The organism is Bacillus sp. FSL K6-0923, from assembly GCF_038630825.1.
GTDB classification, from domain to species: Bacteria; Bacillota; Bacilli; order Bacillales; family Bacillaceae; genus Bacillus; species Bacillus pumilus.
This window is the reverse complement of record NZ_CP152044.1, coordinates 916,315-1,031,657: the sequence shown is the minus strand read 5'-3', so window position 1 is coordinate 1,031,657 and position 115,343 is coordinate 916,315. Positions and strand designations below refer to the sequence as shown.

General features: G+C 41.4%; 112 protein-coding genes, 17 tRNA genes, 3 rRNA genes and 1 pseudogene (1 of these 133 running past the window's edge). 37 read left to right on the top strand and 96 right to left on the bottom strand.

Features of this window, described 5'->3' with window-relative positions; translation table 11 throughout:
* Nucleotides 1–448 precede the first annotated feature (448 nt).
* Nucleotides 449–955 carry a universal stress protein gene (locus MHI16_RS05130; protein WP_058014416.1) on the top strand — a complete coding sequence of 169 codons (507 nt, stop codon included), beginning with the start codon at nucleotides 449–451 and terminating at the stop codon, nucleotides 953–955.
* A 44-nt stretch (nucleotides 956–999) separates the two neighbouring features.
* Here the strand turns inward: MHI16_RS05130 and dat are convergent, their stop codons facing one another.
* Entirely contained in the window at nucleotides 1,000–1,857 is an 858-nt protein-coding gene (dat, locus tag MHI16_RS05125) for a D-amino-acid transaminase (RefSeq protein ID WP_144462479.1), read from the bottom strand.
* Between the two features lie 296 nt (nucleotides 1,858–2,153).
* Between dat and MHI16_RS05120 the strand changes: the two genes are divergently transcribed.
* On the top strand, nucleotides 2,154–3,008 hold the full coding sequence (locus tag MHI16_RS05120) for a polysaccharide deacetylase family protein (RefSeq protein WP_144462481.1): 855 nt from the start codon (nucleotides 2,154–2,156) through the stop codon (nucleotides 3,006–3,008).
* A gap of 40 nt (nucleotides 3,009–3,048) precedes the next feature.
* Here MHI16_RS05120 and MHI16_RS05115 read toward each other — a convergent pair whose 3' ends face one another.
* The 3 genes from MHI16_RS05115 to MHI16_RS05105 all read right to left on the bottom strand — a co-directional run bounded on the left by MHI16_RS05115 (nucleotide 3,049) and on the right by MHI16_RS05105 (nucleotide 5,164).
* Complete coding sequence (locus MHI16_RS05115; RefSeq protein WP_144462483.1) at nucleotides 3,049–3,795, bottom strand: NAD-dependent protein deacylase; 747 nt, start codon at nucleotides 3,793–3,795, stop codon at nucleotides 3,049–3,051.
* Nucleotides 3,796–3,809: 14 nt separating this feature from the next.
* Complete coding sequence (locus MHI16_RS05110) at nucleotides 3,810–4,898, bottom strand: mechanosensitive ion channel family protein (protein ID WP_268466925.1); 1,089 nt, start codon at nucleotides 4,896–4,898, stop codon at nucleotides 3,810–3,812.
* A 164-nt stretch (nucleotides 4,899–5,062) separates the two neighbouring features.
* Nucleotides 5,063–5,164: a YhdX family protein gene (locus MHI16_RS05105; protein WP_008359843.1), complete on the bottom strand. Its 102-nt coding sequence runs from the start codon at nucleotides 5,162–5,164 to the stop codon at nucleotides 5,063–5,065.
* Nucleotides 5,165–5,456: 292 nt separating this feature from the next.
* Between MHI16_RS05105 and MHI16_RS05100 the strand changes: the two genes are divergently transcribed.
* From MHI16_RS05100 to crcB (MHI16_RS05090), 3 genes are read left to right on the top strand one after another with little or no spacing between them, the layout of a single operon-like run.
* On the top strand, nucleotides 5,457–6,173 hold the full coding sequence (locus MHI16_RS05100; protein ID WP_144462486.1) for a glycerophosphodiester phosphodiesterase family protein: 717 nt from the start codon (nucleotides 5,457–5,459) through the stop codon (nucleotides 6,171–6,173).
* Between the two features lie 5 nt (nucleotides 6,174–6,178).
* Entirely contained in the window at nucleotides 6,179–6,574 is a 396-nt protein-coding gene (gene crcB, locus MHI16_RS05095) for a fluoride efflux transporter CrcB (protein WP_058014422.1), read from the top strand.
* Nucleotides 6,575–6,940: a fluoride efflux transporter CrcB gene (gene crcB, locus MHI16_RS05090; protein ID WP_144462487.1), complete on the top strand. Its 366-nt coding sequence runs from the start codon at nucleotides 6,575–6,577 to the stop codon at nucleotides 6,938–6,940.
* Here crcB (MHI16_RS05090) and MHI16_RS05085 read toward each other — a convergent pair.
* Both MHI16_RS05085 and MHI16_RS05080 read right to left on the bottom strand, forming a co-directional pair.
* Nucleotides 6,937–7,329 (bottom strand): hypothetical protein, encoded by a 393-nt coding sequence (locus MHI16_RS05085; RefSeq protein ID WP_058014424.1) that lies wholly within the window; start codon nucleotides 7,327–7,329, stop codon nucleotides 6,937–6,939. The genes crcB (MHI16_RS05090) and MHI16_RS05085 overlap by 4 nt on opposite strands.
* A gap of 90 nt (nucleotides 7,330–7,419) precedes the next feature.
* Entirely contained in the window at nucleotides 7,420–8,802 is a 1,383-nt protein-coding gene (locus MHI16_RS05080; protein WP_144462488.1) for a hemolysin family protein, read from the bottom strand.
* Between the two features lie 334 nt (nucleotides 8,803–9,136).
* On the opposite strand from MHI16_RS05080, the gene MHI16_RS05075 reads away from it, so the two are divergent.
* Nucleotides 9,137–9,577, top strand: coding sequence for a MerR family transcriptional regulator (locus MHI16_RS05075; protein ID WP_144462489.1), 441 nt, complete (start codon nucleotides 9,137–9,139; stop codon nucleotides 9,575–9,577).
* A 58-nt stretch (nucleotides 9,578–9,635) separates the two neighbouring features.
* Entirely contained in the window at nucleotides 9,636–10,967 is a 1,332-nt protein-coding gene (locus MHI16_RS05070) for a hemolysin family protein (protein WP_034620023.1), read from the top strand.
* 40 nt (nucleotides 10,968–11,007) lie between these two features.
* Here the strand turns inward: MHI16_RS05070 and MHI16_RS05065 are convergent, their stop codons facing one another.
* Nucleotides 11,008–11,610 (bottom strand): 1-acyl-sn-glycerol-3-phosphate acyltransferase, encoded by a 603-nt coding sequence (locus tag MHI16_RS05065; RefSeq protein ID WP_058014426.1) that lies wholly within the window; start codon nucleotides 11,608–11,610, stop codon nucleotides 11,008–11,010.
* 370 nt (nucleotides 11,611–11,980) lie between these two features.
* Here MHI16_RS05065 and MHI16_RS05060 point away from each other — a divergent pair, with 370 nt between their 5' ends.
* Genes MHI16_RS05060 through MHI16_RS05050 form a run of 3 tightly spaced genes read left to right on the top strand, consistent with a single transcriptional unit; the run spans nucleotide 11,981 to nucleotide 13,801 of the window.
* The gene (locus tag MHI16_RS05060) at nucleotides 11,981–12,472 is read left to right on the top strand and encodes a sigma-70 family RNA polymerase sigma factor (protein ID WP_003211938.1); all 492 of its coding nucleotides are present in this window, start codon (nucleotides 11,981–11,983) and stop codon (nucleotides 12,470–12,472) included.
* The gene (locus MHI16_RS05055; RefSeq protein WP_058014427.1) at nucleotides 12,465–13,523 is read left to right on the top strand and encodes an anti-sigma factor; all 1,059 of its coding nucleotides are present in this window, start codon (nucleotides 12,465–12,467) and stop codon (nucleotides 13,521–13,523) included. Before MHI16_RS05060 ends, MHI16_RS05055 begins: the two co-directional genes overlap by 8 nt.
* Entirely contained in the window at nucleotides 13,511–13,801 is a 291-nt protein-coding gene (locus tag MHI16_RS05050; protein WP_003212420.1) for a hypothetical protein, read from the top strand. The genes MHI16_RS05055 and MHI16_RS05050 overlap by 13 nt, the downstream gene beginning before the upstream one ends.
* 132 nt (nucleotides 13,802–13,933) lie before the next feature.
* Here MHI16_RS05050 and MHI16_RS05045 read toward each other — a convergent pair whose 3' ends face one another.
* Nucleotides 13,934–14,767: a C40 family peptidase gene (locus MHI16_RS05045; protein WP_058014428.1), complete on the bottom strand. Its 834-nt coding sequence runs from the start codon at nucleotides 14,765–14,767 to the stop codon at nucleotides 13,934–13,936.
* A 354-nt stretch (nucleotides 14,768–15,121) separates the two neighbouring features.
* On the opposite strand from MHI16_RS05045, the gene MHI16_RS05040 reads away from it, so the two are divergent.
* On the top strand, nucleotides 15,122–16,486 hold the full coding sequence (locus MHI16_RS05040) for an alkaline phosphatase (protein ID WP_058014429.1): 1,365 nt from the start codon (nucleotides 15,122–15,124) through the stop codon (nucleotides 16,484–16,486).
* Nucleotides 16,487–16,534: 48 nt separating this feature from the next.
* Here the strand turns inward: MHI16_RS05040 and MHI16_RS05035 are convergent, their stop codons facing one another.
* Complete coding sequence (locus tag MHI16_RS05035) at nucleotides 16,535–17,950, bottom strand: SpoVR family protein (protein WP_058014430.1); 1,416 nt, start codon at nucleotides 17,948–17,950, stop codon at nucleotides 16,535–16,537.
* Between the two features lie 76 nt (nucleotides 17,951–18,026).
* A complete protein-coding gene (locus tag MHI16_RS05030) occupies nucleotides 18,027–19,226 on the bottom strand; it encodes a globin domain-containing protein (protein ID WP_058014431.1) in 1,200 nt (399 codons plus the stop codon).
* Between the two features lie 183 nt (nucleotides 19,227–19,409).
* On the opposite strand from MHI16_RS05030, the gene MHI16_RS05025 reads away from it, so the two are divergent.
* Both MHI16_RS05025 and MHI16_RS05020 read left to right on the top strand, forming a co-directional pair.
* The gene (locus MHI16_RS05025; protein ID WP_058014432.1) at nucleotides 19,410–19,841 is read left to right on the top strand and encodes an Rrf2 family transcriptional regulator; all 432 of its coding nucleotides are present in this window, start codon (nucleotides 19,410–19,412) and stop codon (nucleotides 19,839–19,841) included.
* 160 nt (nucleotides 19,842–20,001) lie between these two features.
* A complete protein-coding gene (locus tag MHI16_RS05020) occupies nucleotides 20,002–21,477 on the top strand; it encodes a catalase (protein WP_058014433.1) in 1,476 nt (491 codons plus the stop codon).
* 196 nt (nucleotides 21,478–21,673) lie between these two features.
* On the opposite strand, the gene MHI16_RS05015 is transcribed toward MHI16_RS05020, so the two are convergent.
* Nucleotides 21,674–22,057 carry a YqzG/YhdC family protein gene (locus tag MHI16_RS05015; protein ID WP_058014434.1) on the bottom strand — a complete coding sequence of 128 codons (384 nt, stop codon included), beginning with the start codon at nucleotides 22,055–22,057 and terminating at the stop codon, nucleotides 21,674–21,676.
* Between the two features lie 128 nt (nucleotides 22,058–22,185).
* On the opposite strand from MHI16_RS05015, the gene MHI16_RS05010 reads away from it, so the two are divergent.
* Nucleotides 22,186–22,434, top strand: a complete 249-nt coding sequence (locus MHI16_RS05010; protein WP_024426598.1) for a YhdB family protein — start codon at nucleotides 22,186–22,188, stop codon at nucleotides 22,432–22,434.
* A gap of 35 nt (nucleotides 22,435–22,469) precedes the next feature.
* Here the strand turns inward: MHI16_RS05010 and MHI16_RS05005 are convergent, their stop codons facing one another.
* The 15 genes from MHI16_RS05005 to MHI16_RS04935 form a co-directional block, all read right to left on the bottom strand.
* Complete coding sequence (locus MHI16_RS05005) at nucleotides 22,470–23,354, bottom strand: GNAT family N-acetyltransferase (RefSeq protein ID WP_058014435.1); 885 nt, start codon at nucleotides 23,352–23,354, stop codon at nucleotides 22,470–22,472.
* 251 nt (nucleotides 23,355–23,605) lie between these two features.
* Nucleotides 23,606–24,256 carry a response regulator transcription factor gene (locus tag MHI16_RS05000; protein WP_058014436.1) on the bottom strand — a complete coding sequence of 217 codons (651 nt, stop codon included), beginning with the start codon at nucleotides 24,254–24,256 and terminating at the stop codon, nucleotides 23,606–23,608.
* Complete coding sequence (locus tag MHI16_RS04995; protein WP_058014437.1) at nucleotides 24,253–25,398, bottom strand: GAF domain-containing sensor histidine kinase; 1,146 nt, start codon at nucleotides 25,396–25,398, stop codon at nucleotides 24,253–24,255. The genes MHI16_RS05000 and MHI16_RS04995 overlap by 4 nt, the downstream gene beginning before the upstream one ends.
* A gap of 151 nt (nucleotides 25,399–25,549) precedes the next feature.
* Nucleotides 25,550–27,295, bottom strand: a complete 1,746-nt coding sequence (locus MHI16_RS04990) for a phospho-sugar mutase (protein WP_144462490.1) — start codon at nucleotides 27,293–27,295, stop codon at nucleotides 25,550–25,552.
* Between the two features lie 196 nt (nucleotides 27,296–27,491).
* Nucleotides 27,492–29,153 (bottom strand): glycerol-3-phosphate dehydrogenase, encoded by a 1,662-nt coding sequence (gene glpD / locus MHI16_RS04985; RefSeq protein ID WP_342498128.1) that lies wholly within the window; start codon nucleotides 29,151–29,153, stop codon nucleotides 27,492–27,494.
* A 139-nt stretch (nucleotides 29,154–29,292) separates the two neighbouring features.
* The gene (glpK, locus tag MHI16_RS04980; RefSeq protein WP_058014440.1) at nucleotides 29,293–30,789 is read right to left on the bottom strand and encodes a glycerol kinase GlpK; all 1,497 of its coding nucleotides are present in this window, start codon (nucleotides 30,787–30,789) and stop codon (nucleotides 29,293–29,295) included.
* A 15-nt stretch (nucleotides 30,790–30,804) separates the two neighbouring features.
* Nucleotides 30,805–31,620: an MIP/aquaporin family protein gene (locus MHI16_RS04975; RefSeq protein WP_058014441.1), complete on the bottom strand. Its 816-nt coding sequence runs from the start codon at nucleotides 31,618–31,620 to the stop codon at nucleotides 30,805–30,807.
* 213 nt (nucleotides 31,621–31,833) lie between these two features.
* Nucleotides 31,834–32,391, bottom strand: coding sequence for a glycerol-3-phosphate responsive antiterminator (locus tag MHI16_RS04970; RefSeq protein ID WP_034663739.1), 558 nt, complete (start codon nucleotides 32,389–32,391; stop codon nucleotides 31,834–31,836).
* Between the two features lie 183 nt (nucleotides 32,392–32,574).
* A complete protein-coding gene (locus MHI16_RS04965) occupies nucleotides 32,575–33,915 on the bottom strand; it encodes an aspartate aminotransferase family protein (protein WP_058014442.1) in 1,341 nt (446 codons plus the stop codon).
* Nucleotides 33,916–34,159: 244 nt separating this feature from the next.
* Nucleotides 34,160–35,752 (bottom strand): PucR family transcriptional regulator ligand-binding domain-containing protein, encoded by a 1,593-nt coding sequence (locus tag MHI16_RS04960; RefSeq protein WP_342498127.1) that lies wholly within the window; start codon nucleotides 35,750–35,752, stop codon nucleotides 34,160–34,162.
* 32 nt (nucleotides 35,753–35,784) lie between these two features.
* Nucleotides 35,785–36,702 carry an AEC family transporter gene (locus tag MHI16_RS04955; RefSeq protein WP_342498126.1) on the bottom strand — a complete coding sequence of 306 codons (918 nt, stop codon included), beginning with the start codon at nucleotides 36,700–36,702 and terminating at the stop codon, nucleotides 35,785–35,787.
* 87 nt (nucleotides 36,703–36,789) lie between these two features.
* Nucleotides 36,790–37,206 (bottom strand): VOC family protein, encoded by a 417-nt coding sequence (locus tag MHI16_RS04950; RefSeq protein ID WP_058014445.1) that lies wholly within the window; start codon nucleotides 37,204–37,206, stop codon nucleotides 36,790–36,792.
* A 127-nt stretch (nucleotides 37,207–37,333) separates the two neighbouring features.
* Nucleotides 37,334–38,872 (bottom strand): bifunctional GNAT family N-acetyltransferase/carbon-nitrogen hydrolase family protein, encoded by a 1,539-nt coding sequence (locus tag MHI16_RS04945; protein WP_012009394.1) that lies wholly within the window; start codon nucleotides 38,870–38,872, stop codon nucleotides 37,334–37,336.
* A gap of 15 nt (nucleotides 38,873–38,887) precedes the next feature.
* Entirely contained in the window at nucleotides 38,888–39,553 is a 666-nt protein-coding gene (locus tag MHI16_RS04940) for an HAD family hydrolase (protein WP_012009393.1), read from the bottom strand.
* A gap of 309 nt (nucleotides 39,554–39,862) precedes the next feature.
* A complete protein-coding gene (locus MHI16_RS04935) occupies nucleotides 39,863–40,213 on the bottom strand; it encodes a DUF5365 family protein (RefSeq protein ID WP_034663751.1) in 351 nt (116 codons plus the stop codon).
* Between the two features lie 109 nt (nucleotides 40,214–40,322).
* Between MHI16_RS04935 and MHI16_RS04930 the strand changes: the two genes are divergently transcribed.
* On the top strand, nucleotides 40,323–41,231 hold the full coding sequence (locus tag MHI16_RS04930) for an RluA family pseudouridine synthase (RefSeq protein ID WP_342498125.1): 909 nt from the start codon (nucleotides 40,323–40,325) through the stop codon (nucleotides 41,229–41,231).
* 36 nt (nucleotides 41,232–41,267) lie between these two features.
* On the opposite strand, the gene MHI16_RS04925 is transcribed toward MHI16_RS04930, so the two are convergent.
* The 3 genes from MHI16_RS04925 to MHI16_RS04915 all read right to left on the bottom strand — a co-directional run bounded on the left by MHI16_RS04925 (nucleotide 41,268) and on the right by MHI16_RS04915 (nucleotide 48,251).
* Nucleotides 41,268–41,834: a class D sortase gene (locus tag MHI16_RS04925; protein ID WP_342498124.1), complete on the bottom strand. Its 567-nt coding sequence runs from the start codon at nucleotides 41,832–41,834 to the stop codon at nucleotides 41,268–41,270.
* Between the two features lie 46 nt (nucleotides 41,835–41,880).
* Nucleotides 41,881–44,784: a 5'-nucleotidase C-terminal domain-containing protein gene (locus tag MHI16_RS04920; protein ID WP_342498123.1), complete on the bottom strand. Its 2,904-nt coding sequence runs from the start codon at nucleotides 44,782–44,784 to the stop codon at nucleotides 41,881–41,883.
* A gap of 86 nt (nucleotides 44,785–44,870) precedes the next feature.
* Nucleotides 44,871–48,251: a CheR family methyltransferase gene (locus MHI16_RS04915; protein WP_144462493.1), complete on the bottom strand. Its 3,381-nt coding sequence runs from the start codon at nucleotides 48,249–48,251 to the stop codon at nucleotides 44,871–44,873.
* A gap of 143 nt (nucleotides 48,252–48,394) precedes the next feature.
* On the opposite strand from MHI16_RS04915, the gene MHI16_RS04910 reads away from it, so the two are divergent.
* Nucleotides 48,395–49,039: a spore coat protein gene (locus MHI16_RS04910; RefSeq protein ID WP_058014453.1), complete on the top strand. Its 645-nt coding sequence runs from the start codon at nucleotides 48,395–48,397 to the stop codon at nucleotides 49,037–49,039.
* Nucleotides 49,040–49,068: 29 nt separating this feature from the next.
* Here the strand turns inward: MHI16_RS04910 and MHI16_RS04905 are convergent, their stop codons facing one another.
* Both MHI16_RS04905 and MHI16_RS04900 read right to left on the bottom strand, forming a co-directional pair.
* Complete coding sequence (locus tag MHI16_RS04905) at nucleotides 49,069–49,944, bottom strand: hypothetical protein (protein WP_339165779.1); 876 nt, start codon at nucleotides 49,942–49,944, stop codon at nucleotides 49,069–49,071.
* Nucleotides 49,945–50,100: 156 nt separating this feature from the next.
* Complete coding sequence (locus tag MHI16_RS04900; protein ID WP_058014454.1) at nucleotides 50,101–50,607, bottom strand: YhcN/YlaJ family sporulation lipoprotein; 507 nt, start codon at nucleotides 50,605–50,607, stop codon at nucleotides 50,101–50,103.
* A 154-nt stretch (nucleotides 50,608–50,761) separates the two neighbouring features.
* Between MHI16_RS04900 and MHI16_RS04895 the strand changes: the two genes are divergently transcribed.
* Complete coding sequence (locus tag MHI16_RS04895) at nucleotides 50,762–51,160, top strand: hypothetical protein (RefSeq protein WP_058014455.1); 399 nt, start codon at nucleotides 50,762–50,764, stop codon at nucleotides 51,158–51,160.
* 34 nt (nucleotides 51,161–51,194) lie between these two features.
* Here MHI16_RS04895 and MHI16_RS04890 read toward each other — a convergent pair whose 3' ends face one another.
* Nucleotides 51,195–51,575 carry a hypothetical protein gene (locus MHI16_RS04890; protein WP_342498122.1) on the bottom strand — a complete coding sequence of 127 codons (381 nt, stop codon included), beginning with the start codon at nucleotides 51,573–51,575 and terminating at the stop codon, nucleotides 51,195–51,197.
* 98 nt (nucleotides 51,576–51,673) lie between these two features.
* Here MHI16_RS04890 and MHI16_RS04885 point away from each other — a divergent pair, with 98 nt between their 5' ends.
* Entirely contained in the window at nucleotides 51,674–52,759 is a 1,086-nt protein-coding gene (locus MHI16_RS04885; protein WP_058014457.1) for a diguanylate cyclase, read from the top strand.
* Between the two features lie 217 nt (nucleotides 52,760–52,976).
* Nucleotides 52,977–53,177 carry a cold shock-like protein CspB gene (gene cspB / locus MHI16_RS04880; protein WP_003212277.1) on the top strand — a complete coding sequence of 67 codons (201 nt, stop codon included), beginning with the start codon at nucleotides 52,977–52,979 and terminating at the stop codon, nucleotides 53,175–53,177.
* 114 nt (nucleotides 53,178–53,291) lie between these two features.
* Here cspB and MHI16_RS04875 read toward each other — a convergent pair whose 3' ends face one another.
* The 10 genes from MHI16_RS04875 to queG all read right to left on the bottom strand — a co-directional run bounded on the left by MHI16_RS04875 (nucleotide 53,292) and on the right by queG (nucleotide 63,944).
* Nucleotides 53,292–53,651: a hypothetical protein gene (locus MHI16_RS04875; protein WP_061407197.1), complete on the bottom strand. Its 360-nt coding sequence runs from the start codon at nucleotides 53,649–53,651 to the stop codon at nucleotides 53,292–53,294.
* A gap of 13 nt (nucleotides 53,652–53,664) precedes the next feature.
* Nucleotides 53,665–54,189 carry a flavodoxin family protein gene (locus MHI16_RS04870; RefSeq protein ID WP_012009378.1) on the bottom strand — a complete coding sequence of 175 codons (525 nt, stop codon included), beginning with the start codon at nucleotides 54,187–54,189 and terminating at the stop codon, nucleotides 53,665–53,667.
* Between the two features lie 17 nt (nucleotides 54,190–54,206).
* On the bottom strand, nucleotides 54,207–55,826 hold the full coding sequence (locus MHI16_RS04865) for a DHA2 family efflux MFS transporter permease subunit (RefSeq protein WP_058014459.1): 1,620 nt from the start codon (nucleotides 55,824–55,826) through the stop codon (nucleotides 54,207–54,209).
* Between the two features lie 39 nt (nucleotides 55,827–55,865).
* A complete protein-coding gene (locus MHI16_RS04860; RefSeq protein ID WP_058014460.1) occupies nucleotides 55,866–56,498 on the bottom strand; it encodes an HlyD family efflux transporter periplasmic adaptor subunit in 633 nt (210 codons plus the stop codon).
* A gap of 363 nt (nucleotides 56,499–56,861) precedes the next feature.
* Nucleotides 56,862–58,025, bottom strand: coding sequence for a sporulation protein YhbH (yhbH, locus tag MHI16_RS04855; protein ID WP_342498121.1), 1,164 nt, complete (start codon nucleotides 58,023–58,025; stop codon nucleotides 56,862–56,864).
* Between the two features lie 139 nt (nucleotides 58,026–58,164).
* Nucleotides 58,165–60,060 (bottom strand): PrkA family serine protein kinase, encoded by a 1,896-nt coding sequence (locus tag MHI16_RS04850; RefSeq protein ID WP_058014461.1) that lies wholly within the window; start codon nucleotides 60,058–60,060, stop codon nucleotides 58,165–58,167.
* 377 nt (nucleotides 60,061–60,437) lie between these two features.
* Nucleotides 60,438–61,145, bottom strand: coding sequence for a YrpD family protein (locus MHI16_RS04845; RefSeq protein WP_058014462.1), 708 nt, complete (start codon nucleotides 61,143–61,145; stop codon nucleotides 60,438–60,440).
* Between the two features lie 169 nt (nucleotides 61,146–61,314).
* Nucleotides 61,315–61,788 (bottom strand): tRNA (uridine(34)/cytosine(34)/5-carboxymethylaminomethyluridine(34)-2'-O)-methyltransferase TrmL, encoded by a 474-nt coding sequence (gene trmL, locus MHI16_RS04840; RefSeq protein ID WP_003211950.1) that lies wholly within the window; start codon nucleotides 61,786–61,788, stop codon nucleotides 61,315–61,317.
* A 43-nt stretch (nucleotides 61,789–61,831) separates the two neighbouring features.
* The gene (locus MHI16_RS04835) at nucleotides 61,832–62,734 is read right to left on the bottom strand and encodes an amidase domain-containing protein (protein ID WP_058014463.1); all 903 of its coding nucleotides are present in this window, start codon (nucleotides 62,732–62,734) and stop codon (nucleotides 61,832–61,834) included.
* 61 nt (nucleotides 62,735–62,795) lie between these two features.
* The gene (gene queG, locus MHI16_RS04830; RefSeq protein ID WP_058014500.1) at nucleotides 62,796–63,944 is read right to left on the bottom strand and encodes a tRNA epoxyqueuosine(34) reductase QueG; all 1,149 of its coding nucleotides are present in this window, start codon (nucleotides 63,942–63,944) and stop codon (nucleotides 62,796–62,798) included.
* An 83-nt stretch (nucleotides 63,945–64,027) separates the two neighbouring features.
* Between queG and MHI16_RS04825 the strand changes: the two genes are divergently transcribed.
* Nucleotides 64,028–64,624 carry a hypothetical protein gene (locus tag MHI16_RS04825; RefSeq protein ID WP_244270784.1) on the top strand — a complete coding sequence of 199 codons (597 nt, stop codon included), beginning with the start codon at nucleotides 64,028–64,030 and terminating at the stop codon, nucleotides 64,622–64,624.
* 98 nt (nucleotides 64,625–64,722) lie between these two features.
* Here the strand turns inward: MHI16_RS04825 and MHI16_RS04820 are convergent.
* The 7 genes from MHI16_RS04820 to MHI16_RS04790 all read right to left on the bottom strand — a co-directional run bounded on the left by MHI16_RS04820 (nucleotide 64,723) and on the right by MHI16_RS04790 (nucleotide 69,343).
* Nucleotides 64,723–64,796 (bottom strand) — tRNA-Gly (locus MHI16_RS04820).
* Nucleotides 64,797–64,923: 127 nt separating this feature from the next.
* Nucleotides 64,924–65,577, bottom strand: coding sequence for a hypothetical protein (locus MHI16_RS04815; protein WP_342498120.1), 654 nt, complete (start codon nucleotides 65,575–65,577; stop codon nucleotides 64,924–64,926).
* An 80-nt stretch (nucleotides 65,578–65,657) separates the two neighbouring features.
* Complete coding sequence (locus MHI16_RS04810; RefSeq protein ID WP_058014465.1) at nucleotides 65,658–65,939, bottom strand: hypothetical protein; 282 nt, start codon at nucleotides 65,937–65,939, stop codon at nucleotides 65,658–65,660.
* Nucleotides 65,936–66,841: a PqqD family protein gene (locus MHI16_RS04805; RefSeq protein ID WP_268498206.1), complete on the bottom strand. Its 906-nt coding sequence runs from the start codon at nucleotides 66,839–66,841 to the stop codon at nucleotides 65,936–65,938. Before MHI16_RS04805 ends, MHI16_RS04810 begins: the two co-directional genes overlap by 4 nt.
* A complete protein-coding gene (locus MHI16_RS04800; RefSeq protein WP_342498119.1) occupies nucleotides 66,825–68,291 on the bottom strand; it encodes a hypothetical protein in 1,467 nt (488 codons plus the stop codon). The genes MHI16_RS04805 and MHI16_RS04800 overlap by 17 nt, the downstream gene beginning before the upstream one ends.
* Nucleotides 68,269–69,015 carry an ABC transporter ATP-binding protein gene (locus MHI16_RS04795; RefSeq protein WP_058014468.1) on the bottom strand — a complete coding sequence of 249 codons (747 nt, stop codon included), beginning with the start codon at nucleotides 69,013–69,015 and terminating at the stop codon, nucleotides 68,269–68,271. Before MHI16_RS04795 ends, MHI16_RS04800 begins: the two co-directional genes overlap by 23 nt.
* A 115-nt stretch (nucleotides 69,016–69,130) precedes the next feature.
* Nucleotides 69,131–69,343, bottom strand: coding sequence for a hypothetical protein (locus MHI16_RS04790; RefSeq protein ID WP_003211695.1), 213 nt, complete (start codon nucleotides 69,341–69,343; stop codon nucleotides 69,131–69,133).
* Between the two features lie 770 nt (nucleotides 69,344–70,113).
* Here MHI16_RS04790 and MHI16_RS04785 point away from each other — a divergent pair.
* A complete protein-coding gene (locus MHI16_RS04785; protein ID WP_169056163.1) occupies nucleotides 70,114–71,409 on the top strand; it encodes a homocysteine synthase in 1,296 nt (431 codons plus the stop codon).
* 41 nt (nucleotides 71,410–71,450) lie between these two features.
* Here the strand turns inward: MHI16_RS04785 and lepB are convergent, their stop codons facing one another.
* Together lepB and MHI16_RS04775 are read right to left on the bottom strand one after the other, a co-directional pair.
* Complete coding sequence (gene lepB, locus MHI16_RS04780) at nucleotides 71,451–72,017, bottom strand: signal peptidase I (RefSeq protein ID WP_144462499.1); 567 nt, start codon at nucleotides 72,015–72,017, stop codon at nucleotides 71,451–71,453.
* Nucleotides 72,018–72,172: 155 nt separating this feature from the next.
* A complete protein-coding gene (locus MHI16_RS04775; protein ID WP_058014472.1) occupies nucleotides 72,173–74,113 on the bottom strand; it encodes an LTA synthase family protein in 1,941 nt (646 codons plus the stop codon).
* A 504-nt stretch (nucleotides 74,114–74,617) separates the two neighbouring features.
* On the opposite strand from MHI16_RS04775, the gene MHI16_RS04770 reads away from it, so the two are divergent.
* The 5 genes from MHI16_RS04770 (at nucleotide 74,618) to MHI16_RS04750 (ending at nucleotide 77,391) form a co-directional block, all read left to right on the top strand.
* The gene (locus MHI16_RS04770; RefSeq protein WP_342498118.1) at nucleotides 74,618–75,421 is read left to right on the top strand and encodes a DUF2262 domain-containing protein; all 804 of its coding nucleotides are present in this window, start codon (nucleotides 74,618–74,620) and stop codon (nucleotides 75,419–75,421) included.
* Between the two features lie 18 nt (nucleotides 75,422–75,439).
* The gene (locus tag MHI16_RS04765; RefSeq protein ID WP_342498117.1) at nucleotides 75,440–76,129 is read left to right on the top strand and encodes a DUF1963 domain-containing protein; all 690 of its coding nucleotides are present in this window, start codon (nucleotides 75,440–75,442) and stop codon (nucleotides 76,127–76,129) included.
* Between the two features lie 65 nt (nucleotides 76,130–76,194).
* Nucleotides 76,195–76,464, top strand: coding sequence for a hypothetical protein (locus tag MHI16_RS04760; protein WP_058014475.1), 270 nt, complete (start codon nucleotides 76,195–76,197; stop codon nucleotides 76,462–76,464).
* Between the two features lie 133 nt (nucleotides 76,465–76,597).
* Complete coding sequence (locus tag MHI16_RS04755) at nucleotides 76,598–76,789, top strand: hypothetical protein (protein ID WP_058014476.1); 192 nt, start codon at nucleotides 76,598–76,600, stop codon at nucleotides 76,787–76,789.
* 56 nt (nucleotides 76,790–76,845) lie between these two features.
* Entirely contained in the window at nucleotides 76,846–77,391 is a 546-nt protein-coding gene (locus MHI16_RS04750; RefSeq protein ID WP_058014477.1) for a histidine phosphatase family protein, read from the top strand.
* 30 nt (nucleotides 77,392–77,421) lie between these two features.
* Here the strand turns inward: MHI16_RS04750 and MHI16_RS04745 are convergent, their stop codons facing one another.
* From MHI16_RS04745 to MHI16_RS04630, 24 genes are all read right to left on the bottom strand, one after another.
* Nucleotides 77,422–78,126, bottom strand: a complete 705-nt coding sequence (locus MHI16_RS04745; protein ID WP_342498116.1) for a hypothetical protein — start codon at nucleotides 78,124–78,126, stop codon at nucleotides 77,422–77,424.
* A 67-nt stretch (nucleotides 78,127–78,193) separates the two neighbouring features.
* Nucleotides 78,194–78,625, bottom strand: coding sequence for a hypothetical protein (locus tag MHI16_RS04740; RefSeq protein WP_342498172.1), 432 nt, complete (start codon nucleotides 78,623–78,625; stop codon nucleotides 78,194–78,196).
* Between the two features lie 135 nt (nucleotides 78,626–78,760).
* Nucleotides 78,761–79,555, bottom strand: a complete 795-nt coding sequence (locus MHI16_RS04735; protein ID WP_058014479.1) for a phosphotransferase — start codon at nucleotides 79,553–79,555, stop codon at nucleotides 78,761–78,763.
* 424 nt (nucleotides 79,556–79,979) lie between these two features.
* Complete coding sequence (locus MHI16_RS04730; protein WP_058014480.1) at nucleotides 79,980–80,405, bottom strand: hypothetical protein; 426 nt, start codon at nucleotides 80,403–80,405, stop codon at nucleotides 79,980–79,982.
* Between the two features lie 382 nt (nucleotides 80,406–80,787).
* A tRNA-Leu gene (locus MHI16_RS04725) sits at nucleotides 80,788–80,869 on the bottom strand.
* Nucleotides 80,870–80,906: 37 nt separating this feature from the next.
* A tRNA-Leu gene (locus MHI16_RS04720) sits at nucleotides 80,907–80,995 on the bottom strand.
* 13 nt (nucleotides 80,996–81,008) lie between these two features.
* Nucleotides 81,009–81,079, bottom strand: a tRNA-Cys gene (locus MHI16_RS04715).
* Between the two features lie 5 nt (nucleotides 81,080–81,084).
* A tRNA-Gly gene (locus MHI16_RS04710) sits at nucleotides 81,085–81,159 on the bottom strand.
* A gap of 7 nt (nucleotides 81,160–81,166) precedes the next feature.
* Nucleotides 81,167–81,238: transfer RNA gene (locus tag MHI16_RS04705), tRNA-Gln, on the bottom strand.
* A 9-nt stretch (nucleotides 81,239–81,247) separates the two neighbouring features.
* Nucleotides 81,248–81,323, bottom strand: a tRNA-His gene (locus MHI16_RS04700).
* A gap of 30 nt (nucleotides 81,324–81,353) precedes the next feature.
* Nucleotides 81,354–81,427, bottom strand: a tRNA-Trp gene (locus MHI16_RS04695).
* Between the two features lie 13 nt (nucleotides 81,428–81,440).
* Nucleotides 81,441–81,525 (bottom strand) — tRNA-Tyr (locus MHI16_RS04690).
* A 15-nt stretch (nucleotides 81,526–81,540) separates the two neighbouring features.
* Nucleotides 81,541–81,613 (bottom strand) — tRNA-Thr (locus MHI16_RS04685).
* Nucleotides 81,614–81,619: 6 nt separating this feature from the next.
* Nucleotides 81,620–81,695 (bottom strand) — tRNA-Phe (locus tag MHI16_RS04680).
* Between the two features lie 18 nt (nucleotides 81,696–81,713).
* Nucleotides 81,714–81,790, bottom strand: a tRNA-Asp gene (locus MHI16_RS04675).
* 48 nt (nucleotides 81,791–81,838) lie between these two features.
* Nucleotides 81,839–81,915: transfer RNA gene (locus MHI16_RS04670), tRNA-Met, on the bottom strand.
* A 15-nt stretch (nucleotides 81,916–81,930) separates the two neighbouring features.
* Nucleotides 81,931–82,006: transfer RNA gene (locus MHI16_RS04665), tRNA-Val, on the bottom strand.
* Between the two features lie 32 nt (nucleotides 82,007–82,038).
* A tRNA-Glu gene (locus tag MHI16_RS04660) sits at nucleotides 82,039–82,113 on the bottom strand.
* An 18-nt stretch (nucleotides 82,114–82,131) separates the two neighbouring features.
* Nucleotides 82,132–82,222 (bottom strand) — tRNA-Ser (locus MHI16_RS04655).
* 4 nt (nucleotides 82,223–82,226) lie between these two features.
* Nucleotides 82,227–82,301: transfer RNA gene (locus MHI16_RS04650), tRNA-Asn, on the bottom strand.
* Between the two features lie 9 nt (nucleotides 82,302–82,310).
* Nucleotides 82,311–82,426: ribosomal RNA gene (rrf, locus tag MHI16_RS04645) — 5S ribosomal RNA — on the bottom strand.
* A 109-nt stretch (nucleotides 82,427–82,535) separates the two neighbouring features.
* Nucleotides 82,536–85,466 (bottom strand): 23S ribosomal RNA (locus tag MHI16_RS04640).
* 182 nt (nucleotides 85,467–85,648) lie between these two features.
* Nucleotides 85,649–87,197 (bottom strand): 16S ribosomal RNA (locus tag MHI16_RS04635).
* Together the 16S, 23S and 5S rRNA genes with 16 tRNA genes alongside form the textbook arrangement of a ribosomal RNA operon.
* Nucleotides 87,198–87,515: 318 nt before the next feature.
* Nucleotides 87,516–88,394 carry a nucleotidyltransferase-like protein gene (locus MHI16_RS04630; RefSeq protein ID WP_003217861.1) on the bottom strand — a complete coding sequence of 293 codons (879 nt, stop codon included), beginning with the start codon at nucleotides 88,392–88,394 and terminating at the stop codon, nucleotides 87,516–87,518.
* Between the two features lie 189 nt (nucleotides 88,395–88,583).
* On the opposite strand from MHI16_RS04630, the gene MHI16_RS04625 reads away from it, so the two are divergent.
* Nucleotides 88,584–88,931 (top strand): YgzB family protein, encoded by a 348-nt coding sequence (locus tag MHI16_RS04625; protein ID WP_003217804.1) that lies wholly within the window; start codon nucleotides 88,584–88,586, stop codon nucleotides 88,929–88,931.
* 34 nt (nucleotides 88,932–88,965) lie between these two features.
* On the opposite strand, the gene perR is transcribed toward MHI16_RS04625, so the two are convergent.
* Together perR and bcp are read right to left on the bottom strand one after the other, a co-directional pair.
* The gene (gene perR, locus MHI16_RS04620) at nucleotides 88,966–89,403 is read right to left on the bottom strand and encodes a peroxide-responsive transcriptional repressor PerR (protein WP_012009347.1); all 438 of its coding nucleotides are present in this window, start codon (nucleotides 89,401–89,403) and stop codon (nucleotides 88,966–88,968) included.
* A gap of 157 nt (nucleotides 89,404–89,560) precedes the next feature.
* Entirely contained in the window at nucleotides 89,561–90,028 is a 468-nt protein-coding gene (bcp, locus tag MHI16_RS04615) for a thioredoxin-dependent thiol peroxidase (RefSeq protein ID WP_012009346.1), read from the bottom strand.
* Nucleotides 90,029–90,157: 129 nt separating this feature from the next.
* On the opposite strand from bcp, the gene MHI16_RS04610 reads away from it, so the two are divergent.
* Nucleotides 90,158–91,453 carry a glutamate-1-semialdehyde 2,1-aminomutase gene (locus MHI16_RS04610; protein WP_058015789.1) on the top strand — a complete coding sequence of 432 codons (1,296 nt, stop codon included), beginning with the start codon at nucleotides 90,158–90,160 and terminating at the stop codon, nucleotides 91,451–91,453.
* A 246-nt stretch (nucleotides 91,454–91,699) separates the two neighbouring features.
* A complete protein-coding gene (locus tag MHI16_RS04605) occupies nucleotides 91,700–92,773 on the top strand; it encodes an aromatic acid exporter family protein (RefSeq protein WP_058015788.1) in 1,074 nt (357 codons plus the stop codon).
* 29 nt (nucleotides 92,774–92,802) lie between these two features.
* Here the strand turns inward: MHI16_RS04605 and MHI16_RS04600 are convergent, their stop codons facing one another.
* From MHI16_RS04600 to fabL, 10 genes and pseudogenes are all read right to left on the bottom strand, one after another.
* On the bottom strand, nucleotides 92,803–93,699 hold the full coding sequence (locus MHI16_RS04600; protein WP_050944722.1) for an ABC transporter permease: 897 nt from the start codon (nucleotides 93,697–93,699) through the stop codon (nucleotides 92,803–92,805).
* A 17-nt stretch (nucleotides 93,700–93,716) separates the two neighbouring features.
* Nucleotides 93,717–94,718, bottom strand: a complete 1,002-nt coding sequence (locus tag MHI16_RS04595; RefSeq protein ID WP_058015787.1) for an ABC transporter permease — start codon at nucleotides 94,716–94,718, stop codon at nucleotides 93,717–93,719.
* A gap of 60 nt (nucleotides 94,719–94,778) precedes the next feature.
* On the bottom strand, nucleotides 94,779–96,365 hold the full coding sequence (locus MHI16_RS04590; protein WP_058015786.1) for an ABC transporter substrate-binding protein: 1,587 nt from the start codon (nucleotides 96,363–96,365) through the stop codon (nucleotides 94,779–94,781).
* Nucleotides 96,340–97,317 (bottom strand): ABC transporter ATP-binding protein, encoded by a 978-nt coding sequence (locus MHI16_RS04585; RefSeq protein WP_081042364.1) that lies wholly within the window; start codon nucleotides 97,315–97,317, stop codon nucleotides 96,340–96,342. The genes MHI16_RS04590 and MHI16_RS04585 overlap by 26 nt, the downstream gene beginning before the upstream one ends.
* Nucleotides 97,286–98,308 (bottom strand): ABC transporter ATP-binding protein, encoded by a 1,023-nt coding sequence (locus MHI16_RS04580; protein WP_058015784.1) that lies wholly within the window; start codon nucleotides 98,306–98,308, stop codon nucleotides 97,286–97,288. The genes MHI16_RS04585 and MHI16_RS04580 overlap by 32 nt, the downstream gene beginning before the upstream one ends.
* 112 nt (nucleotides 98,309–98,420) lie before the next feature.
* Nucleotides 98,421–100,163, bottom strand: a complete 1,743-nt coding sequence (locus MHI16_RS04575) for an ABC transporter ATP-binding protein (protein ID WP_061407155.1) — start codon at nucleotides 100,161–100,163, stop codon at nucleotides 98,421–98,423.
* A 94-nt stretch (nucleotides 100,164–100,257) separates the two neighbouring features.
* Nucleotides 100,258–100,788 (bottom strand): DUF402 domain-containing protein, encoded by a 531-nt coding sequence (locus MHI16_RS04570; RefSeq protein WP_012009337.1) that lies wholly within the window; start codon nucleotides 100,786–100,788, stop codon nucleotides 100,258–100,260.
* Between the two features lie 147 nt (nucleotides 100,789–100,935).
* Nucleotides 100,936–101,196 (bottom strand): YgaB family protein, encoded by a 261-nt coding sequence (locus MHI16_RS04565; RefSeq protein WP_137055487.1) that lies wholly within the window; start codon nucleotides 101,194–101,196, stop codon nucleotides 100,936–100,938.
* 173 nt (nucleotides 101,197–101,369) lie between these two features.
* A pseudogene (locus tag MHI16_RS04560) lies at nucleotides 101,370–101,519 on the bottom strand (gamma-type small acid-soluble spore protein); the annotation flags it as partial.
* A 75-nt stretch (nucleotides 101,520–101,594) separates the two neighbouring features.
* Nucleotides 101,595–102,347, bottom strand: a complete 753-nt coding sequence (gene fabL, locus MHI16_RS04555) for an enoyl-[acyl-carrier-protein] reductase FabL (RefSeq protein WP_003217873.1) — start codon at nucleotides 102,345–102,347, stop codon at nucleotides 101,595–101,597.
* An 81-nt stretch (nucleotides 102,348–102,428) separates the two neighbouring features.
* On the opposite strand from fabL, the gene MHI16_RS04550 reads away from it, so the two are divergent.
* Entirely contained in the window at nucleotides 102,429–102,653 is a 225-nt protein-coding gene (locus MHI16_RS04550; RefSeq protein ID WP_044139672.1) for a hypothetical protein, read from the top strand.
* On the opposite strand, the gene mutY is transcribed toward MHI16_RS04550, so the two are convergent.
* A complete protein-coding gene (mutY, locus tag MHI16_RS04545; RefSeq protein ID WP_058015781.1) occupies nucleotides 102,640–103,740 on the bottom strand; it encodes an A/G-specific adenine glycosylase in 1,101 nt (366 codons plus the stop codon). The two genes, MHI16_RS04550 and mutY, sit on opposite strands and share 14 nt — an antisense overlap.
* Nucleotides 103,741–103,931: 191 nt before the next feature.
* On the opposite strand from mutY, the gene MHI16_RS04540 reads away from it, so the two are divergent.
* On the top strand, nucleotides 103,932–104,912 hold the full coding sequence (locus tag MHI16_RS04540) for a metal-dependent hydrolase (protein WP_061407152.1): 981 nt from the start codon (nucleotides 103,932–103,934) through the stop codon (nucleotides 104,910–104,912).
* Between the two features lie 18 nt (nucleotides 104,913–104,930).
* Here MHI16_RS04540 and rsoA read toward each other — a convergent pair whose 3' ends face one another.
* Together rsoA and MHI16_RS04530 are read right to left on the bottom strand one after the other, a co-directional pair.
* Nucleotides 104,931–105,131: a sigma-O factor regulator RsoA gene (gene rsoA / locus MHI16_RS04535; protein ID WP_061407149.1), complete on the bottom strand. Its 201-nt coding sequence runs from the start codon at nucleotides 105,129–105,131 to the stop codon at nucleotides 104,931–104,933.
* Entirely contained in the window at nucleotides 105,100–105,702 is a 603-nt protein-coding gene (locus tag MHI16_RS04530) for a sigma-70 family RNA polymerase sigma factor (RefSeq protein WP_061407147.1), read from the bottom strand. Before MHI16_RS04530 ends, rsoA begins: the two co-directional genes overlap by 32 nt.
* 166 nt (nucleotides 105,703–105,868) lie before the next feature.
* Here MHI16_RS04530 and MHI16_RS04525 point away from each other — a divergent pair, with 166 nt between their 5' ends.
* The 3 genes from MHI16_RS04525 to MHI16_RS04515 all read left to right on the top strand — a co-directional run bounded on the left by MHI16_RS04525 (nucleotide 105,869) and on the right by MHI16_RS04515 (nucleotide 107,781).
* A complete protein-coding gene (locus MHI16_RS04525) occupies nucleotides 105,869–106,033 on the top strand; it encodes a YvrJ family protein (protein ID WP_081106434.1) in 165 nt (54 codons plus the stop codon).
* A 94-nt stretch (nucleotides 106,034–106,127) separates the two neighbouring features.
* Nucleotides 106,128–107,291, top strand: coding sequence for an oxalate decarboxylase family bicupin (locus MHI16_RS04520; RefSeq protein ID WP_061407145.1), 1,164 nt, complete (start codon nucleotides 106,128–106,130; stop codon nucleotides 107,289–107,291).
* 67 nt (nucleotides 107,292–107,358) lie between these two features.
* A complete protein-coding gene (locus MHI16_RS04515) occupies nucleotides 107,359–107,781 on the top strand; it encodes a regulatory YrvL family protein (RefSeq protein ID WP_061407143.1) in 423 nt (140 codons plus the stop codon).
* Nucleotides 107,782–107,785: 4 nt separating this feature from the next.
* Here MHI16_RS04515 and MHI16_RS04510 read toward each other — a convergent pair whose 3' ends face one another.
* Nucleotides 107,786–108,253 carry a DinB family protein gene (locus MHI16_RS04510; protein ID WP_144462945.1) on the bottom strand — a complete coding sequence of 156 codons (468 nt, stop codon included), beginning with the start codon at nucleotides 108,251–108,253 and terminating at the stop codon, nucleotides 107,786–107,788.
* Nucleotides 108,254–108,459: 206 nt separating this feature from the next.
* Here MHI16_RS04510 and MHI16_RS04505 point away from each other — a divergent pair, with 206 nt between their 5' ends.
* Nucleotides 108,460–109,593, top strand: a complete 1,134-nt coding sequence (locus MHI16_RS04505; RefSeq protein ID WP_061407141.1) for an NAD(P)/FAD-dependent oxidoreductase — start codon at nucleotides 108,460–108,462, stop codon at nucleotides 109,591–109,593.
* 23 nt (nucleotides 109,594–109,616) lie between these two features.
* On the opposite strand, the gene MHI16_RS04500 is transcribed toward MHI16_RS04505, so the two are convergent.
* The 3 genes from MHI16_RS04500 to MHI16_RS04490 form a co-directional block, all read right to left on the bottom strand.
* Complete coding sequence (locus MHI16_RS04500; protein WP_081106433.1) at nucleotides 109,617–112,208, bottom strand: YfhO family protein; 2,592 nt, start codon at nucleotides 112,206–112,208, stop codon at nucleotides 109,617–109,619.
* Nucleotides 112,209–112,295: 87 nt separating this feature from the next.
* Entirely contained in the window at nucleotides 112,296–113,279 is a 984-nt protein-coding gene (locus MHI16_RS04495; RefSeq protein WP_061407137.1) for a glycosyltransferase family 2 protein, read from the bottom strand.
* A gap of 289 nt (nucleotides 113,280–113,568) precedes the next feature.
* A complete protein-coding gene (locus MHI16_RS04490; protein WP_003217809.1) occupies nucleotides 113,569–113,841 on the bottom strand; it encodes a YfhJ family protein in 273 nt (90 codons plus the stop codon).
* Nucleotides 113,842–113,957: 116 nt separating this feature from the next.
* On the opposite strand from MHI16_RS04490, the gene MHI16_RS04485 reads away from it, so the two are divergent.
* The gene (locus tag MHI16_RS04485) at nucleotides 113,958–114,107 is read left to right on the top strand and encodes a small, acid-soluble spore protein K (RefSeq protein WP_003217849.1); all 150 of its coding nucleotides are present in this window, start codon (nucleotides 113,958–113,960) and stop codon (nucleotides 114,105–114,107) included.
* Between the two features lie 25 nt (nucleotides 114,108–114,132).
* The gene (locus MHI16_RS04480) at nucleotides 114,133–114,306 is read left to right on the top strand and encodes a YpzG family protein (RefSeq protein ID WP_003217811.1); all 174 of its coding nucleotides are present in this window, start codon (nucleotides 114,133–114,135) and stop codon (nucleotides 114,304–114,306) included.
* A gap of 22 nt (nucleotides 114,307–114,328) precedes the next feature.
* On the opposite strand, the gene MHI16_RS04475 is transcribed toward MHI16_RS04480, so the two are convergent.
* A complete protein-coding gene (locus tag MHI16_RS04475; RefSeq protein ID WP_061407135.1) occupies nucleotides 114,329–114,643 on the bottom strand; it encodes a YfhH family protein in 315 nt (104 codons plus the stop codon).
* Between the two features lie 3 nt (nucleotides 114,644–114,646).
* Nucleotides 114,647–115,343, bottom strand: partial view of a recombination regulator RecX gene (gene recX / locus MHI16_RS04470; protein ID WP_061407133.1) — the 3' portion only. The gene runs 95 nt beyond the window's last position; only the last 697 of its 792 coding nucleotides appear in the window; the start codon falls outside the window, past its right edge; it ends in the stop codon at nucleotides 114,647–114,649.

The window sequence follows — 115,343 nt, the reverse complement described above, 5'->3', positions numbered from 1 at the left end:
ACTCCTCTTCATTTACTTGTTGATCTCCATCCCTTTATTTCGAAATACGAAATGAATACAACAAAAAAAGAGGCAACCAGCTATCTGGTACGCCTCTTTTCGTCATGTAAAAAGGCGCATGTTGACAAATACGCAACATACGCCTTGATTCATCCGATCAATTGGAACATACGAGTCCCTTTTCAATGACCAATGAAGGTGTAATTGTCACGTGAATCAACCCATTCATGCAGTTTGATTTCATTCTTCCAATGATGTTGCACATGACATTCCCTCCTTTTGGCTCTTGAATCTTTTTTTATCTTATAGTGGCTGTCACCATTTTGTCAATAAATATTTTTCAATAAATGAAATTTTCTAACAAAAAGTTCACACCCTTTATGTGTATCTTTTTCAGCTAACGGGTATACCATGAGTGTAAAGACTCCTTTTGAAAGGAATGAGGACATTGTTTCAAGCTGATCGGATGGTCGTTGCGTTTGATGGACATGAAGACAGTAAGAAAGCATTAAAAAAGGCAATCGCTTTAGCGAAAACCTTGCATGCCAAGCTGACCGTTGCCTATGCACATGATGGCAAATCAAGCAGACAGGTGTTTGATGCACCTCGCCCAATGACTGGCGGTGCTTATATCGGCGGCGGCATGGCAGACCTTCAAACGCCCCCTGTGTATGTACCTCACGATGAACAGCAAAGTCCCTTGATTTTTGAAGACCATACAGAAGAGGTCGTTGCAGAAGCAAGAATGCTTTTAAATGAGGAGCAGTTTGAGGCTGCCATTGAAATTGTTGAGGGAGAACCAGCAGAAGCGATTATCGAATATGCTGAAGACATTTCAGCAGACCTCATTGTCATGGGAGCCCGTGACCAAAGCAGATTGAAAAAGATGCTCTTTGGCAGTGTAAGTGAAAAATTATCATCAAAATCAGATATACCTGTGCTTATTGTCAAATAAAGAATTACAAAAGGCTGTAAACATTCGTTTACAGCCTCTTTTTATTATGAAGAAATCGATGCTTCACTTTCCTGTTTAATTTTTTGCTGAAAGCCTTCCTGTACACGCTTTGTCAACTCTCCTGGAACGCCTTCCCCTACTGGCTGGCCATCAATTTCAACAATCGGAATGACTTCAGCCGTCGTCGAGCTGATGAAAATTTCCTGCGCGCGCAGCAGCTCTTCCTTACTTATACGTGTTTCTTCAACACTGCATTCCTCTTCTTCACATACTTCAAGAAGCTTTCTACGGGTAATACCGTTTAGAATAAAATTGTTTGCGGGATGTGTGCGAATCACGCCATCAATGACGGCATATACATTCGAGGAGGTACCCTCTGTCACAAAACCATCCCTAATGAGAATGGCTTCAAACGCACCAGCTTCAGATGCTTTCTGTTTTTCCATGACGTTATATAAGAGATTTAAGCTTTTAATATCACATCTTAACCAGCGAAGGTCCTCAGATATTATGGCCTTTGCACCAGCTGTCTGCTCTTGAACAGGCCTTTTCACTTGGAACGTATATGCTGTGATTTGAGGAGTGAGAGAATCGCCATATTGATGTTTACGAGGTGCGATGCCCCGCGTGACTTGAATATACACACCACCATCTGTTAATTGGTTATGGGCGACGAGCTGTTTTAACTTTTCTTCCATATCTGATACTGCACCTTGAAGATGAATGCCGATTTCTTTTGCACTCTTGAACAGACGCTCTGTATGCTCTTTCAATGTAAACAAAGTCCCATTGTATACACGGATAACCTCATAGACACCGTCTCCAAATTGATAACCTCTGTCTTCAATATCCACATGAGCATCCTTTTTTTCAATGAAATCGTCATTATACAATACTTTCATACGGAATCTCCCCTTCGCTTCGCATTAATGGTTGAATCTGATGCTATCTTAGCGGATAAATGGGTATGTTTCAATGATTATTCAGAATTATTTCACATCATGATAAATGGTCAACTTTCTATTGTAACAAAGATAGACTCATAACCAAAAAGATTCCAATTTTTTAGCATCTTCTATATTCATAGGCTCTTTTTTCCTGTATACTTACTCCATATAAACACGACAAAAAACAGTGAAAAAAGACAAAATCTACTACATGATTCGACACAAATTTTTGATTTATTGGAGCGATTGTAATGCAACGGGTTACGAAAAAACAGACACCTTCAAACACGATGCTGCTCTCAAAGGCGATTGGTTTAGTGATTCTGTCACTGATCCTCTTTTTTATTTGGGATATATCTAAAACCAATATGCAGGCAGCAGACCAGCCGACTAAAATGTCTGCGAGCAGTCAATTCCGAGACACAAGCACAAGTCTGAAAGCAAAAGATGATTCTACGAAAACATTAGATGCACATTTTAAGATCAACCCAAACAAACACGTAACGGATCAAACGATCTTTTTAACCTTTGATGATGGTCCGTCAGCGACATCAAACCAGCTTTTAGATGTGCTCAAGGCGCATCAAGTAAAGGCTACATTCTTCATGCTTGGGCCGCAGATTAAGGAACATCCGGCCGCTGTGAAAAGACTTCATCAAGAAGGTCATCAGTTAGGGCTTCATGGGATCACACACGATGTGAAACGCTTTTATCAAAAAAGTGATTCTCCCGTCAATGAGATGAAAGAAGATCAGCGCATTTTGGCTTCTGTCACAGGAGAGTATACACACCTTGTGAGAACACCTTATGGCAGCGCCCCAAATTTAACCGATCAACAAAAAGCACGTTTAAAACAAAAAGGCTTTATCTACTGGGATTGGACAATTGACAGTCTTGACTGGAAATATAAAAGCTCAAAATATGTACCAGAAGTATTGAATCAGCTGCAAGTGCTAGAGACAAAACATCCAAAGGAACCAAAGATCATCTTAATGCACGACCAGCCAGCGACAGCAAAATACTTAAACAGTTTGCTCACACAGCTAAAAGCGAAGGGCTATACTTTTGAAGTACTTGATGAAACAATGACGCCGCTGCAGCAATAAAGAAAAACCCGCACCTATTGGATGCGGGTTTTTTGATGATTTATAAAGCTTTCACGAGATCACCAATTCGCTCATGAAAGACAAGATCAAACAGTGGATCGTATTCTGTTTCACTCAAATTCATCATCACCTTGAAGATGGAAGGATTTTGAGCGGCATCTTCTGGAATATATCTTGCTGGCGCTACTTCTAGGGAGGTTCCCATGACGAGCAGAAGGTCCGCTTGCTGAAGTGATTTCTCTACTTGATCAAAATGTTTAACCCTGTCTCCAAAAAGGACAACATCTGTTTTCAGCACTTGCCCACATGTCCGTCCGTCTGAGGAAACCTTTAGACATACAGGCACTTCTTCTTGTAATAAATAAGGCAGTTCATATGTCGCTTGGCATGATGGGCAAGTAGCTGTTTGAATAGAGCCGTGAAGTTCATATACATGCTGGCTTCCTGCTTTTTTATGCAGACCATCAATATTTTGGGTAAAAATCTCTACATGTTTTCCTTGTTTCTCAAGGCTGGCTAAAAAGGTATGCCCGCTATTCGGCTCGTACTTCCCGCTCATTTTCATCTGAAACAATTCCTTGAATTTCGGCCAGAATTGATGAGGGGTTGATAAAAAGTAGGACCGGCTCATCGCTTCCATGCGAGCGGTGTCTTCAGTCCATAAGCCGCCCGTTGATCTAAAATCGGGAATACCTGATTCCGTGCTCATGCCCGCACCTGAAAGTACCATTATATGTGAAGCCTGCGTTAATTTCTCTCTTAGCACTGCCACCTTTGTTTGATCCACTCATCCTTCCTCCTTTATTCACTCAGCTGTTTTTCACCTTTTTGTTTCATGTAAATGGTCTGTCCAGGGAAGGCAAATTCTACACCTTCTTCATGGAAGATATCCATGATCCGGTAGTTAATGTCCTGTTTGATATCTAGGTTTTCAGCCCAGGCCGTCGTGTTTGTGTAAAAGTTGAAAAATAAATTCAAATAACTGTCTGCCAGTACATCGAGATTCACCATGATTGTCTCCTTGTGCACCCCATCATGCTCATAAAGCATTTGTTTGAGTCGTTTGATACAATGGTCCAGATTTACCTTTGGTGTATTGTAGGATACACGTACGGAAAACGTTATTTGGCGTTTATTCATTCTCGTCCAGTTCGTGATTGGTTCCTTTGAAAGCGTAGAATTCGGAACTGTCACGACTGCTTCAGCAGGTGTTCTAAATTTTGTACTTCGAAATGTAATGTCCTCGACAGTCCCAAGAACACTTGGCGTCTCCACAAAGTCGCCCATTGTAAAAGGCTTCTCTGTAATGATGACGATTCCTCCAAAAAAGTTCGCCACCGTATCCTGTGCAGCAAGCGCAAAGGCTAGCCCCCCTAGACCAAGACCAGCCACAAGTCCATTTACATCATAATTAAATTCCTGTGCAATCACACTAATACTTAGTGCAATGATAATGAAACGAAATACCTTCGATAAAAACGGTGCTAAAATATCATCCATTTCTAATTCAAATTTCGAATTTACTTTTTGAAATAAGAAAGAAGAAGCTGCGGTTAAATTACAAAGCCCCCATGTCAGCATCAATATAATAGAGGATCTATATAATTTGACGATGACATCCATATGATGCTCAAAGTATGGTGCCTGTCTTAACGCAAAATATAACCCAAGTGCGACAAAAAACAGTCTGGCTGGCTTTTCGAATGCCACAACAATCTGGTTAATGACCTCCGTTTCAGACCGATTGGTCAGCCTAAAGAGAAGATGAAATAAGTACTTCGTAAATACTTTCCGAAGCAATAAAAAAAGCAATAAAATACAAAGGCTAATGCCGATTTGGATCGCAACATCTACTGTAAAATATGTATCCATCCATTTTTGTGTAAACATGTTTGTCTCTCTCCTTTAAAACAATCCTCTCTAGTTTATAATATAACCTTCGTTTATGTCCTCTCATAAATGTCTGACCTCTATCTAAAAAGCCTCGGGACCAGTCCCGAGGCATGATGTTCAATTATGAAATTTTGGCTAGAGACATATCGACGGGCAGCAAACTACTTTTTCTTCTGAGCCTGATCAAGGAGAGTCGCTTTAAACATTTCAGCATCCGTTTCGACCTTAATACGTTCTTCCACTCTAATTCTCCCTTTACCCAATCATCTCGCCTCCTTTTCATCATTATAAAACATCAGAATTTTCAGTCAACATGACGAAAGCACTAATATTTTGGCGAACGCTGACGATTTGGAAAAAATTGATGTACTTCAGATTTACTCAATCATGGCTTGGTATATTCCTGTAACTTTTCATATTTGAAACCTCATACTTTCTCGGCACATGCCGTTCATCCTTACATACTGCTCTTCTTCCCTCCATATAGTAAAGAAGGAAAAACGGGAAAGCATTTGATATGATAAGACCAGAACTTACGTCAGGGAGCTGGAGCATATGTATATTATCGCGCATAGAGGGTCATCAAGCGCTGCCCCAGAAAATACAATCGCTGCGTTTGATTTAGCTGTTCAGCAGGGTGCAGATTATATTGAATTAGATGTACAGCTCACAATGGACCAGCACGTCGTCGTGATCCATGATGATACAGTTGACCGAACGACGAACGGAAACGGCTTCGTCAAAAGCTATACACTTGATCAGCTGAAAAAACTGGACGCAGGAAGCTGGTTTGACCAACAGTACACGAATGAACGAATTCCAACATTACAAGAAATTCTTGAAAGATACAGCCAGCGGATTGGGATATTGATCGAGATCAAACATCCAAAACGACAGATAGGAATTGAAAAGGCAGTTGCCGACATCATCAATCGTTTTGCCTATTCTCGTCACATCATGATTCAATCTTTTGATGATCATGCACTGCAAAGAATCAAAGCATTCGCCCCTTCTCTTCGAACAGCTTTGATTATAAAGCCTAATGCATTTAAACTGACGAAAAGAAAGTTAACGGCATACAGCACGTTTGCAAATTGTCTTAATTTGAAGAAAACGATGATCAATAGATGGTGGATAGACCGCATCCACGCATTCGGGATGGATGTGTTTATATGGACTGTGAAAGATCAAAAAACAGCTGATCGGATCAAAAAATATCCCGTTGATGGTGTCGTGACGGATCACCCGCCATTTTTTCTAAAGGAGAAATGATGTAAATGAAAGCATATCTTGCCGTATTTATTGGCGGACTGATTGGGACACTTTGCAGATATGAACTAAGCCAATCTGTTGTCAGCCAAACATTCCCCTATGCAACGCTAATTGAAAACGTGACAGGCAGTCTGCTTCTTGGTTTTTCAACAGGATATTTTATGTTCCATAAGAGAAAAAAATATCTTGCCGCTTTGATCGGAACAGGATTTTGCGGAGGTTTTACGACAATGTCCACTTTTTCAAAAGAAACGATTCTTTTATTACAGACTGGGCAGTTCACTTCAAGTGTGATCTACACCCTGCTCTCAGTCATTGTCGGAGTAGCCGCTGCCTTATGTGGACTAATGTTAGCTCAGCGGCTCTTTCATCAAAATAAGCAGCAGAGAGGAGGCAGTTAAATGATCGTTTTATATACAGCTATTGCCGGCGGGATTGGCAGCGCCCTTCGTTTTTTCATTAGCCAAACGATACAGAAATCTAAGTCTCATGCTCGTTTCCCGTACAGTATTATTCTCATCAACTTATTAGGTGCTGCCGGTTTAGGTATACTGACAGGTGCCATGACTGCCAATCATCCGCTGCTTGTGATCATTGGAACAGGTTTTTTCGGTGGCTTTACAACATTCTCTACATTTAGTGTAGAGTCTGCAACCATGCTAGAGCAGCGGCAAATCGGAAAACTTGCTGTCTACTTATTGATGACAATCATCGGGTCTTTCTGTCTCTTTTCTGCGTTCTATCAAATAGGACAACACCTTTTTTAAATATTGGTAATAGCGGCTAAGCTGATGAGCAGTTGATCCATAAGCTGGCGCTTCATTAAAAAGAGGGTTTTTTCACTGTAGCCGATTTCCATCGCACACTTGGCCATACGCCAATCACGAAAGTATTTGTAATCGATGAGCTGCTTCTCTATCTCATCCAACTCTTTTAGTGCTGTTTCAATACACGCAACGATAAGTTCATACTGATTTTTTTGCTCTTCTAACTTCTTCCGTGTCGTGTGATCCAAATGATGCGTACTTCTTTTTTCAAGCTGTCTTTCGATATTTAAAATCGCCGCCTGGTAATTTTTGAAGTTCTTCAAATGAAACTCAATTCGTTTCATTGAGTTTTTTTTCTCCGTGATACTTGCTGTTTCATACCAAAGCATGTTCATCCCCCTTATATCGAACGTTTGTTCTCATTATAACCCGAACAAGCATTCGTAAAAAGAGACTAAATACCCAAAAAAACCTTGAGCTTATTTTTCGCTCAAGGTCATTTCGTTTACTAACAGCGGCTCTTTTATATCACGCCCTATGCGTGCATTTCCTTTTTCTGATGAGGTGACGCCTTTCTTCAGGTCGATCTTTTTCACATAGCGTCCATCCATCTCCAAGACCTTCATCCGAATATCATCAAGATAAATGGATTGTCCTTCTCGGATATCAATATTCTCATTTAAGATTAACCCGCCTATTGTATCAATTTCTTCATCATGATATGACATTCCGATCAAATCTTGAATTTCATCTAATCTGACTTTGCCATCTAAAACATAATGATGATCGGCTCTTTTTTGAATAACCGGCTGCTCATCTTCATCGAACTCATCTCGAATATCGCCAACAATCTCTTCTAATATATCTTCTGTTGTGACAAGTCCAGACGTTCCGCCATATTCGTCGGTTAAAATCGCCATATGCATTCGATCGCGCTGCATTTTGACGAGAAGCTCCTGAATAGGAATCGTGTCAATGACCTCAATCACTGGATATATATAATCTTGAATCTTCAATTGATCCTTTTCTACTTGATACACAAGATCTGCAAAGAGCTGCTTTTTGTTCAGCATGCCGATGACATGGTCTTTATCGCCTGAAAACACAGGAAAGCGTGTATACTTCTCCTGCGTCATGATGGAGAGGATCTCATCTAGCGGTATATCTTCTGGAATGGCACAAATTTCTCTCCGCGGGACCATGATCTCTCTGGCAATTCGATTATCAAAGTCGAAAATTTTGTTCATATAATTATATTCTGATGGGTTGATTTCCCCATTTTTTAAGCTCTCAGATAATAAAATCTTTAATTCTTCCTCAGAATGGGAATGTTCTTTTTCAGACCCCATATCGATGCCCATCATTTTGGTTAGAACCCGAGCTGACCCGTTTAACACATAAATGAAAGGGAACATTAGGATATAAAATGCATGCAGCGGGCCTGACAGCCAGAGCGTCATTTTTTCCGCCTTTTGAATCGCCAGTGTTTTTGGTGCAAGCTCACCGACGACTACATGCAAAAAGGTAATAATAGAGAACGCAAGTGTTGCTGAGATCAGGCTGATTGCTGAATCAGGAATGTTTGTCAAACCGAAACCTCGAACCAAAAGTTCTTTTACAGCTGGCTTACCAATCCACCCTAAACCAAGGGATGTCACTGTAATACCGAGCTGACAGGCTGACAAATATTCATCCAGCCTTGATGTCACCTTTTTCGCCACGATGGCCTTTTTGGACCCTTCGGCAACAAGCTGATCAATTCTTGAGCTTCTCACCTTTACTATGGCAAATTCAGATGCAACAAAGAAAGCTGTTAAAGCAATCAAAACACCGACTATACTCAGATTAACAATATCGTCCATTTAACCTTGCTCTTTCTCAGAAGAACAAGGAGTCACCTCCTGATTGATGATGTTATGTTTTGCAAAACGGTTAACTGATTAAATAAGACTATATTGAGGGCCCCACTTAACCACCTCCGGTTCACGTATAAATCCGCTTCTCTACATATATATGAAACGGTCTTCATTTTATCTTACCATAAATAATCTGAAAATTCCTGTATCACTATGTGAAATTTGACAGGACCATTTAGACTGAGAAATCCCTCTCTCCTCTTCATATCGGCAAGAAATATGAACAATTAACTTGTATTTAAGACTAGAATTATATTAAACTATTTTCATAAACTATAACGTGACGGTTAGGAGGAGATGTTCAGATGGGGCTGAGAAAAAGTATCGTATTGGTGAACTAGCACAGATTGCACAGGTGACGAAACGTACTGTAGATTATTATACAAATCTAGGGTTGCTTGCGCCTGTTAGATCTTGCTCAAATTATCGTTATTACGATGAACATGCTTTAAAACGATTACAATTAATCGTTCTTTGCAAACAGCAGAGATTGGCTCTTTCTGACATCAAATCCAGATTAGATGAACAATTCCCTTCTCAAAAGGAAGATCCTGATGAACTTGTCCATTTAACCTCTGATATCGATCGGATGAACGAATATATGAACCGCATTTTAGTACGTTGTAAGCAGCTTCAACCAGAACAACGTGAAAAATTAAAAGAACAGCTTACACCTGAAAAGATGACGGCTGTCCAATCATTTTTACTGCTGTTAAGTTAAAATTTTTACTAAACAGGAGGTGTTACCTTCGTTCTCAAAGTCAGAACGAAGGCCTTAATTGGACATAGTTAATTTACTTATAGTTGCTTTGCTTATAGCTTTAACCGCATTTTTCGTTGCATCAGAGTTTGCGATCATTCGCTTAAGAAGCTCAAGAATTGATCAGTTAATCGCAGAAGGTAATAAAACAGCAGTTGCTGTCAAGCATGTCACGACTCACCTTGATGAGTATCTGTCAGCCTGTCAGCTCGGTATTACCATTACCGCCCTTGGTATTGGTTGGTTAGGGGAAGAAACAATTGCGCACATGCTTGCTCCACTATTTGTAGAGCTGTCCATTCCTCAATCAGCTAGTTCTATTGTCACTTTTATTATTGCGTTTAGTATTATGACGTTTTTACACGTTGTGGTTGGAGAACTTGCACCAAAAACACTCGCCATTCAAAAGGCAGAGCAAGTATCTCTTCTTTTTGCTAGACCGCTCATGATTTTTTACAAAGTGATGTTCCCGTTTATCTGGGTATTAAATGGATCTGCTCGTTTGTTAACAAAAGCGTTCGGTCTTCAGCAAGTTTCTGAGCATGACATGGCGCACTCTGAAGAAGAATTGCGGATTATTTTATCAGAGAGCTATAAAAGCGGCGAAATTAACCAGTCTGAATTCAAATATGTAAATAAAATTTTTGAATTTGATGACCGTCTGGCGAAAGAAATTATGATTCCTCGTACCGAAGTTGTCAGCTTCCCTCATGATATTACCATTGAAGAAATGCTGAAGGTGACTAAGGTAGAGAAATATACACGTTATCCAATTGAAGATGGCGATAAAGATAATATGATTGGTGTTCTGAACATTAAAGAGGTTCTCACTGCCTGCATTAGCGGTGAGTGTTCTACAAGTGATACAATCGAAAAGTTTGTCAATCCAATTATTCATGTAATTGAAACCGTTCCTGTACATGATCTATTGCTCAAAATGCAGCGCGAACGTGTACACATGGCGATTTTATCAGATGAATACGGCGGTACAGCTGGTCTTGTGACTGTAGAAGACATCCTTGAAGAAATCGTCGGTGAAATTCGTGATGAATTCGATATGGATGAAATCAACGAAGTGCGTAAACTTGGAGAAGACCATTACATCTTTGATGGAAAGGTCCTAGTTGATCAAGTCAACCTGCTCTTAGGTACGCAGCTTGATAACGAAGAAGTCGATACGATCGGCGGCTGGTTCCTTACTCAGAAATATGAAGTTGAGAAAAATGACACCATTCGTGAACAAGGCTATGAATTTATCATTAATGAAGTCGATGGACACCATGTGGTATATATCGAAGTCAAAAAGTTAAATGAACAATTAGCAGAAGCCGCTGAAGAAGGCGCTTCTTAAGAAAAAAAACGACCCTTGCCAAAGCAAGCGGTCGTTTTTCTTATCCTTTTTCCATTAATTGAGCTTCAAGTTCTTTAATTCTCGTGTTTAATACTTCAGTCATGGCACCTAATCGTTCTTTTGGCGGCAGATGCTCAAATTCTGACTGCTCAATCGGTTCACCAATAATTAAGCGCATTTTCCCCTTTTTGAAAAGACTTTTCGCATTGGACGGCCCTTTGTACGCTGCTGGAACGATTGGCGCTTTACCGAGCTGCGCAATGGTAACCGCACCTCTTTTTAAAGGTACATCCTCTGTTGTACGTGTTCCGCTTGGAAAAATCCCAACGATCTTTCCCTCTTTTAATAATTTAATGGGCGTTTTAATACTGCTTGGCCCAGGATTCTCTCGATCAACTGGAAAGGCATGAATCTTCTTTAAAAATCCACCGATCCATTTGTTTGCAAACAATTCTTTTTTCGCCATGTAGTGGATCTCAAACGGAAGAATCCCTGCGCCTAATGCAAGAACATCCACAAAACCCTCATGTGTACATGCAATGACAAATCCCCGATCCGTTGGCAGATTCTCTTTTTGATATACTTTGATTCCGCCTCGGAGAGTAAATAATACTTTAATGGTATAGCCTGAAAATTTATACATAGTGCACTTCCTTTGTTTGAAAAATGAAGGATTTGTTTCTATTATAACAAATTTTTTATTACCTGGTACTAATTTTTTTGAAACAATCAAACCATCACATCATTTTTCGTTCAGAATCATCGTTCTTTCTGTATTCAGGTCTATGGTTTTAGGAGAGAATAGAAGAAGAATTGTGTCCAATTTTGTCGTTTTTTAAGGTTTTTTCCTGATTTGTTCTATTGAAAATGCTTTATAAATGGCGCAAATTTCGCTATGATAAGGAGAAATGATTTTGATTCGGCGAAAGAGATGAGTATTGTACGGTATTGAGAAGTTTCGTGCAACTTTATGCCTTTCTTATGCGTTTATAACATAGAGGGGAGAAAAATCAGTGACGATCGATGAAATTTATCAAATGTATATGAACGATGTTTACAGGTTTCTGCTCTCCATGACAAAAGACAAACATTTGGCAGAAGACTTATTGCAGGAAACCTTTATGCGTGCTTATATACATATTCATTCCTACGACCATAGCAAAGTGAAACCTTGGTTATTTCAGGTGGCACGAAATGCTTTTATTGATTATGTCAGGAAACATAAAAAAGAAGTGACCATATCGGATGATCTTATTGGCGGCCTTTTACAAACGTCTGTACAAAGCCCTGCTGAACAGGTTGAAATAAAAGAAGTCCTCAACATGTATTTGGAACAGCTTCCAGATAACTACAAGGAAGCGTTGACATTGTATTATTTAAAAGAACTGAATTACAAGGAAGCATCCAAGGTCATGAATATTACTGAAGCAAATTTTAAAAGTGTTTTATTTCGTGCAAGGCAGCGCCTAAAAGCACTATATAACAGAGGTGTTAATGATGAATGAAGAGTTTAACAAGCGATGGGAACAATATAATAATGGTGAGATGAACGAGGAAGAAATGATGGCGTTTGAAGAAGAGCTTGAAGAAAACGAAAAACGCTTAAGTCAGGAACTGAACGACTCGGATTGGACCGATTTTTCCATCAGTCCTGAAAAGCAAAAAGCCATCTTGCAATACGGAAAAAGAAAGTCTTATTTACGTATTTCTGTACTTGCTGTCATCTCTACACTTATTATTTTACCGCTTTGTACATTAGGAAGTTATCTATATTACGGCGTTGGCGGAGCAGAGAGCAAAGGGAATCATTTCATGGAAACAGCCGCTGTAACAGTCGCTTTGACGAAACCAAACGTGGCAATTGAAATGAAAGATTTAAAAGGCCAAGTCAAGCTTTTTGGAATGAACACAGAACTGAAGCTGCAAAAACAAATTGGCAATAAAACAGAAGCCATTGGCAGTGAGCAAATCGAGATGTTCTTCGATAAATTAAAGCAGCCTACGATCTCATATTATGGTGACAGCGCACGCGAGACAGAGGATTTCTTTACCCATCCTTCTACTCAGGCAGATGCATCAAAAAAACAAACACTCACTACTTTAGACAAGCTTCCTGAAGGAACAGTCAGTGAAGTGTATGTCTCCTATGACAAAGCGTATATACCAAAGGACGTTTATTCCTTTGCTAAAAAATATGATATGAAAGTGCTCTGGAATGCGATTAAAACAGAGGATTCATTAAGCGGGAATCAGCGGCCAATTGGCTTTCCTGGGAGAGACTCTGAATTCTTAAAAGAGCTTCAGCACACATCAAAAACAGAGGTAGATCAATTTAAAGATGCCCTTGCTTATGTCAATCAGCACCCAACCTGGGCAAAAACGATCTCTGGCAGACCTGAATTGGATCTGTCAAACCGAATACGCTATATCAACCAAAATGGTGTCACGATTTATGGCTCTGTAATCACAGGTCCTTCGAAAGAAATCGAGAAATTTGTGAAGACAAAACGCATTAAAACGGCAAAAGTGAGCGAGGTGGAATTATGGAATTGGTAAGAATTTTTAAAGAGCATAATGTATTTGGCTGGATTTCTGTCGGTACAGCGATATTATCCCTGCTCATGCTGAACCTCGCCATTATCAGTAATGTGACATTTTATTCTTTTCAGATGCTCCCTTTTGCAATGGCCGCAGTTCCATTTGGCATAATTGAACTGTTCATTAAAAAAGGCCGTACGGGCCCTGGGTTCCTCGGTGTCGTACTGAATATCTTTGTCATTTTATGTGTCTATGCCATCGTATCGATCGATGTCGATCTTCAATTAGGCTTTTAAGCCGCTCTCAAAATGAAAAGCCCGTGTTACTTGACTAATGCCAAGTAACACGGGCTTTTTCTATCGATTTATTTTCTTCATTCTACAGCGCAAATAAAAAAGACTGCTTCATAAGCAGTCTTTTAAAATAAATTAGTTCACAAATGTTTTCGCTCCAAGGTAAATCGGCTTCCAGTAGCTTGAATTCATATCACTGATCGTCACACCATCGGAAGCAGCATGAATAAACTTGTTGTTCCCAATGTAGACACCCATGTGAGATGGACCCGATTTATATGTTGTAAAGAACACAAAATCGCCAACCTTTGGAGAAGATACGCTTTTCATTGATCCCCAGAAACCTTCAGTTGTTTGTCTTGAAATCTTTTTTTGCTTGTTAATGATATACCACATAAATCCACTGCAATCAAAGCCCTTTGGTGTCGTTCCACCCCATCTATATGGTGTGCCATTGTACGCTTTAGCATCCGCAACAAGCTTAGACGCGTTTAAAGAAGAAACAGAAACTGTTTTTTCTTTAACAGGTGTTGTCTTTACTTTTTTAGACGTCTTTTTGACCTTTAGCTTTTGACCAATTTTGATCAGGTTTGTTTTGAGTTTATTTAACGATTTCAGCTCTTTTACAGTCATGCCGTACTTTTTGCCGATTTTCGATAATGTATCACCTTTCACAACTTTATGAGTGGCTGTCGCTGACGCCGCTTTTACTTTTGTTGTTGTTTTTGATGTTTTCGTTGTTTTTTTTGCGGCAGTACCATTTACTTTTAACGTTTGTCCAACATATATCGTGTTAGATTTCAGCTTATTGTCTGATTTAATCTTGCTCACGCTTGTCTTATATTTTTTCGCTAGAACAGAAAGAGAGTCACCTTTTTGAACTTTTACTGATTGTGCTGAGGCAGCTCCGGCAAATAATGTCGTCCCAAGTAGAACTGCACTTGCAGCTGTGATCAATTGTTTTTTCATTTGTTCCTCCTGTATGTATCTATCGTGATCCGAATTTTTATCTACTTACTATTATAAGGATCAAATACCAGAAGAAATAGTCTTGACTTCCTACGACATTATGCTTATTAATTCGGCAAAATTTATTTTTTTTTAGGGTTCTTTATATTTCATTTTCATTACACAATCATGACAAAATAAATGCATCTTGTCATGGATAAATGATACATTCATTTCTCTTTTTGGCTCATTCTATGTAAAGTGGACCTTTACAATTTTAAAGGGATTTTTACGATCCTGTAAATGGGAATCCACAATTCTGCTCTACCATTGTAAACGTAAGAGCGATACATAAACAATGAGGAGGCAAAATGAATGAGTGTGTTGAAAAGCTCGAAAACGAAAATCGCTGCAGTGGCGGCAGCATCTGTGCTATCGATTGGCATTTTTTCAGGAATTGAATTTGGACAAGCGGACAAAGCAGAGGCTAAAAAGAAGCCCAAAAATGACGTGCAAAATGTGATCGTGCTGATCGGGGATGGCATGGGAACACCGTATCTTTCAACGTACCGTTCATTTAAGCACAACGGAGACCTTTCAAAACAAACAGCGTTTGACCCTTACCTCACTGGCATGCACAAAACATACCCTAATGATTCGAAAAGCAATATCACTGATTCTGCCGCAGCTGGTACAGCTATGGCAACTGGTAAAAAGACTTACAACAATGCAATAAGTGTAAATAAAAAGGGCAAAAAATTAAAAACAGTTCTAGAAGAAGCAAAACGGAAGGGAAAATCTACGGGACTTGTCGTGACCTCTGAATTAACAAATGCCACTCCTGCTGCGTATGCGGCTCACGATGTATCGAGAAAAAACACAGCATCCATCGCTGATGATTTCTTCGATGAAAAAATCGGTAAACAGCATACAGTCGATGTCATGCTTGGCGGAGGTCTCGTCGATTTTGTCCGAAAGGATCGTGATTTAACGAAGGAATTTAAGCAAGCTGGCTATGATTATGTCACCAATAAAGAGGCCTTACAAAAAAACAAAAATCAAAAGGTGTTAGGCATTTTTGCAGATGGCGGTCTTGATAAAGCGATTGATCGTGATAAAAAGACCCCTTCCCTGCAAGACATGACGTCCTCAGCCATTAAACAGCTGTCTAAAAACAAAAATGGTTTTTTCCTTATGGTTGAAGGCAGCCAAATTGACTGGGCAGGCCATGATCATGATATTGTGAGTGCCATGAGTGAAATGAAGGATTTTGAAAAAGCATTTGAAGAAGCGATTCGTTTTGCAAAAAAGGATAAAAATACGTTAGTCATCACCACTGCCGATCATTCAACTGGCGGACTCTCCTTTGGGGCAGACGGCTCGGGCAGCTGGGATTATAAACCGGTAAAAGCAGCGAAAAAGACCCCTGATTTTATCGCAAACAAAATCGTCAGTGGCATGACTGTTGAATCAGCGCTTAAACAATATATCGATCTTGATTTCACAAAAGAAGAAATGGCCTCCATTCAAAAGGCTGCTGAAACAAAGGATGCTGTTAAAATTGATGATGCGATTGAAGAAGTGATCAACGTGAGATCTCATACAGGCTGGACCACATCAGGTCATACGGGTGATGAAGTGCCATTCTTTGCGTATGGCCCAACAAGCCAAAAGCTAAAAGGTCTGATGGAAAACACCGATCAAGCAAAACACATTTTCAAACTGCTGAAAAACCAATAAAATCGGCAAAAAAAGATGTCTGCTCAGAGACATCTTTTTTTGATTTTTTTATGCGAGATATTTTCTATGAACTCCTTTTCCATCATACGAAAACATGACTTCTTTTCCTTCAAGAATGGATTCGATATGCACACTTCTTCCCCATAGCTGATGCAAATAAGGGAGTACTTTTTCTAAGTATTTCAAATCTAGTTCAATGCCCTCATACCAATGTTTAATATAGAGTTCATTGTTTTTTAAATAGTCGCCATCCATCACGGTCAAATAAGGAAAACCGCCATTGACCCTCATGCTGACTAGCTGATCACGAACAGCCTTCCATTCTTTATCGATGACTTTATAATCTCTCCCTTGTTTTTGAAACAAGTACAAATCTTCTCTCATCACAAGGTCTTTTGTTAAGTAATTTCGAATGAAGGAAATATCTGATTCAATCTCCCTGACTTCAAACATTTTGCTGCGGCCTGATCCTTCTGTCACCCCTGCCTTTTTTAATTCTTCACATGGGTTGTCATAGCGCTCTTCGATATCTTCAAAAATCTTCAAACCTAAATAGTAAGGATTGATGCCCGTTTTTGACGGCTGCACCACGCCAGCATTTAATTTGGCAAACTCAATCGATTCACTTGAATCCAAATCAAGCTCTCGCATAATCCGCTGATGCCAATACGATGCCCAGCCTTCATTCATAATCTTTGTTTCTAGCTGCGGCCAAAAATAGAGCATTTCCTCCCTCAGCATCGTGAGGACGTCACGCTGCCACGGCTCTAGCTCCCGGGAGTGCGCCTCAATAAAGAGTAAAATATCTTTTTCCGGCTTTGGCGGAAATGGCTTGGCGATTTTCTTTTTCTCACGTATTTTCGGCTCATCCATTCCCCACAAATCATCATACGGCGTCTGACGCTTTGGTTTGTCATCTTCATATTCTTCTTCATCGCCGATATTCCAGCTTAGTTTTGAACGTACAAGAGACGGATCAATATGCTCCTGAAGGGCCAATACGGCGTCTAAAAAGGATTCAACTTCTTTTGTTCCATGAAGGTGCTCATATTCCTTGATCCGCTCTGCCGCTGCTGACATACTTTCTACCATGTCTCGTTTTGTGTTTTGAAAACGACAATTATTTTTGAAGAAGTCACAGTGAGCCAGTACATGAGCCACAATTAATTTATTTTGAACAAGCGTGTTGTTATCAAGTAGAAAGGCGTAGCAAGGATTTGAATTGATGACCAGCTCATAAATTTTGCTTAATCCTAAATCATAATGAAGCTTCATTTTATGAAATTGTTTCCCGAAGCTCCAGTGACTGAATCGTGTTGGCATTCCGTATGCACCGAACGTATAAATAATTTCCGCGGGACAGATTTCATACCTCATCGGATAAAAATCTAGACCAAATCCTTCTGCAATTTCTGTAATTTCATCAATGGCTCTTTGTAAAAGACGTTTTTCTGATACGCTCAAGGAAACCATCCCTCCTCATCGGACTTATCCCTACTATATGAGCGCATCTAAAAAAACATGATGTTCCGCCATTCGTTTAGACGACTTCCATTTCTTTTGTGGACTGCCCCCCGAATGACTCGAAATGTATATTCTGTTCTGGAATTCCCAGCTCTTTTAGTATATAAATCATCTCTTGTGTAAACACCGGGGAACCACAAAGATAAAATTGCCCCTTCCCTTCTCCAACCACTGATTGAAGGAATGGACGGTCAATGCGGGAAGCTGCCTTTTCAACAAGCTCACCTTTACCAGACTGCGCAAATTGTTCATTACATAAGAGGATGCGACCATGCGGAGCTGAAGCTAGAACACTTTCAAATTCATGTTCAAAAGCGGTGACATCCTCTAATCGATCTGCATGAATCATTGTAAATGGCTGGCTGTTTTGCGCTGCTGTTTTCAATAAACCGATCATTGGTGTGATGCCAGAACCCGCACTAATGAAATAAACAGGCTCTTTTGTGTCTTCTTGCAAGCAGAACATTCCCTGCGGCATACTCACTTGAAGAACGTCTCCTTCTTCCATTTCATCATGCAAAAATGTAGACACATGACCATCGCGCTTCACTGTGATGCGGTAATAAGATGGATGATGCTGATCTGATAAGCTGTATTGTCTGCTGCACATATAAGCCTCACCCGGCATATCTGCCTGAACCGTAATGTATTGGCCGGCTTCAAACATTGGCAGCTCTGACTCATCTTCTGGTACTAAATAAAAAGAGATCAGTGCTGGAGATTCCTGCACTTTTTTCTTAATCACAAACGGTTTCACATCTGACCATCCGCCTGTTTTTTTTACATTCTTCTCCATCATTTCTGCTTCAATCGTAATAAAGATATTCGCAATGATGTCATATGCTGCCTTCCAAGCTAAAAGTGTGTCATCTTTTTCAGTTAAACCAAACACTTCTTTCATCGCTTCAATTAGGTGATATCCGACGATTGGATATTGCTCTTCTTTGACCATCACACTGACATGCTTATGGGCAATCTGTTTGACCGCAGGAAGTAATTCTTCTAATCGATCGATATGCAGTGCAGCTTGGTATAGTGTTGCAGCAAGCGCCTCTGGCTGACTTCCGTTCATAAGGTTTGTTTTATTAAATTGATTGAGTAGCTCTGGATGCTGACGAATCATATTTTGATAAAAAACAGTCACAAGTTTGGTTCCCTCGGCTTTTAATAAAGGGGCTGATTGTTTAATGGCATTCATTTGATCTTTAGATAACATCGTTATTCCTTCTTTCAAAAGATGTATTTTAAATACATCTTTATCGTAATGGATGACAGCTTATAAAAGCAATATTTATAATACATGTTTTAAATGTTGTCACATTTAACACTTTCTCGAACAGTTTTTGTCTAAAGTGTGTTACGATGATACAAAACTCTATCAGGTTTAGAGGTCGTCAAAATGAAACTAACGAATTATACAGATTTCTCATTAAGAGTACTCATTTATTTAGCATCAAGAGAGAACAATGAACTGTCAAATATTCAGCAGATCGCCGATGTTTATGGCATCTCTAAAAATCATCTGACAAAGGTGATTTACCATCTTGGAAAACGCGGGTATGTAGAAACAATACGTGGGCGAAATGGCGGGATTAGGCTTGGGAAAAGCCCAGAAAGCATTAACATTGGAGAGGTTGTCCGTTATACAGAGGATGATTTAGTCATGGTTGAATGCTTTGATCCAAGCAAAAACAACTGTATCATCTCCCCGATTTGTTCATTAAAGCATGTACTTCATGAAGCACTTACTGCTTACTTGCGCGTACTTGACCAATACACATTAAAAGATTTAACTCAAAACAAAGATGCTCTTAGAGAGCTCCTCCTTTAGGCGAAAGAATTCTATTCTTTCGTCTTTTTCTTTACCTCCTTGTAATAATAATTAATTTAAAATTATTATAAATAGATATTGACTATCATGTTTGATTCAATATAATTAGGGTATATAGATTGCTAGAAACCATTTTTTTGTTTACAGGAGGAGAAAAAGAATGACAAATTCAAATCATAAAAATTTGACAACGAACCAAGGCGTACCTGTTGGCGATAACCAAAACTCAAGAACAGCTGGTCACCGCGGACCTACATTTCTTGATGATTACCATTTGATTGAAAAACTTGCACACTTCGATCGTGAACGTATTCCAGAGCGTGTCGTTCATGCAAGAGGCGCCGGCGCTTATGGTGTGTTTGAAGTTGAAAATAGCATGGAGAAACATACAAAAGCTGCTTTCTTAAGTGAAGAAGGAAAACAGACAGATGTTTTTGTTCGCTTCTCAACCGTTATTCATCCTAAAGGTTCACCTGAAACATTGCGTGATCCGCGCGGCTTTGCTGTCAAATTTTACACAGAAGAAGGCAACTATGATCTAGTTGGTAACAACTTGCCGATCTTCTTTATACGTGATGCATTGAAATTCCCTGATATGGTTCACTCTCTCAAGCCAGATCCTGTAACCAATATTCAAGATCCTGACCGTTATTGGGATTTTATGACCTTAACACCTGAATCCACTCATATGCTCACATGGCTCTTCTCTGATGAAGGAATTCCTGCGAGCTATGCTGAAATGCGCGGTTCTGGTGTGCATACATTTAGATGGGTCAACAAATATGGAGAAACAAAATATGTGAAATATCACTGGAGACCTTCAGAAGGTATTCGCAATTTATCAATGGAAGAAGCAGCAGAAATCCAAGCAAATGATTTCCAGCATGCGACAAGAGACTTATATGACCGCATTGAAAATGGCAACTACCCGGCATGGGACTTATATGTGCAGTTGATGCCGCTGAGCGATTATGATGATCTTGATTATGATCCTTGTGATCCTACAAAGACATGGAGCGAAGAAGATTACCCGCTTCAAAAAGTAGGACGCATGACACTGAACCGCAATCCTGAGAACTTCTTTGCTGAAACAGAGCAATCTGCTTTCACACCAAGTGCACTTGTTCCAGGAATTGAAGCATCTGAAGATAAACTGCTTCAAGGCCGTCTGTTCTCATATCCAGATACGCAGCGTCATCGTCTTGGTGCCAACTATATGCGTATTCCGGTGAACTGTCCTTATGCACCTGTACACAATAATCAGCAGGATGGCTTTATGACAACGACTCGTCCAAGCGGTCATATTAACTATGAACCAAACCGTTACGATGATCAGCCAAAAGAAAACCCTCACTACAAAGAAAGCGAACAAGTTCTTCACGGTGATCGAATGGTGAGACAAAAAATTGAAAAACCAAACGACTTCAAACAAGCTGGGGAAAAATATCGAAGCTACTCAGAAGAAGAGAAACAAGCATTGATCAAAAACCTAACAGCTGACCTGAAAGACGTAAATGACAAAACAAAATTACTTGCGATCTGCAACTTCTATCGTGCAGATGAAGATTATGGACAACGATTAGCCGATTCACTTGGCGTAGATATCCGCTCATACCTGCAAGGAAGCATGAAATAATGGCTTAAGAATGTTGACAAAGGGCTAAAATGATCTTGATTTTAGCCCCTTTGTCTTCTTTTCAGCGGAATAGAAAACCTTTGCAGCCCTAGGAAGGACGAGTATTGGCACGCATTTATGATGTGAGCACCAGCACACAGGACAATGCAATGGTTTGTCTCCACGCTGGAGCACCTCTTTAATAGAGGTGCTTTTTTTATAGCCGGAATACGTTAATACTAATCAAATGACCGTTGACCGGGTGAAAATAGATTTCTGCATGCGCAGCAAAAAGCGTTGAGCCTTCCTTCACGGTGACGCGAAAGACATCTTTTGTCTGATCTTCATTTACTTGTGTACGCCCGATATATTGATAATCGTTTAAAGCGGCGCCTTCATATTCCTCTTGCAGCGCTGTATACGCAAGTCTTTCCCAATTTTCAACAGGCTGCATCGCTGCATTTGTTGCAGGATGGATCATGAAACTGCCAAACAAAACCATTCCCGCTACAAACGGCACCCACCATTTCGGCTGCATGATATCATTGATCTCACTTTCATGTATATTTTGTTTATGTTTTGCTGATCGATCCATTTTCATACATGAAGCATTTATTCAGCCTATAATTCCCGGTACACGATTGATGCGGACACCAACTTTTCCCCTGAAAATGTCGATATGTTCCGAGCAAACTAATGAGGACTTCTCAAGGGAAAGGAGAAGGTTTAATGAATGTGGCGGATTATGATAAAGCACTTTATTATACGCATCGCTCGCAGTGGGATAATTTACTTATTCTTATGGTACGTACGCAAGATGACTTGCTCTCGAAACGTATTGAGCATTTCTTACACGCGTATCAATTTAACCGAAACGATGCCGATGTTGAAAAATGTTTATATGGGCTCCTGCAGTACATTGACCATGCTTCAGAGGCTGCTGCTTCTGAAGTTTATTCACAACCGATGTACACATAAAGAAAAAGGCTGATGATCAGCCTTTTTACATACATTTAGCAGTGCGCAGTAATTGGAAGCATAAAATGGTCTTTGACCCAATCTTGTTTTGTATAAACAAACAGCGCATCCTCATCATTTGGCGCCTTCACCGTATGTAAGCCGTCAATTGACGTATCAGGTGTAAAATAGAACATCACTTTTTTCGTCGTTTCATTCATAATATGTGCAACAACTTCCTCTATATTTTGTGGCTCAAGAGAAATGATATCAAAGACATGTATGGTTTCATTTTCTTCATTCATCAGGACAATCGTATCCAATGCTTCAATATAGAAAATGGCATCCGGCCAAACCAATGTAAAGTAGAACATTAATAAGCTGCCATGATCCTCAGCATCTAATTTCATTGAACCCGTTTGACGTTTTTCTGCGAACTGTTCAAGTAATGGCAGGTCATGTTCCAATGTTAGCTGCTTGAAGCGCATGTCCTTATTTATTTGAATGACGCTTTTGCCGATATCGAGACTAAATTCACTTTCGTGGTAACGGGTAAAGCCGAATTTCGGATAAAAGTCCAGTACAGTTTCATTGGCAAAAAGAAAAATCAAATCACAGTCATGTTCGTACGTATCCATAATATGCTGCATTAACTTTGTCGCTAATCCCTTGTTGCGGTAGGCTTGATCCGTCATCACCGTGCCAATTTGAACAGCTCGATACGTTTCGCCATCAATGATTAGTGACATGAGATAAACGGAAGCGTTTGAGATCACTTTCCCGTGATGAACAAAGGAATAAGGAATATATTTTTCATCCCAATATCCTCTTTTGTACCAGTCACTAAAATCCAAATCAAAAGCTTTGATCGCTAATTGATTAAAGCTTTCTTTCAATTCGTTATCATGGCGATAATCACTCACTAATTCATATGTGTCCATGCTCATTTCCTCCTTTTATCATTTCACCTCTAGTCAGCCGGTTTATCACCACCTTCAAAATAAAAAAAGACTTGATGAGCATATACTCATCAAGTCTTTTAACGTTTATCACATAGAAATTAGACTGAACATGCTTCTCTTATCACGCAAAAGGGCACGTCAAATAAACCAACAACTGTGCTCTTTTTATTCAATTCATTGAACTGAATGTGCGCTTAAAAGTTTTAGCATAACGACTAAATTCCCTTCTGTTATAGCAGCTCTTTGGGCTGACTTTTTTGATAATCCACTGCATACAGAGCCGCTTGGGTACGATCTCCCAGCTCTAGTTTTGATAATACATGAGATACGTGCGTTTTGACAGTCTTTTCAGAAATGAACAAGGATGAGGCAATTTCTTTATTGCTTTTCCCCTTTGCAATTTCGAATAAGACATCTCGCTCTCTATTGGTCAGCTCCTTCATTAACTCCCATCTTTGCTCTTTTGGCTCAGTTAAATGCTGCACAAGAAAATTGGTGATATGACTATCTAATTGATAGGTGCCCTTTTGTACGTCAATCATTGTCGTAAGAAGTTTTTCTGGCGCTACATCCTTGAGCTGATAGGCTTTTGCCCCTGCTTGAATGGCGGGAATAACATAATCTTTATCCGCATAGCTTGTCAGGATCACAATGCGGGTATCAGGCATTTCCAGCGTCATTTGTTTCGTTGCCTCAATGCCATTCATTACAGGCATCGATAAATCCATGAGAACGATGTCAGGGCGCGTTTGTCTGACAATTTCTAATGCTTCTTCTCCATTAGAAGCCTCACCAACGATTTCAACGTCAGGCTGTGTCTGCAGGAAAAACACAAGTCCTTTTCTCACAATATGATGATCATCTGCAATGACGACTCTCATGACGACCCCTTCCTTTCTTGAGAAAATGGCACCTTTACTTGAATAGTGGTTCCTTTACCGAGCTCAGACTCTATACAAAATGTCCCTCCAGCTCTTTTGATGCGGTCAGACATCCCTTTCAGACCGAGTGAAGGAAGGCTCATTTGCTCGTCATACTGAAACCCTTTTCCGTGGTCGATGATTTTCATCTCAAACGTGTCTTTTGATTGTTCAAGCTGGACCTTAACTTCCTCTACTTCCGCATGTTTTTGACAATTATTCAGCGCTTCCTGGCACACTCGAAACAACGTTTCATGCTGGGTATGATCCATCTCCATACAGCCTGATAACGATAATGTACAGCGTAGTCCTAAAAGCTTTGCATATTCTTGAATCCCTGTTGTGAATCCTTTTTCAAGTCCTCTTGGCCTTAGCTGCCAAATGAGTGACCGCATTTCAACCAGTGCATCTTGTGACAAATGCTGAATAAAATCAATCATTTCCCCTAAATTCTGATCGTTTGTCATTTGACGGGCGGCTTTCGCCGTCAGACTAACTGAAAATAGCATTTGGTTAACGGAATCATGCAAGTCCTGTGCAAGCCGGTTTCTTTCTTCCAAAAGAGCATGCTGATGTTCGTTTTGCACAAGCTTCATCCGTTGAATAGCCGTACCAATTTGAAGCGCAATGCTTTCAAGCAAGTTCAATTCTTCTTGCGTAAATGTGACTTTTCCTTTTGCCGCCACATTCAATAATCCGAACGTACGCTTACATGCTTTGAGGGGAACCGTCGCATGATGCGTAATTCCTTCAGTATCCCCGAGCTGCTTTTTCATCGCCGTTTCGATGCGTTTACAATTCATAATGTTTGTGGCTGATTGGAGTGAGCCTTTTGTGTATCGATTGATGCAATAGCAATCGTTTTGGCACATGAGCTCTTTTTGATGCTTTGCCAGCGCTTCGGGTAAGGAGACCTCTGCCATCAGTTCATACGAGCCGTCTTTTTCTATAAAATAAATCCATGCTGAGTGAAAGCCTGTGATATCCATCAGCATATGGAGCACTTCATGAAGCGTATCTTTCATTTCCGTGCCTTCATTTAGCTTTTCAGCAATTTCTTTTAACGTTTTTAATGTCTCAACCTTCTCTTGGTATTCTCCCATACTGTTTACCCCCGGCATTTGCTGCCTTCTCTTTTCATTACGCTCATTATATCATGAGCATTCTGCCGGTTCTTTCTCTAAAAGGATGATTTTTTCTCATCCTTTTGATGGAGAAAAAGCCATCATGCATTCACACGATGGCCTTGTTTGTTTATTTAGCTGTTTCTTCCACGATTTCATAAACGACTTTCATCACTTCTTCTGACAAATGCTTCAGCTTTTCTTCGCTATCTGTTAACGATGTACCTTTGACAGCCATATAAAATTTCACTTTAGGCTCTGTGCCGGAAGGTCTTAAACAGAACCACGAGCCATCCTCAAGAAAATACTTCAGCACGTTTGATGCTGGCAGATGAATGGTTTCTTCTTTCTTTTCGGAAACGAGGTGTCTTTGACTTGATTGGTAATCCTCGATGACAGTGATGCGCTGACCCGCAATAGCAGCTGGCGGATTTGTTCTAAAGGTATGAAGGATCGCTGAAATTTGCTCTGCTCCTTCTTTTCCTTTTAAGGTTAACGACTTTAACCCTTCGCGGTAAAATCCAAACTCCTTGAAAATATCAACAAGCGCATCGTACAAGGACTTGCCTTGTTTTTTATAGAAAGCAGCAACTTCGACAGCTAACAGCGCTGCTTGCACCGCATCTTTATCTCGGGCAAAGTCGCCGATTAAATAGCCATAGCTTTCTTCGTATCCGAATTGAAATGTGTATTCTCCGCTCTCTTCGAATTGCCTGATTTTTTCTCCGATAAACTTAAAGCCGGTCAGTGTGTCTATCGTATGGGCACCAAATGCGGAAGCAACAGCACGCCCGAGCTCACTTGTGACAATCGTTTTCATCACAACAGGACGAGGCGGCAGCTGACGAAGCTTTTGTTTTTCAGACAATAAATAATGGAGCAATAGGGCTCCTGTTTGGTTGCCTGTTAAGACGGTAAACTCTCCATCATGATCTCTGACCGCAATACCTAACCTATCCGCATCTGGGTCTGTTGCAATGAGGATATCGGCATTCTGCTTTTCGCCAAGCTTGATGGCATACTCAAATGCTGCATGCTCCTCTGGGTTTGGTGATGTCACTGTTGAAAATTGCGGATCTGGTCTTTCCTGTTCAGGCACAACGGTTACATGCTGATAGCCTAAAGCTTGAAGTCCTTTTCGGACAGGCTGGTTGGCAGTACCATGAAGCGGTGTGAAAACGACTTTAACATCGACCTCACCTGCCAGCTCAGGGTGGACACTGATCGTTTTTAATTTTCCAATATAAGCATGATCGATTTCTGCTCCGATCATCTTGATCAGACCTTGTTGTTTTAACGTTTCTTCTGAATCAACTGAAATCGACAGTTCATTTTCTATTGCATCTACTTCTTGAATGACTTGATCTGCCTGAAATGGTGGCAGCTGTCCGCCGTCTTCTCCATATACTTTATAGCCATTATATTCTGGTGGATTGTGACTTGCTGTTACGACAATCCCAGCAGATGCATTCAGCTCTCGAACAGCAAAGGAGAGCTCTGGTGTTGGACGCAGTTCGTCAAATACGTATGTTTGGATGCCCTGTGAAGCAAGAGTTTTGGCTGCTTCCATCGCAAATTCAGGCGATTTATGGCGTGAATCATATGCAATGGCGACGCCTCTTCTTTTTGCATCCTCTCCATGTTTCGCAATATACGCAGCAAGGCCTGCAGATGCTTTACGAACCGTGTACACATTCATTCGGTTCGTGCCAGCACCAATCTCCCCGCGCATTCCTCCAGTGCCGAACTCAAGGTTTTTGTAGAAACAGTCTTCAAGTGCTTGTTGATCATCTTGATATGCCTCCAGCCATTCCCTTAGCTCAGTATCCAGGTGCTTCTCATTGATCCATCGCTCATAATTCGTCTTCCAACTCATGGTCGTCCTCCCAGCTCTTATCATCAATAAAATAACCTCTCCTGTTATTTTATATGGAATCAACCTTTATGTCATGCTATATCGTTGGGAGATGAAGAAAATGATGAACAAATAAAAAAAGCCGATACATGATCGGCTTCAGATTGTTGACAAAGGGCTAAAATATACTTGATTTTAGCCCTTAGCGGCTTTTCTTTTATTCAGCATCAAGCGGTACAACTGCTTCATGGAATAGTTGATCTAATTCTGTTTGATGCTTCTGTTTGACTGCTTCATCCCAGCCAAAACGCTCTGCCATATAATCAACGACAGGCTGTGCATATTTTTTTGCCCAGTTGATATTAAATAATAGACTTCCTGTTCTTCTTAAGAAGAAATCGACAGGGGTAACAGCTAATTCTTCTTCGATTGCATAGACAAGCTCTGCGAGTACATACGCTGGAATGTTTCGTTTGTCTGCTTCACCTTGAAGCTGCTCTACACGTTTGAAAAGACTGCTGACATTTGAGCCATATTTTTCGGCAAGTTTTTGAGCAACTGGTTCTGTTAAACCAACAGATGCTCCTTCTGCTGTTTTCGCTTGGACAAAGGCAGCCATATTTTTTGATCCGCCTACATGACCGCCTGAAATTGGCATATGCTTTGTTTTACATGGTCCAAAGTCTTTGCCTGTTTCTTCTTTTAGTCCATCACGTACAAGATTCACAATGTGCTCAGCCATTTTGCGGTAGCCTGTTAATTTACCGCCAGCAATGGTGATTAAGCCTGAAGATGATGTCCACACTTCATCCTTACGAGAAATTTCTGAAGGGTCTTTGCCCTCTTCATGAATAAGTGGACGAAGACCAGCCCAGTTAGATTCTACATCTTTTTCTGTAATATTGAGATCAGGGAACATGTATTGAATCGCTTTGATGACATAATCACGATCTGCTTTTGTCATACGCGGATGTTCCAGCTGCTTTTTGTACACTGTATCTGTTGTACCAACGTACGTTTTGCCTTCTCTTGGAATCGCAAAGACCATCCGTTTATCAGGTGTGTCAAAGTAGATCGCTTGTTTTAATGGGAAGACTGATTGGTCGAATACTAAGTGAATCCCTTTTGTATGCTGTAAGTGCTTCCCTTCTTTTGAGTGATCCTTGTCTCTTAGCTGATCGACCCACGGACCTGTCGCATTGACGATTTTCTTCGCATATACATCGTAGGTTTTCTGCGTCATGACATCTTCAATGACAACACCGACCACTTTGCCTTTATCATAAATAAATTCTTTTACTTTCGCATAGTTGACCGCTTCTGCTCCGAATTTCACAGCCTCTTTCATGACTTCGATTGTAAGGCGTGCATCGTCTGTACGGTATTCAACATAGTAGCCTCCGCCTTTTAAACCGTCCTTTTTCACAAGCGGTTCTTTTGCAAGTGTTTCCTTCGCACTTAGCATGCTTCTACGTTCACTATGCTTGACGCCAGCTAAAAAGTCATACACTCTAAGCCCAATGGATGTTGAAAACTTACCGAATGTGCCGCCTTTATGCATCGGAAGAAGCATCCATTCTGGTGTTGTCACATGAGGACCATTTTCATATACAATGGCACGCTCTTTACCGACCTCTGCGACCATTTTCACTTCAAATTGCTTTAAATAACGAAGTCCACCGTGCACTAGTTTCGTTGAGCGGCTAGACGTACCTGCTGCGAAATCCTGCATTTCTGCAAGACCGACACACATTCCTCGTGAAGCCGCGTCAAGTGCTGTACCCGCGCCTGTTATACCCCCACCAATGATAAACACATCATATGGTTTTATTGTCATTTCCTGCAGCATTTGTTCTCTTTCTAAGCTAGAAAAAGTCATCTCTTGTTCCTCCCATATTGTACGGTAAAGAAAAAGAGACCGCAAACACCCAAAGCGTATTTCTACACTTCGGTGCCTGCGGTCTCTCCAGTTCTCCAACCGTTCTATTAACTTACTTGAAGTATACCATACTTTTGGTTTATTTGAAAGCTTGAGCTGCTTTTACAGCCTTTTTCCACCCGCTGTATAACGAGTCACGGCTGTCTTCTTCCATCTTAGGATCAAAGCGCTTGTCAAGGTTCCATTGTTTTGCAATGTCTGAACGGTCGTTCCAGAAGCCAACTGCTATTCCCGCAAGATAGGCCGCACCGAGTGCCGTCGTTTCATTAATTTCTGGACGCTCTACAGGCACATCCAGTAAATCACTTTGGAAGCCCATTAAGAAATCATTCTTTACAGCTCCGCCATCAACACGCAATGTTTTTAATGAAATGTTTGAATCCTTTTCCATCGCATCTAACACATCTTTCGTTTGATAAGCAAGTGATTCTAACGTTGCACGGACAAAGTGCTCTTTAGAAGTACCGCGTGTTAACCCAAACACAGCGCCTCTGACATCACTATCCCAGTATGGTGTGCCTAGACCAACGAATGCCGGAACGACGTATACGCCATCTGTTGACTCAACGCGCTCTGCATAAGCTTCGCTGTCTTTCGAGTCTTTAAACATTCTGAGTCCATCACGCAGCCATTGAATCGCTGAGCCAGCAACGAAAATACTTCCTTCTAAAGCATATTCAACTTTGCCGTCAATGCCCCATGCAATCGTCGTTAATAAACCATGATCCGACTTAATGGCTTTTTCCCCTGTATTCATCAACATGAAACATCCTGTACCATATGTGTTCTTCGCCATTCCTTCTTCAAAGCAAGCCTGACCGAATAAAGCAGCCTGCTGATCTCCCGCCGCTCCTGCAATCGGAATATTTCTGCCAAAGAAGTGATAGTCTGTTGTTTCACCATAAATGTGTGAAGATGGTTTCACCTCTGGAAGCATAGAAGCCGGTACGCCAAGGATATCAAGTAATTCTTCATCCCATTTCAAATCGTAAATGTTGAACATTAATGTTCTGGACGCATTGGAGTAATCTGTGACGTGTGATTTACCGCCTGTCATCTTCCAAATCAGCCAAGTATCAATTGTGCCAAACAGTAAGTCACCATTTTCTGCTTTCTCACGGGCACCTTCTACATTGTCTAAGATCCATTTTACCTTTGTACCTGAGAAATAAGCATCAATGAGAAGACCTGTTTTATTTCTAAACGTTTCATTGTGTCCTTGTTCTTTTAACTCTTCACAAATGCCAGACGTTTGTCTTGACTGCCAAACAATGGCATTGTAAATAGGTGCGCCTGTATGTTTATCCCAAACAACCGCTGTCTCACGCTGGTTCGTAATTCCGATACCAGCGATTTGGTCTGCTTCAATTCCTGATTCAATTAAAGCAGTTGAAATGACCGATAGAACAGAGCTCCAAATTTCATTTGCATTGTGTTCTACCCAGCCTGGGTTCGGAAAGTATTGATTAAATTCCTTCTGAGCTGTATGTGCAATTTTGCCTTCTTGATCAAATAAGATCGCTCTTGTGCTTGTTGTCCCTTGATCTAATGCAAGAATATATTTTTCTTTTGTCATGATGTTTTCCTCCCCTTACATACTTTCATTTACAGCATTTGTTTGGTTTTTCGTAGTGACATAGAGTCCTAACAATACCACAACTAAAATAACGCTTACAATCCAAAAGGCTGGAGTGACGTTCGCTTTAAAGGCTGCATTGTAGAAGACACCGCCAAATGCCCCGCCTAAAATTGGACCAACGACTGGCACCCAAGCATACTTCCAATTCGATGGACCTTTTCCTGGAATCGGCAAGATCGCATGTGCGATTCTCGGACCTAAATCACGTGCAGGGTTAATTGCATAACCAGTTGTTCCACCTAAAGAAAGACCAATTGCAACAATTAAGAAACCAACAATCAGCGGATTGACTCCGTCTGCAAATTTATTTGCACCAATCGCTAAGATTCCTAGAACCAATACAAATGTACCGATGACTTCACTAAGTACGTTTGCAAAAGTATGCGGAATCGCAGGACCAGTTGAAAATACACCTAGCTTTGCACCTGGATCATCTGTTGCTTTCCAGTGCGGTAAGTAATGTAAAAAGACAATAGTAGCCCCTATTAATGCGCCAAGCATTTGACCAACAATATACATTGGAACATCAGCCCAAGGAAAACTTCCTTCTAGCGCAAGCCCAATTGTGAGTGCGGGGTTTAAATGCGCTCCGCTGATTCCACCAGTTGCATATGCTGCAATGGCTACTGCAAATCCCCATCCGAAAGCGATTACAATCCAGCCGGATTGATATGCGAGTGATTTCTTTAAATTAACTGCCGCACACACACCGCCTCCAAAAATAATGAGCAGCATTGTACCTATGACTTCTCCCCAAAATGGTGTCATGAAAAATTCCTCCTCTGGTTCAGTTGCCATCCCCTATGAATGTGTAGAAAAGATAAAGAAAAAGATCCACAACAAACATACTTTACATTAGGGTCATTTGTCACCTAGTAAAGCGTTGTTGTGGATCTCCATTTCTCCATCACATGATATTAACTTAGTGCTATAGTATCAGAGGATGAAAACGTTGTCAATAAATATTCACATTTTATCTTTTTACTTTTGGAACGCTTTCCAAAGGGTGGTATTTGAGGTCGTCACAGCTGTAGCCCCTGCTTCAAGCGCTCTTTCTACATCTTCTTTTGTACGGATAAATCCGCCTGCAAATATCGGGATCCCAGCTCGCTCGCGCACTTCTGTAATTAAATCTGGCACGACGCCCGGCAATACTTCAATAAAATCTGGACGATGTTTCCCAACGAACTCCATGCTTTTTTCCATAGCACTTGTATCCAGTAAAAACATTCGCTGAATGGCATATACCTTTTTTTGCTTGGCTTTTACTATGACAGAAGACCTAGTAGAAATAATTCCTGCTGGCTTCATTTCCTGACAAATAAATTCTGTTCCATACTCATCATGTTTAATCCCGTGAATGAGATCAACATGGACAAACATTTTTTTGTGATGAGCATTTGCCTCATTCATGATGCCCTTAAGCCGGCCTAAATGAACATCAAGTAAAACACCATATGTAAATGGACTTTTTAAAAATTCCTCAAATTGCTTCATATTGCGCACAGCAGGTAAAATGGGTTGATCATGAAAACTCATAAGCCGTCTCCTTCAAAAGTGTATTGGATCAGTCTTCTCCTAACAGTAATAGAAACTCTTCTATTTTTCAATACACGTAGTGTGCCCAATACCGCTTTCATCTCACATCACCTTCCTAGAACTAGCTCAAAATGATGAAAAGCAAACTTTTATTCCATAAAAAAAAGCAGAGAAGTCTCTCTGCTATAGCTGTGCCATGCTTTCTTTTAAGGTATTGATGATAAATGAGGCGTCATCATCTGTTATATTAAGCGGCGGTGCAAGCTGGGCAACGTTATTATAGCCGGCCACTGTATCCCCATTTTTCCCGATGATCAGCCCGCGTTTTTTACATTCAGCAATCAATTGGCCGACGACATGTGGTTCAGCTGGTTTTTTGGATTGTTGATCCTGAACAAGCTCAATGCCAAACAGCAACCCTTTTCCTCTGACATCTCCGACAAATGGGTGTTCTTTTAACTCTTGCAAACGTTCAAGCATATCCCGGCCGAGCACATCGGACCGTTCCACTAATTGCTCGTTTTCCATAATCTCTAGGTTCGCAAGTGCCACCGCACAGGAAGCAGGGTGACCGCCAAATGTATTCACATGGCGCAGCCTGTCATACGTATCTTCTCCTGCATAGGCTTCATAGATTTCTCGTTTCACGCACGTTGCAGAAAGTGGTAAATAACCGCTTGTGATCCCTTTTGCCATGGTGATAATATCCGGCTCTACTTCCTCATGCATAAAACCAAACCGCTTCCCTGTCCGGCCAAATCCGCAGATGACTTCATCTACAATGAGAAGCGCTCCATGGGCTTCACAGATATCTTTGACCTTCTTCAAATACCCTTTTGGCGGCATTAGGATACCTCCGCCCGTAATGATCGGCTCCATAATGACCCCAGCTATCGTCTCACTTAGTTCCCACGTCATGGCCTGATCTATTGCCGCAGCACTTGCCAGACTCTCTTGATCCTCAGGATGACGATACATATCAGGCGGTGCGACATGAATAAAGCCTTGACCTAATGGTTCATATTTATATTTACGCTGCGCTTGACCGGTTGCGGCAAGAGCTGCTGCTGTATTGCCGTGATACGACCGATACCGGGAGATAAACTTTGTCCTAGTACTCTCTCCTTTTTGCGCATGGTATTGTTTAGCCATTTTAAATGCAGCTTCGTTGGCTTCAGAACCGCTGTTAGAAAAGAAGATGACATAATCTCCGCCAAGCCACTCATTTAGCTTTTCAGCCAGCTGAATCGCCGGCACGTGGCTTTGTGTAAGCGGATAGTAAGGCATTGTCTTTAATTGCTTATACGCCGCTTCTGCAAGCTCTTTCCGGCCATATCCGGCATTTACACACCAAAGGCCTGACATTCCGTCTAAATAGCGATTCCCATGAATATCTGTCACCCAAGCACCTTCTGCCTCGTGAATGACCATACTTTCATTTTCCTTGTTTGTCCCTTTCATATGATGCCAAATCAACTGATCATCTTTCGCCTGAAGATTTTGAGCCTGCTCATGTATTTTCATCTTCCCGCCCCCATGTATCCGTTTTCATCATTAAAGAAGCTTAGACCAGTTCAGCAGCACATTGCCGCTCCATTCATTATATGGATGAAACGTGAGGCTTATGAAACTGGCACTAGAACGCCTGTAAAAGAGAACCAATCGTTACTTTCATTATAAGAAAGGGGTCAGGCCGATTACATTAGACAGATCGTCAACTGATTGAACACCATCATAAGACACTTTTCTTAATGCCTTGGCAAAATCGCTAACGTTTATTTCCTTGCATGAATTCATGAGCAAGAATCGCAAATTCAAGCGCCTGTCGTTTCGGCGCCTTCATCATATCCTCACCGAGCAAGGCATGCAGTTTATCCAGTCTATGATAAAGAGTTTGCCTGACAATATAAAGCTGGCTTGCGGTTTCTTTTTTAGAACCGTTTGTTTGTAAAAAGATATTCAGCGTTTGATAGAGTCTCCCGCTATTTTGATTATCGTATACAATCACGGGCTCTAAATACTCTTTCACCATACATTCAAGCAGACCGCTTTCCTTCATCATAGGCATGAGACGGAGCATATGTAGATCTTGGTAAAATGGGCTTTCCACCCGCTGAGGCATCACTTTTTTTAAATGCAGCAATTCTTTGGCTGCTTGAAAGCTTTTTCTCATGTGCTGAAATTTTTCACAATATTGACCGATACCAAAATTGATCTCGGCCCCTCGGGGCTGCTCCCGATTATACAATTGTTTGATGTCGTTTGCAGCCTTTTCCGCACGCTCTTTCCAGTCCTCTTTCTTTCTCGTGTTTAGTAAAATAAACAAGGTTTGTTCTTGATGCTCATATGCAATCAGATGGAAACCAGCACGCTGAAAAATAGAGCGGCAAGAGACAAGAAAGTAAAGATTCCCTGCGATTTCTTCAATTTGATGATGCTTTTGAAAGAGCAAGACGACGCAGCCAGTTGGCTTTTTCACCCCTTCTGTTTCTTCAAGGTGCTCTATAATCTCTTGTTCTGTATGCTCTTCTTGAAACCATTTTTGCAGCCATTCATTTTCTTTTGTCTTTTTCAGTTCTTCTGTATAAAGCTCTCTTAATGTTTGCTGGGCTAGAGCATTCGCTCCTTTATCCATCACAAGCAGTTCAAATTCAGAGAGCGTGTCTGCTTGATGAATGAGCACAAGATCTGCAAATGTTTGTTTGAGTGCAAGCACTTGTTTTTGTGTCACTTCGTATCCTTTTGGCACGGAAGCAAACTGCAAATAATTCATGACCAGTTCTTCCGTTTGTTTGGAAGAATCGCATAAAATAATCGGCTCGCCCTGAACAGGGAGGAGTAAAAGAATCCCCCTTACATGCTGATACACTTGATCCAAAATATCCATCTGCGGATGCGGAGTCAGCAAAAGCTCATTTAGCTTTGATGACAGTGCTTCTAAATCAGCCATCATTTGATACTGACGCTCGATCATCATCGTATGAAGATGCTGCGTGATGTTGACGAACTTCACTTCTTTTGTAAACAGAATAAGCGGAAAATCTCTCTCTTCTGCATAAGTCAGTAATTCTTCCGGCACTTCGAATCTTAGCGGGACAAATTCAATACACAAGCCGGCCGCCCCTGAATCAATCAACTGTCGTAAAAACGCTTGAAACACATCCGGTTGATCATGGAAGCCTGCGGCTGTTGTTAATATAAGCTCGCCGCCATTTAATAAATCCTCTACATCAGGAACTTCTAACACATGTATCCATTTGACCTGCCGAAACAATCCTTTTTCCCCTGCTAACACTTTTGCATGCGCAAAATGCTTCGTTTTCAACACGTCACTCACTTGGAAATGAACATCTACATTCATTCATATGTCCCCCTTTGTTTGCCGCCTATCCCCTATCCCAGAGGGTGCATGGATAAAATCCATAATAAAACTGGTAATGTCACGATACTTAAGATTGTACTGAGAAATGTCGTGCTTGAGACAAACTCAGGCTTCGTTCGAAATTGTACAGCCATCAGCGTGGTATTTGCTGCTGTCGGCATCGCTGCCACTAAAATCATAATTTGTTTCACCATATCATCTACCGGTAAAATAAGCGTAAAGCCAAATGCGATGAGTGGAGAGATAAACAGCTTCAGCAATACAGCATAAGAAATATTGCGATAATCCACTTGCTTAAAAGAGATCACGGCAAGCTGCATGCCTAAAATAAGCATAATCGTCGGTATGGCCGCATTCCCCACAAGCTGAATACCCGTCATCAGCTCTTTAGGTAATGAAAGGTCAATCAGCTGAAATAATAGACCGATGAGCGCCCCGTAAGCAACTGGCATACGCAGCACTTTTTTCAAGACGACCTTTCCATCTCCTGCATCTTCTCCGCCCTTTGCTGCATAATACATGCCGATTGTACTCATGACAAGCTGCTGCAGCACCATCAACACGATCGCAATATCCAAGCCTGCGGCTCCGAAGACAAGCAGCACAACAGGCGTGCCATAGTTTCCATTGTTCATAAAGGCTGACGACAGAATCATGGCGCAATACGTTTCATTCGAATACCCATAAATACGAGATAAAATAAAAACAAATAAAATAAGTACAAGACAAAGCCCGACAACAAAAATGGATAAATACACATAGTCCATCGACACTTTGTTTTGATAAAAGGTTTCAAACGCAAGAAATGGTGACATTAAATATAAAGACATTGATGAGAGCGTATGTATGTCAAAACCAATCGCCTTCTGCCCGATATACCCGATCAGGAATATGCCGAACACTGGCAGTAAGACAAGTAAAAACTCCATGCTGCACCTACTTTTCTCTAGTTGAATTCCAGATTCCTTCTGCTCCTCATTATCATACCACTGATAAACAATAAAAAAGAAGCACCCTTATGAAAGGCCGCTTCTTTCCTCATCCATATAAAACACTTCCCACAAATGACCATCTAGATCCTGAAAGCTCCATCCATACATGAACTCATGATCCTGCTTCTCCTTAAACGGTGAACCGCCTGCCGCCATTGCCTGCTCGACAAGCTCATCGACCTCTTCCCGTGAATGAACGCGCATAGAGATAATCACCTCTGATGCTTTTTTTGCATCCACTAATTGTTTCTCTGAAATAGATTGAAAATGCCTAAGAGATAACAGCATGACGGTGATCGTGTCATCAATGACCAAACAGGCCGCCTGATCATTCGTGAACTGCTGCTCAAATTCAAAACCCAGCCGCTCAAAGAAAGCGATAGATTCCTTCACGTGATTTACCGGCAAATTGATATACAAATGTTTAGATTGTCGCCCCATGTTCCTCTCCTTCTTGAACACATAATCTCCTTTAAGTATATTCAGCTTTTTCTCCAGCATCCCTTTGTCACTTGAAAAAATCTGATGTCATCAAAAAGAAGCGCCTCAACGATAGGCGCTTCCTTCATTATTTCTTATATTCAATATGGTACACATCTCTTCTTCGGTCTTTCAGTTGACGTACAGTCCCATCTTGTCTTTGTCTTCTTAGAATTTCTAAATCGACATCACCTACGACGACCATCTCAATGTTTGGATTACACTCTCCTACAATCCCATCTCTTGCAAATTCAAAGTCTGATGGGGCAAATATAGCCGATTGTGCATATTGAACATCCATATTTTCGGTTTGCGGAAGGTTGCCAACTGTTCCAGAGATAACGGTATAAATCTGGTTTTCAACTGCTCTCGCCTGTGCACAGTAACGTACTCTTAAATAGCCTTGGCGGTCTTCTGTACAGAACGGAGTGAAAATAATTTTCGCTCCTTTGTCCGCTGCGATCCGTGCAAGCTCAGGAAATTCTATATCGTAGCAAATTTGGATCGCAATTTTGCCGCAATCCGTATCAAATACCCGGACTTGGTCACCTGCTGAAATCCCCCACCATTTTCTTTCATTTGGCGTGATGTGAAGCTTATATTGTTTTTCAATCGTTCCATCACGTCTAAATAAATAGGCAATATTGTAGATTTTCCCTTCCTCTTCTACAAAGTGGGAACCACCGATGATATTAATGTTATATTTCACAGAAAGGTCTGTGAACAAATTGATGTAGTCCTCTGTATATTCCGTGATCCGCTGCACGGCAAGACTTGGTGACCGCTCTTCTAAATAAGACATGAGCTGCGTCGTGAAAATTTCTGGGAATACGGCAAAGTCAGCTGATGCATCTGATGCGACATCCACATAATACTCGACCTGGTTCATAAATTCTTCAAAGGAATGAATTTGTTTCATTGCATATTGAATTACACAAATTCGAACAGGGAACGCCGATTTATAATATCTTTTCGATTGCGGGCGATAATCGACATTGTTCCATTCCATTAACGTCGCATATGTGCTGGATGCTTTATCATCTGGTAAGTAATTCGGATTGATCCGCATGAGACTAAATTCATTTAACAGCTGAAAAGATAAAACAGGATCATAAATTTGGTGAAGCATGACCTGCTCGACATACTGGCGAGGCGTCATTTCCTCTTGGTATTTATGATAGTTCGGAATGCGCCCGCCAATGATGATGCTTTTTAAATTTAATCTTCTTGCTAAGTCTTTTCTTGCTTCATACAAACGATGTCCAATTTTCATTCGTCGGTATTCAGGACTCACCATGACTTCGATTCCGTACATATTCATTCCATCAGGATTATGGTTTGTGATGTACCCATCATCTGTAATGTCCTGCCACGTGTGGCGATCATCGTATTCATCAAAGTTAATTAATAAACTTGAACAAGAGCCAATAATTTCCCCCTCGAATTCAGCACAAAACTGCCCTTCTGGGAAATGCTCAAGATGGCTTTCAAGATGCTCTCGTTTCCAAGGATCCATGCCAGGAAAGCATACCTCTTGCAAGGCAATGATTCGATCAATATCCTCTTCCCGGATATTACGGATCACCATTCTTTTTTCAAATCGCGTTAAGTCTAGTTTTTCTGCCATGATGTATTTGCCCCCTTACTGATCCTCTTTTTCAAGCTGATGGAATAGCTGGAGCAATTCGATTTCAGCCATGGATTCTAATCTGACATCATATTCTTCAAATTGCAGCGTGCTCGTCACTTTGTTTGGGACGATGACACATTTCATGCCTGCGCGTTTGGCAGCTACTGATCCATTTACAGAATCCTCAAATGCCACGCAATCTTTTGGCTCTACCCCTAAGCAGCGTGCGGTTTGCAAATAGAGCTCTGGATTTGGTTTCACTTCTTCCACATCATCTGATGTACGGATACATTCAAAGTAGTCGAAAAGACCAATCTGCTTCAGGTGATCAGACACCCATTTATAGTCTGAGCTGGAAGCAAGTCCAATCTTAATCCCCAGCTCCTTTGCTGCTTCTAAATAAGCTTCTACGCCAGGTCTTGCTGATTCGTCCTTCATTCTTTGTTGAAAACGAGAACGCCGATCTGCTGTGAGTGTCTCATGATCCAGCGTTTTCCCTAGCTGCTTTTCCAAATATTCAAATGGTTTAAAGCCTGCCTGCGTGCCAATGACCTTGCCCCATACAGAAAGAGGCAGATCTGACTCGTGCTCCGCAAACATTTCTTGTAAAACCTCATATTCATGAGTTTCTGTATCTAAAATTAATCCGTCAAAATCAAATATAATCGCCTTTACCAACGAGGCCACTCCTTTTTTTACAAAAGTCTTAAACATATACTCCATGCTATCATATCGTGAATAAAATTGACTTTCAAAGATGAATGTCTGCTAAAATGATTATGTATAAAAGGAGCCTGCACCATTTTGTCAGGCTCCTACCCGTGTTCGGTTTATTCTGCAAGAGATCCAAGCGCTCCGATTCGTGGAGAAATAGGCAATGTTGAAAAAGAGCGGGTTTGGTATTACAGATCTTAAAGGTTTCTCCGTTCCCTTAAAAATAGTATGTGCGAGGGCCTTGTAAGTTAACAAGGAAGTTCACACCATCTTTTACGCATTTTGAAGGTGACGACTGGCAAAATCGTCTAGATCAAACGGAAAAGAAAAGCCGCAGGCATTGACCTGCTCACGGTTTCGCTCGAATAACTCACGATCACGTTTGGTGATATGACGTTTCGGTTTTACAATAATGGTATGTAATAGCTGAAGTCCCGATAAAATACGAAAAGCATCATCCATCGTCCCGTTATATACGCCATCAATAAAGGTAAGGGAGCGATCTTTTTGACGCATATCCCGCTGCTGTCCATTGACAGCATGAGAAAGAAGATCTTCAACATCCTTTGATATTTCTTCAATTGCCTGCTCTTGCAGGTCTGTAGCAGCTTTCATTAATCTCACGTGACATCTACCTCTCTGTCGTTATTTCTCCATTCAGAATAGCACAGAAAAAAAGGCGTTCGCCAAGGTAAGTGTTTCCTATATATACCCATAGAGAGGAACGGATATCATGATCATAAAAGGACACACGCTCTCACTCAAAGTAGACGAGCAGTATCATCACACATCACTCAGTCATTTTTTAAAGACGGCCGTATCTGCATCAAAACCAATTGTTCATTTTTGGATGGAGCATCAAAAAGTCCGTTTAAATCAAAAGCCTGCCCATCACGCGGTTAAAGTCAGTCAAGGCGACCAGATCATCATTGATTTATTTGAAACAGAAGAAAGTGATGTGACACCGGAATACGGTGAATTAGAGGTACTCTTCGAAGACGAGCATTTATTAATTGTGCAAAAACCTGCCGGACGACCCACTCATCCGAATGAACAAGGACAAACAGGCACACTGGCAAATCTTGTGGCGTTCCATTTTCAAGCAAATGGAGAAGAAAAGCGGGTAAGACATATCCACAGACTTGATCAAGATACGAGCGGCACCGTCATATTTGCAAAGCATAGATTAGCCCATGCGGCTCTTGATCAAATGCTTTCTAAAAAAACAATCAAACGTACATACATCGCCATCGCAGAGGGACTTTTCAAAAAGAAGAAAGGCACCATCGATGCAGCGATCGGCCGTGACAAACACCATGCAGTCAAACGAAGAATCTCCCCTACAGGGCAAAAAGCTGTGACTCATTTTCAGGTCATGGACATAAATAAACGTTTGCAACTAACAGCGGTTAAACTTCAACTAGAGACGGGTAGAACGCATCAAATTCGTGTTCACCTGAGCAGTATCGGGCATCCACTATCTGGGGATACATTATATGACGGAGTTCGTGAATACATCACCAGGTGTGCTCTTCACGCCAAGCAAGTAGACATGAAACATCCTTTTACAGGTGAGCATCTGATCATAGAAGCACCTCTACCACCTGATATGGACCAGCTCATGAGTCAAATCATCCATTAACAAAAGAGCCTGCTTTCATACGCAGGCTCTTTTTCTTTATTCAGACACTCTTTTTGCATAAATAATATACCGCTCTGGCGCATTGCCAACGAAATGAAAAGGATAGCATGTGGTTAATATCAGCTCTTCCTTTTCATTCTGCAATGTAATGATGGATGTATCATGCTGATCGACAATTTTTGTATGTGTGATTTCATATATAAATTCACCATACGGCACAGTGATTTTCAGTTGATCTCTAATATCCAACTCGCCTGTCCGGCGAAACACCGTGTCACGATGGCCAGAAAGGACGATTTGTCCATTTTGATCCGGATAATAACTGTCTTTGTAGTGTCCTACTCCCTTTGCAAGGTCATCCGCATCCGTCCCTTCGACAATGGGAAGGTCTGCTTTTAATTTTGGAATCGTCAGGATGCCAGAGGCTTTCCCCATTTCAGGAGCAAACTGCTTCTTGGACATCCCCTGATCGTCCGCCACGACCTTCTTCGCTTCGTCTAATGATTGGGCTGTTTGAAGATGAGTCGATGCGATTTGCCAAATTCCCCAGCCGAGAAGTACAATCCCAGCTGTCATCACAGTCAGTGCAAGCCACTTTTTCATGCTTAAACTCCTTTGCTTGTTCCATTTCTCTTAGATGATACGCTCTTTAGCTTGCTGCTTTTTCTTCTTGTTTTGCTTTTTGAATTCGTCCCTCTTTTTGATACACAATGGAAGCTCCCTCAAAGCTTTTCACAAAATCGACAGTCGCTTCTAAGTCTTCTGGGCCTGTTTCAGGGTTTTGCCCCAGCCTGCCTATCGGTGCATATTTACTGCCAGTTGCAGTTGCCATGAAGTTATTCACAGTGAGTGTATACGTTTGATCAAGAGCTACAGCTGAACCGTCTGGCAGCTTCAAGTCGACTACTTTATATGTTACCGGATCATAGGAATATGAAAAGCCTGAAATGCTATAATCTGGTCCAAATTGTGGAGAAATTTGTGCTTCTATGATCTCTACTAAGTCTTTTCCCTTGATCTCTAGTTTGACTAAAACGTTGCCAAATGGCTGAATATTAAAGAGATCTCCCCACGTTATCGGCCCTTTTTCAAGGTTTTGCCTAATGCCGCCTCCATTCATCATGGCAAAGTCACTTTTCATTGAATATCTCATACCATCCGCAATCAAATTACCAAGCGGCGTGTCTCCATCATTTGAATAGCCGCCTTCCATTTTGACCCCGGCTTCTCCAACAACCTCACTAATTATCGGCTCCACTTCTTTCCCGTAATGTGCCAAGATGTCTGCTGCTTCCTTGTCCTTTTCTATACCTGCTTGATCTATATACTGGATTTTCGCACTCTTTTTGACGATATCCTTCGTTTTACGGTCAAGTGTCACATTGACTTCGCCAATCGCCTTTCCATATTCAAAGGCTTGCACAATTAATTTTCCATTGACCTCTCCATTGACCACTTCGTGATTATGCCCTGCAAAGATGACGTCAATTTCATCATCACCTTCTTTGGCAAGCTTTGCACTCTCTCCAGTGATTGTATCTCCATTTTGAGAGGCTGTCATATGAGCTAAAACCGCTATGGCTTTAATTCCTTTTTGTTTTAATTCCTTCGTGGCTTCATTCACGGCTTTGACTTCATCTGTAAACTGAATGTCTTTAATCCCTTCTGGCATGACCATTCCTGCGGCTGACTTGGTCACAACGCCGATAAATGCGACTGGGATTCCATCGACATCGATGATTTCATAAGCTGGTAAAAGCGGTTTGCCAGTATCCTTGTATTCACAGTTCGCACAAACGAGCGGAAAGTTCTGTCCGTCATACCCCTTTGTGCCTTTAGGATGATCTCCGCCATTTAAGATACGCAATAGCTCGTCTACCCCTTCATCGAATTCATGGTTGCCGACCGTGCCCACATCAAATCCAATGTTCTCCATGAGTTCAACGGTTGGTTCATCTTGTAGAAGAGAAGATATTGGAGAGCTCCCGCCAATCATATCTCCGGCATGGACCGTAATCGTATTTTTGTGCGCTGCTTGTTTTTGCTTCATATAGGCCGCGACATAATCCATTCGTCCATACATGCCTTTATTGCCATCACCTTTTAGATCCAGCTCGTATTCTTGATCAATTTTACCGTGTAAATCATTCATACTTAAAATCGTTAATGGTACGTCGTCCGCATCCTTTACAGGCTGATAACCAGCCTGTTCTGCTTCTTCTTTGGAAGCAAAAAAGATCCGTTTGTCCACATCGATTTCTTTCCATTTGTCAGGAGACACGTAGGTTTTGACAGATGAGTCACCAACATAGCGTGTCAGTCCTTTTTTCTGTTCACGTGCTCTAAATTCAAACGGCTGTTCCAGCAGAGGGTCCGCTTCGTTCCATATGCCCAGTCCTTTTTCCTTTGCTTCCTTTACTGCTTTTTGATACGTATGATAGTCCTTTTCATCTCCTACTGGCCAGATGAAATAAGTAGGAGCATATCCTTTTTTCACAAGCTCTAGATTTGTATTTAACCCTTTTTTGGTTTTCACTTGAGCTAAAAGACGTCCATAGTTATCCTTTGCTTCAGGACCAATCTTTAATGTGACCTGGTCACCGCTCAAAAGCAGTGTTTTTAAATAGTCAGTTGCTTGCTGTCCAAAACGCAATTGGTTTTTGTCTAATTCGCTTTTTGGCTGATGATACGTTTCAGGCGTGTCCATATTCACAAAGCGCACCTTTGTTGTACCTAAAACGGCCTTCTTTAGATGAATCGTATCTCCATCCACCACACGGTCAACCGTTGCTTTGTATTCTTTCTTCATCTTTGGCGGCTTTGGCTGGCGTTTCAGCAGGTTGATATCATCCTTATGTCTTGGAAGCACCTGCAGCGTATCATACCTGCTTAACACCCCTGTAAACTCGTACCATTTCCCTGTCTTTACTTTATCAATCGCATTCGTATCGACCATCACTCTCAGAGTGGTGCTGTGATATTTTTTATCAATGATCACCACATTGTATCCACCGCCAGCCGGCTGCGCTGGTTTTGCCTCTACATAGCCTTTGAGCTTTACAAGTCTTCCTTCATGTTTACCGGCTTGTTCCGTTTCTAGCTGCTTCACAGATACTCGCTTCGCCTTTGGCAAGGTTTGGTTCACAGCATCTATCTTCAGACTGCCTTGATCTGGCACAATTTCAATCAGTCCTTTATAAGACGTGATTTTACCAGTCACTGTCACCTTCATCCCTGCTTTTAGTTCCGAGAAGTGATTGGGCTGCGCTGAATAAACATTGATTCCAGCTGATTTGTCTTGAATGTATGTGGACAGTTTCCCATTGCCAACAGCTGATTGATCTGCTGTCACAATTCCGCTCACCGTCACAGTCTCTCCTATGAGCTGACGGGCTTTTTTGATCTGCACAATCTTTTTTTGTTTCCACACCATTTCTTTCTTTTCAGATGCATTGACCTCGCTCCCTGCGGACATGCCAGGCAATAAGGATTGCAAACTAAAGATCACCAAAACCAAACAACAAATCATTCGAATAGATAGCATTCGTCTCATTAGACCTCTCCCCTTTGCGCTTCATCTCTCATAGTGTACAAAGTAAATATTGATGTTGAATGGATTTCATGTAAAACTTGTCTTTTTTAACTCATCGGAAAGGTAATAATCACTCGTGTCCCCTCAAAGCTTTTGCTTTCAAAACGAATGGTGCCGCCATGGCTTTCGATGATTTTAATGGTCATCATTAAACCAAGGCCTGTCCCCTTTTCTTTTGTTGTATAAAATGGTTCACCGAGTTTCCCTATTTCGTCCTCTGGTATTCCCTTTCCTTGGTCTTCAAAGATCAGCATCATTTGCTGATCTTTCATGAGAGAGGCCACCTTGATGACGCCTGTCACACCATCCATCGCTTCTATTCCATTTTTAAGGATGTTTAGGAAGACTTGTTTTAGTTCATTCGGAATGCCTTGAATGTTAGGGAGCGACGGAGACAGCTTTTTCTGAATGGACACGCCTTTTAAGACCGCCTGAGATTCAACGACCATGATCACTTCTTCGAGCAGAAGATTGACATGTACTGGTTCAAATTTCACCGATTTGCTTCTAGAAAGAACGAGGAATTCATTAATAATCGACTCGAGCCGATTAAACTCTGACATCATCACATCTGCATAATCTTTCTGATACTTCTTACTTTGAATCATCAGCTGTAAAAATCCTTTTAATGAGGTCAGCGGGTTCCGTATCTCATGAGCGATGCCTGCTGCAAGCTGCCCTACTGCTGACAGCATCTCTGATTTCATCAGCATCTTCTCTGACTGCTTTTGATTGGTGATATCCTCTGAAATCCGCATGACGGTTGACTGCATTTTGTCAGGGTCATCAATTCGATGTAAAGAGACTCTCTCCCATCGTTCACGTCCAGATAAATCTTGAAAGTACAGCTCACCTGTCCAACTGCCCTCTCTTAAACAAACCTTCCATTGCTTCTCTAAATCATCACATTGACATAGTGAATGATAGACAGAAAAAATATCTTTGCCGATCAGGTCATATTCATGTTGCTGGACAAACTGACAGAAACGCTGGTTCACGCATTGGATGACTCCTTCCTCAGTTGCCACAACAATATGAATATGGCTGTTATCAAGTGCCGTTACCGCTAGATGAAGCGACTGCTTGATTTTCGTTACTTCAGTCATTTTAATCCAAGTCATCACCGCGCCTTCATGTTCTTCATCGTAGATGGGTGTGATGTGAACAGTGAATTGCTCGCCTTCGTTCGTTTCAATTTCACGTTCGATCGCGCGCCTATTCGATATGACGGATTGGATATCATGATAGAGCGTTTCCTGCGTAAGCTTTTTAGCCATCGACTGAAAGGATTGCTGATGTCTGATTTTCGCAGAAGTAAATAAAGAGGCAGCTGTAGGAGTGTAATAGTGTATATTCATGTCCCTGTCCACAAACAGCGTTGCCAGCTCCGGCTTGACAGAGGGTCTGTACAGTTCTTCTCTCGTCACCCTTAAATTGTTTATGATATTTATATAATGCTCGTGTTTTTTCTCAAACTCCTCTAATTGCGTGTGTTTTGCTTTTAATTGAGCCCTTGCCTCCTGCTCCTTTTGTTTGACTTCATTGAGTTCATTTTCCAAATCGACAATACGCTGTTGATAGACTGAATTCTGATCTGACATCCCTATGTCCCTGCCGTTCTTTTGATTTTTCCCTCTCTCATTCATTCGAATGAGAATGACGTAAACTCCCTTAAAACGGCGGTCAAAACTTTTCACGGTAAAATCTGCATACTGCTTTCTGCCTTTTTCCGAAATGAGAACATGTTGAAACACAACCTCTGTCTCGTCTGTCCACACCTTTTGAAAGGTTTGACTGAGCATCTCTTTCATATAATCAGGTGTCACATATTCACATGATTGATCTGACACTTCTGTATGATCTAAAAAAGAATACGCACCCTTTGATACTGCCAGGATTTTGTCACTATCGTTGATGACCATACATGCATCATAATCCTTGCTTACTTCTTGCATATATTGTTCGGCTCGCGCTTTCAACTCGATATCACGAGCGTCTGGTGTCCAAGGGACATGTGGTTTTGAAACGTTTGAATGAGTGTAAATGTTCCATTTTTCATTGAACAAATGAAACAAACGAGGGATATTGGGTACAGTTTCATTTGGCCCTAATATCAACATCCCTTGGTCTTTTAAAGCATATTGGAATCGGGACAATACTCGTTTTTGCACTTCAGGCTGGAAGTACATCAGAACATTTCGGCAACTGATAAAATCGAGGTGGATAAAAGGTGAATCGATCAATAAATTGTGAGGTGCAAAGACAATATGTTTTCTAAGCGACTGCTTCACAATAAAAGCGTCACCTTTCCTTTCGAAATATCGCGCCCGCCATTTTTCCGGCATCCTTGCCATAGACTCTACTGAGTAAAGACCTTTACTAGCTGTTTGAATGGCTTTCCGGTTGATATCTGTTGCAAATACTTGAAGTTCAATGGTCACTTGTCTTCGCTTCATTTCTTCTAAAAATAAGATCGTAAAAGAATAGGCTTCCTCTCCTGTCGAACATCCAGCAATCCAAATACGGCATCGAGATTTCCCGTTTTTCACCGCATTTTCAATGATCGACGGAATGATCTGATGTTCACATACATGAAAAGCCTCCATATCTCTAAAAAAAGATGTCATACCGCTTAGAAGCTGTACGTGCAGAAGGTCAAGCTCATCTGGTTCTCTTTCTAATAAGTTGTCGTATTCTGATAATAATGAAATCCGTTTTTTTGCAACCTTCATTCGTTTTTGAATGACAGATAGCAGCCTTTTCCTTTCATAGGTTGAAAAGGCAATGCCTTTATACATTTCAAGTCGTTCAATAATTCTCAGTAAAACAGGATCTGCCTCATCGATGTGCGGAACATTCATGATATTGGAGATATATGCCGCAAGGGTGGTAGGATCCTTGAATGTTTGTTGATACAAGGTGTCAAAACCACTTTCTTCCTCACTGCACGATAAAGCTGTACCGCCCTGCTCAACCAACTGAAGCAAGCCACTTCCCACGCAATGACCTTTTTGAAAGAAAATCGCATAAGCCTCCTCCTTTTGAACGCTGGCAAGAGACTGAAAAAGCAAGTCCACAGAGCAAGCCATGCACGCCGGCAGCTGGTCTGATAGGTGCAGCCTCTGATCTTCTGTTAACGTCACCACCGCATGCTGTGGACAAAAATAAATCGTCTTCTTCATGACTTTCTCACCATGTTTAATCGTTTTTGCCCGGTAGCCAATCGGTAAAACAAGTGCTTCCAAATCAGTTATACAATCGCCTGTCACATGATTTTGCACAACAATAAAAGAGGCATTTAATTCATGTGGAAATGATTGAAAAAAAGCCTCAAGATGATGCTGTTCAAACGGCGAAACACCGATGCCAATCACTGGTGTCTGCACATGTTCGTCTTCTATCAAACGATTAATGATTTTGTCCTGCATCTGGTACCCCCATGTTCATTCGTCTGATACTTTTTTTCGACAAAAAGGAAGAAAACCCTCTAATTGTAAATAATGTTTTTGCATGAAAGAAGGAAAACATCCTCACATTAAAACAGAATGTATAAACAATAGGAGGAATCTCTATGCAAAACGATCAGCAGACAAACGTTCAAGGAAATGTCCAGCAGCCCCAATTCAATCATGGCGGGCATGAGTTATTTGATTTACATGAAGTATTAGCAGGGACCATTAATATTTTGGATCAATACATGATCTTTCGCCAATTCATCCAAGATCCCGCATTATCCGACATTTTAGATCGACAATATCAATTTGTATTGTCACAGTATAATGTCACAGTAGATTGTTTTTCTACTGGTCAAAAGCCTAGTGAAGAAACATCTACGTATATGATGAAAGAACAAACACAGGTGACATACGGAATAAAGCCATCTCAGCCTAAGAAGCCAAATCAATCGTTACAGGATGTAAAAGACACGGGAATTACAGGGCATATGCTAGGTCTCGTGAAATCACATGCTGGATTACTTTCAATGACTGCACTAGAGGTAACAAACCCTGTGGTGCGACGTGTGCTTGCAGCGCAAATTCCGAACTTTATTGAAATGGCGTATGAAATTTTCTTATATCAAAATAAACATAGCTATTATCAAGTTCCGCAGCTTACAGCTCAAGATATGCAGGCGATGACGTCTACATTTGCCCCAATGAAGGGCCAAGTTCAAATGCCGCCAAACAAAGCCAATCAGCAAAAACCGCTCCATTAAATAAAAAACGGCCGACCTATATCCTCAGGTCAGCCGTTTTTTATTTGATATATCTTGTTAAACTGATCTTCAAAATCTGCGAGCCGCTGTCCTGTCGCTTGTTCAAAACCTCTATCAAAACGGCCAGTTTTCGCCGTTTCCTCCATAATCTCATGTATGACGTCTCGTCCATAAAGCTGCACGAGCTCATAAATCATATAGTAGCTTTGCACATAAACATCTGTCTCATACGTCATCCGGGAGTCCTGCCAATCTTGATCGGAATGAAGAGATTGAAAGGGAATGACGTCGAACCGTTCAGACGTAGCATTTAACACATCATAGGCCGTCCATTCTGCAGTTCCCTCATGGAACCAAAGGGGAAAGATCACCGGAGACACTTCGTAAGAATGAACTTTTTCATAGAAAACAAAGTGAGCATATTCATGAATCAATAACGTGTTGAAAAAGTATAAAGGGAGTGTCTCTTTCTTCAATAATGCTTCCCGTTTGTCTGGATATAACCCTATCATTTGATCATGATCAGAGTAAAAACCTGTAATATGCTTGATCCCGGCAAATTGCTCGATTGTCTCTTTATCATCAAAATAAATAATGTCTAAAGGTTTGTCAGTTTCAAATTGAAACACTGACGCTGTCCTCTTCTTTGCCTGATCCATGGCCTCGATTGTCAAATCAACAAAAGCGTCCTCTTCCTCTGCATAGTATATTCTAATATGTTCATAGACTTGCTTATTGAGTCCCTCCGTTAGAATTGTTTTAGGAGAAGACTGCTGCTCTAAATATTGTCCTGTCAGCTGAAACGCAACATAAATCAAGTACGCGGTGAAAGCATAAAAAATGAGACCTGCTGCTATCATTCCGCCTACTAGCTTTTTATGAATCAAAGACGACTTGGCTTTCATTTGCTCCCCACCTGAATTCATCCTGCAGCCTCTTTCTCTTTCTATGAAGAAACAAAGATCAACAAGAGGTGATATATTTTTTACTTTATGCAGTCAGGTGCGCAAGGTGCGGTTCCAAACAAAAAAGCCGCATATGACATACGGCTTTTGTCGTAGCTATTTTGATTCAGGGAAGACACGTCTGACCGTATCAGTAAATTCATCGAAAAATCCTGAGATAGGCTCTCCGCTTCTAATACGTTTTCCGTACCCTTCCATGCGGTCGACAAAGTCTGGATTGGCAGATACATACACATTGTCGATTTGTTGATCCGTTGATTTGACTTTATCAGAAATTTTCTTTTTCAAATCTTCTGCCACATTACCGCTTTTATCGCCTTCAAGCATAACGGCAACAAATGCATTCTTTCCTGTAACAAGTACGTTCGCTGTTTTTACTTCAGACATGTTGGCTACAAGCTCTGACGCTTTATCTGCCACTTTGACCTTCTGAGGTGTTTGGACATTTTGCTGATCCTGCCTCATGTTGTCATTCTTATATGTGACATTTTCATACTGTCGTTTCATTGTTCCTCTTCGCTCGTCTCCTTGGTTGTTCATACCACATCCAGTGGTGATCAATGCTGGAACGAGTAGTAAAGATAGCATCCATTTCTTATTCATCAATTATTCCCTCCTTTTGCTCTTAGGTTTTTCATTCAGCCGGCTTTTTATGCATCCATCCTCTCTTTCAGCGAAATGAATTCATAATTCAGCTTTGTTTGGTCATCCTAAACATGATGAAGAAGTATCATCACGATCAAATGGAGGGATTCGTTTGTTTAAAAAAAGAAAAGGCATGAGCACTGGCGCAATGATCGCAGCATCAACAGCCATCATTGCATTATTTTCCCCGGTTTTAAGAAGAAGACTGAAAAGCATGACGCAAATGAATATGTCTTCAATGATGAAGGGAAAAGATCAACAGCACCATGACTCGACTCGACACGAGTCACACACACAGAAAGAATCAAAGGGCACTGCGGAAATCGGACAAATGATGAAGCAAGCATTCACTGCTGTACAGCCAAACCATTCGAATCAGCACAAATCAACATCAAGAAACCATCAGCCAAGAGAGTCTTATGCACAGTCTCTCCATATTGATGAAAGTGTCATGAATGTGATGGATGATGAATCAATCCAGCAAGTGATCAATGACATCGAGCACAAATAAGAAAACAGGAGCCTTCATGTATAGAGGCTCCTGTTTATTCTCCTGAAAAATGTTCTTTCACCACCACAGAGAAGAAAGGTAAAAAGGTGATTTCAACTGTTGCCATAAAATCGTGATAAGCCTCCATTATGATTAAAAGCTCTTTTTCGTTCGGCCGGTCCTTTTTGATCTCTACATGCTGCACAGTTTTAAAATCATAGATGCCTAAAACAGATCTATCTTTTTTTCGAACAGCTTTTAACGTAAATTCTTGACTTCCAAGGTACATCGTGACAACGAAGCGCTCGTCTTGATTCTCAAATCGAAATGTCAGGCTTTGATATTCAATAGGCATCCCTTTCTCGAACCTTTCATCAGGCTCCGTTTCAAAAAAAGAAAGCCAGTCCGTTTCATCTGGGAAACGATTTCCTCGCATGTGTTTCGTTCCCCTCATAAGTGAAATTTTTATTAATTATCCTTTTTCCCCTTTTCTTTTGCAACAAATTTTAGTAATTTTAAAAAGGTGATTTAATTTTGCTAAGAGACCTCTTTATTAATTTAACAATTCTTGTCACTTTCCATTATTTATTTATGCTTGTGTTTAAAGAGAATTTCCTTAAGAAAGAAGATACCCTGCTCAGACAACTATGCAAAGGCATTCTTTCTGGGTTACTCGGTGTCCTTTTAATGTTCTTCTCTATCAAAGCAGGACCAGCCATCATCGATTTAAGACATATCCCCCTTATTTTAACGGCCTTTTACGGAGGCATCGCCCAAACCATCATTGCAGCCTTTGTTGTGATCATTGGTCGATTATTAATCGAAGCCAACGTCGCTTCTTTCATCAATATTTTTTCCATGATGATCATCGCAACTGCTTCTTTTTTAATTGCTGAACGGCATATGAATCATGTTGTGAAAATGCTGTTGTCCATTACGTTAGGTAATGTGATTGCCACAAGCCTATTTATCTTAATCGTGCATGAGACATCATTTGAACTGCATTTTGCTTATTGGATGTTCTCATTTATTGCAGGATTGTTTAACTTTTACGTCATTGAGCATCAAACAAAAGCATATCAGCTGCTGAATTTGTATAAATTCCAAGCTCATTATGATTTTTTAACAGGTGTTTTAAATAAACGGAAGTTTGATGAGGTCTTAAATGATGCTTTTTCGATGAAATTTAAGCAGCCTATCCATCAAATGTCCCTTATTTACTTAGACATTGATTACTTCAAATCCATCAATGACCAATATGGACATCATGAGGGAGATATGGTTTTAAAAGAAATCGGAAAAAGGCTGATCAAAAACACAAGAAGCTCTGATTATATTGGCCGGATCGGCGGCGAGGAATTTGCAGTCTTTCTACCAAATTGTACAGTTGAAAAAACATGGCAGATTGCAGAACGCTTACGGAGAAAAATAGCAGATCAGCCGGTTTATTTACAAAATGGCATGTCCATTCATATTACAGTATCACTTGGGTGTGCGTATTACCCCGGGACAAGTCCAGATATCAAACAATTACCGATTATAGCTGACCAGGAGCTCTATAAAGCGAAGCAGTCTGGCCGAAATCAAGTGAGCTTCTCAGGGAGAAAAAGAGGCCAATGAATATAGGCTTTTTCCTCAATTTGTTAGCGCTAATTATTTTTAAAAAAGTTTTCGTATAACAGTTGTTTTTTCCCGCAAACACTGGTAAAGTAAAGGTAATTATTTTTGTTCGTATCATCTTTAAGAAGAAAGTTTTGAAAGAGTTTTCGTCTTTGAAGTTTGTGTAAGAGCAAGAATAGTGAATTTAAGCGTTATGATCGCTTTAGGAGGAAATTTCATGTTAGAAGGTAAAGTAAAATGGTTCAACTCTGAAAAAGGTTTCGGATTCATCGAAGTAGAAGGTCAAGACGATGTATTCGTTCACTTCTCTGCTATCCAAGGCGAAGGCTTCAAAACTTTAGAAGAAGGTCAAGCAGTTTCTTTCGAAATCGTTGAAGGTAACCGTGGACCACAAGCTGCTAACGTTAACAAAGCGTAATTTAAGAGCATCTGCTCTTTAGCACTTTATAGAGTGAAGGAAAACCGCCCGGCTTCTGCCGGCGGTTTTTTTGTGCCATAATAAAAAAGAGAACCTGACGAGAGGTTCTCTTTTTTATTTGTCCTTCTGCTTTAGCTTCTGCAAAGCAGAACGATACATATCATCATTCATTTTTGTCTCTGGTTCTTCTTCTTTGACAGGTGGTTCTGGCTGCTTAAACTTTTGAAGCGCCTGTCTATAGAAATCATCTCCAGACACTCGTTCATCCGTTTGAGGAGGCGTTGACGCTTCCTCTTCTACTTCAGGCTCTACAGGTCTCGCCGCAACTTCTGACTCGCTACGGGCCACGTCAGGCTGATTGGGCACATCTTCATTGATCTCTTTCTTCTCGACCGAAGCGTGTCTAACATTGAATGCTACTAATCCGATAATGACTAGAACAGCAGCTACTAACGCTACAATAATCGTCGCCAAAAGAACCCTCTCCTTATCGCTTAAATGACGCAGTGACTGATGCTACACGTCTTCCTAATGCTTTCCCGAGTTCAATGCCTTCTGTCGAAATCACTTCATCAGAATCAATCGGACATGTCACACCTGCTCCATAGTAAGAGCCGTATAAAGCATTTTCTGGCACATTTCCAGGAAGACCAACGACAAGCATCCCTTGGTGGAACATTGGTGTAATCAAATTATGCATTGTCATTTCTAAACCGCCGTGCGTTGTAGCAGTTGTACAGAAAACGGCACCGACTTTATCGATTAGTTTTCCCTCTGCCCATAGATAGCCAAGACGGTCAATCCATGTCTTTAATCCAGCACTAATGGTCCCAAAGTGACCAGGGCAGCCCCAAATGATTGCATCCATTTGATCAAGCTTGCGAATATCAGCATCTTTTACGTGATCAACGAATACTTCTGCCTGCTCTGTTTCACCTGCACCCGCTGCAATTGCTTCTGCCAGTGCTTTCGTATGGTCACCTTCACTATCGTATACGACATAAATTTTCACGTACGGTCCCTCCACACTTATCTTGCATCTTGATTTGCTTCCTTAGGTGCTGGAAGCAGTGTCATTTCTTGTTTTTTATGCTGCTGATCTTTTCGCTTTTTATCCTTACGTACATCACGCAGGAACAAGCTGAGAATGACACCAGCGGCACAGAATAACGTTACCCACATGTAAGCATCATTGATACCCATTACGTTTGAATCAACCTGTGCTTTCGTAAAGAGCTGGGTAGATACATATTTTTGAGCAGCTTCAGCTGTCATGCCCATATGGTGCATCACATTCGACACAGCCGCCTGAAATGAATTCATAAAGAACGGGTCCGCTGTATTTGTTTGATCCGCCATATTGGAATAATGGAATGTTGTCCGATTCGTATAAATCGTTGTGATCAAACTCGTACCGATCGAACCGCTTATTTGTCTTAATGTATTAGACATCGCTGTCCCATGGCTGTTTAAGTGCTGTGGTAGTTGGTTCATCCCAGCTGTCATCACCGGCATCATAAGGAGTGACATACCGAATGCACGAATTGCATACATGAGCACAATGTGACTATATGATGTATCAATAGTCAGCCTTGTAAACTCGAATGTGGTGACAACGGTAATGAGCATCCCCACAATCGCAAGCGGACGAGGTCCAAATTTATCAAACAAAATACCTGAAATCGGGGACATAATCAGCATCGCAAGTGCTCCTGGAAGCATTAATAGCCCGGATTGCAATGCGGTAAACCCAACGAGGTTCTGCAGATAAATCGGAAGTAAGAACATCCCAGTGTATAAGGCAACTGTAATAATAATATTAATGACACTTGATAATGAGAAAATGCTGTATTTAAACACTCGGAAATCAAGCATCGGATTATCAGCTTTCAGCTGTTGGAAAATAAAGAGAATGATCGCAATCGCACCTACAATAATCGTCGATAAGACAATCGGATCTGTCCAGCCATCACTTCCAGCTTCACTCACTCCGTATAGGAGCGAAGCAAAACCAACGATGGAAAGAATCGCACCAAGGCTGTCCAGCTTGATCTTTTTAGGCTCTACAATATTTCTAAACATAAAGAAAGCCGCGATAATGACAATTGCTCCGATTGGAACAAGTCCATAAAACATAATACGCCAAGAATAATGTTCAATAATGTAACCAGATAAAGTTGGTCCTACCGCAGGAGCAAACATCATCGCAAGACCGAAAATCCCCATTCCTTTCCCTCTGTTTTCTGGAGGGAAAATAAAAAGGATTGTTGTCATTACGAGTGGCTGCAAAATACCGCCGCCGACTGCCTGAATCAAACGGCCGATGAGCATGGTCGAAAAGTTCGGTGCAATCCCGCAAATAAAGGTCCCTAGTGTAAACGAGATCATGGCAACTAGGAATAAGCTGCGCTGTCCAAAGCGTGTGATTAAAAACGCAGATAACGGAATCAGCACACCGTTGACAAGCATATAACCTGTTGTAAGCCACTGAATCGTCGTTGCACTCACATTAAATTCAGTCATTAAATGGGGCATGGCTACGTTCAGAAGTGTTTGGTTCAAAATCGCGACGAACAAGCCGGCCATTAAAATGATCAGTAAAGACAAGGAGCCTGCTCCCTGTTTTGTTGCTGCAGGTTGATTTGCCATCTCAGACAACCTCCTTTCATTTTTTGATATCAATCATCATTAAGATGAAATTTTGACAGAAGCATTCATACCAGGAAGTACTTTGTCTGATGGATTTTTAATTGAAATTTTCACTGCTACTTTTTGTGTCACTTTTGTATAGTTACCACTTGAGTTTGTTGCTGGCAGCATGTTGAATGTTGAATTTGTCGCATAACCAATTTGTTCAACTGTTCCTTCAAATGTTGTATCAGGATCACCATCTACCACGATGTCGACTTTGTCGCCTTTTTCAATGTTTTTAATATCTGTTTCTTTGATATTTGCTGTGATGTAAAGCTTGCTTAAATCAATCGTTTCACCAAGAACTGTACCAGGCTGCACTTGTTGATTATTTTGTACTTCTTTTTTGACTAATGTGCCATCAGCCACTGATTTAACGTTTGTTTTTGTTTCTCCTTCAACTTTTGCAACAGTGCTGTCTTTTTGCACTTCGTCACCTTCATTGATATCCCAGCCTTTGATTTGTCCAGCTGCTGGTGCTGTGATTTGATACATGTCACCTGTTACTTTCGCCTCGTCAGTTTTGACAAAATTTGTGCTTTCGTAGTAGTAATAAGCACCTCCGGCAATAATGGCAAGAATCACAATAAGGCCAATAATGTTCGTTAGCAATAAACGCCCTCTGTTCATGTTTTGTTTCTCCTTTCATGTATAAAAATATAGTGTCATCTGCTTTAGCAAACTTAGAATGCCCATCATCTGACAGAATATGAAGTAAACTCATAAAACTGTTATTTCCCCTTCATCTTCCCCGCATGAATAATGGTGTGCAGCCCATTTATACTTATTGTTCACTCATGAGCAAAGAGTAGAAAAAGAAGAAAAGAAGATCGGCATCTTTTTTGAAAAACTTATATTTAACAAGATTAAATATTAATAAATGAAAATTGAAATGTCAAAGAGAAAGTTTTACTTTTTTTCTGGTGATCCCTTCCTTCTCCATACAAAAAACCCTTCAGCCCTTATACTGAAAGGTTTTTTTAAATGTGCTATTTACGAAAGAACTTCTTCCTGCTGAAAAAATTTTTTTAGGGCGAGAAAAACATCTGATTTTTGCTTCAAAATATAATGCTTAAATTTCTCATCCTGTATATGCTTATATGCTGACATTAATGTGGAATGCCGGTTGTATTGATTCACTTCTCCATAACAGAATAAGTTGGCTTTTTTCATAATTTCAGAAACAAGTTTCACGCACCGTGCATTGTCTGAGGTCAAATTGTCTCCATCAGAAAAATGAAAAGGATAAATATTATATCGTGACGGCGGGTAACGTTCGTCTATGAGCTCTAGCGCCTTTCGATAGACAGAGGAGCAAATCGTCCCCCCGCTCTCACCGCGCGAGAAGAAATGCTCTTCTTCTACAACCTTCGCCTCTGTATGATGGGCAATAAATTCAATATCGACCGTCTCATACTTTGTCCGTAAGAAACGTGTCATCCAAAAGAAAAAACTTCTCGCCATATATTTTTCCCAAAGTCCCATACTTCCGCTCGTATCCATCATTGCCAAAACGACGGCTTTCGACTCTGGTTTGGTCACTTCATTCCACGTCTTATATTTGATATCCTCTGGGTAGATTGGATAAAAGGAAGGACTGCCTGTCATTGCATTTCGTTTAAATGCTGACAGCATCGTTCGTTTTTTATGAATATTCCCTGTTAACCCGGTTTTGCGAATATCGTTAAACTCAATTTGCTCGACAATGATGTCGTCAAGCTCCTTTTGTTTAAGGTTTGGCAGCTCTAATTCCCGAAACAGCGCTTCCTCAAGATCCATTAATGAGACCTCAGCTTCGTAATAATCCTCTCCAGCCTGATCTCCTGCGCTCTGCCCCTTTCCTTGCCCTTGCTTACTGTCTGATCCATCACGTGCGACAATATCGCCTACCTCGCTGTCTCCATCGCCTTGACCCACATGCTTATTTTTATCGTAGTTGTACCGAATTTTATATTCATCTAACGAACGAATTGGAATTTTAACAACATCTTTTCCATTAGACATGATAATGCTTTCTTCTGTGACAAGATCCGGCAAATTGTTTTTAATCGCTTCTTTGACCTTTTTCTGATGACGCTGCTGGTCGTCATAGCCTTTTCGATGGAGGGACCAGTCTTCCTGAGATACAATAAACTGACTTTTTTCTTGCCGGGACATCCATCCCCCTCCTCACCTGTTTGCACTATTCTTCTAACCACCGATTCCTTTATCTTATGCTGCTCGTCACCCAAGTTGACGGTCATTTCTAAAAAAGACATTACCGGTGCAGGTGCGCCAATAATGCCTCCTTCATTTATTAACGATTGAGAAGACTGCCTACATATTTTAAAAGTTCATTTGCACTTGTTGAATTATAGCCATGTTCATCAATTAATCTAGCCACTACTTCATTCACTTTCTTCAGCTGCTGTTCATCCGGTGTCTTCGTTGACGTCGTGATTTTTACCACATCTTTTAAATCAGCAAACAGCTTCTTCTGAATCGCCTCACGCAATCTCTCATGAGAATTATAATCAAAGCGTTTGCCCTTTCTCGCATAAGCCGAAATACGAATCAGAATTTCTTCTCTGAAAGCCTTTTTGGCGTTTTCAGAAATCCCGATCTGCTCTTCAATTGAACGCATAAGCTTCTCATCAGGATTCATTTCTTCACCGGTTAATGGATCACGCAGCTTGTTTTTGTTGCAATAGGCCTCGACATTATCTAAGTAATTATCCATGAGCGTTTTCGCAGACTCCTCATAGGAATACACAAATGCCTTTTGTACTTCCTTCTTCGCAATATCGTCGTACTCTTTTCGCGCAACAGAAATAAAATTCAAATAGCGCTCCCGGTCCTCGCTTGAGATAGATGGATGCTGATCGAGTCCTTCTTTTAACGAACGAAGGACATCCAGCGCATTGATGGATTCCATATTCTTCCTTATAATGGTGGAGGAAATGCGGTTAATGACATACCGCGGATCAATTCCGCTCATCCCTTCATCATGAAATTCCTTTTTCATCTCATCAATATCAGCAGATTGGAAGCCCTCGACACTTTCTCCGTCATACAGACGCATTTTTTTCACCAAATCAATATCAGAACGCTTCGGCTCTTTGAGTCTTGTCAAAATGGAGAACATCGCTGCCACCTTCAGTGTATGCGGGGCAATATGCACACCTGCGACATCACTTTCTGAAATCATTTTATGATAAATGCGTTCCTCCTCTGTTACCTTCAAGTTATAAGGAATCGGCATCACAATAATTCTTGAATGCAAGGCCTCGTTCTTTTTATTTGAAATAAATGACCTGTACTCGGTTTCATTCGTATGAGCAACGATCAATTCATCTGCACTAATCAAGGCAAAACGGCCTGCTTTAAAATTTCCTTCCTGCGTTAATGACAGAAGATGCCATAAAAATTTCTCATCACACTTTAACATCTCCTGAAACTCCATCATCCCGCGGTTTGCTTTATTGAGTTCTCCATCAAAGCGGTAGGCCCTTGGATCTGACTCTGATCCAAATTCAGCAATGGTTGAAAAATCGATGCTCCCTGTTAAATCAGCAATGTCCTGAGATTTCGGATCAGACGGACTAAAGGTACCAATACCGGTCCGTTTATCCTCTGAGAAAAAGATCCGTTCAACCCTTACATCCTCAATTCGTCCGCCATATTCCTCTTCCAGCCTCATCGTATTGAGAGGAGACAAATTCCCCTGCACACGAATGCCATACTCTCTATAGAAATCCTCCCGCAGATTTTGCGGAATAAGATGAAGCGGATCTTCATGCATTGGGCAGCCTTTGATCGCATAGACTGCGCCATTATCTGTCAGTGAATATTCTTCTAGTCCTCTTTTCAGCCTAGTAACAAGCGTAGATTTCCCCCCGCTCACTGGCCCCATCAATAACAAAATACGCTTCCTCACATCGAGCCGCTTGGCAGCAGGGTGAAAATATTCCTCCACTAATCTTTCGAGTGATTCCTCTAATCCAAAAAGCTCCTGATCAAAAAATTTGTACGTTCTGACCCCATTCTCCTCTTCAATCCCGCTGTCTTTAATCATATGATAAACGCGAGAATGAGCAGATTGAGCGACAAGTGGATTTTCCTTTATTATGTCTAAATACTCGCCAAATGTGCCTTCCCATTTAAGACGCTGCTCTTCTTCTCTGTGCTGTTCGATTTTCTTTAAAATATCCATATGAACCTCCTCTTTCAAGATTGAAGCAAGTAATCAGATACTGTTTTACAATCTATGCGGAGGCGTCCTATTACATGCTTTCGTTCTTCAAAATGACGAATTGGCAAACTGAATTGACAACCATCCGCAAGACCCTTCATAATAAAGGAAAAACAGGAGAAAAATGATCTTCTTCTCCTGCTTTTCAGAGGCGAACTTCACATCATATGAAACAGGCAGCGATCGAAACAAAGGGATAAGGGGGAGCTTATATGAGAACGGTCATTATGATGGGCGTCATCATTACGTTTTTAGTATCCATTTTCACAGCTGGCTACGAAGGCAAGCCTGGTAAATGAAAAAAAGGATGTTCCATTAGCGGAACATCCTTTTTTCATTTAGTTCGTTGTTTTTAGCACCTGCATATTCACTGTATTTCCTGATACCTGAATGGACGTAAAGTCTTGCGTATCAATCACAGGTGTGACGGCACGACTGTCTAATGTAATGTCAGTAAAACGAGTAGAGAAGTTCGCACGAATATCTTTCCGGTAGATATCGTCAGTCACTGCTACTGTGGACAGTAATTTCCACTTCGTCACAGAGCCAATGTTTGAGTTTTGGATTTCCGTGATGATACGCCCGGTATAACCAACATTATTTGTCCCCCAGAACGTTGCTCTTGTATGTCCATTCAAGTTTTTGTAAATGGTCATTTGCACAGTACTTCCAGGCTTAAATCCTTTTGTATACGTAAAGTCATTTTTCCCTTCGATATATGTCTCTTGATTATTTGCTCCTACTTTCATCGTAGGTTTCCACACATTATAAGTTGAACTGTATTGAAGACCAATATCCGCTTCCTTTGATCCTGTGAACCCAGAATAAATATAAGCTGTCCCATTTGACACACTTATTGCGGAAGGGAGTTGAATCTTTGTGACCAATATAGATCCATTGCTATTGATATAAGTACGCCCGCCGATACCTTTCGATAGTTGCGCTGCTTCTATTTCCTGCGTTAGAGAGAGACCTGGGATACTGACTGGAATCGTCCCCATTAAAATAGCTGAACTAATGGCACTAGTGATCAGTAGCTTTTTCATCTCATTTTTCCTCCTAATGGATTCATTTTTTGAAAACGTTATCACTATCTATCATACTACCTATTTTTTTACATGTCAAAAAAAGTATAAAAGTGTCGTATTTTCCTTCTTTTTGTTTCTTATTTCATATAAAAAAGCCGAGATCAGTATCCCGGCTTTCATGATGACCTTAAATCAGATCACGGTATTGCTGCTGGCGAAGTGCCTCATACACAAGAATTGCTGCCGTATTCGATAGATTCAGAGAACGAACATGTTCTGTCATCGGTAAACGAAGACAGCGGTCCATATTCCGCTCGATCAAATCCTTCGGCAATCCACTTGTCTCTCTGCCAAAAACGAAGAAATAGTCTTCATCTAGCTGAGAGTAATCAAATGTCGTATGCGGCTTTTGACCAAATTTTGTAATATAGAAGAATTGTCCCTTCGGATGAGCCTCAAACAATTCATCAAGCGAGTCATGATAGACCACATTGGCATATTTCCAATAATCGAGTCCTGCACGCTTCAGCATTTTATCATCTGTCGAAAAACCAAGCGGACGAATCAGATGAAGGGTTGTATTTGTTGCTGCACATGTACGCGCAATATTTCCAGTATTAGCTGGAATCTCTGGTTGATATAAAACGACATGAAGTCCCAAAAAAGTTCACCTCTAATTTTCTTTTCCGCTCAACATTATACCATTAACTATCCTTTGCGGCATCGTCCAAAATGTGAAAAAACATATAACGAATAGCTGGTGTATAGGCGGTCGAATCCTCATACGACCAATAACGCATACGGCTGTCATATGTCTGAGCATTCACAAGAGGCATCCCGCCTTTATCGTGATCGACGACAATGGTTGTATGATTATACCTGCCATCTCCCTCAAAATCGTAGCAAATGACATCACCAATTTGAAGCTCCTGCGCTTCTTTCAGTTTCTTTGCTCTTAAACCCGCTTTCGAATTCGCTAAATAATTTTTCATCGAATGAGCTACTGTCCAGCTATAGCTCCACGTATGCGGCCTCACCCACCAGCCAGATCCGCGGTTCGGATATCCTCTCGTTGGCGCATTCCCTGCCTTCAAGCATTGTGAAATAAAATTTGTGCAGTTATCTTCAAAATTTTTATAGGAAGGATTTCGTTTATTCCAGTACGTCTCCGCATATTGCACGGCTGCCCGCCGGTCATAGTGAAAGGCTCTCCCAAACTGTTCTTCGGTCTGAAAGCGCTTATCCACTTGCTCTTCCATTTGACGTTCTTCTATCATCAATCGATCTTTTACAAGCATGTCGTTGTAAAGGAACGCTTCTCTTTTTTCTACCTGTTCCTCTAAATAAAAAGAATCGTCTACATCCTTGCATACATAAGTGAGATGAGCGAGATACTGCACATGCTGAGCACCGTCATCCTGAATCGATGAATCTAGGAGTGTTGCTTTGGCTTTCGCTTTGACAATCTCCACCTGTCTTCTAGCAAAAAGCTCTTTTTTCCGTTCGACTGCTTCCACATCAGACATCAGCTGCGGCTGTTTGATTGCACTCCCATTTAATAAATAACCAAGCCTGTCTTCTAATGTTTGCTCTAATAATTGTTTCACACAGACACCACCAAACTTTTTTTAAAATCTCTGTTTGGTTCATTCTATGTTCATAGGGATGTTATTTAGTATTTAAAGGTGTCTGTAAAAGATCCATCCCTTTAACAATTTCTTGTTTCGCTTCTTCATCACTTTCCCGCTCAATGGCTTTTTCCAGCTCTGGGAGCAGCTCCACATCACCAATTTTCCCTATTGCCCAAGCAGCCGTGCCCCGAATAACAGGCCGCGGATCCTTGTGCATCAAATCAATCAACACGGGTAAGGCAGATGTATCTTTAAAGTGTGCAAGTGCCAAAATCGCATTTCGCTGAATCGGCTTTTTCCCCCGCCATGAACCTGAAACATGACCGTATTTTTCCTTAAACTCTCGATTACTGATCGTAAGAAGCGGCTTTAAGAGCGGCTTCGCAATTTCAGGATCCGGCTCCATTTCAGGATGCAGGTGAAAGTCCTTCCCTTTATTGATCGGGCAGACTATTTGGCACGTATCACACCCATATAAACGATTTCCTATTTTCGAACGAAATTCGTCAGGCAAAAATCCTTTTGTTTGCGTTAAAAAGGAAATACACCGTTGAGAATTCAGTTGTCCTGGATTCACAAGTGCACCAGTTGGACATGAATCTACACATTTATTACACGTTCCGCACTGGTCTTCAATTTTTTCATCCGGTTCAAATGGGACATTTGTGATCATTTCAGCCAAATACACGTAAGACCCAAACTCTGGCGTGATAATCATACAGTTCTTCGCACTAAAACCTATGCCAGCACGTTCTGCTACTGCACGATCGGACAGTTCCCCTGTGTCCACCATTGACTTTGTTCGTATATCGGCATGTTTGCTTCGCAAGAATTCTTCGAGCATATCGAGCTTTTTTTTCAACACAACATGATAGTCTGTTCCCCAAGAAGCACGGCAAAAGATCCCTCTTCTTGCATCCTTTGTACTTCGAGGAGCATCTTTCATTTTGGAAGGATACGCGAGCGCTATCGCAACAATTGATTTGGCCTTCGGAAGCAGCAAAGAAGGGTTTGTTCGTTTTTCGATATCAGGCTCTTCAAAGCCTGACAAATACCCTAACGATTCATGTAAGATGAGGCGGTCTTTTAATGAATCAAATGTATCAGCACTTGCAAATCGGATTTTATCAACACCAATTTCTTTCGCATATTGAATCAATTCTTCTTTTAATTCTCCAACATGAATCACCTTGCAAACCTCCTTTCTTTGTTTATTCTATTGTTTTCAGTATAATACGAGTGTATCATGACCGATTGGAGTGAGTCACTGTGAAGATACATATGGAAATTTCTCATCCTGAAAACCCGTCTATCCATGTTGGACAGATTGAATATTCGCATATTGAAGTTGGCACTTCCCCGCAAATGTTAAAAGGCAGGCTCCGCCTGTTTCAAGAATCTTTATTTTTTGAATACGAAGATAAAGTCTTAGAAGAAGTACCAGCAATCAAAGAATGGATGGATCTTTTAAAAGACATCCCTTTCTTGCCAATTCTTGCTGATATCCAAAAAGAACAATTTATTGACTCGACCAATTCCGTACAGGATTTGTCGATCTTTTTCTCTTTAAAATATTTCTTGCCTATCCTGACATTCGATGCTGATCGAATAGAAGAGCCGCTTTCACTAGCAAAACATGAGAGAGGTCACATTGAATGGCAGGACAACGTAGGACTTAAGGGATTATTTTCTCAACCAAGTAAAGCTCACATTTCTCAAGACACAAAAAACATTTTGCAAATCATCCTGTTTCCGACATCTATTTCCCGGGAAAAGAGTGAAGCTCTCATTCAATCCTTGACGAAGATGTTTGTACAAATACATGGTGGAGAAAGTAAATATGAACTTATTGAAAAAGCACTGTAGCTTGACAGTGCTTTTTCACATTATACTGACATAATAAAAAACGCAACACTTCGTTTATCTAAGAAACGAAATACTGCGTTATAAACAAAATTATGTATTGGAGCGGGTGATGAGAATCGAACTCACGACATCAGCTTGGAAGGCTGAGGTTTTACCACTAAACTACACCCGCATCAATTTTTAAAAAGCAACATCATTGCGTTGACTTTTATTATGTTACAACTTTCTTAACAATTCGTCAAGAGAATATGAAGATTTTTCGTCAAAAAACTTCATATTCTCCGTATATATTACGATAGTTATTTATCGAGCTGAATATAAAATAAGTAGGCATGTGACTTATTCTTCAGCGCTTGCTTAGGATTTCTCTCAATCTTTTCAAGCATCGGTGAATTTCCGTCTTTCCCCATTGCCGCTGTGTACGCAATCAGTGCCTTTCCTCCAGAAGAGACTTTGACAGTTTCAGATTGAGCAGAGAAAACATAGTCACTTACTTTGAACGGAAAGCTTGCTGTCGCTTTCGTCATTCCCTCGTTCTTGTTGTCTGACCACATACTAAATTGTGATTCATATGTATCTTTCTCATGTCTTAATTGTAAGAGCACATTCATCGTTTGGTCGGTTCCATCCTGATGTAAAGTAAAGGTGGCAGATAATGCTTCCTTATTAGCTAATCGGCCATTTTTATAATGACTCCCGATAAACGTAATACTCTTATCCTTCTTCGTTAATTCTTTTATTGTTAAAGCCACCATTTCATTAGTGGTTGATGCTTCTAGTAAGCTCTTTTCTTTTTTTGTCAGTTTCATTTGTTCAATGGTTACTTTCTTTTTAGTAGACTCCTTGTTTATTGTAGATACCGTCTTCTCGGTTTGCGTGGTTTCTTCGGCCTTCTCGCCGCATCCTGCTAATAGAAAAACAGTGAATATAAGAAAACTCCATTTTTTTAACATTGAGATCCCCTTTGATGTTTTTTATTTTCTATTATACTAAAATTTGGTTTTACATACAAAAAAAGATTAGGAGAATTCTCCTAACCTTTCGCTTTTTTCTGCTTCATGGCTGATAAGAAAGCCACAATGAGAAAACTCGCGGCAAAAATCACAATCATATAAATAAAAAAGTTTGGCTTGATTTGAAAAGTAAATGCGGATGAACCTTCCATCTCAAAAGCGAGACTGTTAAATAATAAAGCATCATTCGTTTTTGATTGAAATAAATGATAAAACAATACACCGATTGTCAGCATCGGAAAGCCTAAAAACCCCAAGAAACCACCAACAATAGCACCTTGTTTCATCGCCTGTACGTTCATGATCGTTGTCCTCCCATTCCCCCAAGCAATAGTTGCTTCATAATGGATTTACCATCCCCCATAAACGGAAGAAGATAGAGTAATTGAATAAAATACGTGATTGAAAAAATAAAGAAGCCTGTTGAAATTGGATTTTCTTTTAGACATAATACGGTCACAATGATCCCTGCTGCCCCGATCACACCTGGGACAAGCGGCCCAAGCAAGGTAATCCATACCTGCTTTTTCTGAAACGGATCTAATACGGGTCTCACAAATTTCACAGACATCATATCACTCGCAAAAAACCCTTGTGGACCATCCCGTCCCGCAAATTTCCGATGCGCATAGCCGTGTGCTGCCTCATGTAAGGCGGTCCCGGTAATTAATCCAAAATAAATAATTGTAAAATAAATCGCAATGGCTGCAATCGACCGGTCAGGAATGAATAAAAAAGCGAGCCCTGCCATGACCATAAAAAGCATCCAGAAAAAAATGATTTTACGTGTCACCATGAGCAATGCTGTCCCAAAAATGTGAAGGAACGAGTGACCAGTGCAATCAAATCGTTCCTTCATTTTCACTTGATACTGTTTAAAAAATTGACAGCAGGCTGTTACAATCCGATATGGTGATTGATAATGAATAGACATTAAGTGGTGCTGATTCAACCCCATCATCAGTTGATAAAAGTCACGAGAAATCACAGACTCATCGACCTGAAACAAATCAGCGAGCTCTGCGGTAATACTCGCTTCTGTCCTTTTGCCATCTACTTTCGTTAGCATATGATAGGCACTTTCATTAATCGGGAGTGTGCTTCCATACTGCGTATCCGTGAGATGCCTCTTTTGTAAGGTCACATACGGCGCAAGTGCCGGTACCCGCTCAATCTTTAGCTTATTGTTAAGAAGTTGAATCATGTGAATACCTCCATGAAAAACCTTTGTATATGGCAAAGATGAGCAGACCTTCAAATGCAGCTACAAGCAGCCACTGAAGTGTTTGACTCGACTCCCCTATGACATAGTTTCCAATAAAAACAATCGGAATCATGAGTAAAATAAGTGCTCCAAATGAAAAAATGCCTGTGTAAGGATTGTTCCGATCAAGCGGAAGTAAAATACCTACCACATAAAAGAGCGCAGTGGCATTGCATAAGACAGCGGCCCCAATCAATACGTTCCAAACCTGATCAGGAAGCGTCAGCGTTGTCAGCATAAATATTGCAATTTGCAGTACACCAACAAGCAAAAGCCCGATAAACTTATACAGAGCCACTTCCCAAGACCTTAGGCCAAACGTTTTGTACATCCCCAGCATTCGTTTATCATTGCCAAATGAATTAAAGGCGGTTAATCCAGCGAGAGCGCAGAGAATAAAAAATGCCTCTTCTTCAAAGCGGAATCCAAATTGATAACGGACGAATAAGATCACAATGAGGAGAATGAGAAAGTTTAAAATGTTTTCTTCATTTCGCACCTGTGATTTCATTTCCTTTACAATAAGTGACCATTTTTTTGAAGAAGAAAATGGCAGCTTGTTTAAAAAGGTTAACGCTTTTTTTTCTGCCATAATCGGCATCATCGCAAGAGAAAGAAAGGCGCCGCCCGCCGATAAAAGGATAAACAGAATCAAAATTACATAGTTTACCCCTTCAGGAGACATTCCTTGAGCCGCTAAGAAAAACGGTGCTGTAAAATACATCAAATGATAATCAAACTGTATATATGATTGCTGAATTTGGCTGATATCAAAGTGCGTCATTCCATACGCCACAACTAGTGCTAATAAAACAAAGATCGCTGCAAATTTTTGCAACGGTAATTTTAATTTCAGTACGACCAAATAGGTCATATTATAAATGAGCTGTAAAAGCATTAAGACAAAAAGCGATTGCAAAATCACCATCAAAAAGAACGTAAAGATAAAGAAAATACCTATTCCCTGGGCAATAAAATTAGGTAGCAGCAGAATACCGATAAAAAATAAAACAAGCCCTGCCACCACTGTCACCATCGGGATAAAGTATCCAAGGCTTTTCTGAAAGGTAGAAAGCGGAAACCAGCTGAGCTGCATAGAAAAACGGTCTTGCTCAGGCGTTCTGACCTTGATCAAAATGAATAATAGGCTTGTAAAGATGGATGCATTGATCGCCATTGATACAACAAGTAATCCAAGTGAACGTTCATTTCCATTTAAGAAAGCCTTCATAAAGACCCCCGTAAAACTATATCCGATGATGGCGCCCATTGTGACGGCAAATAAAAAGAATAAGATCACAATAATTCGCTTCGTCTGAGTATCAAAGAGCTTATACATCTCCTGCTGCCACATTTTAAGCATCATTCTAGAAATGATTAATGATTTCATCAAAATGTGCACCCCTATCACTTAACATTGAAGCTTTCAGAAACACCTGTTCCAATGTGCTTGATTGATATTTCTCCTTTAAGGCTGAGACCGTTCCTTCATCCATTTTATTTCCTTTAGAAATAATGGCGATTTTGTGGCACAGCTCTTCCGCTGAAAGCATATCATGCGTTGAAAGCAAGATCGCACCATGGTGCTCGGCATAACGCTTCATCAGTTTCTTTGTGTTTATAACCGCTTCAATATCAAGTCCTCTAAAGGGCTCATCCATGATCACCAATTGACTATCAAGCATAAAGGCGGCAATCAGCTGTGTCTTTTTTTTCATACCATGTGAATAGGTTTCAATCGGTCTTGATAAAGCCGAGTCCATATCAAACAGTTCAATTAGTTGATTTCTTCTATGAATTGTTTTACATTCATACATAGAAGAAACAAAATCTAAATATTCAGCACCAGTCAATGCTTCAGGAAGCAGCAGGTCATCTGGAACATAGGCTACTTGTTTTTTAAAGGATGGTTCGTCATTTGTCTCGTCCTGCAACAGAATCGTTCCTTCTGTATGCTTAATGATGCCGAGTATACAGTTAATCATCGTTGTTTTACCGGAACCATTCGGTCCAGCAACAGCAACGATTTGATGAGGGGCGATCTTTAAATGAAAATCATTGACAGCAGTCACGTTATTTTTATACGTCTTGGTTAATTTCTCGATCGTAAACATATAACCTCCAAGTGTCTGCATATTCTTTAAAAACAGATCAGGCTAAACCGCCCGCCACAGACGGTTTAGCCCTGGTGTCATTTCATAGAAGTAAAAAGATGAATCCTAAGTATAGCTACTTACATTCAATTTGGACTTTTAAGCCACTTTCCCACTGAACGGCTCCTGTAAAGCTACCCTTGCCGTTTGCTAAACACCAAACTGCTGCTCCTAGAACAACTGTTGCTCCCAATCCAAGAAGGACAGCAACAAATACTAAGAACCAAGCTTGGTCCATAATAGCAGGTTCCATAGTGGAATAGTCAACTTGCGGCGCTGCATAAGTCATACTTTTCACCTCCCAGCTTATGATGATCGTATCATAGGCTTCACTCTCCAAACATCAACAGAAGATCCCATTTTTGACCAAACGTACTTTCGAGTAAAATGTGACTTTTTATTCAATTCTTCACTTTTAAGTGTAGAAACCCTATCTTATTATCTAGATTTTCCCACCCCTTAAGAACCACAAAACCCATATAATGGCAATGAAACCATCTTTTTTCTCCCTTTTTTGAAATAGTCCTTATTTATCAATCCCTTTATATATGCTTTCTTTTTTGTGAAATAGAAAGAATTCCCCCGATATATCAGATAAAAAAGTCCTGATTATATGTCGTTAAAACACCATTTATGAAATATTTACTGATAATTCCGACAAAAGAGTGAGCCTATTTTCCTTCTTCTCTTGTCACTTAAAATATGTATATACAAGAAAGCCCATTGGGAAAAAAGCCCTTTCTTTTCTTGAGTAACATCCAACATATGATTCGCTTCTTTCTATGATAAAGCAACTTACAGCATTGGCATTCCAATGACTTCACTAGCTGTACTGCTTTCAAAAAAAACTGATCCGTACTCTCTAATAACACAATCTCTCTTTTCCTCAGCATATCTACACCCTTTCTCATTGAAATTAAAAAAGCCCATCAACTTTATTGATTATTTTTTCAGATTTATCTAAAAAATGATTGACCAAGCATGAAACAAGTTTTATAGTCATATTAAATATTTCTTATCAAAGTAGTTGGTTTTATCTAACAAAAGGAGGATACACACATGTCAGAAGAACGTCCATTCCGTTTAGAAACAAAAGCCATTCACGCAGGTCAGGAGCTTGATTCAGCAACCTATTCAAGAGCCGTTCCTATTTACCAAACAAGCTCTTTCGGTTTTAGAGATAGTGAGCATGCTGCGAATTTATTCGGACTGCAGGAACCCGGAAATATTTATTCTCGCATTATGAACCCTACAAATGACGTCTTTGAAAAACGGATCGCCGAGCTTGAGGGCGGCATTGGTGCACTAGCTGTCTCTTCTGGACAAGCAGCGACCACTTATTCTATTTTAAACATTGCAGGAGCTGGTGACGAAATTGTCTCCTCCAGCAGCCTATATGGAGGCACGTACAATTTATTTGCTCATACACTCAAAAAACTCGGTATTACAGTGAAATTTGTTGATTCATCCAATTTAGAAGAACTCGAAGCAGCGATTACAGACAAAACGAAGGCAGTGTATGCAGAAAGCATTGGGAATCCTAAAGGCGACATTCTACATATTGAAGCCATCTCAGCCATTGCACACAAGCACCATATTCCGCTTATTGTGGATAATACACTCGCAAGTCCTTATTTATTAAGACCGATTGAGTTTGGTGCAGACATTGTTGTCCATTCCGCTACGAAATTCATTGGCGGTCATGGTACATCAATTGGCGGTGTCATTGTGGATAGCGGCAAGTTTCCTTGGGACGACAGTGATAAGTTCAAAGGGCTGACTGAACCAGATCCAAGTTATCACGGCCTGACATATACCGAAGCAATTGGAGAAGCGGCTTATATTACAAAAGCACGTGTACAGCTCTTACGTGATTTAGGAGCAGCCTTGTCACCTTTCAACTCATTTTTACTTCTGCAAGGCTTAGAAACTTTGCATCTGCGTCTCGAGCGACATAGTGAAAATGCGTTAAAAACAGCGCAATTCTTACAAGATCATCCTCTAGTAGATTGGGTAAGCTACCCAGGTCTTGAAAGCCATGAATCTTATAAGCTTGCTAAAACCTATTTACCAAAAGGACAAGGCGCCATTCTCACATTTGGTATTAAAGGTGGACGAGAAGCTGGTAAAAAGCTCATTGATTCTGTTAAGCTGTTCTCACACCTTGCAAATGTGGGCGATTCTAAATCACTGATTATTCATCCTGCCAGCACAACGCATCAGCAATTAAGTGAAGCAGAACAAAAAGCGACAGGTGTCACACCAGAGCTTATTCGTTTATCTGTCGGAACAGAAGCGATTGAAGACATTATTGCAGATCTTGAACAGGCGATCACAAAAAGCCAGGCTGAATGAAATAGAAAAAGCACACCTCAGTGTGCTTTTTTTATGTGTCATTAATCATTAAGTAGTCGAATGTCTTGGAAAGGATAAAAAACAAATGAAGTCGTTCCTTGAATATCACTCTTTGTAAAAAGACCTAAGCCATTGCGGCTGTCCATTGAGTTTTGACGATTGTCACCCATGACAAAATACTTGCCTTTTGGAACGGTAAGAGGGCCAAAATCAGGTGTCAGCAAGGTCCCATCTGCAGCTGCTTTCTTTTTGTTTGACGCTAAGTAAGGCTCCGGCACTTTTTGACCATTGACATATAGCTGGTCATTTTTCATTTCAATTTTATCACCAGGTAAACCAATCAACCGTTTAACATAATGAGTGCTGCGGTCTTCCCCATCAAGAACAATGATCTGTCCCCGCTTGTAATCACCGAAGTAATCAACTGTTTTATTCACAAAAACCCGTTCTGTATCATGCAATGTTGGGTACATGGAAGACCCTTTGACAATGTACGGTGCGAATAAAAAGTTACGGATGATAAAAACAGCGATGAATGCGATTAAGATCGCTTTAAGCCAGCCCCATACTTCTGATTTCTTTTTTTGTGTTGTTGTATTTGTTGTCATAAGCTCCTCCTGAAATCCCCTAGGACGAAATGCGTTACACCAGCTACACGCCAGCATCACGCTTGTATCACCCTAAATATAAACATATTTTGCCAACAAATCAAGCGATGAGAGAGAAAAAGGCAAGCACCCTTCTGTGCTTGCCCAAAACTCAGTTACTTAGCAGAAGAATCCTCTTCTTTTTCTTTTGATTTACCATAGAAATAATCAGATGGATTCACTGGTTTAAAATCAGACAGCTTGTGGAATCGAAGAAGATCCCTATAAAGCACTTTATCTGATAGGCTTAACTGATTATCGACACGGGCTTTAATTGCCTCTGTCTTTTTATTTTGTTTCACAACTTTACCTGTTTTTGTATCATAGACAGTGTTATCTACAAGTGTATATTTTGGTGTCACATAGTTTCCGTTACGGAATGCAACAGTTTGATCATGCTTCTTAGAGAATAGATCTGTTCCAAAATTTACATACTCATTTGAATCAATACCTTGTAAGTGAAGAAGCGTAGGCATCACGTCTACTTCACCACCATACGTATGGTTCACGCCGCCCTGTTTGCCAGGAATACGAATCATGAGTGGTACACGCTGGTTTTGCGCATTTTGATAAGGTGTAATTTCTTTCCCTTGAATTTCGCTCATTGCACGGTTATGGTTTTCAGAAATACCGTTGTGATCACCATATAATAAAATGACAGAGTCTTTATACATACCTGATTTTTTCAAGTCTTTAAAGAATTGCTCTAATGATTCATCTAGATATCTTGCTGTTTGGAAGTAGTTATCTACTGTTTTGTCACCAGTTGTTGCCTTAGCAATCGTCGCATCTTTTTCATCTAAATTAAATGGATAGTGATTAGTCAATGTCATTAAATGTGCATAAAATGGCTTTTTCATTGATTCTAGCATCGGGATTGATTCTTTGAAGAATGGTTTATCCTTCAGACCCATATTCACAAGATTTTCTTCATCCATGTTGTAATATGAAGCATCGAAGAATTGATCATATCCCATATGCTTATAAATCGTGTCACGGTTCCAGAAAGATTTATAGTCCCCGTGAAGCACTGCGCTCGTATAGCCTGCTTTTTGATCTAGGATGGCAGGGAGTGATTGGTAAGTGTTTTCACCTTTTGTTACAAACGCTGCTCCCTCTGGCAAGCCGAACATACTATTATCCATCATCAGTTCAGCATCAGCTGTTTTTCCTTGACCTGTCTGATGGAAGAAGTTATCGAAATACGTAAAGTCCTCTTTCCCATGAGCCAGCTTATTTAAAAACGGTGTCACTTCTTCTCCATTTAGTTTGTAGTCAATTAAGAAAGACTGGAAGCTTTCTAAATGGATTTTAATGATGTTTTTCCCTTTTGCTTTACCGAAATACTCTGCGTTTGGCTTCGCATAGTGAGAAGCTGTATAGTTTACAACATCTGTTAAATCTTCACTGCTCGCATTTGCTACCTGTGTTGCATTTTGTGCTGATTGTACTCCGTCATAAATCGTATAATTATAAACACCTAAATATTTAACAACATACTTATGATCAAATGTTCTTGTTAACAATTCTGGACGGTCCTTTTCAGCTAAATGAAGGTTTACGAAGAACAGTCCTACACCTGCAGCCACAATCAGCAGTGCAAATGTCTTTTTCATTTGGAATTTCTTCACTTCTGGTCTCCAAATCACAATCGCAATCAAGATCATAATATCAAGGAAATACAAAAGGTCATGCGGCTTAATACTAGATAACACACCGCCAGTCATGCCTCCTCCAAGATTGCCTGCTTGCTTCATTGTGGAGAAAGTCAAAAAGTCATCAAAGAAACGGTAGTACGCTACATTCGCATATAAAAGTGCGGTCATAATAAAGTCAATCACAATTAAAACAATGGCAGATTTACGACCCTTCAAAAAGAGAGCCAGTCCCAAAAACACAATGGCTGAACTAAATGGATTTAATAAAAGAAGACCCTCTTGAAAAGAACCTTTCACTCCTAAATTAAAGTCCATTTTGTAGGCTGCATACGATTTCGCCCAAAATAAAAGGACAGCCAATACAAAAAAGCTATATTTGTTCGCAAATATTTTTTTCATAAAACCTCTTCTTTCTTATTATCGTTCTAATATAAATGAAATCATAAAAAATTTACATTGATTTTGCAAATGTAAATCTTCTTCACCAAGCATTCCGATGCTCTGTTTCCGCCGGATATGTGTGCTCCTCTAATATAACGTATGAGAAGCATTATAGGTTTCAAAAAAAATACGAGTAAATAAAAGGAAAAATATCCATTTACATTTGATTTACACACACTTTGCAATTCAATGGATGAAGAAGGGTTTGTAAATCACTCAGTACTACTTTACTTTTTTCATCTATTCGTGTCAAAGTAATTATAAAGAAAAGGAAGAATCACCTAGGTCTTTCGACTCTTTCACCTAAATTTATACAAAATTTGATAACTTCCAGCCATCCATGTATTTTCTCTCCTTCTAACAATCTAAAAAAGTTTTAAGCAAAAAAAGCTTGATTTATCCTCCTCATATGCGGTGTGATAAAGATATAGATTTTCAACAAATCAGGCTGGAGGACATCACATGAAACAAAACAAACAAATAAACGCATTTGAAGAACGATTTTCAGAAGAAATAGACCACATCATTGCTGTCACAGGACCCTCAGGAGTAGGTGCAGGAAAAGCCGGAAAGGAATCTCTTTGGACCGCTTCTATTCCACTGATTGCATGGAAAGATAAAGACCTCATCACAACAGAAAACATAAGACTCTGCTGGTTAACAGATGAAGAGGGATTAAGGGAAAAGCAGACACAATTACATAAAGAATCAATCGTGACACTTCAGGTCCGAAAAGGCGAAGGTGAGTTCATGCTTGTATCACTCATCGATACAGATACACAGGATGAAGAGCTGCAAGTGATACTAGAAGAAGCCCAAAAACCTGTTTTTTTTCATGATGACATGCTGGGTACCTTTGAATTAGTGAAAGGACTAGACTTATTTGAAACAACGATCCAGTGGAGTAATGAAGAGTGCCTGCTCTACTTCAACCTCGAAGAAGATGAAAAAGTAAACGACTCTCTTCGAACCGCTAGACAACTCATGAAAGAGCAGACTACATGGGATGCTTCTATTAAATCATTTGCAGCAAATCAGCTGCTCGAACTAGCTAAAGACTGGCAGGCACAAGATGACTCCGCTGAAACACAAGAAGAGCTTACGCTGGAACACTTTATAAGCCGAATCTCACTCGAAAGCTTACATGCCTACCCAGATGGAGAGTTTGAGGTCTACTGTCATGACGGTGATTTATTTTGGGGACATGTCATTATTGTCTCTGGCAATATCAACGGTACCTTTCAAGATGCCCACATTGCAGGCTAACAATTGGAGGGGTAAGTAATGGAGTTCAAAGCTTTTCATGAATTAAAACAATTAGGGAAAACACCCATCGTGGCTAAGATTGGTGGCTTTCGTCCTGATCCAGCAGCACACAGCTGGTTTGCCGGTCATTTCTTCATCCACCGTGATCAAGGCTGGCCCATAGATCAAGATGGTGTCATGATTCCAATCTTACAAATTCATTTACCTGAAGTGCCAGGAGGATTAAACGGATTCAATGAATGTCAATTGATTCAAATCTTTCTCAATCAGAAAGCACTTCCGATGGATATCACAAAAAACGGCGAAGGCTGGAAACTCATTGAATATTCAACTATGGATGGATTAGAAGTAGTTGACACTCCCGAAGAAGTGAGAGGACTAAAACCCTTTCAAATCCAATGGAACGAAAATGAGCAAAAGGACTTCCCCTGCTGGGAAGAAGCTTGGTCATATGTTGATTTATCAGAAGTGAATGAAAGTGATGAAGCGACAGAACTCTTCTTTGATCGATACACCCATTATTCGTTCACAAAAATCGGTGGATATGGAGCATATATTCAATCCCCACCCCATCATCAACCAGGCGAGTTCATGCTGCAAATCGCCTCAGAAGAAAAACCTCGGTTTATGATAGGTGATAACGGCACGATGTATTTCTATTACGACAAAGACACAAAAGAATGGTTTATGCATTGGGATTGTTTTTAACGTTGTATTGAATGAAACCTTCCCTCCTTCTAGGCGTAGGAAATAATATGGAAGGAGGAACCAACATGGGATTCATTTTTGATATTTTCTCACTAGCTGTGTATATTCCTTTTCTACAGGTAGATGAAGAGGATATCTCTAGCAACGCAGGCGAGCTCAAAAAGTATAGCTGGTTTCATGCATTATTAAATGATCCAGCTTACAGACACCTAATCATTTATCATCCAGATGTCAGACACGTCATTGGCAGATGTCACACAGATAAACTCCATCGCAAGCGATACAACTTAAAATGCGAACGTAAATTGCTGAAAGCTTTACGTCGTGCTATGTAAATATACAAAAAGAGCCGCACTATCCTGTGTGGCTCTTTACATATATCCTTTTGAAGAAAACATTTGACGCCTGGACAACTCTCCCCGTATATTATGTATAAATCCATCTTTTTCATAGAAAAGGGGGCTTCACATGCGCTTGTTTAATTATTGGAAAAAAAAGCAGCCAAGACAGCAGGTCACCACTGAAAAACAGGAAGACAGCATCCCAATCAACTTCTCCGCACTTCCCTTTGGTTCAGACACCATAGATGATTTTTTGTTCAACTTAGACCTTACCTCGAAGCTCACAGATCCCTATAAAGAAACAGACCCGAACAAATGAACCTATCCTCATCCAATCCCGGATGATTTTTTTATATTCGATGAAAGGTGTGGCCCATGAAAACATATTATATCGCGAGACACTGCCAAGCAAATGGACAATCCGAGGATGCGTCTTTAACGCCACAAGGCATCGCACAATCTCACGCACTAGCAGAGTTCTTTAATGGCAATCACCTCAATCAGATCATCTCAAGTCCCTATAAGCGAGCGCTCCAAACTGCTGATCCTCTTGCTCATGCAAAACAACTCGAGGTAAAAATTGATCAACGTCTCGCTGAACGTGTGCTAAGTAGCAAACCAATGGACGATTGGTACGAGAAACTAAAGCTCAGTTTTACGGACTTACATTTGACTTGTGAGGGCGGAGAATCAAGCCTCGAAGCCATGAACCGCATTGTAGAATTACTCTACGAACAAATAAATTCAGAAAACGATCATACCCTATTTGTCACACATGGCAATCTTATGAGCCTGCTTCTTAAACATGTCGATCCCATGATTGGATTCAAAGAGTGGGAGAAACTAAGCAATCCAGATGTCTATGTCCTGAAATATGTTAAACCAGATCATATAGAAATAGAGCGAATATGGCATAAATAAACGGCAGAATGAATACTGCCGTTTCCTTATCTATTGTTGATAATAAAAAGCCTCTACCCACTCATACGGCTTCTTACGCTCCGCACACCATTTCACGAAGCCTGTTGTCTCCGTTTGCTGAAATTTCTTCCAGTCTGATAAAAGCCGATCATAATAGGCTACTTGTTTTTCAACATTAGTGCGAATTCTCTTATCTTCGATCAGCATCATGACATCTTCAATACCTTGAATTCGCTCTTGGTCTTTCTCATAGGTGCTTAAATAAAGATCTTCATGTATATGATGAAACGAATACCATAAAGCCGATAAATAGGTTTCGCATATTTGAACAATGACACGTTGCTCTTTGCTGCCTCCAAGCTCTAGTGCCTTCAATAAATAGGGCAGCCCTTCTCCCCGATGCACAAACAAGCCCTGCCAGCGATACGGCCTCACATCCATCGGATCAACTTTCTCCCACTCTTGCAGAACAGGCTGAATCACCCCAATGATCAATGGATATACAAGCAAATGATGTCCATCCTCAAACCGTTCAATCTTTTCAAACAGCCAAGCAACAAATGAACGCCGTGCTGCAAATTCGTTCTCCTTCATTTCTTCAACAAAAGTCTGAAGAACCTTTAACGAATCTTTACGCAGACCCTGTTCTTTCTTCACACAGTACTGTCTAAAAAGCGGAAAATCATGGGACCCCTCGTCTTCAATGATGGTCTGTAATATCGTCTTCATTTGCAAGTTAACAACTCCGCCTTTTTACATTTATTCTATTTCTCATTTATCTTTGAATCATAAATCTGATTCCTTAACGCTGATTTACCCATTCTAAATAACGCCTTTGAATCACTTTTTTGATTTTATCGTAGTTCTCCCAACTATCTTTAACATAATATACGCCTTCAGCTTCTAGAAATGTCTCCTCGTAGTCATCTAAATATAAACCATTATCAAAATCGAAATATTCTTGGGTAAATTCATTTCCCTCATCATTCAGCATATCATTTGAAAATACACCATCACAGTCCATATAGATTTGAGTCCCTGTCACTTCTCGTGATTTAAATTTTTGAATTTCACCCTCAATGTCTTCTTCAAATTCTTCACTGAACAAATCATTATCAATGATCCACCCCAAAAACATGCCTGTATGTACAAAGGCTTGATCAATAGATAAGTCCTTTGGAAACTCCCCATCATAATGATATTTTGCTTTATCATAAACGACTACTTCAAACAGCATTTCCTGCTCCCTTCATTTCTTCTCTATTTCAAAAATAACTTTAGGTCTAGGTAAAGTCAATCTTATTTAAGCGTGATTAGAGTGGTATAAACACCTAATTGTTCTTTCGCTTTAGAAAGCCCCTAGTATCCCTCAAACCCATTCTTTTCTATGTTCATGAATGAATTGTATGTCTTTTTGATAATGCTCAAGGTGCCCCTCATCAATCATTTTTTGAAAAGCTATATCCCCGTCACTCGCTTTTCGTTTCATGTACTGACATAACCCTTTTAAACGCAGCAGCACCATCTCCACATAATCTTCTGCTATTTCCTCACCATAAGCTTCAAAAAACAGTTTGACCCTATACTTTATATGGCCTGCATGTTCTATTGAATGATAATTCACGATCTCCCCCTTTTCAGTGCGAAAAAATCTACTGAGAGGCACACATGTATAAAGGGTATAAGCGATATCCCAAAGTCTTGGACCAGGAGCAGCTACATCAAAATCAATGATTCCCACTGGCTTTTTATCTTTGAAAATGATGTTGTACATCGCAAAATCATTATGGCACACAACCTCTATGTTGTTAGGCGTATTGTCCATTCGTTCCCAATCATCTGAAATGGGAAAATCACAAACAGCATCATGATATAGTCTAAGCATTCTCGCTATTTCTTTTAAGGCATGGTGAGAGCACATGTATTCTTTTAAAGGATCATGACCAGCTACGCCTTCAATGAAGGACAAGATCTCTCTACCTTGTTCATCAACCCCTAAAAACTTTGGAGCATAGGAGAAATTCTTTTTTTCTAAATGCTTTAGCAGCTTTCGTGTATTGATATTGTCTGAATTTACTTCTCGACGAACCGTATCTCCCGAACGATATACGTTCGAGACATTTCCACCTGTCAATAACTCCTCATGATCATTTTGTTTTTTCATAAATTCTCCCCTCAAACTGGGTCACAATGATGATGTCAGCTAAAGATGTGTATGTACCCACAAATATTCATTTAGTTATACAAAGATAGTACACTGTTTTATGTGAATGTGCTGCCTCATTTTGTATCCTTACATGGTTAAATGTATCTTATCAAATGTTGCAAATCATCTAAAGATTATTCTGCTAAAAGAAGTACATGCTCATTCTTTTCTAATAGGTTTCTATTTTTTATCTAAATAACTCATTTAAACCACAAAAAAACGTTTCACCACGAGGGTGAAACGTTAGATTGACGGGAAAAACCAATCATGAAATTATTAATAGATACTGGTGGTCGGGGTCTAACCGACACTCCGAGATAAATTATTCCAAAAAGGCAAGGTATACCCTCTTCAAGTAAAGCACCCGTTAATGAAATAAAAATTAAAGTTCTTCTTGATATATTTTTGATTTTATCGGCTTTAAACTCAAAGGAATTTTAAACTCATGAATACTTTCAATATGATTAAAAAAATGTTCTATATTGTCATAATCCATTGACCATTCTTCTACCACCTTTAACTTTTTTAACTCGTTTGTTGGTTTAAATAAAAATTCACAGTGTAGTTGTTCCATGTGAGAATAAGCATCTTCTTCATAAACTGTAAACTGACGTAGAAAGTCAAAATGAAATAGTTCCTCTCCTGTAAAATCATAGAAACCACACTGAAATAAAATTTCTTTATCTTCTTCGCCCTCAACTGTCTCTTTTGAAAAAGCCTTAAATGTTTCCCAAACCTTTTTTATATCATCGGTATCTTCACCAATGCTATCTTTAAGATAACTTTCAGCATTTTCAACCGTAATCATTCCAACACCTCTTATGTACAATTTATCCAATCTTTCTTCAATTAGCCTGCCCCTTTATTTTAATAATAAGGTAACTATCAATAAAGTATAAGTTAATCTCCTTAGAATGGCCCCTCAGTAACAACCATTTTTTATCATCTAATGCACTTAAACTGGTATGTATATTTTTCAAGTACTAGATGAGCGGATTATATAGGGCTGCCTCCCCATGGTGGGTTACTGTGGGCTAACTCTGGTTCGGTGCTAATTTCACAGGGTACTAGTGTCCTCTTATAAAAAACAAATAAAAAACGCCCTCCTACAGTTTGTAGAAAGACGTTTAAACGTTGATATTCCTTAATTCTTCTGTAATGGACGATAATAAAGAATATCTAAAATTAGATACCGGTGGCCGGGGTCGAACCGGCACTCCGTGAGGAACACGATTTTGAGTCGTGCGCGTCTGCCAATTCCGCCACACCGGCATGATCATTAAAGAGCGCAACTTATAATAAAAAACAATGGTGCCGAGGGCCGGACTTGAACCGGCACGGTAGTCACCTACCGCAGGATTTTAAGTCCTGTGTGTCTGCCAATTCCACCACCCCGGCAGTCTTTTCAAAAAGGCGACACCCGGATTTGAACCGGGGATAAAGGTTTTGCAGACCTCTGCCTTACCACTTGGCTATGCCGCCATTATTGGAGCGGAAGACGGGATTCGAACCCGCGACCCCCACCTTGGCAAGGTGGTGTTCTACCACTGAACTACTTCCGCAAATCAACTGGGCTAGCTGGATTCGAACCAACGCATGACGGAGTCAAAGTCCGTTGCCTTACCGCTTGGCTATAGCCCAATAATAAAATGGGGCGATTGATGGGAATCGAACCCACGAGTGCCAGAGCCACAATCTGGTGCGTTAACCACTTCGCCACAACCGCCATAGATGTTATGAATCATATTAAGAAAATTGGCAGGGGCAGTAGGAATCGAACCCACACCGGAGGTTTTGGAGACCTCTGTTCTACCTTTAAACTATGCCCCTATGAAAATAAAAATGGTGGAGGGGGGCGGATTCGAACCGCCGAACCCGGAGGGAGCGGATTTACAGTCCGCCGCGTTTAGCCACTTCGCTACCCCTCCACATTTGAAAAACAGTGCCGGCAAGAGGACTTGAACCCCCAACCTACTGATTACAAGTCAGTTGCTCTACCAATTGAGCTACACCGGCAAATAGTGGTGGCTCGGGACGGAATCGAACCGCCGACACACGGATTTTCAGTCCGTTGCTCTACCAACTGAGCTACCGAGCCATGTATTCATTTTAAAAATGGCGGTCCGGACGGGACTCGAACCCGCGACCTCCTGCGTGACAGGCAGGCATTCTAACCAACTGAACTACCGGACCATTTTGGTTGCACTCAATGAGCACTCCCCATTGGTGTATAAAATAATTTGGTTGCGGGGGCAGGATTTGAACCTGCGACCTTCGGGTTATGAGCCCGACGAGCTACCGAACTGCTCCACCCCGCGATGATATAAAAGATATGGTGGAGGATGACGGGCTCGAACCGCCGACCCTCTGCTTGTAAGGCAGATGCTCTCCCAGCTGAGCTAATCCTCCGAATAAAAAATACTGGTGTATATTCTATAAAATGGTGACCCGTACGGGATTCGAACCCGTGTTACCGCCGTGAAAGGGCGGTGTCTTAACCGCTTGACCAACGGGCCCTTTATTATGTAAATTTGTGGCGGAGAGCAAGGGATTCGAACCCTTGAGACGGGGTTACCGCCTACACGATTTCCAATCGTGCTCCTTCGGCCACTCGGACAGCTCTCCAAATTGGCTCCGCAGGTAGGATTCGAACCTACGACCGATCGGTTAACAGCCGATAGCTCTACCACTGAGCTACTGCGGAATGAATAAAGCCTGGCGATGTCCTACTCTCACAGGGGGAGACCCCCAACTACTATCGGCGCTGAAGAGCTTAACTTCCGTGTTCGGTATGGGAACGGGTGTGACCTCTTCGCCATCATCACCAGACAATTTAGTGACAAAAGATATTATACTATGTATTGAAAATAAATCAAGAGATATTTAAAAAATGTTCTCTCAAAACTAGATAACAATGTTCAAACTTCACATTAGAATAAAGGTTAAGTCCTCGATCTATTAGTATCTGTCAGCTCCACGTGTCACCACGCTTCCACCTCAGACCTATCAACCTGATCATCTTTCAGGGATCTTACTTCCTTGCGGAATGGGAAATCTCATCTTGAGGGGGGCTTCATGCTTAGATGCTTTCAGCACTTATCCCGTCCGCACATAGCTACCCAGCGATGCCCTTGGCAGAACAACTGGTACACCAGCGGTGCGTCCATCCCGGTCCTCTCGTACTAAGGACAGCTCCTCTCAAATTTCCTGCGCCCGCGACGGATAGGGACCGAACTGTCTCACGACGTTCTGAACCCAGCTCGCGTACCGCTTTAATGGGCGAACAGCCCAACCCTTGGGACCGACTACAGCCCCAGGATGCGATGAGCCGACATCGAGGTGCCAAACCTCCCCGTCGATGTGGACTCTTGGGGGAGATAAGCCTGTTATCCCCGGGGTAGCTTTTATCCGTTGAGCGATGGCCCTTCCATGCGGAACCACCGGATCACTAAGCCCGACTTTCGTCCCTGCTCGACTTGTAGGTCTCGCAGTCAAGCTCCCTTGTGCCTTTACACTCTGCGAATGATTTCCAACCATTCTGAGGGAACCTTTGGGCGCCTCCGTTACATTTTAGGAGGCGACCGCCCCAGTCAAACTGCCCACCTGACACTGTCTCCCTGCCCGATAAGGGCAGCGGGTTAGAAGGTCAATACAGCCAGGGTAGTATCCCACCGATGCCTCCACCGAAGCTAGCGCTCCGGTTTCCAAGGCTCCTACCTATCCTGTACAAGCTGTACCAACATTCAATATCAGGCTGCAGTAAAGCTCCACGGGGTCTTTCCGTCCTGTCGCGGGTAACCTGCATCTTCACAGGTACTATAATTTCACCGAGTCTCTCGTTGAGACAGTGCCCAGATCGTTGCGCCTTTCGTGCGGGTCGGAACTTACCCGACAAGGAATTTCGCTACCTTAGGACCGTTATAGTTACGGCCGCCGTTTACTGGGGCTTCAATTCGCACCTTCGCTTACGCTAAGCGCTCCTCTTAACCTTCCAGCACCGGGCAGGCGTCAGCCCCTATACTTCGCCTTACGGCTTCGCAGAGACCTGTGTTTTTGCTAAACAGTCGCCTGGGCCTATTCACTGCGGCTTCTCGGGGCTTTAACACCCTAAGAAGCACCCCTTCTCCCGAAGTTACGGGGTCATTTTGCCGAGTTCCTTAACGAGAGTTCTCTCGATCACCTTAGGATTCTCTCCTCGCCTACCTGTGTCGGTTTGCGGTACGGGCACCTCTCACCTCGCTAGAGGCTTTTCTTGGCAGTGTGGAATCAGGAACTTCGCTACTAAATTTCGCTCGCCATCACAGCTCAGCCTTCACGGGAAACGGATTTGCCTATTTCCCAGCCTAACTGCTTGGACGCGGATATCCAATACCGCGCTTACCCTATCCTCCTGCGTCCCCCCATTGCTCAAATGGTGAGGAGGTGGTACAGGAATATCAACCTGTTGTCCATCGCCTACGCCTTTCGGCCTCGGCTTAGGTCCCGACTAACCCTGAGCGGACGAGCCTTCCTCAGGAAACCTTAGGCATTCGGTGGACGGGATTCTCACCCGTCTTTCGCTACTCATACCGGCATTCTCACTTCTAAGCGCTCCACCAGTCCTTCCGGTCTGACTTCACAGCACTTAGAACGCTCTCCTACCACTGTTCGTAAGAACAGTCCGCAGCTTCGGTGATACGTTTAGCCCCGGTACATTTTCGGCGCAGAGTCACTCGACCAGTGAGCTATTACGCACTCTTTAAATGGTGGCTGCTTCTAAGCCAACATCCTGGTTGTCTAAGCAACTCCACATCCTTTTCCACTTAACGTATACTTTGGGACCTTAGCTGGCGGTCTGGGCTGTTTCCCTTTCGACTACGGATCTTATCACTCGCAGTCTGACTCCCAAGGATAAGTCATCGGCATTCGGAGTTTGACTGAATTCGGTAACCCGGTAGGGGCCCCTAGTCCAATCAGTGCTCTACCTCCGAGACTCTTACCTTGAGGCTAGCCCTAAAGCTATTTCGGAGAGAACCAGCTATCTCCAGGTTCGATTGGCATTTCACCCCTACCCACACCTCATCCCCGCACTTTTCAACGTGCGTGGGTTCGGGCCTCCATTCAGTGTTACCTGAACTTCACCCTGGACATGGGTAGATCACCTGGTTTCGGGTCTACGACCACGTACTCATGCGCCCTATTCAGACTCGCTTTCGCTGCGGCTCCGCATCTTCTGCTTAACCTTGCACGGGATCGTAACTCGCCGGTTCATTCTACAAAAGGCACGCCATCACCCTTTAACGGGCTCTGACTACTTGTAGGCACACGGTTTCAGGATCTATTTCACTCCCCTTCCGGGGTGCTTTTCACCTTTCCCTCACGGTACTGGTTCACTATCGGTCACTAGGGAGTATTTAGCCTTGGGAGATGGTCCTCCCGGATTCCGACGGAATTTCACGTGTTCCGCCGTACTCAGGATCCACTCTGGAGAGAACAACATTTCAGTTACAGGGCTGTTACCTTCTTTGGCGGGCCTTTCCAGACCTCTTCGCTTATATCGTTCCTTTGTAACTCCGTATAGAGTGTCCTACAACCCCAAGAGGCAAGCCTCTTGGTTTGGGCTGTTCCCGTTTCGCTCGCCGCTACTCAGGGAATCGCATTTGCTTTCTCTTCCTCCGGGTACTTAGATGTTTCAGTTCCCCGGGTATGCCTTCTCATACTCTATGTATTCAAGTATGGATACTACTCCATTACGAGCAGTGGGTTTCCCCATTCGGAAATCTCCGGATCAAAGCTTGCTTACAGCTCCCCGAAGCATATCGGTGTTCGTCCCGTCCTTCATCGGCTCCTAGTGCCAAGGCATCCACCGTGCGCCCTTTCTAACTTAACCATTTCTTACTTTAGAAAGAATCACTATGTGTGATGAACTTTGCATTGCATTCAATGTGAATGTATTACTTATTGTTATCTAGTTTTCAAAGAACAATCCTGTCTCGCTAGAGACATGTTTTGAAGGAATGATCCTTCAAAACTAAACAAGACGAAAACGCACGCTGCTCCATATATCCTTAGAAAGGAGGTGATCCAGCCGCACCTTCCGATACGGCTACCTTGTTACGACTTCACCCCAATCATCTGCCCCACCTTCGGCGGCTGGCTCCATAAAGGTTACCTCACCGACTTCGGGTGTTGCAAACTCTCGTGGTGTGACGGGCGGTGTGTACAAGGCCCGGGAACGTATTCACCGCGGCATGCTGATCCGCGATTACTAGCGATTCCAGCTTCACGCAGTCGAGTTGCAGACTGCGATCCGAACTGAGAACAGATTTATGGGATTGGCTAAACCTTGCGGTCTCGCAGCCCTTTGTTCTGTCCATTGTAGCACGTGTGTAGCCCAGGTCATAAGGGGCATGATGATTTGACGTCATCCCCACCTTCCTCCGGTTTGTCACCGGCAGTCACCTTAGAGTGCCCAACTAAATGCTGGCAACTAAGATCAAGGGTTGCGCTCGTTGCGGGACTTAACCCAACATCTCACGACACGAGCTGACGACAACCATGCACCACCTGTCACTCTGTCCCCGAAGGGAAAGCCCTATCTCTAGGGTTGTCAGAGGATGTCAAGACCTGGTAAGGTTCTTCGCGTTGCTTCGAATTAAACCACATGCTCCACCGCTTGTGCGGGCCCCCGTCAATTCCTTTGAGTTTCAGTCTTGCGACCGTACTCCCCAGGCGGAGTGCTTAATGCGTTAGCTGCAGCACTAAGGGGCGGAAACCCCCTAACACTTAGCACTCATCGTTTACGGCGTGGACTACCAGGGTATCTAATCCTGTTCGCTCCCCACGCTTTCGCTCCTCAGCGTCAGTTACAGACCAGAGAGTCGCCTTCGCCACTGGTGTTCCTCCACATCTCTACGCATTTCACCGCTACACGTGGAATTCCACTCTCCTCTTCTGCACTCAAGTTTCCCAGTTTCCAATGACCCTCCCCGGTTGAGCCGGGGGCTTTCACATCAGACTTAAGAAACCGCCTGCGAGCCCTTTACGCCCAATAATTCCGGACAACGCTTGCCACCTACGTATTACCGCGGCTGCTGGCACGTAGTTAGCCGTGGCTTTCTGGTTAGGTACCGTCAAGGTGCGAGCAGTTACTCTCGCACTTGTTCTTCCCTAACAACAGAGCTTTACGATCCGAAAACCTTCATCACTCACGCGGCGTTGCTCCGTCAGACTTTCGTCCATTGCGGAAGATTCCCTACTGCTGCCTCCCGTAGGAGTCTGGGCCGTGTCTCAGTCCCAGTGTGGCCGATCACCCTCTCAGGTCGGCTACGCATCGTCGCCTTGGTGAGCCATTACCCCACCAACTAGCTAATGCGCCGCGGGTCCATCTGTAAGTGACAGCCGAAACCGTCTTTCATCCTTGAACCATGCGGTTCAAGGAACTATCCGGTATTAGCTCCGGTTTCCCGGAGTTATCCCAGTCTTACAGGCAGGTTACCCACGTGTTACTCACCCGTCCGCCGCTAACATCCGGGAGCAAGCTCCCTTCTGTTCGCTCGACTTGCATGTATTAGGCACGCCGCCAGCGTTCGTCCTGAGCCAGGATCAAACTCTCCGAGGTATGCAGGATGCATATCACACATGCGTTGCTACACGATGTAGCGAACTTAGCATGTGATCATTTCCTGCCTCGTCAGCGTTTGACTGACTACCTATGATATTACATAGGATTTTTTTATAAAAACTCGAATTAACAGGTACGTTTTGTCTTGTTTAGTTTTCAAAGATCATCTTCGTCGTCTCTCAGAGGCGACTTTCTTAATATAACATTTCGACGCTGTGTGCGTCAAGTGTTTTTTAGAATTTCTTTTTGTCAGCTTTTCTTTCAAAGCAACTTAGTTGCTCGTTAGCGACGTATAATAATATACCATCATAATATTCAGGCGTCAATATCTTTTTTCACAAAATATCCTCGATGATAGATTTTTTGCCCCTTTGTCTCAATCGGCTCCACTTGGACAATTCCTTTTTCCACAAAGAAATCAATCATGACGCTAAGGTCAGGCGTGAAATACTTGAGGTCAGGATGCGCGAGCAGCTCGCCAAAAAGCCATATATCTTGCTGTTCCATGACATGACGCAAATGAGCGGCACCAATTTCTGCTTTTGAATGGATCAAAAAGTCATTTGCTAAAAATAAAAGTTCCAAACGCTTATGAAGGCTTTCGTGGCTTTCAATGAGTTCTGAATAAAGTTTATAAACTTCCGGTTCCATATGTCGCACCTGATTCCAAACTGTCACTTCTGGATGGAAGCCTTTATCGATTACTTCAATACGTGCCAAATGATGCAGCGCATGCACAATTGAATTATATGCATCAAGGAATTGATTTGACTCAAAAAATGCTTTTCCTTCTATATATCTGCGAATTAGCTTGCCGTATTCTAAACCGATTTTAAGTTTGCGGTTTGAAAATGGGAATGTACTCAGGTCATCAATTAAGTTAAAAATATATTCATTTCGGTCAAATAGGACTTTCCCATTCAAAATCCAATCAATGATTCGGCGGTTCGTGCCAAGGGTAATCCATTCCTTCAACTGCTCATCTGTGACAACATTTAAAGAAGCTGTTTGGTGATCCGATTCATAGTGCTTGATAAATAACGGCTCTTCCGCTTCTTTTACAATGACTAGAAGTGCTGCATCAAAGTTATCCGTCTCAGAAGATACCTTGTGTCTTCTTTCTACTATAATCACAGCCAATGTGTCTGGATGACTTGCTCTCTCTTGATAAATAGGACGGAGAAGATTTTCCATAGTGATTCCTCCAATACTCGGGTGTAAAGTTCTTCTCTAATGCTATGTATTTCTCCTCATAGAATCAAAATTCCTTCAATTCAAGAAAAAAGATCATTGAACCATTATAAGCAATTTATTCACAAAACTCTATATCTAATTCAAACGGAAAGGTAAAATGTGCTATATTGGAGACAAGGGGGACTAGGGATGGCGAAATACTCCAGTAAGATTAATAAAATCAGAACATTTGCACTTAGTTTGGTTTTTGTTGGCTTTCTGATCATGTATATCGGTGTGTTCTTCAAGGAATCGATTTGGCTGTCGACTTTCTTTATGCTGCTCGGCGTCTTATCGATCGGATTGAGTACAGTGGTTTACTTTTGGATCGGTATGCTTTCTACGAAGGCAGTCCGTGTCGTATGTCCAGGCTGTGAGAAGGAAACAAAAGTGCTTGGACGGGTGGACATGTGTATGCATTGCAGAGAGCCGCTTACACTCGATCCAGCATTAGAAGGCAAAGAGTTTGATGAATCCTACAATCGAAAAAAGTCATAAAAAAAGCTGACCATTTAACCGGTCAGCTTTTTCATTAATGATTTTCTTTTTTCGCACATTCTTGACAAGTCCCATAGATCTCCAAGCGATGATGACTGACTTTAAAGCCCGTCACATGGGATGCAAGCTGTTCAACTTCATCAAGGCCAGGATAATGAAAGTCCACTATTTTTCCGCAGTTTTCACAAATCGCATGGTAATGGTCAGATGTCGCAAAATCAAATCGGCTTGAGGAATCACCGTACGTTAATTCCTTTACTAATCCAGATTCCCGGAAGACTCGTAAATTGTTGTAAACCGTTGCGACACTCATATTTGGAAATTTACCTTCAAGTGCTTTATATATATCGTCCGCGGTTGGGTGAGTCATAGAATTTACGAGAAACTCCAAGATGGCATGGCGCTGCGGAGTAATTCGAACACCGGTTTCTTTCAAAGCATCTAAAGCGTCTTTTAGTTCGTGAGCAGCCATTTCATCATGCACCTCTCTTCAAAAATATTCTTATATTATAATCTTTATAAATAGTGTACCCCCAGAGCCGAATCTTTGTCAATTACAATCCTCTTTTTTACCTATTCTTCTTCACAAAAAAGACCGGCATGTGTGCCGGTCCTATCCTGTGATGATATTAAGCGTGAGCTTTTAGTTCCTCAAGCGCTTCTTCTACGTGGTCTTTCACCTTAACTTTTCTCCACTCTTTCACAAGCGTTCCTTCTTTATTAATAAGAAACGTTGAACGTTCGATGCCCATGTATTCTTTGCCAAAGTTCTTTTTCAGCTTCCATACTCCAAAGGCTTCAGACAATTTCTGTTCATCGTCTACAAGAAGTAAGAACGGTAAATCATGTTTTTCTTTAAACTTTTGATGCTTGTCCTGACTGTCTGGGCTTACGCCGATAATGACAGCATCTAATTCTGCAAAGCTTTGATGGCGATCGCGGAAATCACATGCTTCTGTTGTACAGCCGGGTGTCATATCTTTTGGATAAAAATAAAGGACAATATGTTTTCCTTTAAAGTCAGAAAGCTTTACTTTCTCCCCGTTGTCACCGGTTAATTCGATTTCAGGTACTTGCTGGCCTACTTCGATTGTCATGACACAATCCCTCCAACCTATTTTTTAAATAGCCTATCCAATTTTGAGAGGATATTCAACTAAGGACGCTTGCATTGGCATGTTAAAATAATGATAGACGACGTGATACGTTGAGATAGGAGGCTATTTATGAAATTCACAGAATCAGAAAAATTACATCAAGAGGCGCTGGAGCATATTGTTGGAGGTGTCAACAGCCCCTCTCGTTCATATAAGGCAGTAGGCGGCGGTTCACCCGTGGCTATGGAAAAAGGAGAAGGCGCTTATTTTTGGGATGTTGACGGTAATCGCTATATCGATTATCTAGCAGCATACGGCCCCATTATTACAGGACATGCCCACCCTCATATTACAAAAGCGATTACAAAAGCGGCTGAAACAGGTGTCCTTTACGGAACGCCAACGAAGCATGAAGTCACTTTTGCTAAAATGCTGAAGGAAGCCATGCCTGCTTTGGACAAAGTTCGCTTTGTCAATTCAGGTACTGAAGCGGTGATGACAACGATTCGTGTGGCACGTGCATATACAGGCAGAACAAAGATCATTAAGTTTGCCGGGTGCTATCACGGTCACTCTGATCTTGTACTTGTGGCAGCTGGCTCTGGTCCTTCCACTTTAGGAACCCCTGATTCAGCAGGCGTTCCTAAGAGCATCGCCAATGAAGTCATTACCGTTCCATTTAATGATATTGACAGCTACAAAGAAGCATTGGATCGATGGGGCGATGAAGTCGCAGCTGTCCTTGTCGAGCCAATTGTCGGGAACTTCGGCATCGTAGAACCTAAGGACGGTTTCCTGCAACAAGTCAATGACCTCACTCATGAAAAGGGCGCACTTGTGATCTATGATGAAGTAATTACAGCTTTCCGCTTTATGTACGGAGGCGCACAGGACTTGCTTCAAGTAAAACCTGACCTCACTGCATTAGGAAAAATCATTGGCGGCGGACTTCCGATCGGTGCTTATGGCGGTAAAAAAGAAATTATGGAGCAAGTCGCTCCTCTTGGACCGGCCTATCAAGCTGGCACGATGGCAGGAAATCCTGCATCCATTCTTTCTGGTATTGCCTGCTTGGAAGTGTTAAAACAAGATGGTGTTTACGAGCGTCTAGATCAGCTTGGCGCTATGCTAGAAGAAGGTATTTTAGCCCATGCAAAAAAACATCAAGTAGATATTACAGTGAACCGCTTAAAAGGGGCTCTTACTGTCTACTTCACAAAAGAAACCATTGTAAACTATGAGCAGGCTGAAAATACGGATGGCGAAATGTTCGCCCGCTTCTTTAAATTAATGCTTTCGCAAGGGATTAACCTCGCTCCTTCTAAATATGAAGCTTGGTTCTTAACGATCGCACATACTGAAAAAGATATTTCTGAGACACTGCAAGCAGTAGATCATGCGTTTGAACAGTTGAAACAATCATAATAGGGTCAAAAACAGGCGTAAAAAGATGCGCCTGTTTTTTTATTTATCAGCTCTTGTTTGTCAAAAGCGTGTGAATCTGTTACATTTCTTCTCAATACCTTCTTTTGATGTTTTCATGAACTTTCAAAAATCACTTGAATATTTCGGAAGACCGCTGTATATTACTTAGTTGTTCATCAAAATATTTATAATAAATGACGAGTGATCATCTATTATCTAAAAGAAAGGAATGCAGGGACAAAACCAATGAAACTTGGAGCCCGTATTTTAAAAACCGGTATTGCCATTGTACTCGCGCTTTACCTGGCAACATGGCTTGGGTTGCCAACGCCCGTCTTCGCGGGAATTGCAGCTGTATTTGCTATCCAGCCATCTATTTATCGATCTTTTTTAACGATTATTGATCAAGTGCAAGCCAATATTATCGGGGCAGCACTTGCCATTACGTTCGGTCTGCTTTTTGGCACTGGACCAGTCATTATCGGTTTAACCGCCGTCATGGTCATCGCCATTAATTTAAAGCTGAAGATTGAACACACGATTCCAATTGCACTTGTAACCGTCATTGCGATTTTAGAAAGTGCAGGGGATCATTTCCTTTCCTTTGCCTTAATTCGAACAGCTACTGTGGTGTTAGGAGTTCTTTCTTCATTTTTAGTGAATTTAATCTTCCTGCCGCCAAAGTATGAAACAAAGCTTGTTCATCACATTATGGAAAATACGGAGGAGATTTTAAAATGGATCCGTCTGAGCTCCAGACAGTCTACTGATCATTCCACTTTAAAGGATGACATCGATCAAATAAAAGAACGCATGATCAAATTAGATCACATTTACTTGTTATACAAAGAGGAACGAAGCTATTTAAAGAAAACAACCTATGTAAAATCAAGAAAGCTCGTTTTGTTTAGACAGGCCATTATGGCATCGAATCGCGCTCTTTACTTGCTGAAAAAGCTTCATAAATTAGAAAATGAAATTCATTTGATGCCAGAGCATTTCAGGGAAAGCTTAACAGATGAAATTGATTACTTACTGTATTGGCATGAGCGCACCTTGATGAAATTCGTCGGTAAAATGAAACCGCAGGACGATGAATTTCAAAATGAATGCTCTCTTCGTCTTGAAACGTTAACGAAATCATTTATCCAGCATCAGCAAAACCAAGAAAATGACTTGCTCGATTACAATATGCTAAATGTTATGTCCAGCATCATCGAATACCGTGATGAACTAGAGCATTTAGATACATTGATTACAAGCTTCCAGACGTATCACCCAAAAGACAGTGAAATTGAGACAGAAGAAAAAGAAGCATAGACAGAAAAGACCAATTCCTAGAATTGGTCTTATTTTATTTTCTTCATTTTAGGATCCAGTGTGTCACGTAATCCATCTCCCATCAGGTTAAAACCTAAAACTGTCAGCATGATCGCGACACCTGGGAAAATTAATGTCCAAGGGGCTTGAACGAGATAAGGTCTCGCATCGGCAAGCATTTTCCCCCACTCTGGGCTTGGTGCCTGTGCACCTAATCCTAAAAAACCTAAAGCTGCTGCCTCAATAATCGCTGTTCCGATCGCAAGCGTCGCCTGTACGATGACCGGCACCATACTATTTGGCAGAATGTGACGCAGCACGATGCGGCGGTGTGACATCCCAACCGCCTTTGCTGCTAGCACGTATTCTTCTTGTTTAATACTCAGCACTTTTGAACGAACGAGCCGTCCAAAGGTTGGGACATTAATAATCGCAATGGCAATAAGGGCATTTTGTAAGGAGGGGCCTAAGATGGAGACGATCGCAATCGCCAGTAGAATACTAGGAAAAGCGAGTAAAATATCAAACACTCTCGAGATCACAGCATCTAGCACTCTACCGCCATAGCCTGCAATCAATCCAAGCAGTGTGCCTAAAATGACAGACCCGAGAACCGAGAAGAAACCAACCCATAAGGAAATCCGCGCGCCATGCACAACTCTTGAGAATATATCTCTGCCGAAATCATCTGTACCAAACCAGTGCGCAGCTGATGGTGCACTAAATCGCTCACCGAGAGATTGTTCATTGATTCCAAAAGGAGCAATGAGCGGTGCGAATATTGCTAAGATCAGAAATAAAAAGACAATCACACTGCCAATGACCGCCAGCTTGTGCTGAAAGAACAGCTTCATCGATTCAAGAATCAATGATTGAGAGCGTTCTTCTTTTGGTTGAGGTGGTTCAAACTCTTTTTGTGCTTCCATTTGATCACTCTCCCTCCCTAATATTTAATCCTTGGATCAATAACCGCATACAAGATATCCACAATGAAGTTGATCAGGACAAATATGAGCGCAATAACGAGAATGCCAGTTTGAATGACTGGGTAATCACGATAGCTGATGGCGTCATATATATACCGCCCAATGCCCGGCCATGCAAAAATGGTCTCTGTTAAAATGGCTCCGCCTAGCAAGAGGCCTGTCTGAAGACCAATAATCGTCAAGATCGGAATAAGCGCATTTTTCAACCCATGCTGATAAATGATGAAAAATGAACGTACTCCTTTTGCTTTTGCTGTTCGAATAAAATCTGAATGAAGCACTTCCAGCATACTTGCCCTTGTTATCCTCGCAATAATCGCAGCAGGAATTGTGGCCAGTGCTGTACTTGGTAAGATCAAATGCTTGATGCTGTCAGTGAATTGATCAAACCGGCCTTGCAAAAGCGTGTCCAGTGTATGAATATAGGTGATTGACTCCACTGGATTTCTGACGTTTTCACGGCCCGTTGTCGGTAAAATACCTAATTCAATTGAGAACAGCCATTGCCCCATTAAGCCTAACCAGAAAATCGGCATGGACACTCCAATGAGTGCAATAAACATCGCGACATAATCAAAGAAAGAATGCTTAAACCAAGCACTGATGATTCCGGCATTTACCCCCACAACGATCGCCAGCACCATGGCAAAAAAGGTTAATTCTAACGTCGCAAATAAGTATGGTTTCATTTCCTGGGCAATAGCCGCTCCTGTTCGTATCGAAGTCCCTAAATCTCCTTTTAAAAGGCCCAGCATGTAATGTCCGTATTGAACATACCAAGGCTGATTTAAACCGAGCTGGATGGTTAACTGTTCTACTGCTTCTTTCGTTGCCCGCTGTCCTAAGATAACCTGTGCTGGGTTCCCTGGAATAAACCGTATAATTGAAAACACGACCAATGTCATTCCGATCAATACTGGGATGAGCATTCCTGCCCGCTTCATACAATAAGCAAACAAACAGCTTTCACCGCCTTTTCTTTGTTTGAATAAGGGAGATACAAGATCTCCCTTATTTGCTTATTCGAAATACACGTCAGTCAAAGCTTCTGAACCAGTTGGATGCGGCTGGTAGCCTTTTAAATCACTAGATGCTGCAAGCATTGGGATCGAATGCACCAATGGAATCCAAGGTGCTTCGTCATGAATGATTTCCTGCGCTTTTTGATATAGCTCATTTCGTTTCTTTTGATCTGTGTCTGTTTGCGCTTCGATGAGGATGTCGTGCATTTTATCGTTTTCGAAGAATGTATAGTTGTTGCCGCCAATGCTGTCTTTGTCCAAAAGTGTGTAGATGAAATTATCAGGATCGCCATTGTCCCCTGTCCAGCCTAACAAGAACACATCCGCTTCTCCTTTACTTGCCTTATCTAAATAGGTCGCCCAGTCATATGTCACAATTTCTGCTTTGACGCCGACCTTTTCAAAGTTTGATTGAATGACTTCTGCTACCTTCATCCCATCTGGCATATATGGACGCGGTACAGGCATTGCCCAAAGCTTGATGCGAAAGCCGTCAGGAAAGCCCGCTTCTTTTAAAAGTTCCTTCGCTTTTTCGGGATCATACGGATACGGATCAATGTCGTCATTGTAGCCTTCTAAAGCTGGAGGAAGAGGATTTTTTGCTGGTTCGGCAAGTCCGCCATAAAATGACTTAATAATGGATTCTTTATCGACCGCGTAATTGAGCGCTTGACGAACAAGCTTGTTATCAAGCGGCTTTCTTGTGACAGTCAGTCCGATATAGCCTACGTTCATTGATGGTCTTTCAATGAGCTGGAGTGCTTTATCCGTTTTAATGCCATCTAAATCTGACGGATTCACACCATCCATCAAATCGATTTCGCCTGTTTTCAAGGCATTTAAGCGAGCCGAGTTTTCTGGGATCGAGCGGAAGATGATTTGATTCAGTTTTGGTTTATCTTTCTGCCAGTAATCTTCGTTCTTTTCTAATACGATACGGTCGTTTTGTTTCCACTCTTTAAACTTAAATGGTCCTGTTCCTACTGGATTCTCGCGAAAGGAGTCGCCGCTTTTTTCAACAGCCGCAGGACTTGCGATGCCAAACGGTGACATGGCAATGTTTTTAAGAAATGTCGCCTGCGGTCGCTTTAGCTGAAATTCTACTTCATGCTCACCTTTGACGATGATGTCTTTAATGACATGTCCTTTATCTTTTTTATAGCCGCCAAACATGCCATAGTAAGGAAATTTTTCTGCATCACCATTCATCCAGCGGTCAAAGTTGAATTTCACTGCTTCTGCGTTAAAGTCTGTGCCATCGTGAAATTTCACACCTTCTCTTAAGTAGAATGTGTATGATTTTCCGTCCTTTGCAACATCCCAGTCTGTTGCGAGACCTGGGTGGATGGTCGTGTCTTTCTCACCGTAATTCAGGAGCTTTTCAAACATATTCTCTGTGACCTTGAAGGTTTCGCCTTCTGTTGTTGTGATTGGATCAAGTGAAGTGGAGTCTCCTCCTCTGCCAAATACGAGAGTGTCTTTTGTTGCCTTCTCTTCTGATGACGGAGCGGACGAGCATCCCCCCAAAAATAGTGCAAGCACGAGCACAAAAATGAAACTACTGAACAACCAAGTCTTCTTCATTGTGTTCCTCCTTTTGGTATAAGTAACACGCCGCCGCATGCCCCGGCTCCTCCTCATACAAAGCAGGTGCTGCTTTCAAGCATTTCTCCCACCTTTTTGGACACCTTTTGTAGAAAGGACAACCGCCGCTTGGCGTCATTGCAGACTCTTCTGCCGACACATCTTGCGTCTCTAGCACGTGATCCATATGTGGAATGGATTTCAGAAGCAGCGATGTATAAGGATGAAGCGGGCTGTGAAATACGTCTTCGGCAGGCCCCATCTCGACAATGCGTCCAGCATACATGACTGCGATTCGGTCGCTCATATACCTGACAACGCCAAGATCGTGAGAAATAAATAGATACGTCAGAGAAAGCGTCTTTTGCAATTCAAGCATCAAATTTAAAATTTGCGCTTGAACGGATACATCTAAAGCTGAAACCGGTTCATCGGCAATGACAAGACTTGGATGGGTAATGAGTGCTCTAGCGATCCCAATACGCTGCCTCTGTCCACCGCTAAATTGGTGCGCATAACGCTCCCCGTAGGAAGGATCAAAACCGACAATATGCAGCATCTCTTTGACCCACTTCCGTCTTTCTGCTTTCGTCCCATGTCGATGAACAATGAGCGGTTCCTCTAAAATATCTTTGATTTTCATTCGTGGATTTAATGAAGCATATGGATCTTGAAAAATCATTTGAATGTCTTTTCTTAAAGAACGCATCTCTCTTTCTTTCAAAAAAGTGACCTCTTGCCCTTTCAGTTGAATAGAGCCTGACGTCGGTTCAGTTAATCTCATTAAGCTTTTGCCAAGTGTTGATTTCCCGCAGCCTGATTCACCAACAATGCCAAGTGTTTCCCCCTCCTTCACGTGAAAGGACACTTGATTTAAAGCCAAAGTCGATTGTTTATGTTTAGAAAAAAAAGCGGCTGTGTCATACCGTTTTGTCAGCTGATTCACTTGCAAGAGTGGGTGACTCAGTGTCTTCTCCTCCTTCCATTAGAAAGCACGCCACGCGGTGATCCTGTTCAATGGATTGTAAAACGGGGTCTTCTTCAAGACATTGCGCCATTTGATAGGGGCAGCGCGCGGCAAATTGACAGCCGGATCGAATGGTCCCTGGCTTCGGTACATGACCTGCAATAGAGATGAGCTTTTCTTTTTTCTCTTTGAACGATGGAACTGAGGCGAAAAGACCTTTTGTGTAGGGATGCAGAGGTTTTTGAAAAATACGGTCAACGGTTCCTGCTTCTACGATTCGACCAGCATACATAATCATGACTCGCTGGCATATTTGCCGTACAACGCCTAGATCATGGGTAATAAATAAGATCGCGGTGTCCATCTCTTCGTTCAGCTTTTTGAGCAGGCGAAGGATTTGCGCTTGGATGGTCACATCAAGTGCAGTTGTTGGTTCATCTGCGATCATGAGCTTTGGGTGACAAAGCATCGCCATCGCAATCATCACACGCTGACGCATGCCGCCTGATAATTCATGCGGGTATTTTTTAAGCAACGATTCGGCTTGCTTCAATCCGACGGTCTGAAGCAGATCAACCGCCTTCGCTTTTGCTTCTTTTTGACCGATTGCTTGATGTGTGAAAAGGGCTTCTGTCATTTGTTTGCCGATGGTCATTAATGGGTTCAGAGAAGTCATTGGTTCCTGAAATATCATCGAAATGTCATTTCCTCTTATTTCTCGCCACTGTTTTTCTGAAAGCGACAACAGGTTTTGCCCTTCGAATTGGATCTCTCCCGTTGTCTCTGTTTGCTGGTTCAGCCCCATTAATGACATAGATGTGATACTTTTCCCGCAGCCAGATTCGCCAACAATTCCTAAGGTTTCTCCTTTTTGAATCGAGAACGATATGTGATGGACGATGGGTACTTTTTGCTTTTTTTGCTGAAATGCAATGGACAGCTGTTTGACATCTAGCAGCACGTCTTGTTCTTTCACATATTCACCACCCCGTCATACTTTTTAAAATTGTATTGAGACAAGCTGGGAAATATGTCATGTTTTTGACAAGCATAAAAAAGCCTATCCGCTAGAATCGGATAGGCTTCTACTAATTTAATGTTTGAATGGTAAAAAGATGGCGATAGTGGCTGTCTCTGTTCATTAATTCTTCGTGTGTTCCTTTTTCCACAATCTCACCTTGTTCCATGACGACAATGAGGTCAGCATGTGTAATTGTTGATAAGCGGTGCGCGACAATAAAGGTTGTGCGGTCCTTTGCTAGCTTTTGCATCGCTTCTTGAATGTAATGTTCACTTTCTAAATCTAGTGCAGACGTTGCTTCATCTAAAATCAACAGCGGTGGATTTTTTAGAAAGACCCTTGCAATGGAAATCCGTTGTTTTTGACCCCCTGACAGCTTCACGCCCCGTTCTCCTACCTTCGTGTCATATCCTTCAGGAAGAGACATGATAAAATCATGGGCATTTGCCGCTTTTGCAGCCGAAACGATTTTTTCAAAAGAAGCTTCTGGATCTCCAACGGCAATGTTTTCTTTAATCGTGTCACTGAATAAGAATGTATCCTGCAGCACCATTCCGACTTGATTTCGAAGGCTTCTTGCTTTGTACTCTTTTATATCAATGCCGTCAATTTCAAGTGATCCGTTTGTCACATCATAAAATCTTGGAATTAAGCTGACGAGAGTGGACTTCCCCCCACCGCTCATTCCTACAAGCGCAACCGTTTGTCCTTTTTCTACTTTCAAGGAGATGTTGCTGAGAATCTCTTCCTGCGTGTGTTCATAACGAAATGACACATTTTTAAATTCGACCTCTCCTTTTAAATGATCGGCTTCTTTTGCATTCGGTCGATCTGTTACCTCGTATGGCTCATCAATAAATTCAAAGATACGATCCATTGACGCTACCGACTGAGTTAAAGTCGTGGATGAGTTTATGAGGCGGCGAATCGGGTTGTACATCCGGTCAATATAACCGACAAAGGCAATCATGGTCCCGATCGAAAGTGATCCATTAATGACGGTGTAGCCAGCAAATGCAATGATTAATAGCGGTGCAATATCAGTAATGGTATTGACGACGGCAAATGTTTTGGCGTTCCAATTCGTATGATTGATCGCTTTGTTTAAGAAATTTTTATTTTCATCATGAAAATTCTCTTGTTCATATTCTTCAATGGCAAAGCTCCGAATAACCGGCATTCCTTGTACCCGCTCATGCAAATGCCCTTGCACTTCAGCCAGCGCCTGTGACCGCTCTTTTGTCAGCTTACGCAGCCTGCCGTAAAAAAACTTCACTGCAAACGCATATAACGGAAAAATAATGACAGAAACGATGGTGAGCTTGATGTCCAGTGTACACATAATGGCGATCACGATGAGCACGGTCATCAAATCAAGCCAAATATTCATAAGACCTGTGATGACAAACTCTTTTGTCTGCTCCACATCGTTGATGACTCTAGATATGATTTCTCCTGTTCTCGTGTTGGCATAATAACGAAGGCTGAGCTTTTGAATATGCGAAAACAGCTTTTCTCGAATATCAAATAATACTTTACTGCCTGTCCACTGCGCATAGTATTGTCTATAGTATTCAACAGGCGGTCGCATCACTAAAAATAAGACGAGCATGATTCCCATAATCATCAGTAGAGATGATGTCTTTTCTTCAGCCGACCCCGAGCCTTGAATGACATCATCAATGACATACTTTAAAAGCAGAGGCAATGTTAAGGGAATCGAGAACTTGATCATCCCGATGACCATTGTCAATGCAATCTGTTTTTTATACGGTGTTACAAAAGCCATGTAACGTTTAATGACCCCCATGTAAATCTCCTTCCCAATCTATCAGTGCCTCTTATCCGTACGCAATCAAAAACCTGTTAGCCTAAAAAGCTAAACAGGTTTTTGCTGCTCTTGCTTATTTTGTATAATGTAAAAAACGTTCATACCACATATCCACAAATTCAGGAGCAAACGGACCTTTCCGCTGGTGAATCCAATGCAATAATGTATTCAGATGCTCTCTTAAGATACTATCGATTTCCTTTGGATAATTCATCTGCCTCTTATGATCTGCATATTCATCCTCATCCAAAATATTGTACGTCATGTCCGGAAAGACTTTGACATCTAAGTCGTAATCAATATACTTAATTGCTTCTTCATCTGTTGCAAAAGGAGAGCTGATGTTGCAGTAATAATATACCCCATCATCTCTAAGCATCCCAATCACATTAAACCATTGTTTTGCATGGAAATAGCAAATAGCCGGTTCTCTCGTCATCCAAGTACGGCCGTCGGATTCAGTCACCATTGTCCGGTCGTTTGCACCAATGATACACAATTCCGTTGCTTTCAGAATGGTGGTTTCATTCCAAATCCTGTGGATCAAGCCATTGTGTTTATAGCTTTGAATTTGGATGGTTTCTCCTTCCTTGGGATAGCCCATATTTTCTCCCCTACTTTCTATAACAAAAAAACCTAACAGTCCAAAGACCTAATTTCCCAACTAAACATGTCTCTATTATATTATACCGTTACATCATTAAAAAATGAAATGAAAAAGCCATTCAACCCAATTGAACGGCACACTGTCTTACATCACGGTTGAACTCTTTTCCATCTGCTTATATGAATTGATGACCTCTTCTGTCTGTTTTGTAAACAAGGTTTGAACTCTTTGCAGTTCCACACGTTTCTGTTTGATTTGATCATGAAGCCTGGTCCACTCTTCTTTTTTTTCATCTTGCAGCAATTGTTTTTCTGTTTCTAAGCATAGATCGAGTTCTCCCTGTACATTGAGCAGTTGATCCATGAGCTGCATTTGTTCTTTTACAAGCTGATCGAAATCAGACATCTAACTCCTCCCTTTTATTTTCAACCACTTTTTGTCTGTATACCATTTCTTGAAAGATCGCCGAAATCCTTTGACTGTTTATGTAGAGGTTTTACAGGTTTTGTCGGATGGTGGGGAGAGGCAAAAAGAAAAGCACTTCATTCGTAGATGAAGTGCTTTCTCTGTTTCAGTGATTAGCTGTTTTGTTGTTTGTTTTGCTCAGCTTTTTGGTTATATTTTTTTACGTGCTGTGCGTCAGTCTCGCTAGCAAATTCAGTGCCATATTGACCACCTTGTGCAGCAGCTTGGTTTTGTTTCTTCACTTGTTGTGCGTTTGTTTTGTTTTGTTGTTTGTCCATCATTATCACCTCCACGCACATTAATTTGTGCAGAAGGTGCAAATCCTATTCATGATTTTTTTAAACAAGCAAAGAACGTCCGCCATCCACAATAATCGTCTGTCCTCTAATCATATCTGCCTTGCCTGATACAAGGAATTCCACGCTGTCGACCATGTCTTTAATTTCCACCATTCGGCCAGCTGGTGTATTTTTCTTGGCGTCTTCTAAAAGCTCTTCTCGGTTCGGGAAGTGCTTAAGTGCATCTGTATCGATCGCGCCGCCAGATACGGCATTCACGACAATATTCTTTTGTGACAGCTCCACAGATAGATAACGCGTCAATGCTTCTAATGCTGCTTTTGAGACGCCAACAACTGTGTAATTTTCAAGATAGCGAATAGAGCCTAGTGAGCTAATGCTGACGATATGTCCGCCACCGTTTTTCTCCATTAGTTTCGCCGCTTCTTGTCCGCAAAATAGTAACGCTTTTGCATTGATATTCATCGTCCAGTCCCAATGATTTTCTTCAAGGTCCATGATAGGACGCTGAACACCTGATGCCGCATTGTTCACAAATATATCTAAACGGCCAAAGGTTTCGTCGATTTGCTGAAACATATCTTTAATTTTCTCAGGCTGGCCTACATTGGCTTTGACAACCAATGTTTTGACACCCATCGCTTCAATTTCTTCCGCTGTTTCAAGTGCGGCTTTTTTGCTTCTCGCATAGTTAATGACAATGTCATATCCTTTTTCAGCGAGACGAAGGGCTACTTCTTTCCCTACTCCTCTGCTGCTGCCTGTAATTAATGCACATTTACGTTGACTCATTATGGTTCATCTCCTGATTTGAATAGTTTTGGTTCATTCGCTTCACACTAATAGGAAAGTTCCTATTAGGAGGTTACATTCATGTATGTCGGACGCGATTTAAGCCAGCTTGGCATGATGTCCAAGGATCAATGGAAAGATACTGAGCTTGCTTACTTTCATCATGCTTTCCAACAAATTTTACCTTATTTAAACGAAGAAGGGCAATCTAAGTATCGAGAAATCATTTCTGAAATTGAAAACCGCGGGGGTCTGCACCGAAATGAAGCTGATTATACCCACGGGACAACGGTTAAATACGACTAGGCTGCTCAAGTGCCAGCTTCCAAATTTTTTGGTGTGAGACTGGCAAAGCATATGCCTCAAATTCTTCTGTTGTGACTTTCTTCAGCATCGTGTCATCAGATATAGAGGTAACTCGTCCAAAGAAAACAGAAATATTCCAGATGAGGTGGGTAAATACATGCTGAATGGTGCCTTCTAAGTCACCAAGCTCTGCTTGTACACCTGCCTCCTCTTTTAAGAAATCCATGAGCTGCTCTTTTTCCGTTTTTCTTCCCTTTATGGTTTCCAAGTTAGGGAATTCCCATAAATTCGCAAGAAGGCCTGTACTTGGCCGCTTATGAATATAGAGGTTGCCTGCGTCATCAAATAACACCGCTGCTGCCATTGATTTTGCAGTCGGTTTTTTCTTTTTGCTTTTCACTGGGAGCTCATGCTGAACACCTTCTTCGAGTGCCGAGCAATGCATGTTCACAGGACAAATGAGGCATGCAGGGGATGTTGGGGTGCAAATGAGCGCACCAAGCTCCATCAGCCCTTGATTGAATTCTGATGGCTTTTCCCGGGAAATGAGCTGATCGACCGCAAACTCGAAAATATTTCTCGTTTTTGGTTTTGCAATATCATCCCATATGGACAAAATACGGGAAATGACCCTCATAACGTTGCCGTCTACCGCAGGGTACGGCTTGTTATAGGCGATACTCAGTACTGCGCCGCTCGTATACGGACCTACACCTTTGAGCTTTGAAAATTGCTCTTTCGTATCAGGGACAATGCCACCGTAGGATTCATATACTTCTTTCACAGCTGCCTGTAAATTACGCACTCTTGAGTAGTAGCCAAGACCTTCCCATGCTTTCATGACCTTTTCTTCATCAGCTAAAGCGAGATCTTTCACCGTCGGGAATTGCTCCATAAACCGGTTGAAGTACGGAATGACCGTATCTACTCTCGTTTGCTGAAGCATCACTTCTGATACCCAGACGCGGTATGGATCTTGATTTTCACGCCACGGAAGTGTTCGTTGTTCTTTTTCATACCAATCAATTAAATCATGCTGAAAGCCCGCAATATCTTTGCGGTCCAGCTTTTCTTGAATGTCTTTCATATCTATACTCCTTCTCATTGGACCGAGGGCTAACGTTCTGAAAAGAACCTTATTTGTTGTATACTGTTTGTAGATACGTTAACATGTTACATTAAATCAAGACAAAGCAAAAGTGCTTTTGCACATAGTCTTGAAAGAAGGCGTATACTTTGTATGATTGTTCCTAAGCATGACAACTAGGAGGTAATCAATTGGACACTGGTACTCATGTAGTAATGGGCATTTCTCTTGGGGGACTTGCACTTTTAGATCCAGCCGTCAGCGCAGATCCACACTTGGCACACGCCGTGATGATCGCGACCATCGCCGGCTCCCAAGCACCAGACATTGATACTGTGCTAAAACTAAAAAATAATGCGGTTTATATAAGAAATCACCGAGGATTTACACATTCCATTCCGGCTGTACTATTTTGGTCATTGCTGATTCCGGCTGTGATTTTCCCATTTGTGCCGGGGGCGAATTTACTTCACCTCTGGTTATGGACCCTATTAGCCGTTGTGCTTCATGTGTTTGTCGATATATTCAATGCATACGGCACACAGGCCATTCGTCCATTTTCAAAGAAGTGGGTAGCGCTTGGGATTATAAACACGTTTGATCCATTCATCTTTTTTACACACCTTGTCGCCATTGTCGTTTGGGCGATTGGCGGTCATCCCGGCTATACGTTCATAACGCTGTATGCGGTGATTTTTTGTTACTATATCGTCAGGGTCATCATGCAGCTTCAGATCAAACGTCAGCTGCGTGCACGATTCGATGAAATTGAAGACATTATTATTTCGCCTACGATGAAGTTCAGACAATGGCGCATTGCCGTGAAATGTAAATCCTCTTTCCATGTTGGGCGCAGTATGAATGGAGAGGTTGTCATTTTAGACACCTTTAACCGGGTGCCGGTCCCTGATACTGAAATTATGAAAATTGCCAAACAAGATGAAAACATTTCAGCCTTTCTCTCCTTCTCCCCTGTCTACCGGTGGGAAGTGGATAAATACAAGGATCATTATGAGGTGCGGTTCATTGATTTGCGCTACCGCAGCAAAGGTCACTATCCTTTCGTCGCGATCTGCCATATCGACATGGACCACCAAATCAAAAATTCCTATACCGGCTGGATTTTCAGTGAAGAAAAACTGCAAAAAAAATTAAGACTCGGCTCAGTGTGAGCGAGTCTTTTTTTGTGCTTACAACTTTGTCATATATTCCACAATAAACTCCCAAAAGCCAGGTCCCTCCTGATAAATCAGCCTGTCTACTTTTTCAATGAGTTTGATATAGAGTTCTTGTTCGAGGTCTTCTCTTTCTTGATATGCCGTGTTTTGTAGTTTCTTTTTGATCATGGGTGTGAAGGTTTCAATGAGTTCTTCCATTTCTCCATTGGTCATTTTGTCTTCGTGCACGGACTTCTCCCCCTGTTTCTTCTTTTAGTTTGTTGAGTGCTTTTTTGTGTATGTTTGAGATGTTTTGTCTCGTTTCGCCTAGCCGATCGGCTATTTCTTTCATTGTTTGACCTTCAACATAAATATGGGTTAAAACAATTTTTTGTTTGTCTGTGAGCTGCTGGTAGGCCTTGTACAATGTTTGGTCTTGCAGGTGCTCCCCTAAGTCTTGCTGGTTGAAGAGCACAGCTTCATACGTATCTGTTTGAACAGGGTCTTTCACTTCTTGATGATCAGGATGGTCGAGTATGAGCGGAAAACGCTGCTGCTTTTTTTTGACTCGTTTGTCAAAGTCGACTGAAAAGATGCGTATCATTGTGGAGATATACTTGATGATGCGGATTTTTTGATAAAACTGCTTGAACTCGGAATCTAGTTTTTTCGCATTTTCCTCGTTTGGCTCTTCCATGACTTGCCTAAGCAGCTGCTGGTTTTTAGGGTTGCTTAAAAATTGCTGAATGAGCGGGTGATCAACGATTTCATTCCATTTTGCTTTCAATAACAGCCGATAATCCATGTGCATCCTCCCCTTTGTTCTCTCTACTTGCATTAAGTGGACAAAAGTTAAAAAAAGTAAACTTTGTGAAACGGGTCTAATGGTTCATTTTCTCCCCCTTTGATTTCCTATTTCTTCTTTCATACCACTTATAGAGAAGACGAGCATCCGCTGGGAGGTGAGACAAATGGAGACCTTTTTTTCGGAGGAATGGTTGAAGCAGCTCGGTCAGGCTGGCTTTCCTGCCATTTTGACGATTTATTTGCTGACACGTTTTGAACGAAAGTTTGATGAATTAAGCAAACTCATCCAACGATTGGTCGCTGCTCAAAAAAATGATGAATTAGATTGACATCTTCTTGATTCGTTTCACCTTATGAAAACGAGGACGAAATGAAAGGCCTTTTGTCACCTCACACAATACGATGTTGAAAGGGGATTTTATCATGAGTGAAAAGCAAAATGGTGTACCGCAGCCGATTCGAGGAGAAAAAGGAGCAACAGTCAAAATTCCACGTAATCTCGAGCGAGACAGACAAAACCCAGATATGCTCACGCCACCAGAAACCGATCATGGAACGGTTCCCAACATGAAATATTCTTTTTCTGATACGCACAACCGTTTAGAAAAAGGCGGTTACGCAAGAGAAGTCACGGTACGTGAACTACCAATCTCTAAAAGTCTTGCCTCTGTGAACATGCGGCTAAAACCTGGTGCAATTCGTGAGCTGCACTGGCATAAGGAAGCGGAGTGGGCATACATGATTTATGGGGAAGCCCGAATTACATCGGTTGATGCAGAGGGGCGGAATTTTACAGAGGATGTGACTGAGGGAGATTTATGGTACTTCCCTTCTGGCTTGCCGCACTCTATTCAAGCACTTGAACCAGGAGCGGAATTCTTGCTTGTGTTTGATGATGGTTCCTTCTCTGAAAATAGTACGTTCCAAGTGACTGATTGGCTTGCGCATACCCCAGAGGAAGTTGTGCTCCAAAACTTTGGAATGACAAAGGAGCAATTTGAAAAACTGCCAGAGAAAGAGAAGTATATTTTCCAAAAAGGAATCCCTGGTTCCCTTGAGTGTGACAAGGTGAAAACAGAGCAAGGAGAAGTCCCGAACTCCTTTAAATATGAGCTGTTAAAGCAAGAGCCGATTACGTCAAGCGGCGGACAAGTGTGGATTGCGGATTCTACCAATTTCAAAGCCTCTAAAACGATTGCCTCTGCTCTAGTGAAAGTTGATCCAGGTGCCATTCGTGAGCTACACTGGCACCCAAATACGGATGAATGGCAATATTTCATTTCTGGAAAGGCACGAATGACGGTCTTTGCTTCTGATGGACATGCGAGAACCTTTAACTATCAGGCGGGAGACGTTGGCTATGTGCCATTTGCGATGGGGCATTATGTAGAAAATACAGGTGACGAACCACTTTATTTCTTAGAAATCTTCAAGAGCGACCATTATGCAGATATCTCACTGAATCAGTGGCTTGCAGTCACACCGAAACAGCTTGTTCTTGATCATTTAGATCAAGGTGAAGAATTCTTGAAATTGCTTGATACTGAAAAACACCCTGTCATCGCTGCGACTAAAAAAGAGGATTAATTCCACCTTCCTGCAAAAAGGCTGTCCTTTTTGCAGGTATCTTCATGTAAAGGAGTGTTGTTTACCCATGCAACAATCTGTTCACGCTTTATGGCAAGGGCTGAAATGGCTGATGGCGATATCAGCTATCTGTTACATATTTTTGTTGTTTTGTGTGCTGTTCTTTCATTTGACCGGTGCTTTTTACCAATCGATTTTATCATTGCTACTGTTTATGGGCATCTATGTTGTACTTGGGATCTCTTTTGAACATCTGGAACACGTGCTCATGCGGTTTGTTCGTAAGTGTCGGTCCAAAAAACGATCTATCGTTTTCTATGCCGTTTTACTTCACCTTTTGTTTATTTGGGGTGCTGTCTATGTATCAGACGAATTGGTTGACGGCATTTTGCTGACTACTTCTGAAGAAATTCTCTTTGCGCTTAGTCTTTGGCTATTTCATTTTTTATTTGATTATGCGACGTTTCCATTTGAGAAAGAAGCATCGTGAGGCGCTATCGTCTTTCTGTAGAGAGCGCTTGTTTGACCTGCTCCATATGATGAAGATCATGTTTAATCAAACCTTGAAAATAACTTGATAACGTCAGCTCGGTTTGACCGATCAGAAAGGGTGTAGTCCAGCGAGATGCTTCGATTTTCTTCATTTCTTGAAGCAATTCTGTTCTAACAGCAATAAATCGCCCGATCGTCTCGCTTCTCTCTTCCTTTCTTGCTCTTTCGGCTGACTGCTGATTCATTTCATGCACATCAGGTGCCTGAGGTAACGCTTTATTGTTCCAAAATTCCTTTAGGCGATCGTGTAAAATAAATTCATCCCATGGAACAAAATGTGCGATGATCTCAGCAATGCTCCACTTTCCATCAGTGATGGCGCTATGCCATTCTTCTTCTGTTACTTCCGTTAGTGACTGTACCCATTCAAGGGTGTGTCCATAGTGTTTTATCACGGTATCTTTGTTCATGTTTTGTTATCCCCTTCATGTTTTTAAAAGAAGTTGATCAGAAATTGGATAGTTTCATTCTTGCTAAATCATTTATAACATATTATCATATACTTTAATTACCAAATAAAAAGGGGGAATTGTGATACGCTGTCCTATATGAAAAAGCTTATTTTTTTGCACCAAAATAAACCGACCGGTCTGTTTATAAAAGAGGAGGGGAAATAATGAAATCTCAAAATGTGATTATTATCGGCAGTGGTGTAGCCGGATTGGCTACTTCTTTATTTTTAAAAAAGGCTGGAATGGAAAGTACGATTTATGAAAGCAGGTCAGATGAAGAATTAGAAACAGGAGCAGGTTTTTTACTGTCTCCGAATGGGGTAAAGATTTTGGATGGAATCGGGTGTAAAAATGAAGTGATAGCAAATGCAACAGTGATAAAGAAGATCCAGCAAATAAACAGTGAAAATGAAGTAGAAGCGATCTTTCACAATTATAGTGAAAAATATTATGATGCTCCTTTACTGAACGTCATGAGAGACCAAATCATCAAATCACTTTTAAAAGAAGTTCACCGTCAAGGAATAGAAGTGAAATACAACAAAAAGTTAACCTCGATCAAACAGCAGCCTCATTCCGTTCAGGTTCTTTTTGAAGATGAAACTGTGATAACAGGTGATATCGTAATAGGAGCAGATGGAACTTTTTCGAAAACAAGAGAGGCTATTGCGTTTAATGCTAAATTAGATTATAGCGGCTTTTGGGGACTACAAGGAGTATCGTTTGTGAAGAATTTTGTATTGGATGAGGCAACAAGTTATTTTTACAATGACGGAAACTTTCAATTCATTTTTGGAAAAGCGCATCCAACAAATAAAATGAATATTTTATGGCAAGCTTTCTCTCAGTGTCCTGAGAAGTTACCTACAAAACATTTTGAGAAAGCCAATAAAGAAACCATCCGACAGTTATTATATAAACAAATGGAACATTGGAGCATTCCTAAACACCTTTCTGACATCATCGATCATACAAACATGTTCTTTCCAAGAAGTATCTATGAAATAAAGGATTTTCCTGTGTGGTCAAAAGGACGTGTTGTTCTTGTAGGTGATGCGGTACATACGGCGAACCCTTTTGTTGGTCAAGGAGCATCGTATAGTCTAGAAGATGCCATGCTCATAGCAAAGATGCTAAGGGATCATGATTATCGAGATGCGTTCTATTATTATGAAAAAGATCGAAGAAAGAGGACAGAAGAATTGAATGCGCTATTTCAGCACATGAGTATTCAAAACGATATTGATAAAAAAATGAACGAATACACGATTGAATGGGATGAAGAAACTTACGTATGAGATGAAAGATAAAAAAACACCACTTATGATGAAAAGTGGTGTTTCTTGTGTTTTCTCCGTGCATAGAGGATCGCACCAATCAAACTGACGAGTGAAATCAATGCGAGAATTCTGATATAAGGCGGATAGTAGGTTAGCACAATCTCGTTTTTGCCTTTTTCTATTGGAAAACCGATAAAGGCGTAATTGGCTTGTTCAATATCGGTTTGATGGCCGTTCACCGTGAGCTCCCAGCCTTTTTCATATGGAACAGGCAGAATCATATAATCATCGCCGCGCTTGTTCTCATAAGAAATCGTAAAGCGGTTATTTTTAAGTTTCACCTGCTGGTTGCCATCATCCTGTTTTTCTTTTTCATATGCCCGCGCAAGGGTGCGGTAAGGCTCATGATACAGCTTTAATTGACTCAGCTCATACGTCCCTTTTGGAACTCGTATAGAAAGGATTTTTTCCGCAGGGACTCGAATCGTCACGTCATTAACTCCTGTTTTGTAGATAGACGTATTGCTTTTGCGTGATGTGACGTAGTCATCCACAGATAACTGAAACCCTTCGTTACGGTCGGTCCGCTTCACATAAAAGCTCACATACACATCCCCGGCACGAGCGATATCATCTGGAAGGGTGATATTCAGCCCGCCCGTTTTCCCGTATACATCAAGCACGCCATTTTCGTATACCGCTTGTTCAGTATGAATGTTTGTATCCTTTATTCGATCAGGCGATTGGTCGATTTCAGCATTTCCTTTTTTGTTTAAGATCACACCTTGCAACATCGCATGTTCTTTATCAAGTGCTGACGCATGCTCTAGTGACTTTTCTGAATAGACGGTACTCGTTGTTCTTGCAAATGGGAGCGGGCGTGTATTTTCATACACTTCATAATGTTCTCTTTCCAATATTGGCTTAAAATAAACCGGCGGTGAGAAAGACACCCTTTTGTCTCTCATATAATACTTTCCGTAGGTCAGGCTGTATAAATTCGCCCTGTCCCCCATTGTTGCATAACGGCTGACACTTTCCCTTCCCATATCGATTTGCAGGTCATTCCAGTAGAAATTGAGCAAATGCTGATTCAATATACTTGAATACACACTCATGCCTTGGAAGCCTTCAAATAATGGGGTATTGTTGCGCACGCCATTCATCCAATCAATCCGGGCGAGCGGATCTTTTGAGCGGCTTTGAATTTGCTGAATGAGCTTCATTTGTTCATGTCCAGCATATACCTCACTATTCAGATACGTATCTGATACGCTCTTAATATTGCTTCTTTCAGATAAGTATCCCTGCTGATACACGCCTGCTGTCAGTAAGCTGATGGCAATAAGCACAGCTGAAAAGAGACGAAGGTGCTGACGTTTTTCCGCATGCATCCATAGGAAGAACAAGCTGATCACAAGCAGTCCTATACCTGTAAACACAACGACATCCATGTTTCCCTTTGCTCGTTCTGAAAGGACGACAGCGAGAAGGAACACGATCCAAGCGCCTAAGACCGCACGCTTTTTCCACTTCCACTCGATTTGTGAGAAATGCTTGATCGTGATGGCAACGACCGCTCCAACTGTAAAGGCCAGAATGTATTCAAATCTGTACTGCGGTGCAGAAAAACCATTAAACACGCTCGCCATCTTTGGACTGTAGTGAAAAACAATGAGCAGCATACTGATGGATGTAAACATGAAAAACCATCTGTTCCGGTAAAGCGGAACGAGGAACATACAAATGAGAAAAATCACAGGTAATAAATACACCCTGCTCGTAAACAGCAGATGATCATGCAGCTCGAACCAAGGAATGGTCTGTTCATACGGCGGTCTTATATTGTTAAGAAAGCCATAAACAGACGGGATAAAAAAGGCGGCACTGATCCCAAAAGATAACAGCGTAGAGATCGCAAGTGTCCAAAATACTTTCCACCCGTGCTCCTCACTTCGCAGCTTGATCATATATCTGAAGACAAGATAGATCGCTAAAAAGATAAAGTGAATATAAGCAAAGTAAAAGTTGTTGATCAGCATCAGACTGCAACTCGCAATAAACCAAGCGGGCTTACCCGTTTTGAATATCCGCTCAACCCCAAGCACAAGCAGCGGAAGCCACATCATGCTGTCGGTGAAAAATTCCCAAAACGTTTGATGCCGGAAATATACAATAGATAATCCATAGATTGCGGCACCTGTCAGTGCACCCAATCTATTTTGAACCATTGAAAGAAGCACACGGTAAGCGATGAAAAGAATAAGCGTCAGCTTGATCACGCTCAGCCAAATGACGGCATTTGCCCAAAAATGGATGTCTGTTGACTGTATGAGATGGAGCGCATTCATCAGCCAAACGACAGCGACTGTCACCATAAAGACCGTCGACGTTGTGAAATAATACCCTAATTGCGTGTATGTACCGCCGCCTAGACCGAATTGATAGGAATAAAAGAAATTCCCTTTGACGTATTCGTCGTAAAGCAGCTTTTTAAATGGGAGCATTTGCGAAATGCCATCCCCATCTCCTGTCATGTACCGGCCTTGCGTATATTCATATAAGAAAAAGGAGTGGCCTAATAATGCGAGAATGAGGCACATTCCAATGATTATCCATCTACGTTTCATTATCTAAATCCTTTCCACAAAAGATCCATTGTTCTTTGAAACAAAACAACCCAGCAAGCGATTCGTGCTTGCCGGTTATTTGACTCCACGTTATTTAAATAACTGCGTTAACACTCGGTCTTGTTCCTTAGAGCTTGTCTCTTGCTGCATGACATTTGATTCTTGGATCAAATAATGCGGCCTCTTTTTCGTTTCATAATAAATGCGGCCAATATATTCACCAATCACACCTAGACTCAAAAGCTGGACACCTCCGAGGAAAAGCACAGCCGATATTAAAGTGAAATAACCAGGTACTATCACGCCCGTTTTGACGATTTGAATAAAGGTGGCCACGATGTAAATCAAAGAGAGGAATAAGATCAGTATGCCAGTATAAAAACAAATACGCAGCGGGCGGTTGTTAAAGGAAATAACGCCATCTATGCCATAGTTAAACAACTTCTTTAATGACCATTTTGTATCACCATGCTGTCTTTCTACATTTTCATAATAGATGACCTTTTCTTCAAACCCAATCCAGCAAAAAAGCCCTTTAGAAAAACGATTTCCTTCTTTCAGCTGAAGCAATGCATCGATTGCTTGGCGCGAAATTAAGCGGAAATCTCCCACGCCATCACGCAAGTCCACTTCGACTACCTTGTTCATCACTTTATAGTACATGGATGATAAGTAAGAGCGAAGCTTGCTGTCTCCTTTACGGTTCCGTTTGGCAATGACTTGATGGTAGCCTTCTTCATATCCTCTGACGAAGTCCTGAATCAAATACGTTGGGTGCTGCAGGTCGGCGTCCATGATGATCGCAGCTACTCCATTCGCATATTCAAGTCCTGCCAGAATAGCGGCTTCCTTCCCAAAGTTACGTGAGAAGGAAATGTATTTGACCTTTGCACTTTTGCGAGAGAGTTCTCTCATATATTGAAGTGTATTGTCTTTGCTTCCATCATTCACAAAAATGATTTCAAAGTCATAATGAAAATCGCGAAACTCTTCCTCGAGTGCCTCAAAGATTCGTCTGATGTTTTCACCTTCATTGTAAGAAGGAATTATAACAGAGAGCAATTCTCGTTCCATATCGCACCTTCTCTTCACTTTTTTCACATAGTCTGATATGTTCATTATTCCTTTTTTATCAGGAAACGAAACCCTTTTTTATTATCCATAAATTACATGTTTCTTTAATCGTTCCATTATATCAAAGTTTTATTTCCATTGATTTTCAGCAAGATGAATTTAATGTAATTTTAAGTTTAACCATTGTAAAAAGCCTGTAATTTCGATCACAGACTGGGTATTGTATCATAAAATTGTTTACTCATTTATATATTTTCCTATTTATTGAAAAAGATGAGGGGCACTTCTTTTAATGAAGCAGCCCTTTATTCTGCTCTTGTAGATGCTCGTTTGCCTTCGATTGTTTATTTTGGAATAAATGCAGCTGCGCACCGTAGCTCTCAATCCACTCTTGGACAATCCGTTCAGTTGTTTCCTGTCCTTTATACTTGTGGCCAGCCTTTGCATAGGTCGTTTCAAAATCACTCCAAAGCAGCTCTACCCATGTACGTGCTTCGTCATATGTCAGCATATTGTTTTTTTCCATCAGTTGTTCTGTTAATCGCTCAAAGTATTGTTCCATGTCGGTTCCTCCTTCATCTAGCAGAAAGTGCCTTTTTAAAAAAAACTCTTTTTTCATATACTACCCTTACGTCTTCAAAAGACGCAAATGATTTGTATTGTTTGGAGGGAATCGAAATGCGTAATAAAGCAAAAGGCTTTCCAAATCAAGTGAATCACAAATTTGAAGGCGAGCCAGGCGCCACAGATGCTTATGCGTCTAAAAGGCCGAATGGTGAGACGAATACACGTCCACAGGAACGAATGAGGGCATCAGGGAAACGCTAATTTTTCCAAAGGGAGTGCTTGAGATATGAGTTCAAATGGGAAATCGTATATGGAAGACTTTGTTCAATTAAGGACAACCGCTTACCCTCAACCATGGGCGAATGCAAAGCATTCTGCCTCTCAGGTCAACGGAGAAACGCAGCAAACGCAGCACGACATCGTACTTCAGAACAACGTCCGTAAACAACGTTCGAAGTAAAGAAAAGGACTGATCTCTCGGATCAGTCCTTTTTCGTAAGCATTGAAATTGGCAGTGCATCTTCTTTATTTGGGGCTGATACTCTGTGTCCCCACGCAAATACACCATTTAAATATTCCACGTAAAACTCATCATCTGTATCTTTGATTTGATAAGTCGTTTTCGTTTGAATCAAGGCTGGATCTACTAAGTAGGCTTTGGCCATATCGATTTTCCGTTCTAAGACGGCATATTCATTCACAATGCCAAGCTGCTCAGCCTTACGTGCTTTTTCTGAAAGAGAGGCTATCTCCTGCTTCAATTCGTATTCCGTCATCTCACTATAACGTTTGTCCATCTGTCATTCCCCTTTGTCTAAAACGTGATCAATTGTGTCGAGATCAAAGCCTTTTCTGAATAAAAATTGCTTCACCTTCATCCTCTTTTCAAATGATCCGTCGTATCCTACCTTTCGTTTTGCCTTCTCCATCATATAAAGGAGCGCTTCTTCTTCCTTTTCCTCTTCTTGTCCATCATAGGCTTCTTGAAGGGCTTTATCAATGATCTCAAACGAAAATCCTTTTCGCTGCAGCTGCAGCTTGATGCGCTGCTCGATCTCTTTTGCGGAACGATTTTTTTCTTTTCTCACAAGCTTCTGAACCTGCTTCACAGCTTCCTCCAGCTGTAAGTCATCAGGATATTGCGATAGTGCTTGTTCAATGTTGTCATCATCTATCCCTTTGAGCTTTAGCTCTTTTTTCAGGACGGACGGCCCTTTGCTGTTCGTTTTACGGTGGGTGCTGACATAGGCTTCCGCAAATTCAAGATCATTTACATACTTGTAATGCTTTAATTTGTGTATAATTTCACTAATGGCAGGTGCCGGGATTTCTTTTTTCGTCAAGTAATCTGTGACTTCTTTCACCGATCTCATTCGGTAGGATAAATAATCGACGGCCTGCTGAAATCCTTTTTTCACAGCATCACCGAATTGAATGTCGATGATATCGGCTTCATCCAGCTCTTTTCCCTTTTTCAAATCGTGCTGGACGAGCACA

Coding starts and splice junctions, on each gene's coding strand:
- MHI16_RS05100 (WP_144462486.1), top strand. CDS start 5,457: ATGTATATTATCGCGCATAGAGGGTCATCAAGCGCTGCCCCAGAAAAT.
- bcp (WP_012009346.1), bottom strand. CDS start 90,028: ATGACAATCGAAGTAGGCCAGCAAGTACCTGAAATCGAATTAACCGGT.
- glpK (WP_058014440.1), bottom strand. CDS start 30,789: ATGACAAAAGAAAAATATATTCTTGCATTAGATCAAGGGACAACAAGC.
- MHI16_RS04770 (WP_342498118.1), top strand. CDS start 74,618: ATGAAACAAAACAAACAAATAAACGCATTTGAAGAACGATTTTCAGAA.
- MHI16_RS04605 (WP_058015788.1), top strand. CDS start 91,700: ATGAAACTTGGAGCCCGTATTTTAAAAACCGGTATTGCCATTGTACTC.
- MHI16_RS04900 (WP_058014454.1), bottom strand. CDS start 50,607: ATGAATAAGAAATGGATGCTATCTTTACTACTCGTTCCAGCATTGATC.
- MHI16_RS05005 (WP_058014435.1), bottom strand. CDS start 23,354: ATGGACACATATGAATTAGTGAGTGATTATCGCCATGATAACGAATTG.
- MHI16_RS04990 (WP_144462490.1), bottom strand. CDS start 27,295: ATGAGTTGGAAGACGAATTATGAGCGATGGATCAATGAGAAGCACCTG.
- rsoA (WP_061407149.1), bottom strand. CDS start 105,131: ATGACCAATGGAGAAATGGAAGAACTCATTGAAACCTTCACACCCATG.
- MHI16_RS04910 (WP_058014453.1), top strand. CDS start 48,395: ATGCAAAACGATCAGCAGACAAACGTTCAAGGAAATGTCCAGCAGCCC.
- MHI16_RS04995 (WP_058014437.1), bottom strand. CDS start 25,398: ATGGGAGAATACCAAGAGAAGGTTGAGACATTAAAAACGTTAAAAGAA.
- yhbH (WP_342498121.1), bottom strand. CDS start 58,025: ATGTCCCGGCAAGAAAAAAGTCAGTTTATTGTATCTCAGGAAGACTGG.
- fabL (WP_003217873.1), bottom strand. CDS start 102,347: ATGAGTCAACGTAAATGTGCATTAATTACAGGCAGCAGCAGAGGAGTA.
- MHI16_RS04520 (WP_061407145.1), top strand. CDS start 106,128: ATGAGTGAAAAGCAAAATGGTGTACCGCAGCCGATTCGAGGAGAAAAA.
- MHI16_RS04865 (WP_058014459.1), bottom strand. CDS start 55,826: ATGGCAAATCAACCTGCAGCAACAAAACAGGGAGCAGGCTCCTTGTCT.
- MHI16_RS04475 (WP_061407135.1), bottom strand. CDS start 114,643: ATGGACAAACGTTATAGTGAGATGACGGAATACGAATTGAAGCAGGAG.
- MHI16_RS04775 (WP_058014472.1), bottom strand. CDS start 74,113: ATGAAAAAAATATTTGCGAACAAATATAGCTTTTTTGTATTGGCTGTC.
- MHI16_RS04925 (WP_342498124.1), bottom strand. CDS start 41,834: ATGAAAAAGTGGCTTGCACTGACTGTGATGACAGCTGGGATTGTACTT.
- crcB (WP_058014422.1), top strand. CDS start 6,179: ATGAAAGCATATCTTGCCGTATTTATTGGCGGACTGATTGGGACACTT.
- MHI16_RS04515 (WP_061407143.1), top strand. CDS start 107,359: ATGCAACAATCTGTTCACGCTTTATGGCAAGGGCTGAAATGGCTGATG.
- MHI16_RS04965 (WP_058014442.1), bottom strand. CDS start 33,915: ATGAAAATACATGAGCAGGCTCAAAATCTTCAGGCGAAAGATGATCAG.
- crcB (WP_144462487.1), top strand. CDS start 6,575: ATGATCGTTTTATATACAGCTATTGCCGGCGGGATTGGCAGCGCCCTT.
- MHI16_RS04790 (WP_003211695.1), bottom strand. CDS start 69,343: ATGACTTATGCAGCGCCGCAAGTTGACTATTCCACTATGGAACCTGCT.
- MHI16_RS04765 (WP_342498117.1), top strand. CDS start 75,440: ATGGAGTTCAAAGCTTTTCATGAATTAAAACAATTAGGGAAAACACCC.
- MHI16_RS04630 (WP_003217861.1), bottom strand. CDS start 88,394: ATGGAAAATCTTCTCCGTCCTATTTATCAAGAGAGAGCAAGTCATCCA.
- MHI16_RS05015 (WP_058014434.1), bottom strand. CDS start 22,057: ATGAAAATGGATCGATCAGCAAAACATAAACAAAATATACATGAAAGT.
- MHI16_RS05065 (WP_058014426.1), bottom strand. CDS start 11,610: ATGTATAAATTTTCAGGCTATACCATTAAAGTATTATTTACTCTCCGA.
- MHI16_RS04785 (WP_169056163.1), top strand. CDS start 70,114: ATGTCAGAAGAACGTCCATTCCGTTTAGAAACAAAAGCCATTCACGCA.
- MHI16_RS05050 (WP_003212420.1), top strand. CDS start 13,511: ATGGAATTGGTAAGAATTTTTAAAGAGCATAATGTATTTGGCTGGATT.
- MHI16_RS04760 (WP_058014475.1), top strand. CDS start 76,195: ATGGGATTCATTTTTGATATTTTCTCACTAGCTGTGTATATTCCTTTT.
- MHI16_RS04915 (WP_144462493.1), bottom strand. CDS start 48,251: ATGCAGGACAAAATCATTAATCGTTTGATAGAAGACGAACATGTGCAG.
- MHI16_RS05085 (WP_058014424.1), bottom strand. CDS start 7,329: ATGCTTTGGTATGAAACAGCAAGTATCACGGAGAAAAAAAACTCAATG.
- MHI16_RS04750 (WP_058014477.1), top strand. CDS start 76,846: ATGAAAACATATTATATCGCGAGACACTGCCAAGCAAATGGACAATCC.
- MHI16_RS04590 (WP_058015786.1), bottom strand. CDS start 96,365: ATGAAGAAGACTTGGTTGTTCAGTAGTTTCATTTTTGTGCTCGTGCTT.
- MHI16_RS04930 (WP_342498125.1), top strand. CDS start 40,323: ATGATCATAAAAGGACACACGCTCTCACTCAAAGTAGACGAGCAGTAT.
- MHI16_RS04510 (WP_144462945.1), bottom strand. CDS start 108,253: ATGAACAAAGATACCGTGATAAAACACTATGGACACACCCTTGAATGG.
- MHI16_RS04575 (WP_061407155.1), bottom strand. CDS start 100,163: ATGGGGGTCATTAAACGTTACATGGCTTTTGTAACACCGTATAAAAAA.
- MHI16_RS04805 (WP_268498206.1), bottom strand. CDS start 66,841: ATGATTCAACTTCTTAACAATAAGCTAAAGATTGAGCGGGTACCGGCA.
- MHI16_RS05020 (WP_058014433.1), top strand. CDS start 20,002: ATGACAAATTCAAATCATAAAAATTTGACAACGAACCAAGGCGTACCT.
- MHI16_RS04495 (WP_061407137.1), bottom strand. CDS start 113,279: ATGGAACGAGAATTGCTCTCTGTTATAATTCCTTCTTACAATGAAGGT.
- MHI16_RS04955 (WP_342498126.1), bottom strand. CDS start 36,702: ATGGAGTTTTTACTTGTCTTACTGCCAGTGTTCGGCATATTCCTGATC.
- MHI16_RS04625 (WP_003217804.1), top strand. CDS start 88,584: ATGGCGAAATACTCCAGTAAGATTAATAAAATCAGAACATTTGCACTT.
- cspB (WP_003212277.1), top strand. CDS start 52,977: ATGTTAGAAGGTAAAGTAAAATGGTTCAACTCTGAAAAAGGTTTCGGA.
- MHI16_RS05010 (WP_024426598.1), top strand. CDS start 22,186: ATGAATGTGGCGGATTATGATAAAGCACTTTATTATACGCATCGCTCG.
- perR (WP_012009347.1), bottom strand. CDS start 89,403: ATGGCTGCTCACGAACTAAAAGACGCTTTAGATGCTTTGAAAGAAACC.
- MHI16_RS04950 (WP_058014445.1), bottom strand. CDS start 37,206: ATGGGGCGACAATCTAAACATTTGTATATCAATTTGCCGGTAAATCAC.
- MHI16_RS04505 (WP_061407141.1), top strand. CDS start 108,460: ATGAAATCTCAAAATGTGATTATTATCGGCAGTGGTGTAGCCGGATTG.
- MHI16_RS04530 (WP_061407147.1), bottom strand. CDS start 105,702: ATGGATTATCGGCTGTTATTGAAAGCAAAATGGAATGAAATCGTTGAT.
- MHI16_RS04845 (WP_058014462.1), bottom strand. CDS start 61,145: ATGAAAAAGCTACTGATCACTAGTGCCATTAGTTCAGCTATTTTAATG.
- dat (WP_144462479.1), bottom strand. CDS start 1,857: ATGAAAGTATTGTATAATGACGATTTCATTGAAAAAAAGGATGCTCAT.
- MHI16_RS05040 (WP_058014429.1), top strand. CDS start 15,122: ATGAGTGTGTTGAAAAGCTCGAAAACGAAAATCGCTGCAGTGGCGGCA.
- MHI16_RS04945 (WP_012009394.1), bottom strand. CDS start 38,872: ATGGCAGAAAAACTAGACTTAACGCGATTTGAAAAAAGAATGGTGATC.
- MHI16_RS04565 (WP_137055487.1), bottom strand. CDS start 101,196: ATGTCTGATTTCGATCAGCTTGTAAAAGAACAAATGCAGCTCATGGAT.
- MHI16_RS04570 (WP_012009337.1), bottom strand. CDS start 100,788: ATGGGCTATCCCAAGGAAGGAGAAACCATCCAAATTCAAAGCTATAAA.
- MHI16_RS04525 (WP_081106434.1), top strand. CDS start 105,869: ATGGAGACCTTTTTTTCGGAGGAATGGTTGAAGCAGCTCGGTCAGGCT.
- mutY (WP_058015781.1), bottom strand. CDS start 103,740: ATGAAAGACATTCAAGAAAAGCTGGACCGCAAAGATATTGCGGGCTTT.
- MHI16_RS04490 (WP_003217809.1), bottom strand. CDS start 113,841: ATGGAACAATACTTTGAGCGATTAACAGAACAACTGATGGAAAAAAAC.
- MHI16_RS05080 (WP_144462488.1), bottom strand. CDS start 8,802: ATGGACGATATTGTTAATCTGAGTATAGTCGGTGTTTTGATTGCTTTA.
- MHI16_RS04850 (WP_058014461.1), bottom strand. CDS start 60,060: ATGGATATTTTAAAGAAAATCGAACAGCACAGAGAAGAAGAGCAGCGT.
- MHI16_RS04550 (WP_044139672.1), top strand. CDS start 102,429: ATGTATGTCGGACGCGATTTAAGCCAGCTTGGCATGATGTCCAAGGAT.
- MHI16_RS04960 (WP_342498127.1), bottom strand. CDS start 35,752: ATGAATGTAGATGTTCATTTCCAAGTGAGTGACGTGTTGAAAACGAAG.
- MHI16_RS05045 (WP_058014428.1), bottom strand. CDS start 14,767: ATGAAAAAACAATTGATCACAGCTGCAAGTGCAGTTCTACTTGGGACG.
- MHI16_RS04735 (WP_058014479.1), bottom strand. CDS start 79,555: ATGAAAAAACAAAATGATCATGAGGAGTTATTGACAGGTGGAAATGTC.
- MHI16_RS04755 (WP_058014476.1), top strand. CDS start 76,598: ATGCGCTTGTTTAATTATTGGAAAAAAAAGCAGCCAAGACAGCAGGTC.
- MHI16_RS04800 (WP_342498119.1), bottom strand. CDS start 68,291: ATGAAATCATTAATCATTTCTAGAATGATGCTTAAAATGTGGCAGCAG.
- MHI16_RS04890 (WP_342498122.1), bottom strand. CDS start 51,575: ATGCGAGGAAATCGTTTCCCAGATGAAACGGACTGGCTTTCTTTTTTT.
- MHI16_RS05110 (WP_268466925.1), bottom strand. CDS start 4,898: ATGTTTACACAAAAATGGATGGATACATATTTTACAGTAGATGTTGCG.
- MHI16_RS04795 (WP_058014468.1), bottom strand. CDS start 69,015: ATGTTTACGATCGAGAAATTAACCAAGACGTATAAAAATAACGTGACT.
- glpD (WP_342498128.1), bottom strand. CDS start 29,153: ATGACTTTTTCTAGCTTAGAAAGAGAACAAATGCTGCAGGAAATGACA.
- MHI16_RS04480 (WP_003217811.1), top strand. CDS start 114,133: ATGAGTTCAAATGGGAAATCGTATATGGAAGACTTTGTTCAATTAAGG.
- MHI16_RS04485 (WP_003217849.1), top strand. CDS start 113,958: ATGCGTAATAAAGCAAAAGGCTTTCCAAATCAAGTGAATCACAAATTT.
- MHI16_RS04810 (WP_058014465.1), bottom strand. CDS start 65,939: ATGAACGTACAGGCGATGAAACAAGGTGCTATTGTTGGTGGTTTCTTG.
- MHI16_RS04860 (WP_058014460.1), bottom strand. CDS start 56,498: ATGAACAGAGGGCGTTTATTGCTAACGAACATTATTGGCCTTATTGTG.
- MHI16_RS04815 (WP_342498120.1), bottom strand. CDS start 65,577: ATGTTAAAAAAATGGAGTTTTCTTATATTCACTGTTTTTCTATTAGCA.
- MHI16_RS04600 (WP_050944722.1), bottom strand. CDS start 93,699: ATGGAAGCACAAAAAGAGTTTGAACCACCTCAACCAAAAGAAGAACGC.
- MHI16_RS04730 (WP_058014480.1), bottom strand. CDS start 80,405: ATGATTACGGTTGAAAATGCTGAAAGTTATCTTAAAGATAGCATTGGT.
- MHI16_RS04975 (WP_058014441.1), bottom strand. CDS start 31,620: ATGACACCATTTTGGGGAGAAGTCATAGGTACAATGCTGCTCATTATT.
- MHI16_RS05000 (WP_058014436.1), bottom strand. CDS start 24,256: ATGAGAGTCGTCATTGCAGATGATCATCATATTGTGAGAAAAGGACTT.
- MHI16_RS04610 (WP_058015789.1), top strand. CDS start 90,158: ATGAAATTCACAGAATCAGAAAAATTACATCAAGAGGCGCTGGAGCAT.
- MHI16_RS04920 (WP_342498123.1), bottom strand. CDS start 44,784: ATGAGACGAATGCTATCTATTCGAATGATTTGTTGTTTGGTTTTGGTG.
- lepB (WP_144462499.1), bottom strand. CDS start 72,017: ATGACAACAAATACAACAACACAAAAAAAGAAATCAGAAGTATGGGGC.
- MHI16_RS05055 (WP_058014427.1), top strand. CDS start 12,465: ATGAATGAAGAGTTTAACAAGCGATGGGAACAATATAATAATGGTGAG.
- MHI16_RS04905 (WP_339165779.1), bottom strand. CDS start 49,944: ATGAAAGCCAAGTCGTCTTTGATTCATAAAAAGCTAGTAGGCGGAATG.
- MHI16_RS04970 (WP_034663739.1), bottom strand. CDS start 32,391: ATGAGTTTTCATGATCAACCCATTTTACCTGCTGTGCGCAATATGAAG.
- MHI16_RS05025 (WP_058014432.1), top strand. CDS start 19,410: ATGAAACTAACGAATTATACAGATTTCTCATTAAGAGTACTCATTTAT.
- MHI16_RS05120 (WP_144462481.1), top strand. CDS start 2,154: ATGCAACGGGTTACGAAAAAACAGACACCTTCAAACACGATGCTGCTC.
- MHI16_RS05030 (WP_058014431.1), bottom strand. CDS start 19,226: ATGTTATCTAAAGATCAAATGAATGCCATTAAACAATCAGCCCCTTTA.